This window comes from Curtobacterium sp. MCLR17_034 (genome assembly GCF_003234485.1).
Classification (GTDB): domain Bacteria; phylum Actinomycetota; class Actinomycetes; order Actinomycetales; family Microbacteriaceae; genus Curtobacterium; species Curtobacterium flaccumfaciens.
This window is the reverse complement of record NZ_QKTH01000014.1, coordinates 1-105,431: the sequence shown is the minus strand read 5'-3', so window position 1 is coordinate 105,431 and position 105,431 is coordinate 1. Positions and strand designations below refer to the sequence as shown.

At 70.9% G+C, this 105,431-nt stretch carries 104 protein-coding genes and 1 tRNA gene; 56 read left to right on the top strand and 49 right to left on the bottom strand.

Features of this window, described 5'->3' with window-relative positions; genetic code table 11:
* Positions 1-60: 60 nt before the first annotated feature.
* Positions 61-435, top strand: coding sequence for a C40 family peptidase (locus DEI98_RS13875; RefSeq protein WP_111101056.1), 375 nt, complete (start codon positions 61-63; stop codon positions 433-435).
* 225 nt (positions 436-660) lie between these two features.
* Here the strand turns inward: DEI98_RS13875 and DEI98_RS13870 are convergent, their stop codons facing one another.
* Positions 661-1,152 carry an inorganic diphosphatase gene (locus DEI98_RS13870; RefSeq protein WP_027467055.1) on the bottom strand — a complete coding sequence of 164 codons (492 nt, stop codon included), beginning with the start codon at positions 1,150-1,152 and terminating at the stop codon, positions 661-663.
* A gap of 64 nt (positions 1,153-1,216) precedes the next feature.
* Between DEI98_RS13870 and tilS the strand changes: the two genes are divergently transcribed.
* The 15 genes from tilS (at position 1,217) to DEI98_RS13800 (ending at position 14,093) form a co-directional block, all read left to right on the top strand.
* Positions 1,217-2,236 (top strand): tRNA lysidine(34) synthetase TilS, encoded by a 1,020-nt coding sequence (gene tilS, locus DEI98_RS13865; RefSeq protein ID WP_111047997.1) that lies wholly within the window; start codon positions 1,217-1,219, stop codon positions 2,234-2,236.
* Between the two features lie 9 nt (positions 2,237-2,245).
* Positions 2,246-2,797 carry a hypoxanthine phosphoribosyltransferase gene (gene hpt, locus DEI98_RS13860; RefSeq protein ID WP_017887686.1) on the top strand — a complete coding sequence of 184 codons (552 nt, stop codon included), beginning with the start codon at positions 2,246-2,248 and terminating at the stop codon, positions 2,795-2,797.
* A gap of 158 nt (positions 2,798-2,955) precedes the next feature.
* On the top strand, positions 2,956-4,944 hold the full coding sequence (gene ftsH / locus DEI98_RS13855; RefSeq protein ID WP_027467057.1) for an ATP-dependent zinc metalloprotease FtsH: 1,989 nt from the start codon (positions 2,956-2,958) through the stop codon (positions 4,942-4,944).
* 6 nt (positions 4,945-4,950) lie between these two features.
* Positions 4,951-5,919, top strand: coding sequence for a dihydropteroate synthase (gene folP / locus DEI98_RS13850; protein ID WP_181438047.1), 969 nt, complete (start codon positions 4,951-4,953; stop codon positions 5,917-5,919).
* Positions 5,916-6,305, top strand: coding sequence for a dihydroneopterin aldolase (folB, locus tag DEI98_RS13845; RefSeq protein ID WP_027467059.1), 390 nt, complete (start codon positions 5,916-5,918; stop codon positions 6,303-6,305). Before folP ends, folB begins: the two co-directional genes overlap by 4 nt.
* Positions 6,302-6,856 carry a 2-amino-4-hydroxy-6-hydroxymethyldihydropteridine diphosphokinase gene (gene folK, locus DEI98_RS13840; protein ID WP_035809345.1) on the top strand — a complete coding sequence of 185 codons (555 nt, stop codon included), beginning with the start codon at positions 6,302-6,304 and terminating at the stop codon, positions 6,854-6,856. Before folB ends, folK begins: the two co-directional genes overlap by 4 nt.
* Positions 6,853-7,344 (top strand): DUF3180 domain-containing protein, encoded by a 492-nt coding sequence (locus DEI98_RS13835; RefSeq protein WP_071404509.1) that lies wholly within the window; start codon positions 6,853-6,855, stop codon positions 7,342-7,344. The genes folK and DEI98_RS13835 overlap by 4 nt, the downstream gene beginning before the upstream one ends.
* A 24-nt stretch (positions 7,345-7,368) precedes the next feature.
* Complete coding sequence (locus DEI98_RS13830; RefSeq protein WP_110863569.1) at positions 7,369-7,890, top strand: PH domain-containing protein; 522 nt, start codon at positions 7,369-7,371, stop codon at positions 7,888-7,890.
* Positions 7,891-7,899: 9 nt separating this feature from the next.
* Positions 7,900-9,561 carry a PH domain-containing protein gene (locus DEI98_RS13825; protein WP_111101055.1) on the top strand — a complete coding sequence of 554 codons (1,662 nt, stop codon included), beginning with the start codon at positions 7,900-7,902 and terminating at the stop codon, positions 9,559-9,561.
* Entirely contained in the window at positions 9,558-10,250 is a 693-nt protein-coding gene (locus tag DEI98_RS13820; RefSeq protein ID WP_181421243.1) for a Rossmann-like and DUF2520 domain-containing protein, read from the top strand. The genes DEI98_RS13825 and DEI98_RS13820 overlap by 4 nt, the downstream gene beginning before the upstream one ends.
* Positions 10,251-10,503: 253 nt before the next feature.
* Entirely contained in the window at positions 10,504-12,030 is a 1,527-nt protein-coding gene (gene lysS / locus DEI98_RS13815; protein ID WP_111101054.1) for a lysine--tRNA ligase, read from the top strand.
* Between the two features lie 29 nt (positions 12,031-12,059).
* Positions 12,060-12,263, top strand: a complete 204-nt coding sequence (locus DEI98_RS13810) for a hypothetical protein (protein WP_071245264.1) — start codon at positions 12,060-12,062, stop codon at positions 12,261-12,263.
* Between the two features lie 58 nt (positions 12,264-12,321).
* The gene (locus DEI98_RS18740; protein WP_163343079.1) at positions 12,322-12,483 is read left to right on the top strand and encodes a hypothetical protein; all 162 of its coding nucleotides are present in this window, start codon (positions 12,322-12,324) and stop codon (positions 12,481-12,483) included.
* 63 nt (positions 12,484-12,546) lie between these two features.
* The gene (locus DEI98_RS18935) at positions 12,547-12,681 is read left to right on the top strand and encodes a hypothetical protein (protein ID WP_258320880.1); all 135 of its coding nucleotides are present in this window, start codon (positions 12,547-12,549) and stop codon (positions 12,679-12,681) included.
* Between the two features lie 353 nt (positions 12,682-13,034).
* Positions 13,035-14,093 carry a sigma-70 family RNA polymerase sigma factor gene (locus DEI98_RS13800; RefSeq protein ID WP_035809350.1) on the top strand — a complete coding sequence of 353 codons (1,059 nt, stop codon included), beginning with the start codon at positions 13,035-13,037 and terminating at the stop codon, positions 14,091-14,093.
* Positions 14,094-14,293: 200 nt separating this feature from the next.
* Here DEI98_RS13800 and DEI98_RS13795 read toward each other — a convergent pair whose 3' ends face one another.
* The gene (locus DEI98_RS13795) at positions 14,294-15,226 is read right to left on the bottom strand and encodes an NAD(+)/NADH kinase (RefSeq protein ID WP_071404515.1); all 933 of its coding nucleotides are present in this window, start codon (positions 15,224-15,226) and stop codon (positions 14,294-14,296) included.
* A 70-nt stretch (positions 15,227-15,296) separates the two neighbouring features.
* Between DEI98_RS13795 and DEI98_RS13790 the strand changes: the two genes are divergently transcribed.
* Positions 15,297-15,773 carry a Clp protease N-terminal domain-containing protein gene (locus DEI98_RS13790; RefSeq protein ID WP_181422596.1) on the top strand — a complete coding sequence of 159 codons (477 nt, stop codon included), beginning with the start codon at positions 15,297-15,299 and terminating at the stop codon, positions 15,771-15,773.
* A gap of 224 nt (positions 15,774-15,997) precedes the next feature.
* Entirely contained in the window at positions 15,998-18,517 is a 2,520-nt protein-coding gene (locus DEI98_RS13785) for an ATP-dependent Clp protease ATP-binding subunit (RefSeq protein WP_027467068.1), read from the top strand.
* A gap of 297 nt (positions 18,518-18,814) precedes the next feature.
* Here DEI98_RS13785 and DEI98_RS13780 read toward each other — a convergent pair whose 3' ends face one another.
* The 5 genes from DEI98_RS13780 to DEI98_RS13760 all read right to left on the bottom strand — a co-directional run bounded on the left by DEI98_RS13780 (position 18,815) and on the right by DEI98_RS13760 (position 22,329).
* Positions 18,815-19,837: a hypothetical protein gene (locus DEI98_RS13780; protein WP_111101053.1), complete on the bottom strand. Its 1,023-nt coding sequence runs from the start codon at positions 19,835-19,837 to the stop codon at positions 18,815-18,817.
* Positions 19,834-20,784 carry a hypothetical protein gene (locus tag DEI98_RS13775; protein ID WP_111101052.1) on the bottom strand — a complete coding sequence of 317 codons (951 nt, stop codon included), beginning with the start codon at positions 20,782-20,784 and terminating at the stop codon, positions 19,834-19,836. The genes DEI98_RS13780 and DEI98_RS13775 overlap by 4 nt, the downstream gene beginning before the upstream one ends.
* Before the next feature lie 4 nt (positions 20,785-20,788).
* Positions 20,789-21,244 (bottom strand): hypothetical protein, encoded by a 456-nt coding sequence (locus tag DEI98_RS13770; RefSeq protein ID WP_111101051.1) that lies wholly within the window; start codon positions 21,242-21,244, stop codon positions 20,789-20,791.
* Positions 21,241-21,684, bottom strand: coding sequence for a hypothetical protein (locus DEI98_RS13765; protein WP_035809351.1), 444 nt, complete (start codon positions 21,682-21,684; stop codon positions 21,241-21,243). Before DEI98_RS13765 ends, DEI98_RS13770 begins: the two co-directional genes overlap by 4 nt.
* A 192-nt stretch (positions 21,685-21,876) precedes the next feature.
* Entirely contained in the window at positions 21,877-22,329 is a 453-nt protein-coding gene (locus DEI98_RS13760; protein ID WP_110858523.1) for an SRPBCC family protein, read from the bottom strand.
* A gap of 120 nt (positions 22,330-22,449) precedes the next feature.
* Here DEI98_RS13760 and DEI98_RS13755 point away from each other — a divergent pair, with 120 nt between their 5' ends.
* A complete protein-coding gene (locus tag DEI98_RS13755; RefSeq protein ID WP_181419931.1) occupies positions 22,450-22,992 on the top strand; it encodes an amino-acid N-acetyltransferase in 543 nt (180 codons plus the stop codon).
* A gap of 64 nt (positions 22,993-23,056) precedes the next feature.
* Entirely contained in the window at positions 23,057-23,755 is a 699-nt protein-coding gene (locus DEI98_RS13750; protein WP_111101050.1) for a hypothetical protein, read from the top strand.
* A 109-nt stretch (positions 23,756-23,864) separates the two neighbouring features.
* Here DEI98_RS13750 and DEI98_RS13745 read toward each other — a convergent pair whose 3' ends face one another.
* Positions 23,865-24,074: a cold-shock protein gene (locus DEI98_RS13745; RefSeq protein ID WP_017887662.1), complete on the bottom strand. Its 210-nt coding sequence runs from the start codon at positions 24,072-24,074 to the stop codon at positions 23,865-23,867.
* 280 nt (positions 24,075-24,354) lie between these two features.
* On the opposite strand from DEI98_RS13745, the gene DEI98_RS13740 reads away from it, so the two are divergent.
* Positions 24,355-24,738 carry an SseB family protein gene (locus DEI98_RS13740; RefSeq protein ID WP_017887661.1) on the top strand — a complete coding sequence of 128 codons (384 nt, stop codon included), beginning with the start codon at positions 24,355-24,357 and terminating at the stop codon, positions 24,736-24,738.
* A 4-nt stretch (positions 24,739-24,742) separates the two neighbouring features.
* Here DEI98_RS13740 and radA read toward each other — a convergent pair whose 3' ends face one another.
* Positions 24,743-26,104 (bottom strand): DNA repair protein RadA, encoded by a 1,362-nt coding sequence (gene radA, locus DEI98_RS13735; RefSeq protein ID WP_027467076.1) that lies wholly within the window; start codon positions 26,102-26,104, stop codon positions 24,743-24,745.
* 10 nt (positions 26,105-26,114) lie between these two features.
* On the bottom strand, positions 26,115-27,122 hold the full coding sequence (locus tag DEI98_RS13730; RefSeq protein ID WP_111101049.1) for an SGNH/GDSL hydrolase family protein: 1,008 nt from the start codon (positions 27,120-27,122) through the stop codon (positions 26,115-26,117).
* A 143-nt stretch (positions 27,123-27,265) separates the two neighbouring features.
* Here DEI98_RS13730 and DEI98_RS13725 point away from each other — a divergent pair.
* Positions 27,266-27,355: transfer RNA gene (locus DEI98_RS13725), tRNA-Ser, on the top strand.
* Between the two features lie 142 nt (positions 27,356-27,497).
* Here the strand turns inward: DEI98_RS13725 and DEI98_RS13720 are convergent.
* On the bottom strand, positions 27,498-28,529 hold the full coding sequence (locus DEI98_RS13720) for an AraC family transcriptional regulator (RefSeq protein ID WP_111101048.1): 1,032 nt from the start codon (positions 28,527-28,529) through the stop codon (positions 27,498-27,500).
* 190 nt (positions 28,530-28,719) lie between these two features.
* Between DEI98_RS13720 and DEI98_RS13715 the strand changes: the two genes are divergently transcribed.
* On the top strand, positions 28,720-29,775 hold the full coding sequence (locus DEI98_RS13715) for a GAF domain-containing protein (RefSeq protein WP_111101047.1): 1,056 nt from the start codon (positions 28,720-28,722) through the stop codon (positions 29,773-29,775).
* A gap of 533 nt (positions 29,776-30,308) precedes the next feature.
* Positions 30,309-32,012, top strand: a complete 1,704-nt coding sequence (locus DEI98_RS13710) for a phosphatase PAP2 family protein (RefSeq protein ID WP_111101046.1) — start codon at positions 30,309-30,311, stop codon at positions 32,010-32,012.
* Between the two features lie 51 nt (positions 32,013-32,063).
* Here the strand turns inward: DEI98_RS13710 and DEI98_RS13705 are convergent, their stop codons facing one another.
* Positions 32,064-32,561, bottom strand: coding sequence for a MarR family winged helix-turn-helix transcriptional regulator (locus tag DEI98_RS13705; RefSeq protein WP_111101045.1), 498 nt, complete (start codon positions 32,559-32,561; stop codon positions 32,064-32,066).
* Positions 32,562-32,657: 96 nt separating this feature from the next.
* Between DEI98_RS13705 and DEI98_RS13700 the strand changes: the two genes are divergently transcribed.
* Entirely contained in the window at positions 32,658-33,599 is a 942-nt protein-coding gene (locus DEI98_RS13700; RefSeq protein WP_111101044.1) for an EamA family transporter, read from the top strand.
* On the opposite strand, the gene DEI98_RS13695 is transcribed toward DEI98_RS13700, so the two are convergent.
* Positions 33,559-34,074 carry a hypothetical protein gene (locus DEI98_RS13695; protein ID WP_111101043.1) on the bottom strand — a complete coding sequence of 172 codons (516 nt, stop codon included), beginning with the start codon at positions 34,072-34,074 and terminating at the stop codon, positions 33,559-33,561. The genes DEI98_RS13700 and DEI98_RS13695 overlap by 41 nt on opposite strands.
* A 154-nt stretch (positions 34,075-34,228) precedes the next feature.
* Positions 34,229-35,155, bottom strand: coding sequence for a helix-turn-helix transcriptional regulator (locus DEI98_RS13690; RefSeq protein ID WP_258370871.1), 927 nt, complete (start codon positions 35,153-35,155; stop codon positions 34,229-34,231).
* 214 nt (positions 35,156-35,369) lie between these two features.
* Between DEI98_RS13690 and DEI98_RS13685 the strand changes: the two genes are divergently transcribed.
* Positions 35,370-36,755 (top strand): MFS transporter, encoded by a 1,386-nt coding sequence (locus tag DEI98_RS13685; RefSeq protein WP_111101064.1) that lies wholly within the window; start codon positions 35,370-35,372, stop codon positions 36,753-36,755.
* Between the two features lie 81 nt (positions 36,756-36,836).
* On the opposite strand, the gene DEI98_RS18930 is transcribed toward DEI98_RS13685, so the two are convergent.
* The 12 genes from DEI98_RS18930 to ppk2 all read right to left on the bottom strand — a co-directional run bounded on the left by DEI98_RS18930 (position 36,837) and on the right by ppk2 (position 50,839).
* Positions 36,837-38,171, bottom strand: coding sequence for an NAD(P)-binding domain-containing protein (locus DEI98_RS18930; protein ID WP_258370870.1), 1,335 nt, complete (start codon positions 38,169-38,171; stop codon positions 36,837-36,839).
* A gap of 93 nt (positions 38,172-38,264) precedes the next feature.
* On the bottom strand, positions 38,265-38,606 hold the full coding sequence (locus DEI98_RS13670) for a hypothetical protein (protein ID WP_110895178.1): 342 nt from the start codon (positions 38,604-38,606) through the stop codon (positions 38,265-38,267).
* Between the two features lie 49 nt (positions 38,607-38,655).
* A complete protein-coding gene (locus DEI98_RS13665) occupies positions 38,656-39,186 on the bottom strand; it encodes a DUF6611 family protein (RefSeq protein ID WP_111101042.1) in 531 nt (176 codons plus the stop codon).
* The gene (locus DEI98_RS13660) at positions 39,183-39,722 is read right to left on the bottom strand and encodes a hypothetical protein (protein ID WP_146243527.1); all 540 of its coding nucleotides are present in this window, start codon (positions 39,720-39,722) and stop codon (positions 39,183-39,185) included. The genes DEI98_RS13665 and DEI98_RS13660 overlap by 4 nt, the downstream gene beginning before the upstream one ends.
* A gap of 85 nt (positions 39,723-39,807) precedes the next feature.
* Complete coding sequence (locus DEI98_RS13655) at positions 39,808-40,401, bottom strand: biotin transporter BioY (protein WP_071245214.1); 594 nt, start codon at positions 40,399-40,401, stop codon at positions 39,808-39,810.
* 30 nt (positions 40,402-40,431) lie between these two features.
* The gene (locus DEI98_RS13650; RefSeq protein WP_111101040.1) at positions 40,432-41,124 is read right to left on the bottom strand and encodes a TetR/AcrR family transcriptional regulator; all 693 of its coding nucleotides are present in this window, start codon (positions 41,122-41,124) and stop codon (positions 40,432-40,434) included.
* Positions 41,125-41,150: 26 nt separating this feature from the next.
* Entirely contained in the window at positions 41,151-42,890 is a 1,740-nt protein-coding gene (locus DEI98_RS13645; RefSeq protein WP_111101039.1) for an allophanate hydrolase, read from the bottom strand.
* Positions 42,887-46,588 (bottom strand): urea carboxylase, encoded by a 3,702-nt coding sequence (uca, locus tag DEI98_RS13640; protein ID WP_375334818.1) that lies wholly within the window; start codon positions 46,586-46,588, stop codon positions 42,887-42,889. The genes DEI98_RS13645 and uca overlap by 4 nt, the downstream gene beginning before the upstream one ends.
* A complete protein-coding gene (locus tag DEI98_RS13635; protein ID WP_111024044.1) occupies positions 46,585-47,289 on the bottom strand; it encodes an urea amidolyase associated protein UAAP2 in 705 nt (234 codons plus the stop codon). The genes uca and DEI98_RS13635 overlap by 4 nt, the downstream gene beginning before the upstream one ends.
* Entirely contained in the window at positions 47,289-48,128 is an 840-nt protein-coding gene (locus DEI98_RS13630) for an urea amidolyase associated protein UAAP1 (RefSeq protein ID WP_111032603.1), read from the bottom strand. Before DEI98_RS13630 ends, DEI98_RS13635 begins: the two co-directional genes overlap by 1 nt.
* Positions 48,129-48,143: 15 nt before the next feature.
* Positions 48,144-49,772, bottom strand: coding sequence for an APC family permease (locus DEI98_RS13625; protein WP_110863544.1), 1,629 nt, complete (start codon positions 49,770-49,772; stop codon positions 48,144-48,146).
* A 158-nt stretch (positions 49,773-49,930) separates the two neighbouring features.
* Positions 49,931-50,839, bottom strand: coding sequence for a polyphosphate kinase 2 (gene ppk2, locus DEI98_RS13620; RefSeq protein ID WP_027467245.1), 909 nt, complete (start codon positions 50,837-50,839; stop codon positions 49,931-49,933).
* 177 nt (positions 50,840-51,016) lie between these two features.
* Here ppk2 and DEI98_RS13615 point away from each other — a divergent pair, with 177 nt between their 5' ends.
* Positions 51,017-51,376: a UBP-type zinc finger domain-containing protein gene (locus DEI98_RS13615; RefSeq protein WP_071404761.1), complete on the top strand. Its 360-nt coding sequence runs from the start codon at positions 51,017-51,019 to the stop codon at positions 51,374-51,376.
* A gap of 18 nt (positions 51,377-51,394) precedes the next feature.
* Here the strand turns inward: DEI98_RS13615 and msrA are convergent, their stop codons facing one another.
* The gene (msrA, locus tag DEI98_RS13610) at positions 51,395-51,916 is read right to left on the bottom strand and encodes a peptide-methionine (S)-S-oxide reductase MsrA (protein WP_110863542.1); all 522 of its coding nucleotides are present in this window, start codon (positions 51,914-51,916) and stop codon (positions 51,395-51,397) included.
* Between the two features lie 318 nt (positions 51,917-52,234).
* Here msrA and DEI98_RS13605 point away from each other — a divergent pair, with 318 nt between their 5' ends.
* Both DEI98_RS13605 and DEI98_RS13600 read left to right on the top strand, forming a co-directional pair.
* Positions 52,235-52,450 carry a hypothetical protein gene (locus DEI98_RS13605; RefSeq protein WP_111101038.1) on the top strand — a complete coding sequence of 72 codons (216 nt, stop codon included), beginning with the start codon at positions 52,235-52,237 and terminating at the stop codon, positions 52,448-52,450.
* A gap of 61 nt (positions 52,451-52,511) precedes the next feature.
* The gene (locus DEI98_RS13600; RefSeq protein WP_146243526.1) at positions 52,512-52,886 is read left to right on the top strand and encodes a hypothetical protein; all 375 of its coding nucleotides are present in this window, start codon (positions 52,512-52,514) and stop codon (positions 52,884-52,886) included.
* 294 nt (positions 52,887-53,180) lie between these two features.
* Here the strand turns inward: DEI98_RS13600 and DEI98_RS13595 are convergent, their stop codons facing one another.
* The 4 genes from DEI98_RS13595 to DEI98_RS13580 form a co-directional block, all read right to left on the bottom strand.
* Positions 53,181-53,471: a hypothetical protein gene (locus DEI98_RS13595; protein WP_111101036.1), complete on the bottom strand. Its 291-nt coding sequence runs from the start codon at positions 53,469-53,471 to the stop codon at positions 53,181-53,183.
* Positions 53,472-53,784: 313 nt separating this feature from the next.
* Positions 53,785-54,390 (bottom strand): hypothetical protein, encoded by a 606-nt coding sequence (locus DEI98_RS13590; protein WP_146243525.1) that lies wholly within the window; start codon positions 54,388-54,390, stop codon positions 53,785-53,787.
* 266 nt (positions 54,391-54,656) lie between these two features.
* The gene (locus tag DEI98_RS13585; RefSeq protein WP_111101034.1) at positions 54,657-55,478 is read right to left on the bottom strand and encodes an aldo/keto reductase; all 822 of its coding nucleotides are present in this window, start codon (positions 55,476-55,478) and stop codon (positions 54,657-54,659) included.
* Between the two features lie 35 nt (positions 55,479-55,513).
* On the bottom strand, positions 55,514-55,903 hold the full coding sequence (locus DEI98_RS13580; protein WP_146243524.1) for a hypothetical protein: 390 nt from the start codon (positions 55,901-55,903) through the stop codon (positions 55,514-55,516).
* Positions 55,904-56,036: 133 nt separating this feature from the next.
* Between DEI98_RS13580 and DEI98_RS13575 the strand changes: the two genes are divergently transcribed.
* The gene (locus DEI98_RS13575) at positions 56,037-56,768 is read left to right on the top strand and encodes an OBAP family protein (protein ID WP_111101032.1); all 732 of its coding nucleotides are present in this window, start codon (positions 56,037-56,039) and stop codon (positions 56,766-56,768) included.
* 61 nt (positions 56,769-56,829) lie between these two features.
* On the opposite strand, the gene DEI98_RS13570 is transcribed toward DEI98_RS13575, so the two are convergent.
* Positions 56,830-57,291: a DUF4383 domain-containing protein gene (locus DEI98_RS13570; RefSeq protein ID WP_110863530.1), complete on the bottom strand. Its 462-nt coding sequence runs from the start codon at positions 57,289-57,291 to the stop codon at positions 56,830-56,832.
* A 173-nt stretch (positions 57,292-57,464) separates the two neighbouring features.
* On the opposite strand from DEI98_RS13570, the gene DEI98_RS13565 reads away from it, so the two are divergent.
* Positions 57,465-57,821 (top strand): VOC family protein, encoded by a 357-nt coding sequence (locus DEI98_RS13565; RefSeq protein WP_111101031.1) that lies wholly within the window; start codon positions 57,465-57,467, stop codon positions 57,819-57,821.
* An 85-nt stretch (positions 57,822-57,906) separates the two neighbouring features.
* Here the strand turns inward: DEI98_RS13565 and DEI98_RS13560 are convergent, their stop codons facing one another.
* Entirely contained in the window at positions 57,907-58,929 is a 1,023-nt protein-coding gene (locus DEI98_RS13560) for a LacI family DNA-binding transcriptional regulator (RefSeq protein ID WP_071245173.1), read from the bottom strand.
* Positions 58,930-59,145: 216 nt separating this feature from the next.
* Between DEI98_RS13560 and DEI98_RS13555 the strand changes: the two genes are divergently transcribed.
* From DEI98_RS13555 to DEI98_RS13540, 4 genes are all read left to right on the top strand, one after another.
* Positions 59,146-61,179 (top strand): beta-galactosidase, encoded by a 2,034-nt coding sequence (locus tag DEI98_RS13555; RefSeq protein WP_111101030.1) that lies wholly within the window; start codon positions 59,146-59,148, stop codon positions 61,177-61,179.
* Positions 61,176-62,090, top strand: coding sequence for a carbohydrate ABC transporter permease (locus tag DEI98_RS13550; protein WP_027467229.1), 915 nt, complete (start codon positions 61,176-61,178; stop codon positions 62,088-62,090). Before DEI98_RS13555 ends, DEI98_RS13550 begins: the two co-directional genes overlap by 4 nt.
* A complete protein-coding gene (locus DEI98_RS13545) occupies positions 62,087-63,037 on the top strand; it encodes a carbohydrate ABC transporter permease (protein ID WP_228516621.1) in 951 nt (316 codons plus the stop codon). Before DEI98_RS13550 ends, DEI98_RS13545 begins: the two co-directional genes overlap by 4 nt.
* A 62-nt stretch (positions 63,038-63,099) precedes the next feature.
* Positions 63,100-64,437, top strand: coding sequence for an ABC transporter substrate-binding protein (locus tag DEI98_RS13540; protein ID WP_111101029.1), 1,338 nt, complete (start codon positions 63,100-63,102; stop codon positions 64,435-64,437).
* A gap of 103 nt (positions 64,438-64,540) precedes the next feature.
* On the opposite strand, the gene DEI98_RS13535 is transcribed toward DEI98_RS13540, so the two are convergent.
* From DEI98_RS13535 to aztB, 4 genes are read right to left on the bottom strand one after another with little or no spacing between them, the layout of a single operon-like run.
* Positions 64,541-65,719 carry a hypothetical protein gene (locus DEI98_RS13535; protein WP_111101028.1) on the bottom strand — a complete coding sequence of 393 codons (1,179 nt, stop codon included), beginning with the start codon at positions 65,717-65,719 and terminating at the stop codon, positions 64,541-64,543.
* Between the two features lie 26 nt (positions 65,720-65,745).
* Entirely contained in the window at positions 65,746-66,645 is a 900-nt protein-coding gene (locus DEI98_RS13530; RefSeq protein WP_111101061.1) for a metal ABC transporter substrate-binding protein, read from the bottom strand.
* Positions 66,645-67,844, bottom strand: coding sequence for an ABC transporter (locus DEI98_RS13525; RefSeq protein ID WP_111101027.1), 1,200 nt, complete (start codon positions 67,842-67,844; stop codon positions 66,645-66,647). The genes DEI98_RS13530 and DEI98_RS13525 overlap by 1 nt, the downstream gene beginning before the upstream one ends.
* Entirely contained in the window at positions 67,841-68,734 is an 894-nt protein-coding gene (gene aztB / locus DEI98_RS13520; RefSeq protein WP_111101026.1) for a zinc ABC transporter permease AztB, read from the bottom strand. The genes DEI98_RS13525 and aztB overlap by 4 nt, the downstream gene beginning before the upstream one ends.
* Positions 68,735-68,784: 50 nt before the next feature.
* Between aztB and aztA the strand changes: the two genes are divergently transcribed.
* On the top strand, positions 68,785-69,429 hold the full coding sequence (aztA, locus tag DEI98_RS13515; RefSeq protein WP_258370869.1) for a zinc ABC transporter ATP-binding protein AztA: 645 nt from the start codon (positions 68,785-68,787) through the stop codon (positions 69,427-69,429).
* A 111-nt stretch (positions 69,430-69,540) separates the two neighbouring features.
* Here the strand turns inward: aztA and DEI98_RS13510 are convergent, their stop codons facing one another.
* The 5 genes from DEI98_RS13510 to DEI98_RS13490 all read right to left on the bottom strand — a co-directional run bounded on the left by DEI98_RS13510 (position 69,541) and on the right by DEI98_RS13490 (position 75,856).
* Positions 69,541-70,773: an MFS transporter gene (locus DEI98_RS13510; RefSeq protein ID WP_111101025.1), complete on the bottom strand. Its 1,233-nt coding sequence runs from the start codon at positions 70,771-70,773 to the stop codon at positions 69,541-69,543.
* Positions 70,774-70,780: 7 nt separating this feature from the next.
* A complete protein-coding gene (locus tag DEI98_RS13505; protein ID WP_111101024.1) occupies positions 70,781-72,211 on the bottom strand; it encodes a M20/M25/M40 family metallo-hydrolase in 1,431 nt (476 codons plus the stop codon).
* Positions 72,212-72,388: 177 nt separating this feature from the next.
* Positions 72,389-73,126, bottom strand: a complete 738-nt coding sequence (locus DEI98_RS13500) for a copper homeostasis protein CutC (RefSeq protein WP_111101023.1) — start codon at positions 73,124-73,126, stop codon at positions 72,389-72,391.
* Complete coding sequence (locus DEI98_RS13495; protein WP_111054780.1) at positions 73,123-74,679, bottom strand: M81 family metallopeptidase; 1,557 nt, start codon at positions 74,677-74,679, stop codon at positions 73,123-73,125. Before DEI98_RS13495 ends, DEI98_RS13500 begins: the two co-directional genes overlap by 4 nt.
* Positions 74,672-75,856, bottom strand: a complete 1,185-nt coding sequence (locus DEI98_RS13490) for an ROK family protein (protein ID WP_111054781.1) — start codon at positions 75,854-75,856, stop codon at positions 74,672-74,674. The genes DEI98_RS13495 and DEI98_RS13490 overlap by 8 nt, the downstream gene beginning before the upstream one ends.
* 227 nt (positions 75,857-76,083) lie before the next feature.
* Between DEI98_RS13490 and DEI98_RS13485 the strand changes: the two genes are divergently transcribed.
* From DEI98_RS13485 to DEI98_RS13465, 5 genes are all read left to right on the top strand, one after another.
* Positions 76,084-77,877 (top strand): peptide ABC transporter substrate-binding protein, encoded by a 1,794-nt coding sequence (locus DEI98_RS13485; protein ID WP_111039708.1) that lies wholly within the window; start codon positions 76,084-76,086, stop codon positions 77,875-77,877.
* Between the two features lie 88 nt (positions 77,878-77,965).
* Positions 77,966-78,925: an ABC transporter permease gene (locus tag DEI98_RS13480; protein ID WP_027467218.1), complete on the top strand. Its 960-nt coding sequence runs from the start codon at positions 77,966-77,968 to the stop codon at positions 78,923-78,925.
* Complete coding sequence (locus tag DEI98_RS13475; RefSeq protein WP_111024068.1) at positions 78,922-79,815, top strand: ABC transporter permease; 894 nt, start codon at positions 78,922-78,924, stop codon at positions 79,813-79,815. Before DEI98_RS13480 ends, DEI98_RS13475 begins: the two co-directional genes overlap by 4 nt.
* On the top strand, positions 79,815-81,548 hold the full coding sequence (locus DEI98_RS13470; RefSeq protein ID WP_111101022.1) for an ABC transporter ATP-binding protein: 1,734 nt from the start codon (positions 79,815-79,817) through the stop codon (positions 81,546-81,548). Before DEI98_RS13475 ends, DEI98_RS13470 begins: the two co-directional genes overlap by 1 nt.
* Positions 81,545-82,468 carry an ROK family protein gene (locus DEI98_RS13465; protein WP_111101021.1) on the top strand — a complete coding sequence of 308 codons (924 nt, stop codon included), beginning with the start codon at positions 81,545-81,547 and terminating at the stop codon, positions 82,466-82,468. The genes DEI98_RS13470 and DEI98_RS13465 overlap by 4 nt, the downstream gene beginning before the upstream one ends.
* Before the next feature lie 15 nt (positions 82,469-82,483).
* Here the strand turns inward: DEI98_RS13465 and DEI98_RS13460 are convergent, their stop codons facing one another.
* Positions 82,484-83,191, bottom strand: a complete 708-nt coding sequence (locus DEI98_RS13460; RefSeq protein WP_111101020.1) for a hypothetical protein — start codon at positions 83,189-83,191, stop codon at positions 82,484-82,486.
* Positions 83,192-83,313: 122 nt separating this feature from the next.
* Between DEI98_RS13460 and DEI98_RS13455 the strand changes: the two genes are divergently transcribed.
* The 5 genes from DEI98_RS13455 (at position 83,314) to DEI98_RS13435 (ending at position 91,889) form a co-directional block, all read left to right on the top strand.
* Positions 83,314-84,600 (top strand): HupE/UreJ family protein, encoded by a 1,287-nt coding sequence (locus DEI98_RS13455; protein WP_181438046.1) that lies wholly within the window; start codon positions 83,314-83,316, stop codon positions 84,598-84,600.
* A gap of 138 nt (positions 84,601-84,738) precedes the next feature.
* Positions 84,739-86,871 carry an Ig-like domain repeat protein gene (locus tag DEI98_RS13450; RefSeq protein ID WP_111101019.1) on the top strand — a complete coding sequence of 711 codons (2,133 nt, stop codon included), beginning with the start codon at positions 84,739-84,741 and terminating at the stop codon, positions 86,869-86,871.
* 376 nt (positions 86,872-87,247) lie between these two features.
* Complete coding sequence (locus DEI98_RS13445; RefSeq protein WP_239001383.1) at positions 87,248-88,462, top strand: ice-binding family protein; 1,215 nt, start codon at positions 87,248-87,250, stop codon at positions 88,460-88,462.
* A gap of 100 nt (positions 88,463-88,562) precedes the next feature.
* The gene (locus tag DEI98_RS13440) at positions 88,563-88,964 is read left to right on the top strand and encodes an HIT family protein (RefSeq protein ID WP_111101018.1); all 402 of its coding nucleotides are present in this window, start codon (positions 88,563-88,565) and stop codon (positions 88,962-88,964) included.
* A 123-nt stretch (positions 88,965-89,087) separates the two neighbouring features.
* Positions 89,088-91,889 carry a hypothetical protein gene (locus DEI98_RS13435; RefSeq protein ID WP_111101017.1) on the top strand — a complete coding sequence of 934 codons (2,802 nt, stop codon included), beginning with the start codon at positions 89,088-89,090 and terminating at the stop codon, positions 91,887-91,889.
* A 33-nt stretch (positions 91,890-91,922) separates the two neighbouring features.
* Here DEI98_RS13435 and DEI98_RS13430 read toward each other — a convergent pair whose 3' ends face one another.
* Complete coding sequence (locus tag DEI98_RS13430) at positions 91,923-92,660, bottom strand: GAF and ANTAR domain-containing protein (RefSeq protein ID WP_111101016.1); 738 nt, start codon at positions 92,658-92,660, stop codon at positions 91,923-91,925.
* Positions 92,661-92,824: 164 nt separating this feature from the next.
* Here DEI98_RS13430 and DEI98_RS13425 point away from each other — a divergent pair, with 164 nt between their 5' ends.
* Together DEI98_RS13425 and DEI98_RS13420 are read left to right on the top strand one after the other, a co-directional pair.
* On the top strand, positions 92,825-93,976 hold the full coding sequence (locus DEI98_RS13425; RefSeq protein WP_111101015.1) for an acyl-CoA desaturase: 1,152 nt from the start codon (positions 92,825-92,827) through the stop codon (positions 93,974-93,976).
* A 10-nt stretch (positions 93,977-93,986) separates the two neighbouring features.
* The gene (locus DEI98_RS13420; RefSeq protein ID WP_111101014.1) at positions 93,987-94,991 is read left to right on the top strand and encodes a diacylglycerol kinase family protein; all 1,005 of its coding nucleotides are present in this window, start codon (positions 93,987-93,989) and stop codon (positions 94,989-94,991) included.
* Here the strand turns inward: DEI98_RS13420 and DEI98_RS13415 are convergent.
* The gene (locus DEI98_RS13415) at positions 94,988-95,701 is read right to left on the bottom strand and encodes a GAF and ANTAR domain-containing protein (protein ID WP_111101013.1); all 714 of its coding nucleotides are present in this window, start codon (positions 95,699-95,701) and stop codon (positions 94,988-94,990) included. The genes DEI98_RS13420 and DEI98_RS13415 overlap by 4 nt on opposite strands.
* Before the next feature lie 188 nt (positions 95,702-95,889).
* Between DEI98_RS13415 and DEI98_RS13410 the strand changes: the two genes are divergently transcribed.
* The 6 genes from DEI98_RS13410 to DEI98_RS13385 all read left to right on the top strand — a co-directional run bounded on the left by DEI98_RS13410 (position 95,890) and on the right by DEI98_RS13385 (position 99,551).
* On the top strand, positions 95,890-96,621 hold the full coding sequence (locus DEI98_RS13410) for a trypsin-like serine protease (protein WP_111101012.1): 732 nt from the start codon (positions 95,890-95,892) through the stop codon (positions 96,619-96,621).
* Positions 96,622-96,765: 144 nt separating this feature from the next.
* Complete coding sequence (locus DEI98_RS13405) at positions 96,766-97,653, top strand: SDR family oxidoreductase (RefSeq protein WP_110858568.1); 888 nt, start codon at positions 96,766-96,768, stop codon at positions 97,651-97,653.
* A gap of 57 nt (positions 97,654-97,710) precedes the next feature.
* Positions 97,711-98,010, top strand: a complete 300-nt coding sequence (locus tag DEI98_RS13400; RefSeq protein ID WP_181438045.1) for a Dabb family protein — start codon at positions 97,711-97,713, stop codon at positions 98,008-98,010.
* A 207-nt stretch (positions 98,011-98,217) separates the two neighbouring features.
* Positions 98,218-98,412, top strand: a complete 195-nt coding sequence (locus DEI98_RS13395) for a hypothetical protein (RefSeq protein ID WP_071404793.1) — start codon at positions 98,218-98,220, stop codon at positions 98,410-98,412.
* Positions 98,409-99,089, top strand: a complete 681-nt coding sequence (locus tag DEI98_RS13390; RefSeq protein WP_110863504.1) for a hypothetical protein — start codon at positions 98,409-98,411, stop codon at positions 99,087-99,089. Before DEI98_RS13395 ends, DEI98_RS13390 begins: the two co-directional genes overlap by 4 nt.
* A gap of 42 nt (positions 99,090-99,131) precedes the next feature.
* Entirely contained in the window at positions 99,132-99,551 is a 420-nt protein-coding gene (locus tag DEI98_RS13385; RefSeq protein WP_111101010.1) for a Rid family hydrolase, read from the top strand.
* A gap of 44 nt (positions 99,552-99,595) precedes the next feature.
* Here the strand turns inward: DEI98_RS13385 and DEI98_RS13380 are convergent, their stop codons facing one another.
* From DEI98_RS13380 to DEI98_RS13370, 3 genes are all read right to left on the bottom strand, one after another.
* A complete protein-coding gene (locus DEI98_RS13380) occupies positions 99,596-100,096 on the bottom strand; it encodes a hypothetical protein (RefSeq protein WP_258370867.1) in 501 nt (166 codons plus the stop codon).
* A gap of 20 nt (positions 100,097-100,116) precedes the next feature.
* Positions 100,117-100,914, bottom strand: coding sequence for a Sua5/YciO/YrdC/YwlC family protein (locus tag DEI98_RS13375; RefSeq protein ID WP_220037078.1), 798 nt, complete (start codon positions 100,912-100,914; stop codon positions 100,117-100,119).
* 242 nt (positions 100,915-101,156) lie between these two features.
* Positions 101,157-101,999 carry a helix-turn-helix transcriptional regulator gene (locus DEI98_RS13370; protein WP_111101009.1) on the bottom strand — a complete coding sequence of 281 codons (843 nt, stop codon included), beginning with the start codon at positions 101,997-101,999 and terminating at the stop codon, positions 101,157-101,159.
* A gap of 101 nt (positions 102,000-102,100) precedes the next feature.
* Here DEI98_RS13370 and DEI98_RS13365 point away from each other — a divergent pair, with 101 nt between their 5' ends.
* Positions 102,101-102,784: an SDR family NAD(P)-dependent oxidoreductase gene (locus DEI98_RS13365; protein WP_111101008.1), complete on the top strand. Its 684-nt coding sequence runs from the start codon at positions 102,101-102,103 to the stop codon at positions 102,782-102,784.
* Positions 102,785-102,850: 66 nt separating this feature from the next.
* Here the strand turns inward: DEI98_RS13365 and poxB are convergent, their stop codons facing one another.
* Complete coding sequence (gene poxB, locus DEI98_RS13360) at positions 102,851-104,575, bottom strand: ubiquinone-dependent pyruvate dehydrogenase (RefSeq protein WP_111039725.1); 1,725 nt, start codon at positions 104,573-104,575, stop codon at positions 102,851-102,853.
* Positions 104,576-104,673: 98 nt separating this feature from the next.
* Here poxB and DEI98_RS13355 point away from each other — a divergent pair, with 98 nt between their 5' ends.
* Positions 104,674-105,381 carry a phosphatase PAP2 family protein gene (locus DEI98_RS13355; protein WP_181438044.1) on the top strand — a complete coding sequence of 236 codons (708 nt, stop codon included), beginning with the start codon at positions 104,674-104,676 and terminating at the stop codon, positions 105,379-105,381.
* Positions 105,382-105,431: the final 50 nt, after the last annotated feature.

Below are 105,431 nucleotides of genomic sequence, written 5' to 3'. Positions count from 1 at the left end.
GTCAGATGTGTATAAGAGACGGCTCCTGCCCCGAGCAGCCCCTCGAAGGCCGCCGGCGCGATCTCCTACGCCCGTGGGCAGCTCGGCAAGGCGTACCTCCTCGGTGGCGCCGGCCCGAACACCTGGGACTGCTCCGGGCTCGTGATGATGGCCTACAATTCGCAGGGCATCGCGACCGGCGGACACAACGTCGTCTGGCAGTACAACTACTTCAAGTCGATCGGCCGCCTCGTCCCGCTGTCCCAGCGCCAGCCCGGCGACATCCTGTTCTACTCGTCGAACGGCACGGCCTCGGGGGCGTACCACGACTCGATCGTGACGAGCTACGGCACCATGGTCGAGGCCGCCCGCCCCGGCGTCGGCGTCGTCGAGCGCGCCATCTGGCTGCCGAACCAGCTCATGCCGTACGTCGCCCGCCCGAGCGGTTCCCTGTAGCCCGCTCCCGGAGTGCTCGTTCTTTCCCAGAGCGGCTGCGGTACCAAGTGAGATCGGGCGTACCTGCACGGATCAACGCACCAGGTACGCCCGTTTCCACCCGGTACGCCCGTTTCCACCAGGCGCGCCCCCGCACGCCCCGCCCCGCCCCGCGCGACAGCAGCACCACAGAACGGCGCCCGCCCTCCGGAAGGAGAGCGGGCGCCGTTCGTCGTCAGGGGATCGTCAGTGCGAGCCGGGCACGTACGCGGCCTGACCGGCCTGCACGATGCGCTCGGCCTCGGCGGCGTCGCCCCAGCCCTCGGCCTTGACCCACTTGTTCGGCTCGAGGTCCTTGTAGCGCTCGAAGAAGTGCGCGATCTCGGCCTTCGTCTGCTCCGGCACGTCCGAGATGTCCTGGATGTGCGCCCAGCGCGGGTCCTTGGCGGGGACGACGAGGACCTTCTCGTCGTTGCCGGCCTCGTCGCTCATCTTGAAGACGCCGACGGGGCGGACCTTGACGCCGACGCCGGGGAACGTCGGGAACTCGAGCAGCAGCAGCGCGTCCACGGGGTCACCGTCGTCGGCCAGGGTCTTCTCGAAGAACCCGTAGTCGGTGGGGTAGACGAACGAGGTGAACAGCACGCGGTCGAGGTAGACGCGACCGGTCTCGTGGTCCACCTCGTACTTGTTGCGGCTGCCCTTGGGGATCTCGACGACGACGTCGTACGCGGCCATGTTGCGCTCCTGTGTCTGCTTCGGGGACTGTCGTGTGTTGCGAAAGCGCGGCTAACGTTACCGGGTGAACTCTCCGCGTCCCCGGCTCGACCCCGCCGTCGCCGAGACCCGCCTGGCGGTCCGCGACCTGCTCGCCGCAGCCGTCGACGACGGCGTGGTCGCCGCAGGCGACCTGGTCCTCGTCGCACTGAGCGGCGGACCGGACTCCCTCGCCCTGGCGGCGGCCACCGCGTTCGAAGCGGGCAAGCAGGGTCTGCGGGCCGGGGCAGTGGTCGTCGACCACGCGCTCCAGGCGGGCTCCGAGGCGGTCGCGAGCCGCGCCTCCCGGCAGGCATCCGAGCTGGGACTGGACCCGGTGACGGTCCGCAGGGTCACGGTCGGCTCCGACGGTGGTCCGGAAGGCGCCGCCCGGGAGGCCCGCCACGCGTCGATCGCCGAGGTCGCGGCCGCCACCGGATCACCCCTGGTGCTGCTGGGCCACACCCTGGACGACCAGGCCGAGACGGTGCTGCTCGGCCTGCTGCGCGGCAGCGGGCCGGACAGCCTGTCCGGCATGCAACCGCTCGCCCGACGCGACGGCGGTCCGGCGTACGGCCGGCCGCTCCTGTCGGTCCGGCGCCACGCGACCCGGCAGGCGTGCGCCGCGGCGGGGTTGGCGCCGTGGCGCGACCCGCAGAACGACGACCCCGCGTACGCACGGGTGCGGGTGCGGAACACCCTGCTGCCGGTGCTCGAACGGGAGCTCGGTGCCGGGGTGCCCGAGGCCCTGGCCCGCACGGCCGACCAGCTGCGCGAGGACTCCGCTGCTCTGGACCACTTCGCCGAGGAGATCGCGGAGGACATCGCCGAGCACTCCGAGGCGGGCATCTCGCTGTCGGTGCGGGCGCTCGGGGCGAACCCACCGGCGCTCCGGCAGCGACTCGTGCGCCTGGCGGTGGAGAGCGAGTTCGGGGTGACGCTGTCGCGCGTGCAGACGCTCGAGGTCTGCCGGCTCGTCACGGACTGGAGCGGACAGGGCCCGATCGACCTGCCGGGCGTCCGTGCCACGCGGACCGGCGACCGCATCGAGTTCAGCGCCGGTTAGGCTGGCGTGGTGGAACTCTCCGACGTCCAGGCAGACCTGTCCGAAGTGCTCTTCACCCCCGAGCAGATCGACGAGAAGCTCGCCGAGCTCGCGGCGGTCGTCGACGCCGACTACGCGGGCCGCGACCCGCTGCTCGTCGGGGTGCTCAAGGGTGCCGTCATGGTGATGGCGGACTTCTCGCGCCACCTCAAGATGCAGGCGCGGATGGACTGGATGGCGGTGTCGTCGTACGGCTCCGGCACGAAGTCGTCCGGTGTGGTGCGGATCCTCAAGGACCTGGACACCGACCTGCACGGCCGCGACGTCCTGATCGTCGAGGACATCATCGACTCCGGTCTGACCCTGTCGTGGCTCAAGCAGAACCTGCAGTCCCGTGGTGCCGCCAGCGTCGAGATCGTCGCCCTGCTGCGCAAGCCCGAGGCCGCCAAGGTCGAGGTCGACGTGAAGTACGTGGGCTTCGACATCCCCGACGCGTTCGTGGTCGGCTACGGCCTGGACTACGACGAGCGCTACCGCAACCTGCGCGGCGTCGGCGTCCTCGCTCCGCACGTCTACTCCTGACGGGCAGCCCGCCGCGCTCGGGCCGCACTCGGCCGACTCTGGCCCGGGGGTGAGTTCGCCCGCAGAGGACACCCATTCTCGCCACAGAATCGCGGCCGTATGCTGACCTGCACGCAACTTCGGCAGAGAAAGGTGTCGGGCACTCGCGCCCGGATCACATGAACTTCAAGCGCATCTTCCGCGGCCCGTACCTCTACGTGCTGATCGCGCTGGCGGGCATCTTCATCGGCTGGAGCGTCATCAGCCAGGGCAGCACCCAAGAGATCGACACCCAGAAGGGTCTCGAGCAGCTCTCCGATGACAAGGTCTCGTCCGCGACCATCAACTCCACCGAGCAGCGGGTCGACCTCGTCCTGAAGGACGGCGACAAGCAGGAGCAGTTCTACTACTCCACGCCCCGCGGCGAAGAGGTGGTGCAGGCCGTCAACGACGCCAACCTGCCGGACGGCTACAACGACCGCGTCGCCCAGGGCAACTGGTTCCTGTCGCTGCTCGGCATCCTGCTGCCGTTCCTGATCATCGGTGCCCTGTTCTGGTTCCTGCTCTCGAGCGCCCAGGGTGGCGGCTCGAAGGTCATGCAGTTCGGCAAGTCGAAGGCCAAGATCAACAACAAGGAGAACCCGCAGGTGTCGTTCGCCGACGTCGCGGGTGCCGACGAGGCGATCGAAGAACTCCACGAGATCAAGGAGTTCCTCAAGGAGCCCGCGAAGTTCCAGGCCGTCGGGGCGAAGATCCCGAAGGGCGTGCTGCTGTACGGCCCTCCCGGAACCGGCAAGACCCTGCTCGCCCGCGCCGTCGCAGGTGAAGCCGGCGTGCCGTTCTACTCGATCTCCGGTTCGGACTTCGTCGAGATGTTCGTCGGTGTCGGTGCGAGCCGTGTCCGCGACCTCTTCGAGCAGGCCAAGGCGAACTCGCCGGCCATCGTCTTCATCGACGAGATCGACGCCGTCGGTCGTCACCGTGGTGCCGGCATCGGCGGTGGCAACGACGAGCGCGAGCAGACGCTGAACCAGCTCCTCGTCGAGATGGACGGCTTCGACGGCAAGACGAACGTCATCCTCATCGCCGCGACGAACCGTCCCGACGTGCTCGACCCCGCGCTCCTGCGCCCCGGTCGCTTCGACCGCCAGATCGGTGTCGACGCCCCGGGTCTCGCCGGCCGCAAGCAGATCCTCGAGGTGCACGCGAAGGGCAAGCCGCTCGCCGCGAGCGTCGACCTCGAGCTGCTCGCCCGCAAGACGCCGGGCTTCACCGGTGCCGACCTGGCGAACGTCCTGAACGAGGCGGCCCTGCTGACCGCCCGCTCGAACGCGCAGCTCATCGACAACCGTGCCCTCGACGAGGCCGTCGACCGCGTGATGGCCGGTCCGCAGCGCCGGACCCGGATCATGTCCGACCAGGAACGCCTGATCACCGCGTACCACGAGGGCGGCCACGCCCTGGCGGCAGCGGCGATGCGGCACACCGACCCGGTCACGAAGATCACGATCCTGCCCCGCGGCCGTGCCCTCGGCTACACGATGGTGCTCCCGCTCGAGGACAAGTACTCGGTCACCCGCAATGAGCTCCTCGACCAGCTCACCTACGCCATGGGTGGTCGCGTCGCCGAGGAGATCGTCTTCCACGACCCGACCACGGGCGCCTCGAACGACATCGAGAAGGCCACCGGCACCGCCCGCAAGATGGTGACCGAGTACGGCATGAGCCAGGCCGTCGGGTCCGTCAAGCTCGGGTCCGGCTCGAGCGAGCCGTTCGTCGGCCGTGACATGAGCGGTGGCACCGGTCGTGACTACTCGGAGACCATCGCCCAGACGGTCGACGCCGAGACCCGCGCCCTGCTCGAGGCAGCGCACGACGAGGCCTACCAGGTGCTCAACGACAACCGCGACATCCTCGACCGCCTGGCCGGCGAGCTCCTCGAGAAGGAGACGCTCGACGCCCCGGAGCTCGTGGAGATCTTCAAGGACGTCCGCAAGCTGCCGGAGCGCCCGCAGTGGCTCTCCAGCGACAAGCGCCCGGTCAGCAACCTGCCCGCGATCGACGTGCCCGGCAAGGCCGCCTCGACCGCAGCGGACCCGTCGGACTCCGAGTCGACCTCGAAGACCCGTCGTCGCCCGTTCGGCAACCCGGGTATCGCCCCCGCGTAGGCCGGCATGACCGAGCTGCCGACGCGACGAGAGCGTCGACTCGCCGAGGTGAGTCGTGCCCGCGCCGCCGCCGCCGAACCGGCGACGGTCGCGATCGACCTCCGTGCACCCCAGCCGGTGCCCGAGGTCGTGACCGGCCGTCGCCGTGACCGCGGTGGTCCGGCCGAGGAGCGCACCCGGGTGCTCGGCATCCTCAACGTCACCCCCGACTCGTTCAGCGACGGCGGGCTGCACCAGGCCTACGACGCCGCCGTGCAGCACGCACGTGACCTCGTCGCGGCCGGTGCCGACGTCATCGACGTCGGTGGGGAGTCCACCCGCCCCGGTTCCGAGCGCGTGCCCGTGCCGGTCGAGCAGGAACGGGTGCTGCCGGTCGTGCAGCAGCTCCTCGCCGAGGGCATCCCGGTCAGCGTCGACACGATGAACGCCGCAACGGCCGAGCGTGCCGTCGACCTCGGTGCCGCCATCGTCAACGACGTCTCCGGTGGGCTCGCCGACCCGGACATGGCCCGGGTCGTGGCGTCGACGGGCGTCGGCTTCGTCGTCATGCACTGGCGCGGCCACAGCGACCGGATGTACCGCAACGCCGAGTACACCCACGCGGTCGAGGAGGTCCGGCGCGAGGTCGAGCTCCGGGTCGCCGAACTCATCGTGCTCGGCGTCCGGCAGGAGCAGGTCGTCATCGACCCGGGCCTCGGCTTCGCCAAGCACGGCGTGCAGAACTGGGAGATCCTGGCCGGCTACGAGCGCTTCGCCTCGATCGGCCTGCCGGTGCTCGTCGCCGCCTCACGCAAGCGGTTCCTCGACGGTGTCGGGAGCCCCGAGGGTGCCCCGCCCAGGGAGCGCGACCTCGCCACCGCCGCCATCAGCCTGCTCGCCGCCGAACGCGGCGCGTGGGGTGTGCGCGTGCACGACCCGGCACCGACCCGTGCCGTGCTCGACGTCTGGGACGCCTGGAGGGCAGCTCGATCGTGAACGACACCATCCGACTCACCGGGGTCCGCGCCCGCGGACACCACGGCGTCTTCGACCACGAGCGCGAGGACGGCCAGGACTTCGTCGTCGACGTCGCCGTGGAGCTCGACGCCCGCGCCGCCTCGGGCAGCGACGACCTCGACGCCACCGTGCACTACGGCGTCCTCGCCGAGCAGGTCGTCGCCGAGATCGAACGCGACCCGGTCGACCTGATCGAGACGCTCGCCGAGCGCATCGCCGCGGCCGTGCTCACCCACCGTGCCGCGTTGGCGACGGAGGTCACGGTGCACAAGCCGCAGGCCCCGATCACCGTGCCGTTCACCGACGTCTCGATCACCATCCGGCGCACCCGCGGCGCCACGGTGCCGGACGAGGAAGAAGAATGACCCACCGGGTCGTCGTCGCCCTCGGAGCGAACCTCGGCGACCGGGGGAGCACGCTCCGCGCCGCCGCCACCGCGATCGCCGCCCTGCCCGGGGTCGAGCCGGTGGCATCGAGCCGCGAGGTCGAGTCGGTCGCCGTGACCCTCGACGGCCTCGACACGTCGAAGCCCCGCTACCGGAACGCCGTCGTGGTCGTCGACACCGACCTCGAGCCGCAGGCCTTCCTCGACGCCCTGCACGGCATCGAGGACGCCCACGGCCGCACGCGCGAGGTCCGGTGGGGCGACCGCACCCTGGACCTCGACGTCGTCGCCGTGGATGACCTGCGGATCGCCACGGACACCCTGGTCGTGCCCCACCCCCGGGCAGCGGAGCGCGCGTTCGTGCTCGCCCCGTGGCTCGACGCCGACCCCGAGGCCGTCCTGCCCGGTGCCGGACCGGTGGCCGACCTGCTCACCGCCGTGGGGGACGACACCGAGCGCGTCGACGAGCCGCGCCTGTTCGCGGAGCCGGCACGGGCCTCCAGGCCTGCGGGGAGCGCGACCAGCGCATGAAGCCCACCCGTGCCTCCACGCTGATCAGCATCGCCGTCGTGACGGTGGTCGCCGGCTTCGCACTCGACGCCGTCCTGGCGTCGCGCCAGCTGCCGACGTTCCTGTTCTCGATCCCGCTCGGCGTCACGCTCGCGTTCATCGGCGTCGCCGTCGTGCTCATGGCACGCCCGGTGCGCCGGCACGCGCGCGACGGCGCTGGACGCCAGCGGCCGGTCGACCCGCTCTACGCGACGCGGGTCGTCGTGCTCGCGAAGGCGTCCAGCATCTGCGGCACGCTGCTCGGCGGGTTCGCCCTCGGCCTCGTGCTGTACCTGCTGACCCGTTCCGCGACGCCTTCGCTAGGCTCGACCCTGCCGAACGTGATCGCCGTCGGGGGCGGGATCGTCCTGACGGTCTGCGCACTCGTGGCGGAGCGCATGTGCATCGCACCTCCGGGTGACGACGACGACCGTGACGATCCCCGCAACGGTTCGACGACGGTGAACTGACCGAGCAACCCCAGGAGGCCCGCGATGCCGCGTGAACGACTCGACGAGCCCGGCCTCGGCCTCGGTGGGATCGCCTGGCAGCGGGTGTCCGCGAAGCTCGTGTGGACCGAACTCATCACCACGCTCGTGATCGGTGTCGTGCTCACCGCGGGCTGCGTGCTCATCGGGATCGTCACCGACGGCTTCGGTTCCGGGGCCGGCACGGTCTGGCTCTCCATCGGCATCGTGGTGGCGGTCACCACGGCGATCACCGCCGCGCTCACGCCCCGACGGGTCCGGGCCATCGGCTACGCGCTCCGCGACGACGACCTGGTCGTGCGCCGCGGCCTCATGTGGCAGCGGTTCACGGCGGTCCCGTACGGCCGGATGCAGCTCGTCGACGTCGCCCGGGGCCCGCTCGACCGGGCGCTCGGGATGAGCGAGCTGAAGTTCGTCACCGCCGCGGCCGCGACGAACGTCCGGATCCCGGGTGTCCCGGCAGCGGACGCCGACGAGCTGCGCGACCGCCTCGTCGAGCTCGCCGAGTCCCGTCGCGCCGGACTGTAGGGGTCGTCCGTGACCTTCCGACCGGGCACCCCGCTGCTCAAGGGCGGGATCTTCCTCATCGTCATCCTCGGCTACGTGCTGAACAGCCTGCGCGACCAGCTCGTCGAGTTCTTCATCCCGGGCGAACAGCAGGAGGACGGTGACCCGGTCCGGTACGTGTACGAGCACGGCGTCGTCGGCTGGGTCCTGCTCGGCATCGTGGTGTTGCTCGTGGTGCTGATCGGGTTGTTCTACCTGTCCTGGCGCATGCACGAGTTCCGCGTCACCGGCGAGATCGTCGAGGTGCGCTCGGGCGTGCTGTTCCGGAACCACCGCAAGGCCCGGCTCGACCGGATCCAGGGCATCAACATCCAGCGGCCCCTCGTGCCCCGGGTGTTCGGCACCGCCAAGCTCGAGATCGCGCAGGCCGGCAACGACGCCAACGTGCAGCTCGCCTACCTCGGGGCCCGTGCCGCCGACGACCTGCGGCAGCGGATCCTGGTGCTGGCGTCCGGCGCGAAGGACGACGACGGCCACGGCGGTCCGTCGCGGCAGTCCCACGGGGCACTGCAGGACCGCGTCGACGAGATGTTCTCGCCCGAGCTCGACCCCGCAGCCGTGCACGCGACCCGCATCGTCAAGGTGCGCCCCGGTCGGCTCATCGCGTCGATGCTGCTGTCCGGAACGACGCTGTTCCTGCTGCTCGTCATCGCCGGCATGATCGTCAGCGTCGCCCTCACCGGCGAGTTCGCGGTGCTGTTCGGGCTGTTCCCCGCCGTGCTCGGTGCCGGTGGCTACTACGTCCGCAAGTTCTCCCGTTCGCTGCAGTACACGATCGCCGAGACCCGCGACGGCATCCGGATCGGCTTCGGGCTGGTCTCGACGTCGAACGAGACGCTGCCGCCGGGGCGCATCCACGCCGTCAGTGTCGCGCAGCCGCTGCTGTGGCGTCCGTTCGGCTGGTGGGACATCCGCATCAACCGTGCGACGAGCGCCGGCAACGGGGCGTCGAGCAACCAGCAGGTGTCCTCGATCGTGCTGCCCGTGGGCACCACGGCGGACGTCCGCGAGGTCCTCGACATCATCCTGCCCGGGCTCGTCGGCACCGTCGTCGCCGGCCCCGAGGCGTCGCAGGAAGCCCTGCGCGAGGGCGCAGCCGAAGCCGTCGACGTCGTCGACGACAGCCTCACCACCTCGGGCGACCGCGGCGGCTTCGTGCACTCCCCACGCCGTGGCGCCTGGCTCCGTCCGTTCGCGTTCCGGCGCAACGGCTACCGGTTCGTGCAGGGTGCGGTGCTGCTGCGGCTCGGTGCCGTGTGGCGCTCGCTCGTCATCGTGCCGCTTCCCCGGGTGCAGAGCGTCAAGGTCGAGCAGGGTCCCCTCGAGCGTGCCCTGCGGCTCGCAGCCGTCCACGTCCACACCGTGGCCGGCCCGGTCTCGGCCCGCGTCGGCGCGCTCGACGCGCGGGACGCGCAGCGCCTGTGGGCGGAGACGACGCAGCGTGCCGTCGAGGCGGCCGCGGTCGACACGACCCACCGCTGGCGCGAACGGGAGGCCCGTCCCGCGGCCGCCGCGCACGCTGCCGCCGACACCGTGCCCGGGTCCGGAGCCCCTGCCGGGCAGGCGGCGCACCGGTCCGGCGCCGTCCCTACCGGCTGGGACGACGTCCCACCGACCGGAGCCGCACGATGAGGGCCGGGCGCCTCGGGGTCGGCATCGTCGGCGCCGGACGGGTCGGACCCGTCCTCGGAGCGGCCCTGGCGAACGCGGAGCACGCCGTCGTCGGGGTGACCGCCGTGTCCGACGAGGGTCGTGACCGCGCCGAGGCGATGCTGCCGGGCGCCCCGGTGCTCGCGACGCCGGACCTGGTCGAGCGGAGCGAACTCGTGCTGCTCGCGGTGCCGGACGACCAGCTCGCCTCGCTCGTGCAGGGGCTGGCGGACGCCGGGATCTGGCAGCCGGGGCAGCTCGTCGTGCACACCAGCCCGGACCACGGCGTCGGCATCCTCGCCCCGGCGATGGCGGCCGGTGCCATCCCGTTGGCGATCCACCCCGCGATGGCCTTCACGGGCACGAGCGTCGACCTGTCCCGGCTGCGCGACGCGTACTGCGCGGTGACCGCCCCGGCGCCCGTCCTGCCGATCGCGCAGGCGCTCGTGGTCGAGATGGGCGCCGAACCGTTCGTCGTGGCCGAGGGTGACCGGCCCGCCTACGCTGATGCGGTGCGGGCCGCCGTGAGCTTCTCGACCGCGATCGTCGACCAGTCGGCGGGCACCCTGTCCGGCATCGGCGTCGAACACCCGGGTCGTGTCCTCGGTGCGCTCGTCCGCTCCGCCGTCGACAACGCACTCACCGCCGCCGACGGGCAGTCGACGCTCTAGCGGTTCGGGGGCGGGACCGCGGCGCGGGGAGGAGGTCGGGGCCGGGCGCTCGAGAGGTCACGACTCCCCGCTCAGTTCCGCCGAGTGGTCACGACCTGTCGGTTGCGCGTGCTCAAGCCGACGGATCGTGACCGGTGGGCGTGGTGCGGGCGGGGAGTTGTGACCGCGCTCTCGGGCGGGCACGGTTCGGGGGCGGGACCGCGGCGCGGGTAGCATTTCCCCCGACCCCCACGACCATCGGAGCCGCACCCGCATGACCGACGAGACCGTCACCCCCGACACCGCGATCGCCGACGCCGCCGCACTGGCCGAGCAGGAGACCAGCGAGCAGCGACAGGTCCGGCTCGACAAGCGGGCGAAGCTGCTGGAGTCGGGCATCGAGGCGTACCCCGCCGAGCTCCCCATCACCACGACGATCCCGGCCGTGCGCGAGCAGTACGCGCACCTGGAGACCGGCGAGGAGACCCAGGACGTCGTGGGCATCGCGGGTCGTGTGGTGTTCTCCCGCAACACTGGCAAGCTCTGCTTCGCGTCCCTGCAGTCGGGCGACGGCTCGCGCATCCAGGCGATGGTCTCCCTGGCCGAGGTGGGCGACGAGTCCCTCGCCCGCTGGAAGGAGTTCGTCGACCTGGGCGACCACGTGTTCGTGCACGGCCGGGTGATCTCCTCGCGCCGCGGCGAGCTGTCGATCATGGTCGACGACTGGGCGATCGCGGCGAAGGCGATCCTGCCGCTGCCGAACCTGCACAACGAGCTCAACGAGGAGACGCGGGTCCGCCAGCGCTACCTCGACCTCATCGTCCGCGACGAGGCCCGCGCCACCGTGCGTGCCCGCGCTGCCGTGATGACCTCGCTCCGCCAGACCTTCACCGCGCACGAGTACCTCGAGGTCGAGACCCCGATGCTGCAGACCCAGCACGGCGGCGCCTCGGCACGACCGTTCGTGACGCACTCGAACGCGTTCGACACCGAGCTGTTCCTGCGCATCGCACCCGAGCTGTTCCTGAAGCGCGCCGTCGTCGGCGGCATCGACCGGGTGTTCGAGATCAACCGCAACTTCCGGAACGAGGGTGCCGACTCGTCGCACTCGCCCGAGTTCGCGATGGTCGAGGCGTACCAGGCGTACGGCAACTACGAGCAGATGGCCGACCTGACGCAGGAGCTCGTGCAGAACGCGACCCGCGCGGTCACCGGTGGTGCGCTCGAGGTCACCCTGCCCGACGGCAGCACCTACGACCTGGGTGGCGAGTGGCCCCGCATCGACATGTACGGCTCGCTGTCCGAGGCCGCGGGGCGCGAGATCAGCCCGGAGACCCCGCTGTCCGAGCTGCAGACGCTCGCCGAGGCCGAGGGCGTCGAGGTCGCCCACGCCACGCACGGCAAGTACGTCGAGGAGCTCTGGGAGCACTTCGTCATCGACTCGCTCGACCGCCCGACCTTCGTGATGAACTTCCCGGTCGACACCTCGCCGCTCACCCGGCAGCACCGCACCCGTCCGGGCGTCGTCGAGAAGTGGGACCTGTACGTCCGCGGCTTCGAGCTGGGCACGGCGTACTCGGAGCTCGTCGACCCGGTCGTGCAGCGGGAGCGGTTCGTCGAGCAGGCGAAGCTCGCGGCCGGCGGTGACCTCGAGGCGATGCGCGTCGACGAGGACTTCCTGCGGGCCCTGGAGCACGCGATGCCCCCGTCGGGCGGCATGGGCATGGGGATCGACCGCCTGCTCATGGCCATCACGGGCCTGGGCATCCGCGAGACGATCCTGTTCCCGCTGGTCAAGTAGCTCCCGGTCCACCGGGGTACGATGCTCGGGTGCCTGAAGGAGTCGTAAGCGGGATCGTCTTCGCCCTGACGCCGACCATCGTCGTCGGCCTGATCTTCTGGTTCGTGATGCGCGCGATCATGCGTGCTGACCGGACCGAGCGTGCCGCGTACGCCAAGGTCGAGGCCGAGGAGCGCGCCCGCTTCGAGCGTGAGCACGGTCGCCCCGCGCCGGCTCCGACGTCGGCCGAGTAGCCGCCCGCGCACGATCCACTTCACCCCGTGTTCACCGCGCGGTGTGATCCTGTCGCGCATGCCCACCATCCCGGAGTCCGCCGCCGGCGTCGATGACCTCGACGACCTCGACGTGGAGGACGCCTTCGGACACCCGGCGTCCGGGGCGTCCGTCTCGCCCGTCGGCAGTGACGACGGACCCCTCGACGACGAGGGCGACGTCGACGACCTCGACGTCTGAGCGCCGACGGACCGACACACACCGTTCACCTCGCCGACGCGTGCCGGGGTGAGCATCGTCCGCATGGCAACCACCGCACATCCCTTCACGGGCCGCAGCCTCGTCGGTGACATCGAGAGCGAGTACGACGAGTTCGACCGAGACGCAGACCTCGAGGTCTCCAAGCGCCGGGACGGGTGGCTCGAACCCTCCTGGTGACCCCCACCCATTCGGTATTCGGGGTACGACGACCAGATCGCACTGATCCGGTCGGACGTACCCCTTTTGCATGTCCGGAGTACGCAGTCGCCTGGGGTACACGATCGGAAACGCTGGTGAAACACGCCTGCAACGCCGGAAACACGGCGTTATCCGCTTGATCCAGGGCCGATTGGGGGACCAGACTGTCGGTGTGCTGTACCCCGCGGGGGACGCTTTCGATGATGAAGCACGGAGAACCCTGAGAATCGCTCCGAACGATTTGTGGGGTACACCTCCGGGCCGCTTTACTCATCAGCACCCCCCGGCAACGCCCCACGAAGCCATCACCGTCGAACGCAGGGAGAAACACCATGACGATCGCAACGGCTGCACCCAGCACCACCCGCCGCACCGCCACCAAGAAGGCATCGGCATCGAAGACCGCGACCGCCGAGTCCGCCACCACCTCCCTCGACACCGAGGTCGAGGCCGACGAGCAGCTCGCCGGTGTCCGCGGCGCCTCGGTCGACCAGGTCGGCGACTACCTCCGTCACATCGGCCGCCTCTCGCTCCTCACCGCCGAGGAAGAAGCGCAGATCGCACGCCGCATCGAGGTCGGGCTCTTCGCCGAAGAGAAGCTCGCCACCGAGAAGGGCCTCGCGAAGACCCTGCAGCGTGAACTCCGCTGGCTCGTCCGTGACGGTGAGCGCGCCAAGGAGCGCATGATCACCTCGAACCTCCGCCTCGTCGTGAGCATCGCCAAGCGGTACTCGCAGCGCGGCCTGCCCTTCATGGACGTCATCCAGGAAGGCAACCTCGGCCTGGTCCGTGCGGTCGAGAAGTTCGACTTCACGCAGGGCTACAAGTTCTCGACCTACGCCACCTGGTGGATCCGCCAGGCCATCTCGCGTGGTCTCGCTGACAAGGCACGCACGATCCGCATCCCGGTGCACACCGTCGAGCTCATCAACAAGATCTCACGCACCGAGCGTGACCTGACCGTCGACCTCGGCCGTGCGCCGATGCCGGAGGAAGTGGCCGCCGAGCTGAGCATGAGCGTCGAGGAACTCGTCGACCTCAAGGGCCGCTCGCACGAGCCGGTCTCGATCCACACCGTGGTCGGCGACTCCGACGACAGCGAACTCGGTGACTTCATCGAGGACGAGGACGCCGCGAGCCCGAACGAGCTCACCGAGACGACGCTGCTGCACCGCGACATCCGCTCCATCGTCGCCGAGCTGCCCAGCGACGAGGCGAACGTCATCCGCATGCGCTACGGCCTGGACGACGACAAGCCGATGACCCTCGACGAGATCTCGAAGATCGTGCACACGACCCGCCAGGCCGTCAGCCGGGTGGAGTCGCGCGCCAAGCTGCGGCTGTTCGCCAAGGCGGTCTCGCAGGACATGCAGCTGTACCTGACCGACTAGGTCAGTGGACTTCGGCCGGCACGTTCACCCGTGCCGGCGCGGGGAAACCGGGTCGTTCTGTGGGAAGACGATCCGGTGGGGTGATGGGACGGCCCGCTCGAGCACTGCTCGAGCGGGCCATTCACGTTCCCGGAGCCGGAGCCGGAGCCGGAGCCGGGGCCGGAGCCATAGCCATAGCCAGGGCCAGCCCCGGCGCGGCGTCAGTCGTCGATCTCGCGCCGGAGCTTCTGCCGCAGGTCACTCGGGATGAGCTCGACCAGCTGGTCGGGACGCACCGGCAGGTCGAGCAGGCTGAGCTTCACGCGTCCGGTGCGCCCGTGCCGCTCGGCGTCGAGGCGCACCACGCTCCCGGCGTCCTTCCGGAGCCGCATGTCGATCTGTGCCCCGGTGGCCACCTCGCCGACCACGAGCCCGTCCACCTCGAGCGCAGCGCTCCTGGTGCCCTCGGCGATGTCGAACCGGTAGCGCTCCCGCGCGGCGAGCACCACCGAGCGGTCGATCCCGGCCATCGGCGCGACCGGCGTCACCACCGAGCCGGACAGCGCGGGGGAGAGCACCGGCCCACCGGCGGCGTAGTTGTACGCGGTGGAGCCGGCCGGGGTCGCTGCCACGATGGCGTCGGCCCGGTAGTACCCGTACCCGAGGCCCCCGACGCTGAGGTCGGCCGACACCTGCCCGGAGCCCGGCCGTCGCACGATGGTCAGGTCGTTGAACGCCAGGTAGTCGGTGCGGGCACCACCCCAGGACAACCGGGCCTCGAGCGCGTGGTGCGGCTCGAGCTGGTACTCGCCGGCGGACAACCGCTCCAGCGCGCTCTCGAGCTCGGGCGGCTCGATCTCGACCAGGAACCCGACGTTGCCGTAGTTCACGCCGAGGACGGGCACCGGGCGCTTGGCCACGAGCCGCATCGCGCCGAGCATGGTGCCGTCGCCGCCGAGGGCCACGACCAGGTCGACGCGGTCCGTGAAGTCGTCGTCGTCGACCACGTCGACCCCGCCACCGATGCGCTGGGCGTCCGCACGCCGGGCGAGCAGCTCGCCCTGGCCGGACGCGTTCCAGCGCTGCAGGGTCGTCACGGACTCCTGCACGTTCTTGGTCGGGTGGACGACGAGGCCGACGACGGGCTGCTCCATGACCGGATCGTACCGAGCAGACCTCCGATGCGGGCTGTCTCTTCGTAGAGACATGCGATATTCTGAATACATGCAGACCGCTCAGCTCTCCGTCGCCCTCCCTTCCGTCCGGCACGGCCGCGAGATCGTGCTGCTCGCCGACCTCGAATCCCACGAGTCCGGCTTCGGCTTCGTCGACGCCGAACACCTGCTGCTGGCCGCCGTCACGCTCTGCGCCGGCATGCCCCGCTTCCGACCCGTCCTCGACGCCCACCGGATCACCCCGGACACCGTCCGCTCCGGCATCCGCGCCTTCGTCGGTGCCCACACCACCTGCCCCGGCGAACACGACCGCGTCGCGTGCACGCCCGCTGCGATGCGCGTGCTCGCCCGCGCCGCGACGATCGCGGGCCGTTCGGAGCGCATCCGACCGCCGCACGTCGTCCTCGCCGTGCTCGACTCGGTCGACGATCCGCTCGCCGGATCAGCGCACGACGTCCTCGACGCCCTGGGCGTCGACGCGCGCCGCTTCCGACGCGACCTGCGTCGCGCGGTGCGGCGCGCCTGACCCAGCGCGACCGACAAGCGGACTGGAGGCCCGTGGCGATCCCGCCCCGAGCCTCCAGTCCGTCTTGTCGTTCGCTCACTGCGCACAAGACGCACCCTGGTCACGCCCACGGCGAACAGGGGCAGCCCCCGGGGGGAGCGCTGGTTACTCTCGAAGTACTTGGCCGGACTCACACGAGACCGGCACAGCGTCGGCTCCGCTCATCAGGGGCCAAGGGAGAGCACATGTTCGAGAGATTCACCGACCGGGCCCGTCGTGTTGTCGTCCTCGCTCAAGAAGAAGCGAAGATGCTCAACCACAACTACATCGGCACCGAGCACATCCTCCTCGGCCTCATCCACGAGGGCGAGGGCGTCGCCGCCAAGGCTCTGGAGTCGCTGGGCATCTCGCTCGACGCCGTGCGCGAGCAGGTCCAGGACATCATCGGGCAGGGCCAGCAGCAGCCGACCGGGCACATCCCGTTCACGCCGCGCGCCAAGAAGGTGCTCGAGCTGTCCCTGCGCGAGGCGCTGCAGCTCGGCCACAACTACATCGGCACGGAGCACATCCTGCTCGGCCTGATCCGCGAGGGCGAGGGTGTCGCAGCCCAGGTCCTCGTGAAGCTCGGCGCCGACCTGAACCGGGTGCGCCAGCAGGTCATCCAGCTCCTGTCCGGCTACCAGGGCAAGGAAGCGGTCGCCGTCGGCGGCGAGCAGCAGCAGAACGCGCAGCAGGGTTCGCAGGTCCTCGACCAGTTCGGTCGGAACCTCACCCAGGCCGCGCGCGACGGCAAGCTCGACCCCGTCATCGGGCGCGAGAAGGAGATGGAGCGGGTCATGCAGATCCTCTCCCGCCGCTCCAAGAACAACCCCGTCCTGATCGGTGAGCCCGGCGTCGGCAAGACCGCCGTCGTCGAGGGCCTCGCCCAGGCGATCGTCAAGGGCGACGTGCCCGAGACGCTGAAGGACAAGCAGCTCTACTCGCTCGACCTCGGATCGCTCATCGCCGGGTCCCGCTACCGCGGTGACTTCGAGGAGCGCCTGAAGAAGGTCACGAAGGAGATCCGCACCCGCGGCGACATCATCGTCTTCATCGACGAGATCCACACGCTCGTCGGTGCCGGTGCAGCCGAGGGCGCGATCGACGCTGCCTCGATCCTCAAGCCGCTCCTCGCCCGCGGTGAGCTCCAGACCATCGGTGCCACCACGCTCGACGAGTACCGCAAGCACTTCGAGAAGGACGCCGCACTCGAGCGTCGCTTCCAGCCGGTGCAGGTCAACGAGCCGTCGCTGCCCCACGCGATCAACATCCTCAAGGGTCTGCGCGACAAGTACGAGGCGTTCCACAAGGTGTCCATCACCGACGGCGCGATCGTCGCCGCGGCGAACCTGGCGGACCGCTACGTGCAGGACCGCTTCCTGCCGGACAAGGCCATCGACCTGATCGACGAGGCCGGCGCTCGCCTGCGTCTGTCGATCCTGTCGGCGCCGCCGGAGCTCCGCGAGTTCGACGAGAAGATCTCGACGGTCCGCGGGTCGAAGGAAGCCGCCATCGAGGAGCAGGACTTCGAGAAGGCCGCGAGCCTGCGCGACGAGGAGAAGAAGCTCCTCGGCGAGCGTCTCCGCCTCGAGAAGCAGTGGCGTGCGGGTGACGTCGCCGCGTCCGGCACCGTCGACGAGGGCATCATCGCCGAGGTCCTGGCCCAGGCCACGGGCATCCCGGTGTTCAAGCTCACCGAAGAGGAGACCTCGCGTCTCGTCTTCATGGAGAAGGCACTGCACGAGCGCGTCATCGGTCAGGAAGAGGCCATCTCGGCCCTGTCCAAGACCATCCGCCGTACCCGTGCCGGCCTGAAGGACCCGAACCGTCCCTCCGGCTCGTTCATCTTCGCCGGCCCCACGGGCGTCGGGAAGACCGAGCTCGCCAAGGCCCTCGCCGAGTTCCTGTTCGACGACGAGGGTGCGCTGATCTCCCTCGACATGTCGGAGTTCGGTGAGAAGCACACCGTGTCCCGCCTGTTCGGTGCCCCTCCCGGGTTCGTCGGGTTCGAGGAGGGCGGCCAGCTCACCGAGAAGGTGCGCCGCAAGCCGTTCTCCGTGGTCCTGTTCGACGAGATCGAGAAGGCCCACCCGGACATCTTCAACTCGCTGCTGCAGGTGCTCGAGGAAGGCCGTCTCACCGACGGTCAGGGCCGCGTGGTCGACTTCAAGAACACCGTCATCATCATGACCACGAACCTCGGTTCGCAGGGCATCGCCGGTGGCCCGGTGGGCTTCCAGGTCGAGGGTGACTCGGCCGTCGGCTACGACCGCATGCGCGGCAAGGTCAACGAGGAGCTCAAGAAGCACTTCAAGCCCGAGTTCCTGAACCGTGTCGACGACACGATCGTGTTCCCGCAGCTGTCGCAGCCCGAGCTGCTGCAGATCGTGGACCTGTTCGTGAAGCGTCTGGCCGACCGCCTGCTCGACCGCGACATGACCGTCGAGCTCACGCTGCCGGCCAAGGAGCAGCTCATCAAGGTCGGGTTCGACCCGTCCCTCGGTGCTCGGCCCCTGCGTCGCGCGATGCAGCACGAGGTCGAGGACCAGCTGTCCGAGCACATCCTGCAGGGTGAGCTCAACGCTGGCGACCACGTCAAGGTCGACTTCGTCGACGGTGCGTTCCACTTCGAGACCGGGCGTCAGCCGGGCCGCGAAGAGGTCCTCGCCGGTGCAGCCGCGGTCGAGGCCGCGACCGACACGCCCCAGGGTGAGATCGAGTCCTAGGACCTGACACTCCACGGACAGGAGGCTCGGTGCCAGCTGGCACCGAGCCTCCTGTCCGTTCTCGGGTCGCGTTCAGATCCCGCATCGCCGATCTGCGCGTCCTTGCGGCCACGGACCCCCGTCCGGGGGTACTGTGATGACAACGCGCGAGACGTTCCCCCCAACTCCTCGCGCGTCGCGCTCGATCGGTTCCCCCCAACGGATCGAGACGCAGCCGGCCCCGGTCTGTTCGCAGACCGGGGCCGTTGCACGTTCGGGGACGGTGTCGGTCGTCCGTGCGGGCGGGCGCCCGTGGCGTCAGGCGGCGTCGGGCAGCTGTGCGGCGAAGTCGCGGACGGCGCGCTCCCAGCGCTCCGGGGCCTCGTTCCACTCGAGCGTGTGCGGTGCCGTGCGGAACGTGACCGTGCTGGCGCCCTGCCGCGCGGCGACGGCGGCGACGTCGTCGGCGGCGACCAGGGCGTCGGCCTCGGAGCGGATCAGCAGCGTCGGCGTCGACGAGTCCTGCCACGTGGTCGTCGTCACGGGGGTCGGGGCCCCGGCGAGCCGTGACAGCACGTTCGTGGTCGCGATGCGGGCGGCGACCGTGCCGACGAACGCGGGCAGGTGCGCACCGCGGACGGCCCCGCGGAGTGCCGAGGCGACGTCGAGCAGGGGTGAGACGGCCACGAGTCCGTCGACGTCGACGCGTGCGGCGGCGACGGAGCAGGCGAGCGCGCCGGCGGACCAGCCCTGCAGCACGACGAGTTGTGCACCACGGGCCCGGGCGGCCCGGACGGCGGCGACGATGCGGTCCGCTGCACCGGCGTCGAGGGAGCGGAGCGGCAGGTCGGTGGTGTCGACGACCTCGGACGAGGCGCCGAGCGCACGCCAGACGCCGACACCGCGCAGGACCTGGCGCGGGCCGAGGGACTGGCCGTGCACGTGGACCACGTGGGTCGTGGCGGCCTCGGGCTCGGCGCCGGGCACGTCGTCCGGTCCGTCGTACCGCAGGGCGTCCCAGGCCCACTCACCGGTCGCCACGGGGGCGGTGACGCTGCGGCGCACGGTGTCACCGTCGCTGCCGGCCCCGGTCTCCGTGCTCGCGGTGGTGATCGCGCCGACCTGCACCCGGGTGTCGTCGCGCTGCAGGTCGTAGGTGCCCGGCAGTCGGGTGTCGCGGGTGGCGGTCAGCTCGACCTCGGTGTCCGTGGCGCTGCGGACCGTGGCGGTCGCCGTGTACGGCGTCGGGAACAGCAGCCGTCGTGCGACGAAGGCGCCGAGTCCGAGCGTGCCGACCGCTCCTGCCGCGGTCCCGAGTGCCGTGATGCGTGCGCCGGTCATGTGATCTCCCTGAGTCGTGCCGTGGTGAGCGTCGCAGCGGCCGGGACGTCCTGCCCGGCCTCGCGCGCGCGGTCTTCGATCTCGACGGACAGTCGGTGCTGCCGACTCCGCCACTGGCGACGCTGCCACACGATCGTGAAGTAGAGCCCGGTGTTGCCCGATGCCGTCTCGAGCCGCCGGAGTTCCGGTTCGAGCACGCGGAACCGGCGTCGGGCGGCCCGCCAGTCGCGGAACTCCCGTGCGGCGTCGGGCAGCACGCCACCGGCCGCGCCGATGGCGAGCAGGACCATGGAGCCGAGGAACACCGGGGTGTAGAGCTTCGACAGGACCCCGACCGCACCGTCGGCGCCGGCGACGTGCACGGCGTCGAGGGCGATCGCGATGCCGGCGAGCAGCACGAGGCCGCCGGCACCGACGACGAAGAGCCAGTACAGGCGGCCGAGCCCGTCACCGCTCCGGAAGCCGCGCAGCACGGCGACGGCCGACCGGGCGATGACGATGGCGATGTAGGTCATTTCCACCGCCGAGTAGAGCGCGGTCGGCAGCTGGTCGCCGTAGGCCACCATGAACTGCGCCGTCGGGGTCGGTGCGTCGATCAGGGTGAACAGCACGACGAGGGCGACGAGCACGAGCACGCAGCCGATGATGCGGCTGGCGCGCAGGAGCCTGGCGGAGCGTGCCGCGGCCTCGACCGACTGCGCGAGGGCGAACATGCCGCACACCATCAGGCAGCGGCCGATCAGGTCGGCGATGTTGGGCACGTGCGTCACACCGGCGAGGAACGTCGTGACGTCGGGCTGGTTGATCGTGAGTCCGACGGCGACGCAGCTGCAGCAGACCATCAGCCAGGTGACGCTGGCCGACTGGGTGCGCACCAGGAGCAGCCGGGCGACCAGCACCGCCAGGATCAGCCAGACCGGGATCGACCCCCAGACGTGCAGCGTCACCGCGTCACCGGAAGATCCCGGGCTGGCCCTCGGGGTCGAGCAGCCCGATCCGCAGCGCGAGCTGGTCGGCGACGAGCTCGACGGCCTGCTCGTGCGGGGTGTCCAGCGACCGGGTGAACGCCGTCCGACCGCTGAGCAGCCCCGTGTACGCCTGGTGGTCGCAGCCGGTGTCGTCCATGAACACGTGGGCGAGCTCGTGCAGCACGCAGGCCACCCGGGAGCGCTCGGACAGCCCGGGGCGGGTCTCGAGCAGGGCGTGGTCGGCGCGCTGGATGAGCCGCGCGGACAGGTCGCCCGGCAGCTCCGTGGTCCGCACGTGGATCGGTTTGCCGAGCGCTGCCTCGGCGCGGGCGGTCAGCTCCTGCAGGGACAGCCGACGGGGGAGCCCGAGGCGTTGCACGCGGCGACGGGCCTCGGTCTGCCGACGTAGGGCGTCGAAGCGGTCGCGGTACCCGCTCACGGGGTGCCGCCCGATTCGTCCAGGCGACGTAGGTGGTCGGTGAAGTCGCGGATCTCGTCCGCCGAGGCGAACTCGCCCAGACGCCGGGTCGCGAACGCGACGACCTCGCGCTTGCGGAGTTCGAGCACGAGCTCCAGCTGCGCCTGCACCCGCTCCGGCACGTCCGTGTTGCCGGCCGCGTCGGTCAGGTACTCCGCCGGGACGCCGAAGTAGGTCGCCAGTGCCGCCAGGAGTCGCTGGTCACGGACGGCCGGACCGTTGCCGCCGAGCATGTAGCCCCAGCGCGGTCGGCTCATCGACGCACCCTGCGCCTCGATCTCGGCGGCGATCTCCTTGTACGGGGGTCGCTGGCCCGAGTTGGCCTCGACGACGTCCATCAGGAGCTGCAGTTTGCGCGACAGTTCCCGACGGTGTGCGTCGTCGTCGTTGTACTCGATCACGTGTCCCCACTCTCACATCTGTCTCAGACATGATAAAACTGATCCAGCGCGTCGGCCGGTGTCACCACTCTGCCAGGCTCGCGCTCGCTCGTCAGGTCGGCATTTCGATGGGGGGATGCCGAACGGGGGACGAACGAACGGGAGGCGCGGTGCCAGCTGGCACCGCGCCTCCCGTCCGTCGTGTGGTGCGGACTACGCCTGCACGTCGCCGCGCCAGCCCGGCTGGGTCGGTGCGTTCTCGACGCGCTCCTTGTAGTTCTGCAGGTCCTTCTTGACGGCGTGGCCGCCGACGCCCACGGCGGAGCCGAGCTTCTCGAGGATGCCGGAGGGCTCCCAGTCGATCTGCACGGTGACGCGGGTCTCGGTGTCGGAGAGCTTGTGGAAGGTGACGACACCGGCGTGCTCGGTCTCGCCGTCCTTCACGGTCCAGGCGACACGCTCGTCGGGGTGCTGCTCCGTGATGAGGGCGCGGAACTGGCGCTCCTGGCCGGCGACCTTGACGGTCCAGTCGGTGGTCTTGTCATCCACCTGGACGATCTTCTCGACCTCGTCGAGGAAGTGCGGGAACTCCTCGAAACGGGTCCACTGGTCGTAGGCCGGGCGGACGGGGACGTTGACGTCGACGGTTTCGATGATCTGAGGCATGTACCGGACGGTAGGCCGATCGACCTGGGCGGCACTCAGCAGCGCTGTCCCCCTGCGGTACCGTCCGGGCGTCGCCGCGGGCGGCGTGCGCGTCCGGCGTCGCGCAGTAGTGTGGGGCGGATGACAGAGCACGGGAAGCACGCGTTCCACGAGCGCGACGACCACGGGATCCTCGTGCGTCCGGCGCTCGCCTCGGACGTCCCGCACATCCAGCGGCTCATCGCCCCCTACGTCGACCGGCGCATCCTGCTCGGCAAGGAGAACGTCGCCCTGTACGGCTCGATCCAGCAGTTCCGGATCGCCGAAGGGCCCGACGGCACCCCCATCGGGTGTGGTGCGCTCGCCGTCTTCTGGGACGACATCGCCGAGGTGCGCACCCTCGCCCTGGACGAGCAGTGGATCCACAAGCGCGTCGGGCACCGGATGCTCGAGGCACTCGAGCACGACGCCCGTGAACTCGGGGTCGCCCGGATCTTCTGCCTGACCTTCGAGGTCGACTTCTTCGCGAAGCACGGGTACCTGGAGATCGGCGAGAGCGTCGTCCCGCCGGATGTCTACGCCGAACTGGTCCGCTCGTCGGACGAAGGGGTCGCGGAGTTCCTCGACCTCGCCCGGGTCAAGCCGAACACCCTCGGCAACACCCGCATGCTGAAGAACCTCTGACGCTTTCTCCCTCCGACCGGCGGGGTGGCCCTGTGCGGACCGCGCCGTTGTCTACCCTGTGCGCATGTCGTCGTTGCGTCACCCCGTCGGGCCCGAGAAGCCGGTCGTCTACTGGCGCCGCCGGGCGCTCGTGCTCGGGGCGCTGCTGGTCGTCGTCCTGGTGGTGGTGCTCATCGTCGCCGGGCGGGGGAGCGGGGCCACGTCGGCGGCGCCGAGTGCGTCGGCCTCTGCTGGTGCAGGGTCTGCTGCCGGTGCATCGTCCGACGGGTCTGCGGCCGGTTCCGGGTCCTCGCGGTCCGCTGCGCCGAAGCCGTCGGCTTCCGCCTCGGCTTCTGCGTCGAAGCCCGCTGCCGCCGACGGCTCGACCTGCACGAAGGACCAGATCGTCCTGACCCCGGTGCTCGACAAGTCGACCTACGGCCCCACCGAGGACCCGAAGATCGCGATGTCGATCAAGAACTCCGGCACGAACTCCTGCCACCTGGACCTCGGATCGGCGCAGCAGGTGCTGACGATCAGCTCGGGCCAGGAGCAGTACTGGTCGTCGAAGGACTGCCAGACCGGCGGCACGAACCAGGACGTCACGATCAAGTCCGGTCAGACGCTCACGACCCCGGCGATCGCCTGGGACCGGACCCGCTCGTCCACGTCGACGTGCGACTCGTCACGGCCGGCGGTCACCGCGGGAGGCGCGAGCTACCACCTGCAGGTCGCCGTCGGGAACCTCGAGTCGAAGAGTTCGGTGCAGTTCATCCTGCAGTAACCGGGTTCTCGGTTCTGATCCGCTGCGCTGCGCTGCGCCGAGCAGGGCGCCGGGAACAGCAACAGGCCCCGTCGTCCGAAGACGACGGGGCCTGTTCAAGCTGATGTGATCAGCCGAGGACGGTGATGTTCTCCGCCTGCGGGCCCTTGCGGCCCTCGGTGATGTCGAACTCCACCTTCTGGTTCTCCTCGAGCGACTTGTAGCCGTTGCCAGCAATCGCAGAGAAGTGCGCGAAGACGTCAGCGCTGCCGTCGTCCGGGGCGATGAAGCCGAAGCCCTTTTCGTTGTTGAACCACTTGACGGTACCGGTAGATGCCATGATGGCGTTTCCTTAGCTTTCTTGCTTCCGCCAAGGTGCAGATGCACCGACGGAGACCCCGACGTACGTCGACGGGGGTGATGCGCCACGCGGGCAGGTGCCGGCGGGACGGGTTCGGGGTCAGGCCTGTCGGCCAGTGACCCTGGGGCCCGGGTTGAGGGGCAAACCACCTCGCCCGGACGTTGAGCGCCGCCGAAGCGGTTCCATCAGGCTAGCGTGCTCTGGGCCGACTGGCTACCCGTGCGTCACGGAACGACGAAAATCTGGTGGAATTGAGCTGATGGCAGACAAGGAACAGCGCTTCCGGAGCGAACAGCTCGAGGAAGCCCTCGCGAAGCAGGACGTCGCTGCGGTGGCGTTCGCGCTCCGTCACGACATCGTGATCGTCCCCCGACTCGTCACCGGCAAGAAGGACATGCAGGTGCGGGTGTTCGGCCGTGAGGGGTCGGACAAGCGCATCCTGCTGCTGTTCTCGTCGGCGGACGCCTACACGGCGATGGTGCCGGACGAGAAGATCCGGCAGGTCATGGTCTACGACGGGCCGCGGCTCGAGGAGTTCCTGGCCGCCCACCTGGACATGCTCGAGGGCGTGTTCTTCGACATCGCCGGTCCGCACACCATGCAGGCCGCGCCGGCGGACCTGCTGGCCGCTTTGCGCGCGTAGCGCGTCAGAACGCGCGGTCGAGCTCGCGTTCGCGCGGGGACTGCGTCATCGAGAACGCCACACGCAGGGCCTCGCGCAGGTGCCCGGAGTCCGAGCCGAGCACCGTCGTGAACCCGAGGCGGGTGGCCTCGTTCACGCGCTGCTTCGTGCCCGTGGCTGGACGGATCTCGCCGGCGAGGCTGATCTCGCCGACGGCCGCGAGTGTGTGCGGGTACGGACGGTCTCGTGCGGCGCTCGCGAGGGCCAGCGCGATGGCCAGGTCGGCGCCGGGCTCCGTGAGCTTCATGCCGCCCACCGTGGAGACGTAGACGTCGGCGTCGGACAGCTTGAGGCCGGCGCGGCGTTCGAGGACCGCGAGCAGCATCGCCACACGCGAGGCATCGACACCGTTCACGACCCGGCGGGGCTGGGGCGCCGAGCTCGGGACGATGAGGGCCTGCACCTCGACCGGCAGCGCTCGACGCCCCTCGAGTGCGACGGTGACGCAGGTACCGGACACCGGGGTGGCGTTCTTCGACATGAAGAGGCCGCTCGGGTCCGGGACCTCGTGGATGCCGTCGCCGCCCATGTCGAAGCACCCGACCTCGTCGGTGGGGCCGAAGCGGTTCTTGAGCGCCCGGACAAAGCGCAGGGCGGTCTGCCGATCGCCCTCGAAGTGGCAGACGACGTCGACCAGGTGTTCCAGGAGCCGCGGGCCGGCGATCGTGCCGTCCTTCGTGACGTGGCCGACGATGAGGACGGGCAGGGCGCGGTCCTTCGCGATGCGGATCAGGGTCGAGGCGACCTCGCGCACCTGGGACGTGCCTCCCGCGATGCCGTCGATCGAGCTCGACGAGATGGTCTGCACGGAGTCGGCGATGAGCAGGTCGGGCTGCACCTGGTCGATCTGGCCGATGATGACGCCGAGGTCGACCTCGCTCGCCAGGTACAGGTCGTCGTGCATCGCCCCGGTGCGTTCGGCACGGAGCCGGACCTGGTCGACGGACTCTTCGGCGCTGACGTAGAGGACGCGCTTGCCCGAGGCTGCGGCTCGGGAGGCGACCTCGAGCAGCAGGGTCGACTTGCCGACGCCGGGCTCGCCGCTCAGCAGGACCGCCGCGCCTGGCACCACGCCGCCGCCGAGGACGCGGTCGAACTCGCCGATGCCGGTCTGCCAGCGCTGCACGGAGGTGCCGCGGGCTTCGGTGATCGGTCGCGCGGCCCGGGCACCGGTGACGGCGACCGCTGACGTTCCGCGGGTGCTCGCCGACGCCGCAGAGCTGTCTTCGACGGTGCCCCAGGTCTGGCACTCACCGCACCGGCCGACCCACTTGATGCTGGTCCAGCCGCACTCGGTGCAACGGTAGAGGGACTGCGGGCGCGCCATGTCGTCGAGGCTAGGCCGTACGGCCGACATCACCGGCGTGGTCGCCCGGCTCGTCTGGTCCGCTTGGTTCGTCCGACCGGTCTCGTTCGTCGGGCACCGCGATCGACCCGGTCATCCGGTGGCGCAGGCGCTCGACCGGCCCCGGACCCTGGCGCGAGGCGTGGTCGAGCGCCTCGGCGCCGTCGGTGTCCTGTTCGGCGCGGGCGTTCGCCACCGCCCCGGCTTCACGACCGAGGTTCTCGGCCTCGCGCACGGACAGGTAGTGCCGGATCGCCGCCACCGTGTCGACCCGCGCGTCGACCGCCGGTTCGAACGCGCTCGCCCAGACCTCGTAGCCGCGGTCGTTCGGGTGGAACAGGTCGCCGTAGCTGTTGAAGAAGGTGCGGCGGACCCCGACGCGCTTCGTGATGGTGTGCAGCGGTGCCACCGTCAGCCCGAACTCGTCGGCCACCCGGTGCACGATCTCGTTCGCCACCGCCACCTTGCGCTCCCGGTCCGGCACGAACATGCACGGCAGCTCGGCCACCACGGCGTGCGAGGGCACCGCGCCGTAGATCGCCCGGATGTTGCGCTCGAACTTGTCCGGGTCGAAGTCGGCGATGTCGTTCGCCCCGATCGACACCGTGCAGACGTCGGGCGCGTAGTGCCGGAGCTTCGGCAGCTGGTCACGCTTCGCGCCCCACGTGGTCGAGCCGGAGACGCTGAGGTTCACCACCCGCACCGACATGTGGGAACGGTGCCGGATGCGCCGCGCGAGCAGCCCCACGTAGCCGCGGCCGGGCGCGGTAGCACCGACCCCCTGCGCTGCCGAGTCACCGATCGCCACGTAGAGCAGCTGCCCCTCGTGCTGCTGCCGTTCCCGCCACCAGTCGGCGTGGATCGGGAGCATGTCGACGACCCGTTGCGCCGCTGCCCGTTGGCCCTTCACGCCGGCGCGGGCACCGACGGCTGCGGCGCCGACGACGCCGAGGCTGCCGACGACGGAGGTGAGGAGTGCGATGAGCGTGCGGGATCTCATGCCGTGGACGGTACGCCCGCCGGTCTTGCCGGAGACGAGGAGGACCTGTGGGTGTGGGGAGAGCCCTGCAGGTGACCGCCTGTGGAGGGCGAGCCGACCCGGGGTGTCATCACGGGCCTCCCGGATCGTGTAAACTCTTTCCCGGTACCGTGTCCGAGCGGCCGAAGGATCATGTCTCGAAAACATGTGTGGGGGCAACTCCACCGTGGGTTCAAATCCCACCGGTACCGCCACAGAAAACCCCCGTGCATGCGGGGGTTTTCTTCGTTCGGGGGGAGTGGCCTCGGCGCAGATGCGGTGCACTCTCCTGAGCGCACGACTCCGCCCCGTTGCTGCCTGGCTGCCGAACGAGGATCGGGCCCAGCCAGCGGAGCGTCAGCCCGTCGGTTCCTGCGTCTGCTCCAGATGCCCTTCCGGGCGTCTTGTACGCCGCAACGTGCCGGATGGCAGCTCGCCGAACCGTTCGGCGTAGGCGCTGGCGAAGCGACTGACGTGCAGGAAGCCCCAGCGAGCGGCGACCTCGGACACGGTGACGCTGTCCGAGCGGGCGGTGATGAGGTCCTCGCGGGCCCGCTCCAACCGGAGCCGCCGAAGGTAGGCCGTCGGCGTGGTGTCGAGTTCTCGTCGGAAGGCTTCCTGGAGGCTGCGGACGCTCGTCGAGACGGCAGACGCGAGCGTTCCCACCGTCCACGGCTGCGCCGGGTCGTGGCGGAGGAGTTCAACGGCGCGGGAGACCGACCGGGCGCCGGATCTTCCTTGCGGCGTGTCGAGCGCCGTGGAGTGGTTGTGCGGCTGCCCGAGCAGCAGGCTGTGCAGGAACACCTGCTCGAGGCTGAGGATCGCGAGTGGATGTGCGAGGACGCCTGGCGTCCGCCGAGAGCTCTCGTCGACGAGCCGGACGGCCTGCGAGACGGCGCGGCCTCCGTCGGTGGTGAGGTCGAACTCGGTCTGGAACTCGAGCGGTGTCGAGGCCGGTGCATCCAGCAGGAGCTCCAGCTCGGTCTGCAGGTCGCCGTGCGGGATCATGATGGCGACCTGCGCGAACCAGTCGCTGCAGTCGAGTTCCACGGGTCTGCCCGGCATGAAGACCCCGGCGGTCTGCTCGGTCCCCCGGAACTGCGCGCCCCGGGCAGCACGCATCGTCATCTGCGACCGTACGGGGATGTCGAGGTGGTAGTCGACGGGCTCCGCGGTGCGTATCAGGACGGCCTCGCGGAAGCGCATGTAGCCGAACGTGATCCGACCGGCCGTGATCGCGTTCAGGTGCATGCGCAGACCCGGGACGGGTTCGGACGGGGTGACCTGCACCGGGAGGAACACCTCACTGAGCACGGCCGCGGCCTCGTCGGCGGTGGTGCTGTCGGCGAGTCGATGCGAGGCGAACATCTCCGTTGCTGCCCCGGTCATGGCGCGACTCTACCTGCCGCGTCCACGTCCACCGGACACGATCCCGCGCGGATCGACGGTGACTCCGCGCGCAACGGATGGCGTGTGCTCTTCCGCCCTGTCTACGGTCGTGTCCAGCCGGCGCGCACCCGTCGGGCTCCCGGAAACCAGAGCAGTCCAGGAGCAGCCGCGTCGAACAAGGAGGTTGACGATGACCATGCTGGAAGCCCCACGACTGCCCGACCGTTCGTCCGCGCAGCGCATCGTCACCGCGTCGGCGAGCGGCGCGGACTCGGACCGGATCCTCGTGTTCGGCGATGCGGTCTTCGCGCCCGGAGTGTCGCTGCCCGACGCCGCGCGGACGATGGCGGAGAACGTGGCTGCACGGTCCGGACGTGGTGTGGACGTCACCGCGGTGCCGTGGTCGAGCTGGTCCGGCCAGACGCTGGTGTCGGCCGGGAGCGGTCTCCACGTCGCCAACTACGACGTGGTGGTGGTCTGCCTGTCCGGCAGCGTCGTCCACAGCCGCACGACGACCACCGCGGTCGTCGGTGCCGCCGAGGAAGCGCTCGTCCTGGTCGATCAGCTCCGACCGCTCCTCGCGCCGACCACGGAGATCGTGCTCGCGTTGGCGCACAAGGAGGACCAGTCCGCGCTCGTGACCGCACTGCAGCAGGCGCGACGAGACCTGGTCGTGCTCGGCGTGGACACGGACGTGATCACGTGCACCCCGCCGTTGTTCGTCGAGGTCGTGCACCTGCTGATCGAGCAGCAACGTGCCCGAGCCGGCAGCCCGCAGTGGCTCCGGTCGACGCCGCAGCGTGTGCAGGACCGGTACGACGCGATCCGTCGCCTGGGTGTCGTCGACGCACCGGCCGACGCCGCCCTCGACCGGATGGTGCAGCAGATGACGGAACTCTTCCGCACGAGAGGGGCTGCGATCACGTTCCTGCCGCTGGGACGGCAGTGGTCCGCGGCGAGCGTGTGGTTCCCACGCGGGACGGGAGCGCTGCAGGACTCCTTCTGCCGTTCGACCGTGCTGCACTCGGGACCGACGGTCATCGAGGACGCATGGGACCGGAGCCGTCCGCAGGTCGTACGGCGGGGACGGATCCGCTTCTACGCGGGGCATCCGTTGGAGGACCTGGACGGCACCCGCGTCGGTGCGGTCTGCGTGTTCGACCCCGCTCCACGCGATGCGGGCACCGTGGAACTCGACCTCCTGCGCGACTTCGCCGTCCTGGCGCGCGACACCCTGCGCCGTTGAGCACTTCACCAGTTCCGGGTCTGGTGGAGCGCCCTGCGCCGCACGGCGCGGGCTGATCGACGGGCGGGAGGGGCGGGATCGGGTACCCCCGCCCCTCCCGCCCGTGACGGGTCGACCGACGGACTGGAGGCGCGGTGCCAGCCCGCACCGCGCCTCCAGTCCGTCTCGTCAGCCGTCCCAGGCACGTGACCGGTCAGACGGGAGAGGCGAAGGCCCCGGTTTCGCGGCGTCGCTGTTGCAATCGGCGGCGTCCGTGGTGAGCAACAGCAGCGAGTACGGCGGCGGTTCACGCACCTGCCACTTCCGGTTCACGGGCCTGCGGCACGCTTTTGCTCTGTGTCACCGAGCCGTGTGACCACGCCCCGAGTGGAGAGAACGCCATGCGCCGGTTCCTGATCGCTGTTCCGAGACGTCGGGCCCGCACGGTGCTGGGGGTCCTGGCTGTGGCGTGCGCCGTGTCCTTGATCGCTCCGGCGGGAGCGTCCGCGGCGACATCGCGGACCGCGCCGCGTCCAGGGGCCTACGGGTACTTCGTGGACACCTACAAGACGAACACCCCTGCTGCCACGACGCCGGAGACGAACGCTGCGACCGGGGTGCTGTCGCAGTTCGGCACCCTGTGGCGCCCGGGATCGTCGTGGGACAACGGGGTCGCCACCAGCGCTGCAGCGCAGCGGATCCTGGACTCGAACATCGCGCAGGCAGCGCGGACCACGCAGACCCGCACGGATGCGCAGGGGCACGAGGCGTACCTGATCGACCGACGGAACCAGAGCTACTCGGCCATCGAGGGTTTCGGTGACCTGTCGGACGCGGTGCGGGCCGCGACGAACGCGGGCACGACGATCCCCGACGAGATCCCGGCGGATGCCACGACGAAGCAGTACGTCGACCAGGGCAACGCGAAGGGGTCGTGGGCGGACACCGATTCGGAACTCGGCGACGTCGTCCAGCTGGTGAACACGCTGCGTGGCGACTTCTCCTCTGCCAGCAACGCGAAGAAGTACTACCAGTACGCGCGGCCGTACCGGCAGAGCCAGGACGTCAAGGTGCTGCCGCAGCTCGTCCCCGAGAAGTCGCCGACGCCCGCCACCGACGGCGGGTTCCCCAGCGGACACACCAACGCCGGCTACCTGGCGTCCCTGGCGTTCGCGTACGCGTACCCGGAGAAGTACACCGAGCTCCTCGCCAACGGCTCGGAGATCGGCAACAGTCGGATCGTCGCGGGGATGCACTCACCGCTCGACGTCATGGGCGGGCGGGTCCTGGCGACTGCGCTGGCAGCGGCCATCCTGGACGACCCGGCCAACACGCAGCTCGAGCAGCAGGCGCACCAGCAGGCGGAGAAGGTGCTCACCGCCGCCAGCCCGAGCGCCGTCGATCGCTACGCGGACTACGCGTCGGACAAGAAGGACTACCGCGGGCGTCTGACGTACGGGTTCACGCGGACCGGCACGAAGACGATCCCGGCCACGGTGCCGAAGGGTGCCGAGGCGCTCCTGCGGACCCGCCTGCCGTACCTCAGCGACGACCAGATCCGAGAGGTGCTCCGGACGACCGCGCTGCCGTCGGGCTACCCCCTGCTGGACGACGCGGAAGGGTGGGGGCGACTCGACCTCTTCTCGGCAGCGTCCGGCTACGGAGCGTTCGACAGCGCGGTGACCGTCTCGATGGACGCCACCGAGAAGGGCCTGGACGCCGCCGACACCTGGCGCAACGACATCGGCGGGAACGGGTCGCTGACCAAGCGGGGGACCGGCACCCTCACCCTCGCCGGCTCGAACCGCTACACCGGCGGCACCGTCGTCCGCGGTGGGACGCTGATCGCGGACTCCGCTGCTGCCCTGGGCAAGGGGTCGGTGACCACTGTCTCCGGCACGCTCGCCGAGACCAGCACGAGGGTGATCCGTATCGGCGGCAACCTGACGCAGCGCTCGCACGCCGCACTGTCGCTGAGCGTCTCCGGGCCCCGTCCGGCCGTGCGCGTCGAGGGCACCGCGTCGTTCGGCGGGACGCTGCGGGTGCACGTCGCCAAGGGCACGGCTGTGGCGAACGACGTGGTCCTGATCACGGCGGACCGGATCGCGAAGGGTTCGAGCTTCAGCCGGGTCCGCGTCGCCGGCCTGCCCGCCGGGTACAAGCCCGTGGTGGAGCGCCACGGCAACGAACTGCACCTCGTCAACGCCAACGCGACAAAGCACGGCCACGTGCACAGCCGGGGCCACGGCGCCGCCTGAAGCGGAGCGCGTCAGGTCGGCCCCGAGTGCGGCCGGCACGACGGGCTGTGCTCAGGCCGCCCCGTCACCGAGGCCGAGCAGCAGCTTCCGGAGGAGCCCGGCCAGCTGCTGCTCCTCGTCGCTGCTCAGCGTGCTGAGGAGCTCCCGTTCGTTCTCGACGTGCCGGGCCAGCGCCGCGTCCACCACCTTCAGGCCGTGATCGGTCAACGTGACCAGCACGCTCCGTCGGTTCGCGGGGTCGGTCTCCCGCGTGACGTAGCCCTTCGCGACGAGCCGGTTCAAGCGGTTCGTGACGGCGCCGGAGGTCACCATCGTGGCGGCGAGCATCTGTCCGACGGTCAGCCGATGTGGCGATCCCGAACGTCGGAGGGTCGCGAGGAGGTCGAACTCACCCGGCAGCAGGTCGTGCTCAGCGAGGACGGCACCGACCTTCCGGTCGAGGATCGCTTCGGCGCGCCCGATGCGTCCGATGACGGCCATCGCGCGGACGTCGAGGTCCGGTCGTTCCCGGCCCCACTGGGCCAGGACTCGATCGACGGCATCCTCCATCGGAGCACTCCTTCACGCTGAACTGTTTGACGGGAGCCTATCGGGGCCATAATGTCTCAACGTTGAGAAGTTCAGCATGAAGGAAACGAGGCTCCGATGACCGATCGCTCGCTGTCCACGTCGGCGACAGCCGGCCTCACGCTCAGTGCGGCAGTGGCGCCGATCGTGTGGGGGTCGACCTACGTGGTCACCACCGAGCTCCTGCCAGCCGATCACCCGATGACGGCGAGTGTGATCCGTGCGCTCCCCGCCGGCCTGCTGCTGCTCGCGCTCCGGCCGGGAGTCCCACCGAGGGGCTGGCGCCTCCGGACGTTCGTGCTCGGCATGCTCAACATCGGGTGCTTCTTCCCGCTGCTGTTCGTCGCGGCCGACCGGTTGCCGGGTGGACTGGCGGCCATCGTCGGTGCGCTCCAGCCGCTCGTCGTCGTGGCCCTGACCCTGGCGCTGCGGTGGGGGCGGCCCGCGATCACCCACGTGGTGTGGGGAGTCGTGGCCCTGGTGGGCGTCGCACTCGTCTCCCTCAGCGGAGGTGCCGTGTTCGACGTGCTCGGGCTCGGGGCGGCGGCACTCGGCACGGTCTCCATGGCGTTGGGGCTCCTGCTCACTCGTCGGTGGGGCACCCCGGAGGGCGCGCACCCCCTGACCTCGACCGCATGGCAACTCATCGTCGGGGGCGTGGTGATCGCCCCGCTCATCCCGATCGTCGACAGCGGGCCGTGGCAGTCGACCACCGCCGGGTACGCGGGGTACGCCTGGCTCACGCTGGTCGGTGGGGCCCTGGCCTACAGCGTCTGGTTCCGAGGCGCACGGGCGCTGCCGTCGGCCCGGATCGCGTTGTTGGGCGTCCTCAGTCCGTTGACCGCTGCGGTGCTCGGCTGGGTCGTCCTCGGCCAGGCGCTGTCGCCGCTGCAGATCGTCGGCTTCGTCGTCGCGCTCCTCGGTTCTCTCGGCGGGCAGCTCGGACGAGCGGCGTCTCGGGGGCCTTCCTCCGAGCCGCTCAGCCGTAGATCGAGTCCGGGATCTCCGGGCAGGCGGTGACGAGCTCGTAGTACCGGGACTGCGGCAGATCGACCGACCGGTACGGCGACCACGCCCCGTCGCTGTCGACGAACTCCTGCTCGCTCGGGCCACGCTCCACCGAGATGCCGTGGTCCTGCAGGCACTTCGTGAGCCCGCCAGTGGAGTAGCGGTAGAGCCACTCCAGCTGGGACTCGTTGAAGGCAGTCTGGTACTTCGCGGCCATGGGGTACTCGACACCGCACGTGTACTCGGCGACCGCGAACGCCTCGGACCGTGCGTCCGGGACCTGCCCGGAGGTGAGGCTCGCGTCGGGCATCGCCTTCGCCTGCGGGAACCCCGCGGCGGTCATGCACCGTTCCTGCGTCGGGGCCCAGTCGGCGTGCGAGACGGTCCGGACGCGGTCGACCGCCGGCCGCTCGAGCCCCGGATGGTGGGACGCGACCAGCTGCCATGCCTGATCGGCACTCGCGTCGAGGATGGTCTCCGCTCGCACTGCGCTCAGCGCATCGGGCTCCGGTCCGGAGGCAGCCCCAGGCGTGGCACATGCGGACACCCCGGTGACCACTGCGATGCAGGCCACGCCCACTACTGCAGTGAGGAGCTGATGGTTTCGTTCCCGCAAGGTTCCCCCCAAAGAATTGGTTCGCTCACATTAGCGATTCGATGAACACACCGCGCGGTGTTGATCTTGCAGAAAAAGGTTCCGAAGGGTTCGTGACCCGTTCCTCCACTCCGCGTCCGAGCAGCTCGAGCGCACCGGCTGCAGCTGATCCGGCGTCCGGCGTGTACATCAGGACGCGGTGGCCGGAGTCGTCCGGCGGTGTGAGCACTTCGAAGTTGAGGTCGAAGTCGCCGACCTCCGGATGGCGGAACGACTTCAGGCCGGACACGCAGTTCTCCACGGGGTGCTTCGCCCACAGCGTGCCGAACTCCGGGCTCTTCACGGTCAATTCGCCGACGAGCGCGGTCAGCTGCGTGTCTTCGGGGCTCTTCCCGCCGAGGACCCGGAGGGACGACACCGCTCGGACAGCTTCTTCCTGCCACCGCGTGTACAGCTCGCGGGTGTGGGCATCGAGGAAGAGCATGCGCGTCATGTTCGGCCGCTCACCCATCCGCTCGGGGCTCTCGAAGTCGAGGTGCCCGGCGACCAGGCGGTGCCCGAGGGCGTTCCAGCCGAGTACTTCACTGCGTTTGCCGATGATGACCGCCGGCGTCGATGCCAGCGAGGTGATCAGCCGGACGGTACCCGGCCGGGCGTGGTCCGGCTTCGCGGCAGATCGCCGTTTCGGCGTCGAGTGCTCGGGACGCGCGAGGTTGAAGAGGTGTGCACGCTCGTCGGCATTCAGGTTGAGTGCACGGGCGATCGAAGCGATCACCGCCTCTGACGCGTTCGTGCTCAGACCCTGCTCGAGCCTCGAGTAGTAGGTCGGGCTGACACCGGCGAGCATGGCGAGCTCCTCGCGGCGGAGTCCCGGAACCCGGCGCACACCGTAGCCCTGCAGCCCGACGTCTTCGGGCTGCAGGGCGGCGCGACGGACGCGAAGGAAGTTCCCCAGTTCGTTCGGACCGTTCATCTGCTCATTCTGCTGCCGGATAGACCGATCTGTCCTGTCACTGTCAGTGACAGGCACGGCGGGGTGTGGCTGGTGGACCGGGTGGTGGCGATGGTTGGAACACGTCAGAACCCTGGCGAACCTGATCCACCGGGCACGAAGAGAGGCCACCGTGACCACTGAACACGCAACGGACGTCACGTCGACCACGTCGACGACGGGCGACGGCAGGGCGATGACGACAAAGCAACGGGTCGCACTGACCGTGCTCCTCACCGCGAGCTTCACACTCGCCGTCGACTTCTCGATCCTCAACGTCGCACTGCCGACCATCGGGGCCGACGTGGGGTTCGCGATCGAGAACCTGCAGTGGATCGCGACGGCGTTCGCACTGTGCGCCGCCGGCTTCACCCTCCTGATGGGTCGAGTGGCCGACATCGCAGGTCGTCGCCGCATGTTCCTGATCGGGATGGTGCTGCTCGGTGCGGGCTCGTTGGCGGGCGGGCTCGCGACGACTCCGGAACTCCTGCTCGTCGCCCGAGTCGCACAGGGCTTCGCCACCGCGATCGTCGTTCCCGCTGCCCTCGCACTCCTGCTCAGCGCCTTCCCCGAAGGCGCCGCCCGGGACAAGGCGCTCGGGTTGAACGGCTCGCTGATGGCCGCCGGGTTCACCACCGGCGCGATCCTCGGCGGGCTGCTCACCGACCTGCTGTCCTGGCGGTGGGCCTTCCTGATCAACGTCCCGGTCGCGGTCGCGGTGCTCGTCGTGGCACCGATGGTGCTGCAGGACAGTCGAGCCGCCCAGCGGACGCGCCTCGACGTCCCGGGCGCCATCACGGTCACGCTCGGCCTGCTCGCCCTGGTGTTCGGGCTGACCACCGCTGCTGAGACGTCCTGGATCGACCCGGTCGTCATCGTGTCGTTCGCTGCCGCAGCGGTGCTGCTCATCGCCTTCGCGTTCATCGAACGGCGTGCGTCGTTCCCCTTGGTGCCGCTCGGTGTCCTCCGGCGCTCCAGCGTGTCCTGGGGCAACATCGCCGGGATGCTCGCGTTCGTCACCGAGACCTCGTTGGTCTTCCTGCTGACGCTGTACCTGCAGAAGGTGCTCGGGTACACGCCACTGGCAGCGGGGCTGTCCTTCGCCGTGCTCGGCATCGGGACGGTCCTCGGTGGTCTCGTCGGTCCGCGGGTCATCGGCCGGTTCGGGAACAAGGCGGCCATCGTCGGGGGCTTCGTCGTCCAGGGGATCGCGACGCTCACGCTCGTGCTGATCTCCGACGACGCATCGTCGATCTGGCTGGTCCTCGCGGCCACGTTCGTCGGAGGGGTCGCGAACCTCGTCGTCATCGTCGGGTTCATGGTCACCGCGACGTCCGGGCTCCCCGAAGGCGAGCAGGGCATGGCGACGGGGCTCACGACCATGAGTCAGCAGGTCGGCATCACGATGGGCACACCGATCATGAGTGCCGTCTTCACGGCGGTGGCCCTCGCGAGCACCGCGCCGCAGGCCGAGGCCGTGCTGACCGGCGTCACGACCGCGATTTGGGTGAACGGCGGGATCTGCATCGCCGCCGCCGTCGCCGTCGCGCTCTTCCTCCGGGGGCGTGTCAAGACCGCCTGATCGGATCAGGCAGGCGGACGGCCTCGCGTACACCCCCTGTGCGCGAGGCCGCTGCACGCGGTCATGCGCAGGGGTGACGACTCAGAACTGCCGGTTCGCCACATCCGCCCGGTGCGACACCGCCAGGACGTCCCGCAGCCGCTCCGCCGGCAGCGGTGCTCCCTGATCCGCCAGGTAGTCCGCCGCGAACCCCTCGGCACTCGCCGCGTAGATCCCCGTGTACGCCCCGGACTCCGGCTCGAAGCGCCACGAATCGGCCAGGGTCCCGGCGTCCACGGTGTCGAACCCGAGCAGCTGCACGAGCTCGGCGACCACGGCCTTGGCCTGCTCGTCGTCGCCCGCGATCGGCAGCGCGGTGCGAGGCGCGGAGCCGGCGAGGTTCGGGATGTGGTGCGCGACGATGTTGTTGAACGCCTTGACGATCCGCGTGCCGGGCAGGAGCGTCTGCTCGTACTCCGCCGTGGTCGTCGCGAGGGTGTCGAGCGGCTCGATCCGGCCGTCGCGACCGGGGTAGTAGTTGCCCGTCGACAGCACGGTCCGCCCGGCGAAGGCGTCGAGGTCGGGGGCGAGGGCCGGGTAGGCGGTGAGTGGGATCGCGAGGACGGGCACGTCGCCGAACTCGATGGCCTGTCGCACGGTGCCGGCCTGGGCGCGCGGGCCGAGCTCGGCGACCAGGTCGTGCAGCGACTCGGGGCCGCGCGAGTTCGCGATGAGGACGTCGAGGTCGGCGGCGACGGCCAGGCGGGCGATCGCGGTGCCGATGGCGCCGCTGCCGATGATGCCGATGCGGTTCATGTGGTGCCCTTTCAGGGAGGTGGATGTCAAGGAAGGAGCGGGGCTTTCCCAGCCGCGCCGCGACAGGGCGGAGAGTGCGGCGGACGACGAGTCGTCGGCCATCGCGGCACCCCGGACCCAGCTCGTCGCCAACGCGGCGAGGAACAGGTCCCGCGCGCGGACGTCGGCCCGCGCACGACCGGAACGCTGCGCGGCACGGAGGAACTCGTCCGTGGTGGTGATGAACCCCTGGCACGTCAGGGCGAGCGGCGACGAGTCGGACGAGGCGGCGGCGCGGAGCGGTTCGGGTAGTCCGTCGAACGTGCCGGCCCACTCGGTGACCGCGTCGAGCCAGCCGTGCAGGGCGTCGCCGGTGTCCACGGAGCCGTCGCGCAGCGCTTCGCGACGGGCCACCAGGTGTTCGTCGCGCGCGGCGAGGAGCTCGGCGAGCAGGGCCTCGCGCGTGGGGAAGTGGCGGTACAGGGTGCCGGCGCCGACGCCGGCCTGCTTGGCGATCGCGTCGAGCGAGCCGGTCACGCCGTGCTCGGCGAACGCGCGCTCGGCGACCCGCAGGATGTGGTCCCGGTTCCGCAGCGCGTCAGCGCGCGGGGCGCGCCGGGCGGGAGCGGTCTGCTCGGGCATGGCGGGCCTCCAGGCTGTGGCGTCGGGAACCGGAGAAGCTCTCCGGGACCACCACAGTACAGGAGACCCTCTCCGTTTCGCCGCACAGCGACGTCAGGACTCCTCGGCAGCCTCCGCCGCGTCCGCCAGGTCCGACCGCGTGTTCGCGTGGATCGGCTCGCTGTGCCCGAAGGTCTTCGCGGCGGCGCGCAGCCGCCCGACGAACTCCCGGTCGTCCAACTCGAGTTCGTCCTCTTCCGCGTCCTCGATGACGATCTCGCTCGAGGGCCCGATGAGGATCTTCGTGGTGGTCATCGTCCCGTCGTCGGCGACGGCGGGCACGTCGACGGTGTCCGCTCGGTCCCCGCCTGCGAGGGCCGCGGCGTACTCGATCACGGCGTCGGCGACGTCGTCACCGACCAGGATCGTGGTGGCGTCGTAGTGGATGTGCTTCATCGCGTACTCCTTCCCGGACCCATACAAACGCGCGGCGCGGGAACCGGCTTCAGGATGACCGCTGCACGCGGTGGTCCGGGTCCGGGGACTCCAGGGCGTTCCACACGTCGCCCCAGATCAGTTCGAAGTCGACGGGGCGGATGCGGTCGGCCCGGAGCGCCTGCTCCAGGATCGACAGCGCGTCCAGGGAGCCGGTGAGCAGGCGTTCGTCGCCGTGGACCTCGCGGCGGCCGCCGCCCAGGAACGTCGTCACGGTGACGGACCGCACCCGTGGTCGCAGCGCGCGGGTGGCGCGGGCGAGGACCGCGAAGCCGCCGCCGTAGAGGAGCAGCGCGGTGGTCGTGCCGACGGCGGGGACCGAGACGGCGAGCACCAGGGCGGCGAGGGCGACGACCGCCCCGACGGCCGGCCAGACGTGCCAGGCACGCAGCAGCAGGCGCTCGCCGGTGGTCGTGCCGGGCGGGAACACGACGAGGGTCCGCGAGCTCCACAGCGTCCGACCGACGGGTCGGATCGTGTACCGGCCCCACAGGTGGGTGCCGTCGAGCAGCCGGGTGCGGACCGGCAGCGCCGTGGTCATCGATCCGCCGGCGCGAGTTCCGCCCGGACCGGCTCGACGACGTCGCGGTGCCGGACGGTCGCCAGGCACGGGAAGCAGACCAGGTCGCCTTCGCGGACGTCAGCCGGCAACGGAGCCGGGAGGCGGTGGAACGGACCGTCGGCCTGACCGTCACAGCGGGTGACGACGTACATCGGGGAGAGGGGAGCGGTGCTCCGGCGTCCGATCAGGCGCACCTGGTCGAGCACGGCGCAGGTCGGCAGGACCGCGTCCAGTTCCAGGAGCACCACCCCGGTGCGCGGCCGCCGCACACGGGTGACCGACGCCACGGCGACGCTGACGTCGCGGGGTGCCCAGCCGCGCGGGCGGTACCGGGGCGGGGACTGCTCGGCGGTGTGCACGGTCGGGGTGCCGGTGAGGTCGGCGAGCCGGACCATCGAGATCGCCGAGACCAGCAGGTCGTCGGTGGTCGCGACGGTGTGGGCCGGCCAGAGGAACGGGTCCATCGGATCGGGGAGCGACGCGCGGAGCGTCGGCATGATCGCAGTCAGTGTCACGACCACACGCTCTCGCGCGCTCGAGCAGCGCGGAAGGCCTCCTGACGGAACCCCTACGGCCGACGGCGGAGTCCTGACGGAGCGCTCACCGGCGGGTGGCCGAGCGGAGGGCTGCGGTCCACCCGAGGGAGATCACGCCGGCGCCGATCAGGGTCTTCACCACGCCACCGAGGACGAACGGGTAGAGCCCGTACTGCAGGGTCTGCTGCAGGTCGAGGCCGAGTGCCACCGCGAGCCAGGCCATCCCGGCGACGAAGGTGACGACGGTGCCGAGGGCGAAGGACAGCAGCGCGTTCCGCAGCGGGCGGTCGCCGAAGCGCTCAGCGACCCAGCCGACCAGGGCCGCGGCGGCGACGAAGCCGACGATGTACCCGCCGGAGGGGCCGACGAGCACGCCGACCCCGGCCGAACCGTCCGCGAAGACCGGCAGCCCGACGACGCCGAGCAGTGCGTAGACGAGCATCGACAGGGCACCGCGACGGGCACCGAGAGCACTGCCGACGAGCAGCACGGCCAGGGTCTGCCCGGTGATCGGGACGGGCCAGATCGGCACGGACACCTGCGCGGCACCGGCGGTCAGCAGTGCGCCGCCGAGGACCAGGGCGGTGCTGACGACGGCGGTGCGGGGGAGCAGTGCGTCGGCGAGCGGACGGTGTGCGGCGGGGGTGATCGTGGTCATGGTGACTCCTTGCAGAGGGGAGAGGGAGGGTCAGACCGCGACGGCGGCCAGCAGCGACTCGGCGTCGCGCCGGGCCTCGGCCACGGCGGCGGTGTCGAGGCCGCAGGCGCGCAGGCAGGTCGCGACGAGGGCGTCGCGGTCGGCGTCGTGCACGGGGCCGGACCGGCGGAGCTGGATGACGGTCTCGGTGATCTGGATGAGCACGGCACCGAGGCGCGACGGCGAGACACCGGCGGCGACGTCCGGGGCGGCAGCGCGCGAGCCGAGGCGCCCGTAGGCCTCCTGCAGTTCGACGCGCTCGGCCCGGAACCCGTCGTAGCGCTCGCCCTGCACCTCGGGCAGCAGGTACAGCGTGCCGATGTTGTGCGGCGTGCGGGCGAGGGTGTCCACGTCGGCGACGACCAGCGCGGCGAGGGCCCCGGCGGCCGAGGCCGACTCCGGCACGCGCTGCTCGAGGCCGCGGACCAGCTCGAGGCTCGGGCGCACCGAGGTCGTGAGCAGCTCGACGAGCATGTCGTCCTTGCCGGCGAAGTGGTAGTACAGCGAGGCCTGCCGGATCCCGACCCGTTCGGCGATCGCCCGGGTCGAGGTCGCGCTGATGCCGTTCTCGACGAAGAGCGCGGCGGCGGCGTCGAGGATCTGGTCGCGCGGGCTCAGCGCGGAGTCGGCGTTCGGCACGACCCGCGGTCGGCCGGGGCGCACGGGCCGGTCGTCGGGGGTCATGCCCCCATCCTGACAGCCGGTGTCCGTCACGACTGCTCCCGGTACGCGCGCCAGCCGCCGTGGTGGGTGATGTCCTCGGCGCCCTGGACCGCGAACGGCTCGACCAGGAACCCGGTGACCTCGGTGCCGTCGTCGAGCGCCACGGTGCCGATCGCCATCGGTGCCGGCAGGGCCGCGACGAAGGTGCCGAAGCCGGCGGCTGGCAGGCGCCAGACCTCCCCGACGATGCCCGAGCCCGAGCCCGAGCCCGAGCCCGAGCCCGACCCAGGCGCAGCAGCGCCGGACGCGACCGGACCCATGCGGACCAACCCGGGCTTGGGCGGCACCGTGTCGAGGGCGTACAGCCGGTAGTCGGACGCGGTGCGGGCCTCCCGGACGAACGATCCGCCGGACGCGACCAGCTGTCCGTTCAGCGGCTGTCCGCGCAGGTGCGCCCCGACGACCAGCAGGTCGACGGTCGGAGCGGCGAACGCGGCCGCCAACGCCGCCAGGCGCCGGTCGCTGAACGCCGGACCGGTGAGCATGACGCCGAACGGCAGGCCGTCGACGAAGCCGGCGGGCACGGCGAGCGAGGCCATGTCGAGCAGGTTCGCGAAGTTCGTGTACCGACCCATCCGGCTGTTCGCGCCGATCGGGTCGGCCGCGACCTGCTCGAGCGTCGGGTGCCACGTCGTCGTCGGGGTGAGCAGTGCAGTGGTGCCCTCGAGTGCGGCGCGACCCGCTGCCCCGAACGCGTCGAGCCGTTCCTGGTCGGCGAAGAGCTCCGCGGCGGTCGGCCGAGCACCACCGAGCACGATCGCGGCGACCGACGGGTCGAGGTCGGCACCGACCTCGTCGCGGTGGGTCTCGATGTGGGCGCCGACGGCCGCGTACCGCTCCGCGACGAACGCGCCGTCGTAGAGCAGCGACGCGGCGTCGAGGAGGGGTGCGATGTCGACCTCGACCACCTGGTGTCCGAGCGCACGGAACCGGTCGACGGCCGCGGCGAACGCCTCGGCCCAGCCGGGTGCGAGCCCCGCGAGCTGCGACGGCAGCGGCACCGCGATGCGCGGGACGGCGGGCAGGTCGGCGAGGGCGAGGTCGGGCCGCGCGAGTGGGTCGACGCCGTCCGGACCGGCCATCAGCTCCGCCGCCGTGCGCGCCAGGTCGAGCGACCGGGCGAACACCGTGACGCAGTCCTGCGAGCGGCAGGCGGGGACGACCCCGGTGTTCGGCACGAGCCCCTTCGTCGGCTTCACCCCGACCAGGTTGCCGAGCGCGGCGGGCACCCGGCCGGACCCGGCGGTGTCGGTGCCGAGCGCGAAGTCGACGACGCCCAGGGCGACCGCCGTGGCGGAACCGCTCGACGAGCCGCCGGAGATCCGCGTCGGGTCCCAGGCGTTCCGGACCGCGCCGAAGGGCGAGCGGGTGCCGACCAGGCCGGTGGCGAACTGGTCGAGGTTCGTCTTGCCGACGACGACGGCGCCGGCGGTGCGGAGCCGGGCGACGGCGGTGGCGTCGGCGGCGGGGTCGTGTGCGTAGGAGCGGGCGGCTGCGGTGGTGGGCAGTCCGGCGACGTCGATGTTGTCCTTCACGGCGAACAGCAGGCCGGCCAGGGGCAGCGACGGGTCGACCGCTTCGGCCTCGGCCAGCACGTCGGCACGGTCGCGCAGGGTGATCCAGACCTCGGAGCGGTCGACGGCGTCGATGCGGGCGAAGGCGTCGCGGACGCGGGCGCTCGCCGCGGTGGCGGCGGTCCCGCCGGCGGGGGCGCTCGTCCCGCTCACGCTGCCGCTCCGATCGCCGCGAGGACCTGCCCCGGCGCGACCTGGTCGCCCGGCTTGATGTACACCTCGAGCACGTGGCCCGGCACCGGTGCGTGCACCATCGACTCCATCTTCATCGCCTCCACGGCCAGCAGCTTCTGCCCCTCGTCCACACGGTCACCAGGGCGGACGTCCACCTGCCACACGGTCGAGGTGAAGGGGGCGTACACGGCGGTCGACCCCTCGGGCACGGTCACGGCGTCGGCCACCACGGCGGCCGGTTCGTCACGGACGTCGAACTCGCCCGATGCCCGCCACCGCTCCTTCTCCTCGCCGAACGCCTGCGCCTGCTGGGCCCGGAAGTCCGCGATGGACCCGGCGTTGTCGGCCAGGAACCGGTTGTACGACGCGATCGAGAACTCGCCCTCGACGGTCTCGAACGAGCCCCGTCCGGCGTCCGTCTCGGCGCGCAGCTCGAGCAGCTCGTCCGCACCGACCGGGTACCACTCGATCCGGTCGAAGAACCGCAGCGCCCACGGGTTCTCCTGGAACAGCCCGCCGCGGCGGAACCGGTTCCAGATCTGCACGGTGCGGCCGACGAACTGGTAGCCGCCCGGACCCTCCATGCCGTAGATGCACAGGTACGCGCCGCCGATGCCGACGGAGTTCTCGGCGGTCCAGGTGCGGGCCGGGTTGTACTTCGTCGTGACCAGGCGGTGCCGGGGGTCGAGCGGGGTCGCGACCGGGGCGCCGAGGTACACGTCGCCCAGGCCGAGCACCAGGTAGCTCGCGTCGAACACGGTGCGGAAGACGTCGTCGACGCTCTCGAGCCCGTTGATGCGACGGATGAACTCGATGTTCCACGGCGTCCACGGGGCGTCGTTCCGCACGCCGTTCATGTACCGCTCGATCGCCAGGCGGGTGGCCGGGTCGTCCCACGACAGCGGCAGCTTCACGGTGCGCGACGGCACGACGAGCTGGTCGGTCGGCGGGATCTCGTCCTCGAGCTCGCGGAGCAGCCCCGCCACATCGCGCGCCTTGAGCACGGACGCGTCGGTGTGCACCTGCAGCGAGCGGATGCCCGGCGTGATGTCGAGGATCCCCTTCGGCGTGTGCTCCTGCAGCTTCGTCATGAGCGCGTGCACGCGCATCCGCAGCGCGATGTCGAGCGTCATGTCGCCGTACTCGACGAGCACGTTGTCGTCGCCGTCGCGTCGGTACGCGACGCTCGGCCGCACGTCGGTCGCGTCCAGGCGGGCGATCACGCCGTCGTCGCCGTCACCCCCGGTGCGCGGCACCGTCCTGGAGGCCCGGCGTGCGTCGAGCGAGGCGGCGTCGGCTTCGCGGACGGGGACGAACCGGACCGTGTCACCCGGTCGGAGCTGGCCCAGCTTCCACAGGTCGCCGCTGGCGACCACGGCGGGGCAGACGAAACCGCCGAGCGACGGCCCGTCCGGCCCCAGGATGATCGGGGTGTCCCCGGTGAAGTCGATCGCACCGACCGCGTACGGGGTGTCGTGGATGTTCGACGGGTGCAGGCCGGCCTCGCCGCCGTCGGTCCGCGCCCACTCCGGCCGCGGCCCGACGAGCCGGATGCCCGTGCGCGCCGAGTTGTGGTGCACGGCGTAGTCGGTGGCGTAGAAGACGTCGAGGTCGGCGCGGGTGAAGAAGTCCGGTGCGGCGTGCGGCCCCTCGGTGACGGCGATCTCCCACGCGTCGGTGAGCGCGGTGCGGCGGTCGGCCGGGGTCGGACCGCCCACCAGGCCCAGACGGGTGCCGGACGGGAACGCCGGGTGCGGGGCGTCCGAGTCCGGGGAGCCCGGGCGCAGGACGTCGCCGGCGAGCAGGGCTCGACCGGCGTGGCCGCCGAAGCCACCGAGCGTGAAGGTCGCGGTCGATCCGAGGTAGGTCGGCACGTCGAAGCCGCCGCGGACCGCCAGGTAGGTGCGGAGGCCCGGACCGGGCACCGTGCCGATCGCCAGGGTCTGGCCGGCGCCGACCTCGACCGGCTCCCACAGCGCCACGGGTTCGCCGTCGAGGGTGACCGGTGCCGGCGCACCCGTGAGCGCCACCACCGCGGCGGCCGAGAAGCGGAGCGTCGGGCCGGTGGCGGTGACCTCGAGCGCGGGGGCGCCGTCCGGGTTGCCCACGGCGCGGTTCGACTCGGCGAAGGACGCCGCGTCGAACGGGCCGCTCGGCGGGACGCCCACCTGCCAGTACCCGACCCGGCCGGGCAGGTCCTGGATCATCGTCATCGTGCCAGGCGCGACGACGTCGATGCGCGGGTCCGGGTCCTCGGTCGCGTCGAGCGTCGAGGTGGAGTGCGTGGCGGTGCGGAGCTCGAGGTCGTCGGTCAGCGCGCGGAGGAGCCCGGCGTTCGTGACGATGCCGTCGATGCGGGTGGCCGCGAGCCCGTCGCGCAGCAGGTCGAGCGCGTCGTCGCGGGTCTCCCCGGTGGCGATCACCTTGGCGAGCATCGGGTCGTAGAACGCGGACACCTCGGAGCCGGTCTCGACCCAGCCGTCGACGCGGATGCCGGTGCGCTCGCCGGATGCCGTGGTCGCGCTCGGGAACACGGCCTGGGTGACGAGGCCGCTGGAGGGCAGCGAGCCCTTCGCCGGGTCCTCGGCGTAGACGCGGGCCTCGACGGCGTGGCCGTTCGGGGTCCAGGTGCGGTCGAAGACGTCGGGGTCGATGCCAGCGGCACCGTCGCGGGCCAGGCGGAGCATGAGCTCGACGAGGTCGACGCCGAAGACCTCTTCCGTGACCGGGTGCTCGACCTGCAGGCGGGTGTTCACCTCGAGGAACGACGCCTCCTCGCGCACGGGGTCGTAGACGAACTCGACGGTGCCGGCGCTGCGGTACCCGACGCTCTCGGCCAGGCGGCGAGCGGACGCGTGCAGCTCGGCGCGGACGTGCTCGGGGAGTGCCGGTGCCGGGGCCTCCTCGATGACCTTCTGGTTGCGGCGCTGCAGGGAGCAGTCGCGGTCGCCGATCACCGTGACACGGCCTTCGCCGTCGCCGAAGAGCTGGACCTCGACGTGCCGGGCCGGCCGCACGAGTCGTTCGAGGAAGATGCCGGCCGACCCGAAGTTCGCAGTCGCCAGGCGGACGACGCTCGTGTAGGCCTCGCGGACCTCGTCGAGGGTGGAGCACGCCTGCATGCCGATCCCGCCGCCGCCCCCGGTGGCCTTGAGCATGACGGGCAGCCCGATGCGCTCGGCCTCGGCCACGGCGTCGTCGACGCTGGCGAGCAGTCCGGTGCCGGCGAGCATCGGGACCCCTGCTGCGGCGGCCAGCTCGCGGGCGGTGTGCTTCGCGCCGAACCGGACGATCTGGTCGGCGGTCGGCCCGACGAACCGGATGCCGGCGTCCTCGCAGGCCTGGGCGAACTCGGTGTTCTCGGACAGGAACCCGTAGCCGGGGTGCACGAGTCCGGCGCCGGTGTCCTTCGCGGCCTGCACCACCGCGTCGATGCGCAGGTAGGAGTCGCGGGCGGGTGCGGGTCCGAGCCGGACGGCGGTGTCGGCCTCGCGGACGTGGGGTGCCGCGCGGTCGGCGTCGGAGTAGACGGCGACGGTGCGCATGCCGAGTGCCTTGGCGGACCGGATGATGCGACGGGCGATCTCACCGCGGTTCGCGACGAGGACGGTGTCGGGGCTGAGGGCAGGGGTCTGGTTCACGGTGGCGGTCCCGGTGGGGTCGGGCGCGGCGGTCACGGCTGGACCACGATCATGCGCAGCGGTGTGCAGGAGAAGTCGTTGCAGGGGTTGTTCATCTGCGGGCAGTTCGAGACGACGACGAGCACGTCCCGCTCGGCCCGGATCGCGACCCGCTTGCCGGGGGCGCTCATGCCGTCGACGATCCCGAGGGCTCCGTCGGCTTCGACCGGCACGTTCATGAACCAGTTGAGGTTCGACACGATGTCGCGGGCACCGAGTCCGTGGCGGCCTGCCTCGGCCAGGAAGTTCTCGCGGCAGCCGTGCTGGTACTGGGTGTGGTGCCCGTACCGCAGGGTGTTCGACTCCTTCGAGCATGCGCCGCCGATGGTGTCCTGCCGGTCGATCTCGTTCGCGACGACGGTCATCAGCGGGTGGCCCTCGTTCGACATCAGCACGGTGCCGGTCCGGACGTACGCGTTGCCCTGTGCGGCGAGGGTGTCCGGCACGCTGTACCGCTCGTCGGGGTCGTGGGCGTCGTAGAGCAGGCAGTCGGCGCTCTGGTTGCCGCCGACGTCGACGATGGTGAGCACCTCGCCGGCGCGGACCACGGCGGACCACGGCGCGAGCGGGGCGACCCGGTCGTCGCGGACCACGGTGCCCGGCACCAGGGACTCGCTCCAGTCGAGGGCGACGTCCGGGTCGTGGACGGCTCCGACCGGGACGGTCGAGGTGGGGGTGTGGGTCGTCGTGTCGGTCATCACAGGCCTCGGGCTTCCGCGTGGTCGATCGAGTTCAGGTAGGCGCGGGTGAGCTCCGGCGTCGCGGTGAACCGCTCGTCGGCCGCGGTCGTCGGGGCCCCGCGCCAGGCGTGCACCCGCAGTGGTCCGACGAGGTAGTCCGGGCGGGGGTCGATCGGGTGCGCGACGTTCGCGACCAGCACGAGCAGCGGCAGCTCGGCGACGAGCGTGACGTGGGTGCCCGCGCCCGCCGAACCGGTGAAGGTCATCGCCCCCTCGGCGTCGATCCGCACGCCCTGGAAGAACGAGATGCTCGGCGGCAGGTCCCGCTTGGTGAGTCCGTGCTTGGCGGCGGCCTTCGCGAACAGCGACCGACCGCTCGGGGTGCGCCCCTCGGGTGCCGCGTCGCCGTACTTCCGCTCGTTCCAGGCGTCGGTCGAGGTGCCGCAGAACGCGTCGTGGTGCCCCGAGGTGTCCTCGAGCACGGTCGCCAGCGCCCGACCGTCCCCGCTCAGCAGCGGCGAACCCTGGCCCAGGTACGCCTGCCACGGGATCTTCTGGGTGTCGGCGACGTTGAGCCGCTCCCACGGTTCGAGCGCGTTGAACACCAGGACGTTGGCGCAGGCCTGACCCGTCGGGTCGTCGAACCGCAGCCGTGACCCGCGGGCCAGCACCTTGTGCGTGTACCCGCCCGGCGCCACCGTCTCGGCCCAGACGAGCTGCGCGGGGTCGACGCCCTCGGGGGCGAACGGTGACGACGACGCCGGCAGGTACGGCATGTACTCGGACTGCGAGCCGGCCTGGGCGCGTGCGTCGGACCGGGAGGCGAGCACGCTGTCGGTCTGGTGGAGGTCGCGCATGGGGTTCCTTCCGGATCAGGCTTCGACGGAGGCGGCGGTCGGGCTCGCCGCAGTCGCGGCCGCGGGGACGGGCACCGCCGCGGTGGTGGGCACCTCGGCCAGGGTGATCGGCCCGTGCGTGCGGTGCCGCCAGCTCGACCACGCCCAGCCGACGAGCAGCACGCCGCCGATGAACAGCAGGGCGCTGTACTGCAGCCACCACGAGGTGCCGGTCAGGTCGTAGATCTCCGGCCGGGGCCAGATGAGGTTGATCGCCATGCCGATCTGGAACGCCACGGCCAGGGCGTTGAGCGGGATGCCCCAGCGACCGAGGGTGAACAGCGGCTTGCCGTCCTCGTCCACCCCGGTCGGCAGCCCCGTGCGACGGAGCTTGATCCGCTGGACCAGCAACGGCCCGGTGACCCCGAGGTACGCCAGGTAGAGCATCGCGATGCACAGGCTCGACAGGGCGGTGAAGATCGCGGACTGCCCGATGTTGACGGCGAGGGCCAGCCCGGCGCCGACCCCGACGACGATCGACGCGGCGATCGGGGTGCCGGTGCGGGGCGAGACCCGGGCGAGGGTGCGGTGGAAGGGCAGCGCCTTCTCGCGGGCCATCGAGTAGACCATCCGGGCACCGGCGGTCTGCACGGCGAGGGTGCAGGCGAAGACGGCGACGGCGACGGTGCAGAGCAGGAGCCGACCGAAGACGTCGCCGAGGGTCGAGGTGATCACCCAGGCGAGACCCTGGGTGGCGAGCTTGCCGTCGGTCAGGCTCGGGGCGGCGACGAGGGCGCCGATGATGAGCAGCCCGCCGCCGAGGCCGGAGACCGTGAGCGCCCGGACGATCGTCTTCGGGGTGGTCCGACGCGGGTTGTGGGTCTCCTCCGCGAGCTCACCGGCCGAGTCGAAGCCGACCATCACGTACGCGGCCATCAGCGAGGACGCCAGGAACGCCCACACGTACGGCTCGGTGCTGGTCGACCCGGCGGTCGTGAACACCACGGAGGCGCTGCGGTGCGGCAGGAGGAACAGGGCACCGATGAGCACGACGACGCCGATGATCTCGATGAGCACGCCGAAGCTCGTCACGCGGGCCATCAGCCGGACGCTCGTGATGTTCACGATCGTCGTCACGGCGAGCATCACCAGACCGAGGACCACCGCGTTCGCGGCACCGGTCGGCGACGCGACGGACGGGTCCGCGCCCGGACCGCCGACGACCTGGAACCCGTCCCAGATCGCGGGGAGCACGGCCTGCACGGCGATGGCCGCCACCGCGACGGTGAGGATCTGGCCGATGATCATCGTCCAGCCGGTGAACCACCCGAACCGGGCTCCGGCCAGGCGGCTCGACCACTGGAAGATCGCGCCGGAGATGGGCCAGCGGGCCGCGAGCTGCGCGAAGTTCAGCGCGACGAGCAGCTGGCCGCCGAAGACGAGCGGCCACGCCCAGAAGAACGCAGCACCGCCCAGCCCGAAGCCGAGTCCGAACAGCTGGAAGACCGTGGTGAGGATCGAGACGAAGGAGAAGCCCGCCGCGAAGGAGGAGAACGAGCCGACCCCGCGGTGGAGTTCCTGCTCGTAGCCGAGGCGGGCGAGCCCCTGGGTGTCGACGTCGGACGTGGCGCGCGGTGCGTGGAGCGGTGCTTGCGGAGAACGCATGACTGCAGACCTTTCGCGGAGTACCTGTCGGGTGACAGGTAGTGCGACAAGTGTCTTGCGGCCCTGTGTCGTCGCCGTTGCCCGTCTGTTTCGAGTGCGTGACGGCAGGCCCCGGCGTGTAAACGTTCCGAGTCGGCGGGCGGATCAGCGGCGGGGGATCACTCGACGTCGACGTCCCGCTTGCCGCGGCGGACGATGAGCGGGTCGGGCTTGCCGATGACGTCGGCGGCCTTGTCCGGGTAGTCGAACTGCGTCAGGAAGTACCGCATCGCGTTGAGCCGCGCGCGCTTCTTGTCGTTCGACCGCACGATCGTCCACGGCGCGTAGCGCTTGCTCGTCCGGGTGAACATCGCTGTCTTCGCCTCGGTGTAGTCCTCCCACCGGTCGAGCGACAGCAGGTCGATGTCGGACAGCTTCCACCGCCGCACCGGGTCGAGCTGGCGCATCGCGAACCGGGTCCGCTGCTCGCGCCGGGTCACCGAGAACCAGAACTTCGTCAGGTGGATGCCGGAGTCGACGAGCATCCGCTCGAACTGCGGCACCTGGGTCATGAACGACTCGTACTCGTCGTCGCTGCAGAAGCCCATCACCCGTTCGACGCCGGCACGGTTGTACCAGGAGCGGTCGAACAGGACCATCTCACCGGCGGCCGGCAGGTGCTGCACGTACCGCTGGAAGTACCACTCACCGCGCTCGCGCTCGGTCGGCTTGCTCAGCGCGACGACCCGCGACGTCCGGGGGTTGAGGTGCTCCGTGAACCGCTTGATCGTGCCGCCCTTGCCGGCGGCGTCACGCCCCTCGAAGAGCACCACGACCTTCTGGCCGGTGTCCTCGAGCCAGTACTGGCACTTCAGCAGCTCGATCTGCAGCAGGTACTTCTGGTACTCGTACTCGTCCCGCGGCAGGCGCTCCGAGTACGGGTAGTCGTCCTGCCAGGTGAGCACCGGGTTGCCGTGCGGGTCGATCAGCTCCGGGTCGGCCGTCTGACCGTCCGCGACGCTGTACCCCTCGGTCCGCAGCTGTTCGATGTACTCCCGCAACGGCTGCGAGTACGGCGCTGTGTCCACGGTGTCCTCCCTCTGCGAGCCGATCGGCTGTCGGCCCCAGGGCCATCCTGGCCCGGCCACCCGCACGACCGCCCCACGCCTCGCCCTGGACGCGACCCGATGACGGCCTGGAGGCGCGGTGCGGGCCCGCCCCGTGCCTCCCGACCGCATGTGGCCCTTCACAGGCATGATGGGGCCATGACGGACCAGGCCGAGATGATCCACCCCGAGATCGCACCGAGCGGAGACGGGTGCGTCGAGTGCGACGCGACCGGTTCGTGGTGGGTGCACCTGCGCCGCTGCGCGGCGTGCGGCCACGTCGGCTGCTGCGACGACTCGCTCAACACGCACGCGACGCGGCACTGGGAGGAGACCGGGCACGCGGTCATCCAGAGCTACGAGCCCGGCGAGACCTGGGCGTGGGACTACCGCGACGACACCCGCTCCGAGGGGCTCGAGCTCGCAGCACCCACCAGCCACCCCGTGACGCAGGCAGTCCCCGGGCCGGCGGATCGCCTTCCCGGGGACTGGTTGGAACTGCTCGGCGGATCACGCTGATCCGCGGCGGTCGTCAGGTCAGACGGCCGCGGTCGCCTCGTCGCGGTGCGGGAGCTTCCAGCCCGGACGCACGAAGTGGCAGGTGTAGCCGTGCGGGTTCTTCTCGAGGTAGTCCTGGTGCTCGTCCTCGGCCTCCCAGAACGGGCCGGCCGCGGTGACCTCGGTGACGACCTTGCCGGGCCAGATGCCCGACGCGTCGACGTCCGCGATGGTGTCGAGCGCGACCTGCTTCTGCTCGTCCGAGGTGAAGAAGATCGCCGAACGGTAGCTGCGACCGATGTCGTTGCCCTGGCGGTCCTTCGTCGACGGGTCGTGGATCTGGAAGAAGAACTCCAGCAGGTCCCGGTACGAGATCTGGGACGGGTCGAAGACGATCTCGACCGACTCGGCGTGGTCGCCGTGGTTGCGGTACGTCGCGTTCGGCACCTCGCCGCCGGAGTAGCCGACGCGGGTGCTGACGATGCCGGGGCGACGACGGAGGAGCTGCTGCGCTCCCCAGAAGCATCCGCCGGCGAGGATGGCGGTCTCGGTGGTGGTCATGGTGGCCTCCTGGGCTCTCGTGTCACTGGCTGCGACACCGTGTGGTGCAACCGGCAACAGGGACGATCTGTTCCCGTCGTCAGGTCCGCTGTGGGGCACGGACCCACCCGGGTGTGCGGTCGGTACGACTCGACCCTACGAGTCCGTGCTCCGTGTCACCCCTGCGGTACGGTCATGCCACATGAAGCGGTCATCCGTGCACGACAAAGTCCAGCGCCGTCGGGAGAGGAACGCGTCCGGCGGCGGCTTCGTCGCCGAGCTCCTCAGCGACGCCGGTACCGCAGACGGCGACCTCACGACACGGCCGCGATTCCTCTGATGAGCCAGCAGTTCTCGCAGGTCTTGTTCAGCATGCTCGTGTTCGGGGGCGCTGTTTCGTCGGGTATCGCAGTCCTGAGTTCTGCTCGGCGCGCACGGAGTCGGCCACGAGGGCAGAAGCATCGCAACACCCCGATCGAGATCGTGCTGATCTGCCTCGGGTTCCTCTTCATCGTCACGGCGTTCTCCGTCGCGGTGACGAAGGCCTACGCATGACGCCCTCGACTCGACCCAGAGACTCTCTCGGGAGACGTCGGCTCGGTACGGTCATGCTCACATGAAGCGGTCATCCATGCACGACGAAGCCCGGCGCCGTCCACGTGGTTGGTGGCTGCTCGGACTCGCGTTCTGTTTCCTCGTGTTCCTCGAGGTGTTCGTGGCGATCGGCTCGCTGCCGGGGATGCTCGCCGCGCAGCTGCAGTACACCCCGTGTGGCTCCGACGAGACGATGCGGTGTTCGTACGCCGTCGGGGAGACCGCACAGATCCTCGTGCCGCTGGTTGCGTTCATCGTCGCGATCACGACGTGGGTCATCGGGGCGTCCGGCGCTCCCACGGTGCGGCGACGGGTGCTGACGCCGGCGATCGGCCTCGTGGTCATCGTCCTGATCTTCGTGCTCGGTGTCGTCGCGATCAATCTGTCGATCCGATGACAGTCGTGAACCGAACTCGCCGCCCCACCCTCCCGAGGACCTGATGCCGTTCACTCCAGGTCGGTCACGAGACAGGGTCGACTGCGAAGTGGATGGCGTCGTCGACCGACACAGGAGCGCTGGTCTCGGTGCCTGCCCTATAGCCGATCCGCTACCGGGCGGCTGCGGTTGCTTCCCAAGCTGCTCTCATCTCACGCTCGGCCAGTCGGTCGACGATCGGTGACCTTCCGGGTCGGTTACACCCGGTACCGACCGAGAGCCGCTGACCGTAGACATGCACGACGGGCGACTGGCTCAGGGTTCCATCCGCGACGAGCGCCCCTTCGACAGCGCTCGTCGCGGCGACCTTCCGGCCCGGTAGCGCTCTGCGTAGCCCTGCCACGAGAAGTCGTCGCCGTAGGCGCGCGTCGTGGGGTCTTTGATCTTCCACTCGAGCACGCCCAGCGCCGGGATCTCGGCAGGAAGCTTCGGCCCAGACCACTTGTCCTCGTGTTGCTTGCTTCCTTCCTGCGGCGTCCAGCTCCAGGAATTCTCGACGTTGCGCAGCGACACGACGACCGCGCTTTGCTCGTCGGCATCCGTCACGCTGTGGAACAGGCCAACGTCGTAGATCGACAGCGGAACGGACCCTGGGTTCTCTACGATGACCCGCAGCTCGGCCCAGTTGCGCGGCCCAGACGGACGCTGATCTGGCGAATCGAGAGTCCCAGGCGGTGGAGGTCGGCGATCTGGAGTCATTCCCGCAGCGCCAGGTAACGTCCCGACGACGCCGGCTCGATAGGGCTCGCTGGCGGGATGCGGTAGCCGGCTCGTTGGCGAATCAGGGTGCCGGAGCGTCGAGACATGCAAGCAGTCTGCAGGCGTCGGTGTTGCTCATGCCCTGCCGCATCAGCTGCCATTACTCGTCCTCAACGCCAACGGCTTTTCGCCCTCCCCGCGTCGTCGTCAGTGACAGCTCAGCAACGCGCGCCGAAGCAGCCAACGCCTTGCGCAGCGCCGCCGTGGCGGCGCTCTGGTCGCTGCGGAGTCTGCTCCGCCGTTCCCGCTCGAGCAGGTCAGCGCGCTTCCCGCTCAACCGAAGCGTGACGGCGGCAGATGCGACGGAGCTTCCCTCCCGGAGCTCGTCGAATCGACGTCGTAGAAGCCGGTAGCCGGTCGCGCGGCCCAGCCCGGCTCCGGCCGCGGCAGCGTCGACGGATGCGCCTGCGTTGAACGCCGACCAGAACCGGTCCTCGACACTCAGCTCGACGCGCAAATGGTGCCGTCCGTCGAGGTTCGGGCGCGCTTCCCAGGACGCTGCACGGCTGCTCGTCACGCCGACCGTTTCCAGCGCCGCCGCGGGATCATGACCGGAACGGCGCAGCTGCAGATACCGCTCGCGCAGGAACCGGTACCCGGTCTCCTTGCCGATGCCAGCGATTCGGCCGGAAGGTTTGAGACCTCGCCCCTCCGCAATCAGCGCGAGGAACCGGACAGCTTGCGGTGATGACAGAGACAGGTACACGCGGAACACCTCCGAGGAAGGTGTTGCGTCGACCAAGTGAATCCGGGGGACGCCAAACGCTACAGGCCACCCCGGACGACGAAAGCCGAGGAACGCGCGCCAGCATCCTTCTCGACAACGGCACTGCCGCGATAGTCACGGACGCCCCCGACGACAACCTCGAGCACGAGGACCGGAACTTCGTAGCGAAATCACGGTGCGTCCGCACGGTGGCGGAGCCTCGCCCGTGACTCGGCCGTGCGCCTCCAGTCCGGGGTGGGGCCGCGTCAGCTCGCGGTGTCCTCGAGCGCGTCGAGCGCGGCCACGTCCTCGGCGGCGAGCACGAAGTCGACGTCGGCGTTCTCGGCGATGCGCGACGGGGTCGTGGACTTCGGTAGGGGCAGGACGTCCTTCTCGAGCAGGTAGCGGATCGCGACCTGGGCGACGGTCTTGTCGTACTTCGCCGCGATCTCGGCGATCTGCTCGTTCTCGAGCAGGCCTCCGGTGGCGAGCGGCGAGTAGCCCTCGGTCAGGATGTCGTGCTCGCGGTCGAAGGCGGTCGTCTCGTCCTGGGTGTTGCCGATGAACCAGCGGATTTGGTTGGCGTGCGGGACGACGTCCGTGCGGCCGAGCAGGTCCTCGAGGTCGGCGACGGCGAAGTTCGAGACACCGATGCTCTTGGTGCGGCCGGCGTCGTAGAGCTCCTCGAAGACCTTCCACACCTCGACGTTGCCGTCACGGTGATCGGAGCCCATGTCGCTCCAGGGCCACGGCGCGTGGATCAGGTACAGGTCGACGTGTCCGAGGTCCAGGTTCCGGCTCGACTCCTCGAAGGCGTCGCGGACGCCCGAAGCCGTCTTGATCTCGGCCGGCAGCTTGGTAGTGATGAAGAGTTCGTCGCGGGAGATGCCGCTGTCGCGGACGGCCTCGCCGACGCTCGCCTCGTTGCCGTATGCCAGGGCGGTGTCGATGTGGCGGTAGCCGAGGTCGAGGGCGGTCTTCGTGGCGTCGTACGCGTCGGAGCCGGACGGGATCTGCCAGGTGCCGAAGCCGATCTTCGGGATGTGCAGACCGTTGGACAGGGTGAACGTGTCGATGAGTGCGGGCATGCAGCGGACAGTACGCCGGTCGGGTTCAGCCACGGTCACGGTGCGGAACCCGAGTGTCCTCGGGCTTGCGCGCACTCGGGGAGGAAGTGCCGGTACTCCTCCTTGCGGGCAGCGGTGCTCACTGCGCCGTCGAAGTCGGTCTCCGGAACAACCCCGACTGCGACGTCCCGGTGGCCAATCCCATCGCAGACGGCGACGATGACGCCGTCCGCTCCGTCGGCCTGAGACAGTGTCGCTGGGCGATGGAGCACCTGTGGAGACAGGTCGTACCAGACGAACGCGTCACCGTCCGGGACGAGGGCACCGGCTTCGGTGACCGTCATCCCGACCCGGATCTCCGTGGCGACCGGCGGTGTCAGAGGGGTGCACCCCGTCAGCAACGCTGCCACGAGGGAGCTCGCGAGAGCTGCGGCTTGCTTCGTCATCCGACCAGTCTGCCGCGTGCAACACCGCATGCAGAACATCAGCCATTGTGCAGTCGGTCGCCGGCCATGCGAGGGCGGGGAGGTGCCAACGGGTTGCATGGCGCCCACCTCGAACGGACGGAAGGACGCCCCCATGCCCCTGAACCCCACCGTGCACGACCGGAAGACCGGTGTCACCCCGCCCGGAGAGCCCGGCGGCTTCGAGCTCGCCCTGCTCGACCGCGGCGCCGCCGTGCTGCAGACCTCGGCGCCGCTGCGGGGCTTCGACGTCTACGTGGTCGGCTTCCACTGTGTGAAGGGCGAGCCCGACGTGCAGATGGAGGCGCACCACTTCTGCAAGGTGGTGAACGCCGAGATGCTGCAGTGCGTGCTCTTCGACGGCAACACCGCCGACGCGAACCTGATCGGCATCGAGTACATCGTGTCCGAGCGGCTGTTCGACTCCCTGCCCGAGGACGAGCAGGCGTCGTGGCACCCGCACAACCACGAGGTGTTCTCCGGCGAACTCGTCGCTCCGGGCCTGCCGATCGCGGTGGAGACCGAGCTGATGGGGCACCTGGTGAACTCGTACGGCAAGACCTGGCACACCTGGCACAGCACCCCGATGGGTTCGCAGCCCGCACACGACCTGCCGATCGGTGATCCGATGCTCATGTGGTCGTTCAACCGCGAGGGCGAGGTGGACAGCGCACTGCAGCAGGACCGGAACCAGGCGATGCGCACCGATCCGGAACCGCGCAAGGAGTCGCGGGCGAAGTACCTGGACCGCGCCCACCCGCAGCGCGGTGTCGGCGCGATGCGCGACGCCTTCACCGGCACGACCCCGACCCCGGGCGTCGTCGACGCGGACGACGGACGCCCCTGACGACGGACGGGAGGCCCGTGGCGGTGTCGCCACGGGCCTCCCGTCCGGTGTGTGCTGTGGTTCAGCGCGCGGTGCGCGTCCCGATCCGCGGCAGGACGAAGCCGAGCACGATCATCGCGACGGCCAGGAAGGCGTGCAGGACGTTGTCGGCGCTGTTGAGCGGCACGAAGTTGGCGGGGTCTGCCATGCCGGCGGTGAACAGGCCGTAGACGAAGAGCACCAGGTAGACGATGCCGCCGACGAGCAGGTACAGGCGGGCGGAGGCGGCGCGGCGGGCGGCGACCAGGCCGACGATGCCGAAGAGCAGGTGCACGATGTTGTGCAGGACGGACACCTGGAACGTGCCCAGGAGCAGGGCCATCGAGCTGTGGCCGGCCATCGACATCGAGCCCATGTCCATGGTGAGGCCGGGGATGAAGCCGGCGATGCCGACGATCAGGAAGACGACACCGAAGACGAACGCGCCCCGCTGGGTCCACGTCGAACCGGAGGCGGTGCGTGCGGTTGCTGCGCTGCTGGTCATGATCAGCCCTCTTTTCTGTACGCGCCGCACTGTGCGGCACACATGACATTCGGAGCGCTTCCCCGGTCGGTTTGCAGCGTGACGACTCAGTGCGTTCGGGGGACAACGAGCCTGTGCCCCCGTGCACGAGCACTGCCTACCGTCCACGGCACACCACGACGAGAGGAAACACCATGGCAAATGGAGTCGCAGCAGTCTGGGTCCCGGTCAGCGACATGGAGCGCGCCGTCGCGTTCTACCGCGACACGCTCGGTCTCACCGTCAAGGACCAGTCCGACGACTGGAGCGAGATCGACGCCGGCGGCCTGATGATCGGCCTGAACGGTCGCGAGTCCGCCAGCCAGGCGAGCGACGGCGGCGCCGTCGTGTCGTTCCAGCCGGACGGCAGCATCGAGGACGAGGTCGCCGCGCTCAAGGAGCGCGGCGCGGACATCCAGGGCGAGATCAGCGAGCACCCGTGGGGCAAGATCATCCCCTTCAAGGACAGCGAGGGCAACGACCTGCAGCTCTACTCGCCGCCGCAGGGCTGACGCGGCCGGGTGCAGGACGCACCCACGGACGGACTGGAGGCCCGTGGCGACGCCGCCACGGGCCTCCCGTCCGTCCTGCGGCCGGCTACGCGGACCCGCGCCAGACGACCTCCGTCGGCAACAGCAGACCGCGTGGACCGTCGTCCGTGCCGCCGATCTGCTCGAGGACCTGGTGTGCCGCCTGCTCGCCGAGCAGGCGCGCCGGCTGCCGCACCGTCGACAGCTGCGGGTCGCACCGCAGGGCCCAGGCGCTGTCGTCGAACCCGACCACACCCACGTCACCCGGCACGCTCCGGCCGCTGCGCTGCAGGACGTCCATCGCACCGGCGGCGACCGCGTCCGACGCGGCGAACACCCCGTCGATGTCCGGGGCTCGCTCGAGCAGCTCGCGCATGCCCTCGGCGCCGGCGGTGTAGCTGAACAGGGGGTTCCGTGCGACGAGGTCGGGGTCGAAGCGCTCGCCGAGCGCCGCGGTGAAGCCCGCCAGACGGTCCTGGCCGGAGTCGCGGTCGAGCCCGGACGCGAGCATCCCGATCCGGCGTCGACCGGTGTCGACCAGGCGCCGGGTGATCTGCTCGGCGGCGGCGCGGTTGTCGATGCCGATGTACGAGATGTTCGCGGCGTCGGACGGGTGCCCGACGAAGCACGCGGGCATGCCGATCTCCTCGATCGCGCCGGTGATCGGGTCGCCGTCGCGGGCGGACAGCACGATGGCGCCGTCGACGAACCCGCCCCGCAGGTACTCGACCACACGCTCGCTGTCGCGGGCGGAGTCGACCATGATCGTGACGAGCTGCTGGTCGGCATCGGACAGCACGGCGTTCGTGCCGATCAGGATGTTGCCGATGTTGGGGTCGTCGAGCACCACGACCGAGGGTTCGTGGACGATGAGCGCGATCGCCCCGGACCGCCGGGTGACCAGGCTGCGGGCGGCGGCGCTGCGCACGTAGCCGACGCGTCGGACGGCGTCCTGCACGGCCTCGCGCGCCTTCGGCGACACGTACGGCTCGTCGTTGAGCACCCGTGAGACGGTGCCGCGGGACATCCCCGCTTCGTCGGCGACGTCCTGGATCGTGGCGCGCTGACGAGCGGATCGGACCTCGGACATGGGGCAACCATATCCGCCGCTGAGGAGGCCTCGGAACGCCTCGCAGTTGACAGGGTGCAGCCGCTGGTGTTTGATCTGGGAGCGCTCCCAGAAACATCCGGCCCCGATCGGCCGGTGCGGACTGGGAGCGCTCCCAGAACACTGGGTGGCCTTCGCCGTCGAAGGGGTCGCACGCGACCGAGGCGGCCGGGGTCGCCCCGATCAGCGAGGATCCCCGTGACGACCACCACCCTGCCGACGACCGCCACCGGCGCGCTCGGCCTCGGCTCGACGGGCCTCGCGTTCGGGTGCGACTACAACCCCGAGCAGTGGGACCCCGAGGTGTGGGTCGAGGACGTCCGGCTCATGCGCGAGGCCGGCGTGAACCTCGTCGCGATCAACGTCTTCGGCTGGTCGCACGTCGAACCGCGGCAGGGCGAGTACGACTTCGCCGCGCTCGACACCGTCATCGAGCTGCTGCACGGCGCGGGCATCGGGGTCGACCTGGGCACCGGCACCGCCTCGACCCCGCCGTGGCTCACCACCCGGTACCCCGAGGTCCTGCCCGTCGTCGCCGACGGCACCACCCGCTGGCCCGGCGGCCGCCAGGCGTTCTGCCCGAGCTCGCCGATCTACCGTGAGCACGCCCTCGCCCTGGTCCGCGCCACCGCCGAGCGCTACGGCGAGCACCCCGCCGTGCGGCTCTGGCACGTGTCGAACGAGCTCGGCTGCCACAACGCGCACTGCTACTGCGACGTCTCCGCCCAGGCGTTCCGCGGTTGGCTGCAGGCCCGGTACGGCACGGTCGACGCGCTCAACGCCGCCTGGGGCACCTCGTTCTGGAGCCAGCGCTACTCCGCGTGGGAGCAGGTGCTGCCGCCCCGCGCGACGCTGTCGTTCACGAACCCGGCGCAGACCATCGACTTCGACCGGTTCTCGTCCGACGAGCTCCTCGGCCACCACCGTGCCGAGGCCGCCGTCCTGCGTGAGCTGAGCGACAAGCCCGTCACGACGAACTTCATGGTCGCCGCGCACATCACGGCGCTCGACTACTGGTCGTGGGCCGGCGACATGGACGTCATCGCGAACGACCACTACCTGGACCACCGCCTGCCCCGGCCGCACGTCGAGCTCGCCTTCGCCGCCGACACCACCCGTGGCCTGGCCGGCGGCCCCCCCTGGCTGCTCATGGAGCACTCGACGGGCGCCGTCAACTGGCAGCCGCACAACGTCGCGAAGGCCCCGGGGGAGATGCTCCGGAACACCGCGGCGCACATCGCCCGCGGGGCCGACGGGGTCTGCTTCTTCCAGTGGCGCGCGTCCGTGCAGGGCAGCGAGAAGTTCCACTCGGCGCTGCTGCCGCACGCGGGGACCGAGTCGAAGACCTGGCACGACGTGGTCGCGCTCGGCGCCCTGGTCGAGCGGCTCGGCGAACTGCGCGGGTCACGCGTGGTCGCCGACGTCGCGCTCGTCTTCAGCTGGGAGAACCAGTGGGCGGCCGACCTGGAGGCCCACCCCAGCACCGCGCTCCGCTACCTGGAGCAGGTCCACGCGTTCCACGCCGCGCTCTGGGACCTCGGCGTGACCGTCGACGTCGTCGCCCCCGGGGCACCGCTCGACGGGTACGCGCTCGTCGTCGTCCCCGAGCTCTACCTGGTGCGCGACGAGCACGCGGCCGTCATCGCCGACCACGTCGCCGGCGGCGGGCACGCGATCGTCAGCTGCTTCAGCGGCATCGTCGACGAGCGCGACCGGGTCCGCACCGGTGGCTACCCGGGCGCCTTCCGCGACCTGCTCGGCGTGCGGGTGGACGAGTTCCTCCCGCTCGCCGCCGACGCCACGATCGCGCTGTCCGACGGCACGACCGGCAGCGTCTGGTCGGAGCCGGTCGAGCTGCGCGGTGCGACGAGCGTCGTCGACTACGCCGAGGGCTCGCTCGCCGGCCGCCCGGCCGTCACCCGCAACGAGCACGGCGCCGGGACCGCCTGGTACACGTCCACGGTGCTCGACGCCGGTGCGCTGGGCGGCTTCGTCCACCGCGTCCTCGACGAGGCCGGGGTGCACGCCGACCCCGCCGTCCGCCCCGGACTCGAGGTCGTGCGACGCCGGGACGACACCCACGAGTGGGTCTTCCTGCTGAACCACTCCGACCGCACCGTCGAGCACCACGAGGCCGGCCACGAGCTCGTCGCCGACCGCCCGGTCACCGGCACCACCGCCATCGCCCCCGGCGGGACCCAGATCATCCGCACCGACAGGAACCGCTCATGACCACCACCGCACAGTCGCCCAGCGCGACCCGACGACGCCGGGGCGGCGGGTTCCGCTACCGCCGCGCGATCGCGATCTTCGTCCTGCCGTTCGCCGTCCTGTTCACGGCGTTCTACCTGGTCCCCATCCTCTACGCCGTGTGGGAGTCGCTGCAGAAGATCGAGCGGCAGGGCACGTTCGGCGCCCCGACGCAGGTCTTCGGCGGCCTGAGCCAGTACGCCCTGGTGTTCCAGGACGGCGAGTTCTGGAGCTCCGTGCTCCGCGTGCTGCTGTTCGGTGTCGTGCAGGTGCCGGTGATGCTCGGGCTCGCGCTCCTGTTCGCGCTGCTGCTCGACTCCCCGCTGCTGCGCGGCAAGCGGTTCTTCCGCCTGGCGTTCTTCGCGCCGTACGCGGTGCCCGGCGTCATCGCCGCGATCATGTGGGGCTACCTCTACGCCCCCGACCTGTCGCCGTTCTCCGCCGTGACCTCGCGGGTCGACCTGCTCGGCGGCAGCACCGTGCTGTGGGCCGTCGCCAACGTCGTGACCTGGGTCTACGTCGGCTACAACATGCTCATCATCTACTCGTCGCTCCTCGCGATCCCCGCCGAGGTGTACGAGGCGGCGAAGCTCGACGGTGCGTCCCAGCTCCGGATCGCCCTGTCGATCAAGATCCCGCTCGTGGTGCCGGCCATCGTCCTCACCGCGGTGTTCTCCGTCATCGGCACCCTGCAGCTGCTGACCGAGCCGACCGTGTTCCGCCAGTTCACCTCGACCATCTCGTCGACGTTCACGCCGAACATGCTCGTCTACTCGACGTCCTCGGTGCCGAACTTCAACCTCGCCGCGGCGTTCTCGGTCGTCCTCGCCGTCGCCACGTTCGTCCTGTCGATCGGGTTCCTCCGACTGACCCAGCGGAAGGCCGCCGAATGACCGTCAACGCCCCGTCCCAAGGCGACCTCGTCCGCGACGTCGGCCGACCGCTCGAGCCGAACCGGGCCTCCCGTCCGCACCAGCGCGGAGCGCGCGGTCCCCGTGAGAGCGTCATCTCGCGCAGCGCCGCGATGATCGTGATGGGGGTCTTCACCCTCTACTTCCTGCTGCCGATCTTCTGGCTGCTGGTCTCGTCCACCAAGACCGCTGCGAACTTCAACTCGACGTTCTCGCTGTGGTTCAGCGCCACCTCGGTGCAGGACTTCTTCGGCAACCTCGTCGAGCTGTTCACGCGGCAGGACGGCATCTACCTGCGCTGGCTGCTGAACAGCATCGCCTACGCCGGGGTGGCCGGCCTGCTCGGCACGGTGCTCTCCGCGATGTGCGGGTACGCCCTGGCCAAGTACCGGTTCCGCGGCCGCGAGGTCCTGTTCAACGTGTTCCTCGGCGGCGTGCTCGTGCCGGCGACCGCCCTGGCCCTGCCGTTGTTCCTCATCTTCAGCCAGGTCGACCTGACCGACACGTTCTGGTCGGTGTTCCTGCCGAGCATCGTCAGCCCGTTCGGCGTCTACCTGTCGCGGTTGTTCGCGGCGTCGAGCGTGCCCGACGAGATCATCGAGGCCGCCCGCATCGACGGCTCCGGCGAGGTCCGGACGTTCTTCACCGTGGCCGTCCGACTCATGTCGCCCGCGCTCGTGACGATCTTCCTGTTCCAGTTCGTCGCCGTGTGGAACAACTTCTTCCTGCCGCTCGTGATGCTCCGCGACTCGTCGCTGTTCCCCGTCACCCTCGGCCTCTACACGTGGAACTCGAGCGTGAACCAGTACCCGGACCTGCGCACCCTCGTGCTCATCGGGTCGTTCGTCTCGATCATCCCGCTGCTCATCGCCTTCCTGAGCCTGCAGCGCTTCTGGCGCTCCGGCCTCGGCTCCGGCGGCCTGAAGTAGCCCCTCGACCCGCACCCCTTCCCGCACCAGCTCTCCCCACACCACATCCGAACGGAAACAGCATGAAGACAACGAAGTTCCTCAGCGTCGCCGCGATCGCCGTGGCCGCCACCGTGGCCCTCGCCGGCTGCAGCACCGGCGGCAGCAGCAGCGGCGGTGGATCCGACACCGCGGCCGCGAGCTGCAAGCCCTCGGACGGCAAGGTCACCCTCGACTTCACGACCTGGGTGCCGAACATGGACAAGGTCGTCGCGATCTGGAACAAGGCCAACCCGGACATCCAGGTCAAGGTCTCGATCGTCGCGAACGGCAACAGCGGCACCTACCAGAACTTCTTCAACCAGCTGAAGGCCAAGCAGGCGCCGGACATCGGCCAGGTCGAGTACGACACCCTGCCGGCGTTCCGCGTGCAGGGCGGCCTCGAGGACATCGGCGCGTGCGCCGGCATCAGCGACGCGAAGAAGGACTTCTCCGACGGCCTGTGGAACCAGGTCACCTTCGGCGAAGGGAAGTCGGTCTACGCCGTGCCGCAGGACTCCGGTCCGATGGCGCTGTACTACCGCAAGGACCTGTTCGAGAAGGCCGGCCTCGACGCCCCGAAGACGTGGGAGGAGTACGCCGAGGACGCCGTCAAGATCAAGAAGCTCGGCGGCAACATCACCAACTTCGCCAAGGGTGACGTCAACCAGTTCGCCGGGCTCGTCTCGCAGGCCGGCGGCCAGTGGTTCGAGAACTCGGGCCAGGACTGGAAGGTCAACCTCGACGACGCCGCGTCGAAGAAGGTCGCCGACTACTGGCAGGACCTGATCGACAAGAAGCTCGTCAACACCCTGCCGAGCTTCACCGACCAGTGGAACAACGCCTACGACAGCGGCAAGGACTGGACCTGGGTCTCCGCGGTCTGGGGTGCGAACACGATCTCGAGCGGTGCGCCGTCGACCTCGGGCAAGTGGGCCGTGGCTCCGATGCCGCAGTGGAAGTCCGGCGAGACCAAGTCGGCCGCCTGGGGCGGTTCGTCGAACGTCGTCTTCGCGGGCAGCAAGCACCCGGCCGAGGCGTCGAAGTTCCTGGTCTGGCTGAACACCTCGACCGAGGCGCTCTCCGCACTGAACAAGGAGGCCAACCTGTACCCGGCCTCGACCACCGGCGCCGACCTGCCGGCCCTGACCGAGGGGCTCGACTTCTACGGCGGCCAGAAGATCTACGAGGAGTTCGCCACCGCGGCGAAGGACATCCAGCCCTTCACCTGGGGTCCGACGATGACGCAGACCTACTCGGACGTGTCCGACGGCTTCGGGCAGGCGGCGTCCGGCTCGGGCACGTTGGCCGAGGCGCTCGAGTCCGGGCAGTCCAAGACCATCGCGGCGCTCAAGGCGCAGTCGATCCCGGTCAAGGGCTGACGGACGGCGGCTGACGTCGCGCGGTCCACGCGTTGACGACGGACAGGAGGCCCGTGGCGGGGATCGCCACGGGCCTCCTGTCCGTCTCGGGTCGTTTCCAGCCCTACGCGACCGCGATCTCGTTGGGCACGCCCGGCAGCTCGTCGCTCGAGGCGATGACCTTGCCGGTGGTCAGGTCGACGGCGTGGACCTTCCGCTCGGCGGGGTCGGTGACGTAGGCGATGTCACCCTCGACCTTCAGAGCCGGGTGGGCGTCCTGCCACTCGGTCGGGCCCTCCCACGCGTCGATCACCGGGTACGACTCCAGCTGCTCGCCGGTGGTCTCGTCGAAGGTGTGCAGGGCACCGTCGTCGCCGAGCACGACGGCCTCGTCACCGGGGCCGCGGGCGAGGTCGCGGAACGTGAAGCCGACGCCGTCGGGCATGTCCGCGACGGTGTACTTCCCCGAGGCCGCGTCGATCAGGGCGATCTGGTCGAGCAGGTACCCCTCGCTGTCGGGGTCGTCGTTGTAGTCGCCGACCGCGACGGACGAGTCCTCAGTGGTGAACAGGTTGCCGGTGCGGCCGTACTCGGTCGGGGCGTCGATCTTCTCGAACGCGCCGTCCTGGTAGACCAGGGCGCCGTCGGTGCAGCCGAACACCGCGACCTCACCCTTGACCGCACCCTCGCCGTGCACGTCGGGGCACTCCTCGGACCGGGTGATCTCCTCGCCGTCGGCGTCCAGGGCGCGCACGCCGGAGCGGCTCTCCTCGGTGCCGATGGTCGTCAGGAGCGTGCCGTCCTCGAGCTCGATCGCGACGCCGTGGTGGGCGGCCTCGGACTTCGTCGTCTCGACCTCGGGCAGGTCGGCGCCGTCGAGCTCGGTGTGGTCGAACGTCGTCACGTCCCCGGTGCCGTCGGCGAACAGGGCGGTGCGGTCGCCGTGGACGACCGCGTGGCCACCGGTGTCGGCGGGGAACACCGCGTCGGTCAGGGCCGGCTCGGCCTGGGTGTCGAGGACCCGGAAGCCCTCGGGCACGGTGACGAGCACGTGGCGTCCGTCGCCGGCGGGGTTGACCCGGGTGAAGCCGTCGATCGCGTCGTCGGCCACCACCTGCAGGTCCTGGTCGAGGACGAGCAGGCCGCCGTCGTGGGTCAGGGTGATGCGGGTCCCGTCGGCCTTCGGGGTCGCAGTGGTGTCGGACCCGGCGTCGGTGTTCGTGGCGCACCCGGTCAGGGCGAGGGCGGCCGCGCCGAGCAGGGCGGCGGGCCACGCGGCCCGGAGCGTCTTCGTGTTCGTCATGTCGCTCACTGTATTGATTCTCATTCTCAATTACCAGTCGACAGGCCGTCGACGATGGCCTCGGTGTTCGAGCGCATCATGCCGAGGTAGGTGGAGGCGTCGCCGTCCTCGGTGAGGGACTCCGTCGCCAGCGGTCGGATCTCGACGTGCAGGTCGACCTCTTCCGCGAGCACCTCGGCCAGTCGCGCGGGCTGCGAGGCGTCGGCGAAGATCGTCCGGACCCCCGCCTCGTCGATCGCATCGGCCAGGTCGCGCAGGTCGGCGGCGCTCGGGGAGGCCAGGGTGGTCCCGCTCGGGATCACCGCCCCGACGACCCGGAACCCGTAGTGGTCGGCCAGGTACCCGAACACGTGGTGGTTCGTGACGAGCGCCCGGCGTTCCTCGGGCACGGTCCGGAACGCGGTCGTCATCGTGTCGTCCAGGTCGCGGAGCTCGTCCAGGTAGGCATCGGCGCCGGTCGGCTCGATGCCGGCGTCGCGCAGGTCCTGGTCGAGGGCCTCGACCACGTCGACCATCCGGGCGGGGTCGGTCCAGAAGTGCGGGTCGGGGCCGCTGTCGTCCTCGGTGGTCCACTCCAGCGGGTCGAACGCGTCCCCGGCGGTGGAGACCGGCACGCCGTCCTCGGCCGCCGCCGCGACGTGGCGCGCGACCCCCTCTTCGAGCCCGAGCCCGTTCTCGACCACCAGGTCGGCGCTCCGCAGTCGTGCGGCTTCCTGCGCGGAGACCTCGAACGAGTGGGGGTCGGCGCCCGGGGGCATGAGGACCATGACGTCCGCCTGGTCCCCGACGACTTCGCTGACGACGTCGCCGAGGATGTTCGTCGTCACCGCGACGAGGGGCCGGTCGGAGCCGGCGGTGGTGCACCCCGTGGCGACGAGGGCGACGGCCGCGGCGACGAGACCCGCGGTCAGGGCCCTGGTGCGCATCACAGTCCGACCTCGGCGAAGGCGACGGGGGTGACGGGGAGCTGGATCGTGCGGGCGACCCGGGCGCCGTCGGCGAAGTCGATCTCGTGCACGGTGCCGTCCGCGGGGTCGGCCACGTAGGCGCGCTGGGCGTCGAGCTGCAGCATCGGCGCGGGGCCGTCTGCGCCGGTGTCGATGAGCGCCTTCGTCGTGGCCGCCTTCCCCGTCGAGGCGGTCACGACGACCACCCGCCCGGAGTCGTCGAGCCCGACCACGTGCTCGTCCTCGTCGTCCACCGCGACCACGGCGCGCAGGGGCCGTTCGGTCGGCACGAGCCGCCACGAGCCCTGTCGCACGTCGAGCAACCAGAACCCGGTGGTGCCGGCCAGTCCGGCGACGGTGGGCCGGCCGGCGCGGGCGGCGAAGGCGGTCGGACGCTCGGCGCCGTCGGGCAGGTCGACGAACGAGGTCTCGCCGGCGTCGTCCACCACGACCGCTCCGTCGGCGCAGCCCACGACGGCACCGGCGCGGGTGACGATCCCGCCGGCGGGGTCGGTGCAGGTCTGCGCGGTGTCGGCGGCGTCGGTCGCCTCGCCGTCCGCGTCGAGCACGCGGACCGTGTCGCCGTCGGCCGCCACGAGCTGCTCGCCCATCGGCAGCAGGACGCTCGCGTCGATCCGGGCGGTCTCGTCGACCTTGCCCTGGCCCAGTGCCTCGCGGTCGAGCACGACGGCCTCGGCGCGGTCCGTCCAGGTGATCGTCGTCATGGTCTCGGACGAGTGCACCTCGACCCGGCCACCGCCGTCGATCGTGCCGACGACCCGGGGCTCGGCTGCGTAGTAGTGCGTGTGGTCGCCGTGGTCGACGGTCCAGGACCCGCCGTCGACGATCGTCGTGCGGTCGGCATCGCTCGTCACGAGGAACCGGCCGTCGGTCGCCGAGTGCTCCGGTGCGTCCACGTCGTCGAGTTCGGTGGTCTCCTCGGTGAGCAGGTCGTGCAGCGCGGTCGCGCCGGTCGCCGACACGGCCAGGAGGCGCACCTGGGGTTCCTGGGACTCGCTCGCGCCCGCCACGTAACCGTGGGGACGGGCGGTACCGGTCGAGCTGTCGGCCGACGGGGTGCCCGTGGAACAGGCGGTGACGGTGAGGGCCAGGCCGGTGGCGAGGCCGATGGTGGGCAGGAGGCGCGCGGGGGCGCGGCTGGTGGTCGAGTGCTTCATGCTCCCTCTCGAGACGGTGCGGCGGATCGTGGTGCTGCCGGCGCGGCCGCGCGCGCCGGTGTGGGGATCGGTGTGTGCCGCAGGACGACGGCGGCCAGGGCGCGCGAGACCACGACGCCGCCGACGGCGACCGCGGCGATGCTCGCGCCGGCGGCGGTGCCGGCGTGCCAGGACACGAGCAGCCCGACGAGCACGGCGGCGGCACCGATGGCGGCGCCGAGGAGCATCGTCGAGGCCACGTGCCGGGTCCAGGCACGGGCGGCCGCCGCCGGCGCGAGCAGCAGACCCACGACGAGCAGGGTGCCGACGGCCCGGTACGAGGCGACGACCGCCAGGGTGACGAGCCCGATGAGCACGACCTCGGCCAGTCGTGGGTGCAGGCCGAGCGTCGTGGCCTTGCGGGTGTCGAACGCCAGTGCGGTGAAGGGCCGGTGGAACGCCACGGCGACGGCCAGGGCCACGGCTGCGGCGGTCGCGAGGCCGCCGACGTCGGCCCGGGTGACGGCGAGGACGTCGCCGAACAGGATCGCGGTGACGTCGGTGGCGAACGACCGCGAGGACGACACGATGATCACGCCGAGTGCGAGCATCCCGACGAAGAGCAGGCCGATCGAGGTGTCGTACGCCAGTCGTGCACGACGACGCAGCGCCCCGACGCCGAGCACCATCACGCCCGCGCTCACCGCGGCACCGAGCACCGGCGGGATCCCGGTCAGGGTGGCGATCGCGACGCCGGGCAGCATGCCGTGCGAGAGCGCCTCGCCCAGGAACGCCATGCCCCGGACCAGCACCCACGTGCCGACCACGGCGCAGAGGACCGCCGCCAGGGAGCCGCCGACCAGGGCGCGCACCATGAAGTCGACGGAGAACGGATCGGTCAGCCAGGTCACGGTCCGAGACGCTACATGAAAACGAGTATCGATACTGATAGCGTGCTCAGGTGCCTGCGACCGAGCCGACCGACCCCTCCGCGCCCCGATCCGCCGTGCACCTGGACCGGGTGACGGCAGTCCTCGGCGACCGGACCGTCCTCGACATGCTCGACGTGACGTTCCCCGCCGGGGCCGTGACCGCACTCACCGGACCGAACGGATCCGGCAAGTCGACGCTGCTCGACGTGGTCGCGGACGTCATCCGGCCGACCGCCGGGCGGGTGACGGGCCTCCCGTCCGACGGCGTCGCCTACGTGACCCAGTCCGTACCGCCGACCACGCTCCCGCTCACCGTCCGCGCGGCCGTCACGATGGGGCGGTGGCGGCACCGCGCGTGGTGGCGGCCGCTCGGACGCGCTGACCGGGCTGTCGTCGACGTGCAGCTCGAACGGATGGCGATCGCGGAGCTCGCCGATCGGCCGATCGAGGAGCTCTCGGGCGGGCAGCGGCAGCGCACGCTCGTCGCGCTCGGGCTGGCGCAGCGTGCCGGGGTGCTGCTGGTCGACGAACCGACCGCGGGGGTCGACGCCGAGTCCGCGGCGCTCGTGGTGGCGGCGCTCGCCGACGAGGCCGCGGCCGGCGTCGTGGTCGTGCACGCGGCCCACGACCCGGCCGCGATCGCCGCAGCCGACCGCATCGTCACCCTGACCTGACCCTGCTTCCGTCGGGTCGATTCCGCTGAACACCGGTGTTCACCCGTTGAACCGCGGTTTGCGCGTGTTCAGAGCACGAACACCGGTGTTCCGCGGGCCCCGGAACGGCGGTCAGGGGCAGGCGACGGCCACCGGGCCGGTCGGCGTCGGGTCGGCCCCGACCGGCTCGACCGCCGGCACGGCACTCGACTTCCGCAGCCCCATCGCGACGAGCACCACCGCACCGACGATCGCGACCCCGCCCGCCAGCCAGAAGTCGGCTGCCAGACCGAACGACGACACCGCGGCACCGCCGAGCACCGAACCGGCGGCGATCGCGAGCTGGATCGTCGTGACGAACAGCGCGAGCCCGGTCTCGGACCCGGCCGGCGACGCCGTCGACATCCACGTCTGCATCCCGAGCGGCAGCGCACCCCACACCAAGCCCCACACGACGAGCAGCACGAAGACCCCCACGACGGAGTGGGCGAGCAGCGGGAGCAGCACGACGGCCGCCGCGAGCACGAACTTCGACGCCCCGATGGTGCCGAGGACACTGCGGTCGAGCGTGAAGCCGGCGGCGAAGTTCCCGACGATGCCCGCGACGCCGAACACCAGCAGCGCGATCGTCACGGTGTCCGGGCCGACGCCGACGAGCTGCTGCAGGTACGGCGCGATGTAGGTGTACGCGGCGAACTGGGCCGCGAAGACGAAGGCTGCGGCGATGAGCCCGACCCGGGCGCGGGGCACACGGAGCAGCGACCCGAGCGTGGCGAACCGCACCCGCTGCTGCGCGGGGATCCTCGGCAGCATCGCCAGCTGCAGGACGAGCGCGACGAGACCGAGCGCCCCACCGATCACGAAGCCGAGGCGCCAGCTGGCGAGCGACGACACCAGGGCGCCGAGCGGCAGACTCACGACGGTCGCGACGGAGACGCCGGCCGTGATGAGCGAGGTCGCGCGGATCGTCAGCTCCGGCCGGACGAGTCGCCCGGCGATCCCGGCACCGATGGCCCAGAAACCACCGATGCCGACACCGAGCAGCATCCGTGCGATGAGCAGCACCCAGAACGACGGTGCGATCGCGGCGAGGCCGTCGGCGACCACGAGCAGCACGGTCAGGGACACGAGCACCACCCGGCGGTCGAGCCGCGAGGTCAGGACGGTGACGACCGGTGCCGCGACGGCGCCGACGAGTCCGGTGGCGACGACCATCAGGCCGGCGGTGCCGATGCCGACGTCCAGGTCGTCGGCGATGGCGGGGAGCAGCCCGATGGGCAGGAACTCGGACAGGACGAGCACGAACGACCCGAGTGCGACGGACGTGACGCTGAGCCACCCGCGGCGCGCTGCTGACGATGTCATGGGGGCATCAAGCCCCGGAGTGCGACGATCCATTCCCGGCCTCGCCGAGTCCGCTCCACAGGTGCGCGATCGTCGCCGCACCGTCGAGCAGGGTGCGCAGGTCGACGCTCTCGTCGCTGGCGTGCCAGTGGTCCTCCGGCAGCCCCGTGCCGACGAACAGGACGGGGGCGTCGAACACCCGGCCGAGCAGCTCCGCGGGACCGCCCCCGGCGTTGCCCATCCGCCCGGCGGTCTCGGTGCCGTGCCCGAGCTCCATCGCCCGCACGAGCGCGTCGAGTTCGGGGCCCGACGGGGTCACGTACGGGTCCTGCCCGGTCTCCTCGGGGATCGTGAGCTCGTAGGTCACCCCGTCGGGCATCGTGTCCCGGACGAACCGGCGCAGCTGCTCGGCGACGGCCTGCACCCGCTGCCCCGGCACGGTCCGGATGCTGATCTCGGCCGTTGCCTCACGCGGGACCACGGCTCGTGGGAACCCGGTGGGGTCGCCTGCGAGCAGGGTCAGCACCTCGATCGACGGTCGTGCCCAGAGCCGCTCCTCGACCGAGTACCCCGCCTCGCCGGTGATCGCCCGGGTCTCGGTTCGCTCGACCCAGACGTCGGGGTCGAAGTCGAGCGCCTGCAACTCGGCACGGCGTTCGTCCGTGAGCGCGTCGACGTCGTCCAGGAACCCGGGGATCGTGAGGCGGCCCTGGTCGTCGTGCAGGGCCGCGAGCACGGTGACGAGCGCGTGCACCGGGTTCGGCGCGGGGCCGGACACGGCGCCGCTGTGGACATCGCGCGCTGGCCCGGTGACGGTGAGGGTCGCGCCCGTCATGCCACGCATCGACGTGACGACGGCGGGGTTGCCGGCCTTCCACTGCAGCGTGTCCGAGAACACGACGACGTCGCACGCCAGCCGTTCCTTCTCGGCGTCGAGCAGGTCGGCGAAGTGGCTGGAGCCGAGCTCCTCTTCTCCTTCGACGAGGAACTTGAGGTTCACGGCCGGGGTGCCGTCCGGTCGGGTGGCGAGGTGCGCGCGCAGCCCCCACAGGTGGGCGAGCACCTGCCCCTTCGCGTCGGACGCCCCGCGCCCGTACAGGCGTCCGTCACGGAACACGGGTTCCCACGGCGAGGTCTCGTGCCACTCCTCGGGCTTCGCGTGCCGCACGTCGTGGTGGCTGTAGACGAGCACGGTCGGCAGCGCCGGGTCGACGAGCAGCTCGGCGTACACGGCCGGTGCGGGACCGGCCTGCAGGATCTCGGTCTCGAGGCCGAGCTCGCGCATCGCTCCGGCCAGCCAGTGCGCGGACCGGTCGACGTCGATCGCGCGCTCGGGTTGCGATGCGACGGACGGGATCCGCACCCACTCGCTGAGTTGCCGCACCAGGTGTTCGCGGTGCTCCTCGAGGAACCGCGCGACCTCGGCGCGACGGGTGTCGGGTTCGGTGCTGTCGGTCACGGGAGCGGACACGGTTCTCCGTTCGGTCAGGTGGTGCCGACCGTAGGAGCGGGTCCCTCCGGGTGGTCCCGGATTGGCCTGGAGGCGCGGTGTGCGTCCGCTACGCGCCGCACCTCGGACCCGGTGCGGGTCCGGAGCCCGGTGTGGGTCCGGGACTCGGTGCGGGTCTGGAACGACTCAGGCGTCGAGCGCGCGCCGCGCGGCCGCGACGACCTCGGCGTCGGTGACGAAGTGCGCCGAGCCGTCGTCCCCGGCGCCCATCGGCACTCCGGCGTGCGTGCTGTCCGCGGCCGGACGCTTGGCCGACAGGTGCACGGCGGCGGCACCGGTGGCGAGCAGTGCGCGGACGTCGGCGGGGGTGACGCCGGCACCGGCCATCACCTGCACGGGCCCGGCGGCCTCGACCATGCGCGCGATCGTCGCCGCACCGGCGACCGCGGTGGGGGCGGCGCCCGAGGTCAGGACGCGGGTGAACCCGAGCGCGGCGAGCGATCCGGCTGCGGCGACGGGGTCGGTCGCGTGGTCGATCGCGCGGTGCAGGGTGACCTCGGCGGTGGCGCTGACCGAGCGGGCGGCGTCCACGAAGCGGCGGAGGGCGTCCTCGTCCAGGGTCCGGTCGGGGCGCAGGGCACCGACCACGACGCCGGCGGCCCCGGAGCGCAGGACCGTGCGGACCTCGCGCACCATGAGCTCGACCTCGTCGGGGGAGTGCACGAACCCGCCCGGGCGGCAGCGGACCAGCGCGTGCGCCGGGATCCCGGTCTCGTGGGTCGTCTCGACCAGGGCCTGCGAGGGGGTGAGCCCGCCGAGCTCGAGCCCGACGCAGAGTTCGACGCGGTCGGCGCCGCCGTCCCGCGCGGTGATCGCACCCGCCGGAGAGGTGACGGCGATCTCGAGTGCGGCGGTGGTGCTCATGCAGGGGCTCCGAGCGGTTCGTTGGAGGCGGGGACGATGCGGGCGCGGAGGTCCGGTGCCGTCGGGAACACTCGATCGTAGGGGAACATCGGCCGCTCGATCCTGTGGTGCCCGAGGCGCAGCAGGTCCTGGTCGACACCGCCCGGGGTGAGCGCGAGCATCCAGTCGGCGGACATGTCGAACAGCTCCGGTTCGAGGTACCCGATCTTCACGATGACGACGTCCGCCTGCCGCGGCGCCAGGTCGAGGTCGGTGAAGTCGTGCTCGTGGTGGTACGGCTTCCGCAGCTTCGTCAGGATCGCGAAGACGCTGCCGACCTGCAGCACGACCTCGGTCTCGGCGTCTCGGTCGCCGTGCTTGATCGCGTGCACCCGCCCGGTCATCGTGATCGGGCCCGCGTGCACGTGGTCCACCGACGCACCGGCGGTCACGGTGATCGTCGCACCGACGCCGGCGTCCACCGCCGCGGCGACCGCGGCCGGTCCGGGCACGCTCGCGTAGATGACGGTCGGGCCGGACGGGTCCTGGAACTCCGGGCGGGCGAGCACCTGCGTCAGCCCCCAGGTCATGTCCCCGGAGCCGCCCGCCGTGGGGTTGTCGCCCGAGTCCGAGACGAAGTACGGCTTCGCGGCGCCCGGGGCGAGCGCGGCGTCGAGGCACTCCTCGAACGTGCCGGTGGGGGCGACGAACACGAAGTCCTCGCGGACGTCCCAGAACGCCGCCGCGAGCCGTTCGGCACCGGCGGCGACGGCTGCCTCGTCCCACCCGGTGACGACGGTGACGGCCTGGTCGCGGGGCTGGTCGGCCCACGCGTACCCGACCCAGATCGCGGCGTCGAGCACGCCCTCGGTCTGCTCGACGAGCGGGACCTGCGCGTACAGGGACTTCGCCGGCTCGAGACGGGTCGAGGTCTGCTCGCCGGGCAGCAGGACGGGGATCGGGATCCAGGCCTTCACGGGTCGCTGCGCACCGACGGGTCGTTCGGTGAGCACGTCGACGAGGTTCCGGACGGCACGCTCCTTCGTCTCGAGGGTGTCCTCGTGCGGGGCCATCCGGTAGCAGGTGACGAGGTCGACCTGGTGGGCGAGCTCGCGCGTGACGTTGCCGTGCAGGTCCATCGACGCGGAGACGATGACGTCGGGGCCGACGACCGCGCGGATGCGGCCGAGCAGGTCCGTCTCGGCGTCGTCGAGCCCCTCGACCACCATCGCGCCGTGGATGTCGTACCAGAGCCCGTCGACCGGACCCATCGCACGCAGCCGCTCGACGATCTCGTCGGCCAGGGCTTCGTACGACGCCCGGTCGACGATCCCGCCGGGCAGCGCGTGCCCGATGAGCGCCCCGCGGAAGTCCGCCCGGTCGGCCATGGTCGCCAGGAACGGGTACCGGGCGACGGCCTCGTCGCCGCGGTCCGGGTGGAACGCGGGGGCGTGGGTCCGGGTCGGCGTGAACGTCGACGTCTCGATGGCGAGCCCGGCGATGGCGATGACCGGGCGACGGGCACCAGCGGTGCTGGCGGGGACGGCGGGGGTGACGGGACCGGTCTCAGACACGGACGCTCCTGTTCCTGGTGGTGGACTGGGGAATGGGCGCGGAGAGCTCCTCGAGCGAGGCGGCGAGGCCCCGCTGCAGGGCGAACTGCCCGGCGCCGACGAGCCCGGCATCGGCACCGAGCGACACCGGCTCGATGGCCAGGTGCTGGGTCATCAGCGGGTGGCAGCTCTCGTAGAGCTGGCTGCGCACGGCGGCGATGAACGGGTCGAGGGTCGACAGGATGCCGCCCAGGTAGACGGCGTCCGGGTTGAAGAAGTTCACGTTGGCGGCGAGCACCTCGCCCAGGTACTTGCCCGCCATCCGCACGGCACGGGTGGCCTCGGGGTGTGCGTCCGAGGCGAGCCGGACGACGTCGGCGGTCGAGGCGACGTCGACCCCCGCGTTCGACAGGATCCGGACCAGGGCGGCCCCGGACGCCACCGTCTCCAGGCATCCGGTGTTGCCACACGAGCACGGGGTGTCCCCGGCGGCGTCGATCCGCACGTGCGTGATGTCCCCGGCCGCGCCGGTCGACCCCCGGTAGAGCCGACCGTCGATGACGATGCCCGCGCCGATCGCCGAGCCGGCCTTGATCGTGATGGTCTGGCGTCGAGCGGGATCCTGGACGGTCTGCTCACCCGCCGCCATGCAGTTCGCGTCGTTGTCGACGATCGCCGGCAGGCCGAACCGGTCGCTCAGCCACGCGGCCACGGGGAACCCGTTCCACCCCGGCATCCGGCTCGGCAGGTCCACGACCCCGGCGACGACGTCGACCGGCCCGGGCAGGCTGAGCCCGACGCCCCGCAGCCCTTCGCGACCACGGTCGTCGGCGAGCCGCTCGAGCAGCGCGGCCAGGCGCTGGAGCCCGGCGGTCGGACCGTCGGAGAGCGCGAACGGGACGTTCGCGACCGACTCGATCGCGCCTCCAGGCAGGACCACGCCGATGCGCGCGTGCCCGCCGCCGACGTCCGCGGCGACCGCGTACTCGTCGATGCCGCCGATGCGGAGCACCTTGCGGGGGCGCCCGCCGGTCGAGACGTCCGTGCCTTCCTCGGCGAGGATCCCGTGCTCCAGGAGCTGGCCGACGACGTGCGAGACGGTCGACGGGGCGGCTCCGAGCACCTTCGCGATCTCGGTCCGGCTGGCGGCCTGCCCCGAGGCGACGAGCTCGAGGACGCGGGCGCTGAGATCGGCCACGACTTTCTCCAATCCGGGCGGAACGGGAACGGAACACCGGTCGGTGGTCCGTTCTGCCGCGAGCCTACGGGGCGGATCGAGCGGTCCACCCTTTCGTCCGTTCCGCAGTAACGCAGTTTTTACATCGAGATGTTTGTTTTTCCAATCGCTTTGGTCCTTGACTGTCCTCGTGCCGCTCGGCACCCGTGCTCCACCTCCCCGAAGTCCCTCGCACAAGGAGACACCGCATGTCCAAGCCCCGTCGCTGGGCGCTCCTCACCGGAGCTGCGATCGCCGTGAGCGCGCTGCTCGCCGGCTGTTCCGGAGGCGGCAACGCCTCGCAGGGATCGACCGACGAGATCGACTACGCGCTCCCCGCCAACTTCACGCCGAACTGGATCCTGCCGATCGGCACCGCCGCGCACCTCAACACGAACAACGGCTCCATCGCCCAGTCGCTGTACGAGCCGCTCGTCGCGTACGACGGCTCCACCGGCAAGATCGCGTGGAACAAGGCCGGCTCCGTCGCCACCGACGCGAAGTTCGCCGACGACGGCAAGAGCGTCACCATGACGCTCGGCGACCGGCACTGGTCGGACGGCGAGGCGATCACGAGCCGCGACGTCGGGTTCTGGTTCAACCTGATCAAGGCGAACAAGGACCAGTGGGGCTCGTACTCCAAGGGCAAGGCGCCGGACAACTGGACGTCGTTCAAGGCCGTCGACGACACGCACTTCACCATCACGTTCGACAAGGCCTACAACTCGGACTGGATGCTCGCCAACCAGCTGAGCCACATCATCCCGCTGCCCCAGCACGCCTGGGACAAGACCAGCGCGACCGCGAAGGTGACCGACGCCGACGAGACCACCGCCGGCGCGAAGCAGGTGTGGAAGTACCTCAACACCGCCGCCGGCAAGATCTCCGACTACGCCACCGACGACCTGTGGAAGACCATCTCCGGTCCCTACGGCGTCAAGACCTTCACCACGGCCGGCAAGGTCACGCTGACAGCCAACAAGAAGTACGACGGTGGCGAGAAGCCGTCGATCACCACGGTGAACCTGCTCCCCTTCACCACGGCCGACGCCGAGGTGAACGCCGTCCGCTCGGGCGAGGTCGACTACGGGTACATCAACGCCACCGACATGGACCAGAAGGCGTCCTTCACCGGGAAGGGCTACGAGGTCGAGCCGTGGACCGGCTGGGCCATCACGTACATGCCGTACAACTTCAACAACCCCACGATGGGCGCCGTCTTCAAGCAGCTGTACGCCCGTCAGGCCGTCCAGATGTCGATCGACCAGACGTCGCTGTCGAAGGTCGTCTTCAACGGCACCGCCACCTCGACCTACGGTCCGATCCCGCAGGCACAGGAGTCCGACTACGTCTCCGACGTGCAGAAGTCGAACCCGTACCCGTTCAGCACCTCGAAGGCCAAGGACCTGCTGACCAGCCACGGTTGGGAGGAGCAGGGCGGCACGATGGTCTGCACCGACCCGGGCACGTCCGCCAGCCAGTGCGGCGAGGGGGTCAAGGAGGGCACGAAGTTCTCGATGCAGGTCCTGTCGCAGTCCGGCTCGACCGTGACCGACAACATGATGAGCGCGATCCAGTCCTCGCTCGCGAAGACCGGCATCGACTTCACCATCAAGACCGCGCCGGTGTCGAGCGTGCTGTCGCAGACCCCGACCTGCACCTCGGACGAGGCCAGCTGCGACTGGGACCTGTCGTTCTTCGGCACCGCGGGCAGCTGGTACTTCCCGGCCTACCCGACCGGTGAGTCGCTGTTCCAGACCGGCGGTTCGGCGAACTTCGGCAGCTACTCGAACAAGGAGGTCGACTCCCTGATCGACGCGACCACCACCTCGACCGACGCCACCGCCGTGCAGGACTACAGCGCCGCGGTCGCGAAGGACCTGCCGGTGATCTGGCTGCCGAGCCCCGACTACCAGATCTCGGTCGTCAAGAAGGGCCTGTCCGGCTTCGACCAGGACTCGCTCGCCAACTTCCACCCGGCCCAGTGGAAGTGGACCAAGTAGGAAACCGACCCTGGAGGCGCGGTGCGCGACCGACGCGCACCGCGCCTCCTCCCCGGCTCACGTCTCCAATCCGACCATCGGAAGCCGCATGACCACAGCTCTCTACCTCACCAGGCGCGTCCTGCAGGCGCTCGCGGTGATCCTCATCGTCACCGTCGTGGTGTTCTGCCTGCTGCACGCGCTGCCCGGCGGCCCCGCCCGCGGCGTGCTCGGCGTCTCCGCGACCCCCACGCAGATCGCCCAGTTCAACCAGGCGCAGGGGCTCGACCAGCCGCTGCCCGTGCAGTACCTGCGGTTCCTCGGTCGTCTGCTGACCGGCGACCTCGGCACCTCGTACACGCTCAACGAGCCGGTCTCGCAGCTCATCGCCGAGCGCCTGCCGAAGACCCTCGTGCTCACCGGCATCTCCGCGGTGCTCGGACTCGTCGTCGCGATCCCGGTCGGGATGCTCCAGGCGGCCCGCCGCAACGGTGCGGTCGACTACGCCGCCACCGCCCTGGCGTTCGTCTTCTACTCGACGCCGGCGTTCTTCCTCGGCCTCGTCCTGATCATCGTCTTCAGCCAGCAGCTGCCGTGGCTGCCGTCCCAGGCCCCGAGCGGCACCACCCTGGCCGAGGTGTTCCAGGACCCGGCCGGACTCGTGCTGCCCGTGGTGACCGGAGCCCTCGCGATGATCGCGGTGTTCAGTCGGTACATGCGCGCCTCGACGCTCGAGAACCTGCAGGAGGACTACGTCCGCACCGCCCGTGCCGGCGGCGCCTCGACCGCGACGATCCTGCGGCGGCACGTGTTCCGGAACTCGCTGACTCCCGTCGTCGCGATGCTCGGGTACTACCTGCCGGTGCTGTTCGGTGGCGCGCTGGTGACCGAGCAGCTGTTCAACTACCCCGGCATGGGGCTGCTGTTCTGGAACGCCGCACAGTCCTCCGACTACCCGACGCTGCTCGGCTGCGTGCTCGTCATCTCCATCGCGACCGTCATCGGCACCCTGCTCGCCGACGTCGCACAGTCCCTCATCGACCCGCGAGTGAAGGCGAGCCGCGCATGACCGCCGTCCAGATGGCCCCCGAAGCCCCGGGCGCCCCCGTCACCGTCGCGGCCACCGGGTTCCGGCTCGCCGCCCGCCGGTTCCGGAGCAACACCCTCGCCGTGATCGGCCTCGCCCTGATCGTCGTCATCGTGCTGTTCTGCTTCGTCGGCCCGTTCGTGTACCCGACCGACCAGACCCACACGCTGCTCGAGCAGGCCAACCAGGGCCCGAGCGCCGCGCACTGGCTCGGCACCGACGCCGTCGGCCACGACGTCCTCGGCCGCCTGATGTACGGCGGCAAGGTCTCCCTGATGGTGGGCATCGCCGCCGGGGTCCTGGCCACCGTCGTCGGCACCCTGTGGGGTTCCGTCGCCGGGTACGTCGGCGGCTGGGTCGACGCCCTGATGATGCGCGTCGTCGACGCCGGCATCGCGATCCCGGCTCTGTTCATCCTGCTCGTCATCTCGGCGATCACGAACCCGGGCGTCGGCGGCCTCATCGTCATCCTCGGCCTGGTGTCGTGGCTCGTGCCGTCCCGTCTGATCCGCGCCGAGACCCTGACGCTCAAGAACCGCGACTACGTCCTGACCCTGCGCGCGATCGGCGGCTCGCACGCCCGCGCCATCGGCAAGCACCTGCTGCCGAACTCGGTGTCGACGATCGTCGTCGCGGCGACGTTCCAGGTCGCCGACGCGATCCTGCTGGTCGCCTACGTCTCGTACCTCGGGCTCGGTGTGCAGCCGCCCGCGACGGACTGGGGCGGCATGCTCTCGGCGGGTCTCACCGCCGCCTACTCCGGACGCTGGTGGCTCATCGTGCCGCCGGGTCTGGCCGTGATCCTGGTCGTCTGCGCGTTCAACGCGGTGGGCGACGGACTGCGGGACGCCTTCGACGTGCGGGGCCGCTGATGACCAACGAACCGATCCTGCGGACGACCGACCTCGGCGTCTCCTTCAGCACCGAGTCGGGCACCGTCGACGCCGTGCGGGGGGTGTCCCTGTCGGTCGCCCCCGGCGAGACCCTCGCCCTGGTCGGCGAGTCCGGCTCCGGCAAGTCCACCGTCGCCCTCGCCGCGATGGGCCTGCTCTCCGGCAACGCGACGGCCTCGGGCAGTGCCGTCGTCGCCGGACACGAGGTCGTCGGCGCCCCCGAACCCGCGCTCCGGGCCCTGCGCGGCTCGACCGTCTCGATGGTCTTCCAGGAGCCCGCGACCGCCCTCGACCCGCTCACCCGCGTCGGTGCCCAGATCGCCGAGGTGATCCGGAACCACCGTGACGTCTCCGCGTCCGCCGCCGCGGCCGAGGCCGTCGACCTGCTGCGCCGCGTCGGCATCCCCGACCCCGAGTCGCGCACCCGGTCGTTCCCGTTCCAGCTGTCGGGTGGGCAGCGTCAGCGCGTGGTCATCGCGATGGCGATCGCGAACGCGCCGAAGCTGCTCATCGCGGACGAGCCGACCACGGCCCTCGACGTGACCGTGCAGGCCGAGATCCTCGAGCTCCTCCGCGCGCTCGCCGTCGAGACCGGTACCGGCGTGCTGCTCGTCACGCACAACATGGGGGTCGTCGCGGACTTCGCCGACCGGGTCGCGGTCATGCTCCAGGGCGAGATCGTCGAGACCGGCGGGGTCGAGGACGTCCTGCTCCGCCCCGAGCACGAGTACACCAAGCGGTTGCTCGCCGCGGTGCCGCGGCTCGAGACGCCGGCGTCGTCATCCGACGCCGCTGAGTCGGCGAGACGCCTCCAGATCCGGGGGCGTGACGCGGAGACGCCGGCGTCTTCCGAGCTGGGTGCGGCGGACGGGAGGCCCGGTGCGGCCCCGGTGGTCGACCTGCGGGACGTCTCGGTGACGTTCGGGCGCGGGGCGCGCGCCGTCCACGCGCTCGCGGGCATCGACATCGCGGTGCACGCCGGTGAGACCGTCGGCCTGGTCGGCGAGTCCGGCTCCGGCAAGTCGACCGCGGCTCGGGTGGCGCTCGGGCTCATCAAGCCGACCTCCGGCACGGTGTCGCTGTTCGGGCAGGACCTGCGGACCGCGAAGGGCCGTGACCGCCGTGCACTCCGCTCCGGCATCGGCGTCGTGCTGCAGGACCCGGTGGCGTCCCTCGACGCCCGGATGTCGGTGGCCGAGTGCATCGCGGAGCCCCTCGCGGTGCACCGTCGCGGGATGTCCTCGGCCGATCGTCGTCGTCGCATCGACGAGGTGCTCGACGCGGTGCGGCTGCCGCGGACCCTGGCGTCCCGTGCCCCCCGAGAGCTCTCCGGCGGGCAGCGCCAGCGGGTCTCGCTCGCCCGGGCGCTGGTGCTCGAACCGCGGTTGCTCGTCGCCGACGAACCCACCTCGGCGCTCGACGTCAGCGTGCAGGAGACCGTGCTCGAGGTCCTCGGCGAGCTGCAGGACGACCTCGGTTTCGCGTGCCTGTTCGTCTCGCACGACCTGGCCGTCGTGCAGCACTTCGCCGAGCGCGTCGTGGTGATGCGCCAGGGCGTCGTCGAGGAGCAGGGCACCACCGGCACGACGCTGCTGCACCCCACCACCGACTACACCCGTCGCCTGCTCGCCGCGGTGCCGGTGCCCGACCCCGTGCTGCAACGGCAGCGTCGGACGGAGCGCCTCGCCTCACTCGCGGCGGTGACCGCGTGACCCGGGTCCTGGCCGGGGTGGACGTCGGCGGCACGAACACGAAGGTCGTCCTGACCACGCCCGACCTCGAGGTCATCGACCGCCTCGACCTGCCGACGCCCGCCCACGCGGGCGGGGCGGCGATCGTGACGGCCGCACTCGGGGCCGTGACGGGTCTGCTCGAGACGCACCGGGCCTCCTTGGCGGGTGTCGGGGTGGGCGCGGCCGGCGTCGTCGACCGGACCACGGGGACCGTCCTGGTCACCGGCAACTCGTTCACGGGATGGGCCGGGTACGGCGTGACCCGCGCGGTGACGGACGCCCTCGGCGTCCCCGCGACCCTGGACAACGACGTGAACGCGTTCCTGCTCGGCGAGATCGCCACCGGCGCGGTCGTGGGGGAGTCCGACGTGCTCGGGATGACCCTCGGCACCGGCGTCGGCGGCGCGCTCGTGCTCGACGGGCGGCTCTTCGCCGGCCCGCGCGGTGCCGCCGGCGAGATCGGCCACGTCCCCGGCTTCGGCGACGCCCGGTGCACCTGCGGGCAGACCGGGCACCTGGAGACCATCGCGGGCGCACGCGGCATCGCCGACCGCTACGCCGAACGCTCGGGGCGGATGCTCTCGGCACGGGACGTCGCCGTCGCCGCACGCGGTGGGGACACCGACGCGGCCGCCGTCTTCGCCACCGCGGGGTGGGGCCTGGCGCGTGCCGCACTGCTGACCGCGGGGATCCTCGACGTCACCACCGTCCTGATCGGCGGCGGGATCGCTCGGTCCTGGGACCTGCTCGAACCGGCCATCGCGGCGGCGATCGCCGCGGAACCGCCGGTCAGCGGGGCGACGATCCGGCTCGCGCAGTCGACGCTCGGGTCCGACGCCGTGGCACTCGGCGCCGCGGCGCAGGTGCGGGCGCGCGTGCTGGAGCCGGAGACCGCGTAGCGGGGGAGCGCCCGGTCAGGGCACCCAGACGACGATGCCGCGCAGGTCGTGGAGCACGGCGGCGAGTCCGGCGCGCAGGCCGCGGGCCGCGCGGTCCTCGGTGAAGGTCTCCGGGTCGTAGTGGCTCGACGGCCCGAGGCCCTCGCCGCGGAACCCGCCGCCCGTCCAGTCCGCCGCCGTGACGTTCGACGTCGGCTCCGCGATCTCGGCACCGACGACCAGGAACTGCTGGTGGAGCGCGGTCGGCGAGACGGCCGCGAGCGGGTCGACCATGTGGTTGCCGACGGTGATGACCAGGTCGGGCTCGGCGTCGACGGCGCGCAGGACCGCGGCGATCCGGTCGTCGGGACCCTTCGCCGAGACCGGGGTGACGGAGACGTCCTCGTCCGCGGCCCACGACTCGACGGCGTCGAGCAGGGTCCGGGTCGGAGCGTCGGCGGCGTCACCCGCGTCGGAGAGCAGCACGACGTCGTAGCCGGCGGGGGCGTGCACCCCGGACCACGAACCGGGCTCGGGGTGGATGGTTGCCTCGGGCGCCGGCGGCTGGTCGGGGTCGGAGAACCCGGTGCCCAGGACCCCGGCCGAGGCGTGCGCCGACGCGGTCGCCGTCGGGCCGGTGGTGCCGTTCGACGCCCCGGAGCAGCCGGCCAGCAGCGCGGTGCCGGCCGCGGCGAGGGCGACGGCGGTCAACAGGGAGGTCGTCCGGGTGGCGGGGCGGATCACGGCACCATGCAAGCACGCCCGACGGCCGCTCCGGGCTGGTACGGGGACCTGTCCGACCGCCGTCCCGTTGCTGGTCACCGGTTGTTCACCTGCCGGTCGTCTGCGGGCCGGATCGTCTGCGCGTGCCCTCCGGAACCACCGCCGCGCTCCTGCGCGCCCGCCCTGCCCGCTCCCTCCCCCTGTTCGCGCTCGTCGGACGGGTCGTCGCCGCGCTCGTGCTGCTCGGGGTGGTCGTGATCGGCGTGCTCGCGGGCGCGGCACCGGCGTCGGCGCACGGCTTCAGCTCGGTGGTCTACGCCGACGTCACGTCCACGAAGCCGACCGTCGTGCAGGCGAAGCTCGGGCTCGAGTACGACCTGATGCTCGTCTCGGTGGCCACGAGCGAGCACGACGACGCGCTGCACGAGCAGGGGCAGCAGGCCTGGGACGACGGGGACTTCCCCGGCATGGTCTCGGCTGCCGAAGCCCACACCGACGCGATCGGGAAGTACGTGTTCGACCGGTTCCGGGTGACCGGAGCCGGTGGGCAGGCCTGCACCGGCACGCTCGACGACACGGTCACCGTCGACCTGCAGGACGAGGTGCCGTACGCCCACGTGACCGCGGACTTCGCCTGTCCGGAACCGTCGGAGACGCAGTCCGGGCACGTGGTGTCGTCGGAGCTCTTCCCCGACGACGAGACCTTCGTGCGCGACACCAAGACGATCGTCACCTACGACGTCGACGACCGGACGGGTTCGGCCACCCTCGACGCCTCGCAGCGCACGTTCTCGACCGAGCAGTCGGCGGGTGAGCGCTTCTGGGAGTTCTTCCGCCTCGGCGCCGAGCACCTGCTCACCGGGATCGACCACATCCTGTTCCTCGTGGCGCTCATCGCCGGGTCGCGTCGCCTGCGCGAGGTCGTCTACACGGCGTCCGCGTTCACGATCGCCCACTCGATCACGTTCATCCTCGCCGCCCTCGGTGTGGTCAGCCCGCCCGCGATCGTCGTCGAGCCGCTCATCGCCCTGTCGATCGCCGCGGTCGCCGGCTGGTACCTGTGGCGGCTCTGGCGTCGTCGATCGCGGGCCGACGAACTGGTGGTCGGCGAGCACGGACACTTCTCGCTCGACCGCGCCGGGTGGACCCGCCTGGCCGTCGTCTTCGCCTTCGGGCTCATCCACGGGCTCGGGTTCGCCGGGGCCCTCGGCATCCACGAGGCGTTCTCGTGGCAGCTGCTGGTCTCGCTCCTCATCTTCAACGTCGGCATCGAGGCCGTGCAGCTCGCGATCATCGTCATCGTCTTCCCGCCGCTCTCCCTGCTGCGGCGGAAGGCGCACCGGGTGTCGCTCTGGGTGACGGGCGCCGTGACCGCCGGCGTGTTCGTGATGGGGATGATCTGGTTCGTCGAGCGGCTCGCGGCGGGCTGACGCTCGCCACGGAACTGCCGGCACGTCGCGTTCGTTCCTGAACAGCGACGAACTGTCACTCAGCGTTTACCAAGACGTTTTGCAGTGCATGCAGAGTCTTCCGTGCTGCACCATCCCACGTCTGAGAAACGGACCAACATGAGTCTCCTGTCCGGCGCCACTACCCGGCGCAGAACCACCACCCTCCGCGTCTGCGGAGCCGTCCTCGGGGCCGCGCTGATCGCCGGTGCCTCGATGGTCGGCACGAACGCCGCCACCGCTGCGACGAACACCCCCACCACCAACATCTCGACCGGTGGCCCGATCCACATCCTGCTCGGCGTCGGCGCGACCGAGAGCCAGCGCATCGCCTCGTGGTACTTCCCCACGAACGTCGCGCAGTCGCTCGAGATCCAGAAGACCGCGTCCATGACGGACGGCGTCTTCACGGACGCCAAGCAGACGGTCGCCGCCTCGGAGGCCGCGAACACCGCAGCCGACTCGAGCGCGACCGACTCGAACACCAAGAGCATCCCGGGCATCGCCGCCGAGTCGGGCTACATCAACGCGCACGCGACGATCTCGGCCCTCGAGCCGAACACCTCGTACACGTACCACGTCGGTGCGGCGGACGGCTCGGCCTGGTCCGCGTCGTACACCTTCACCACGAAGAGCTTCTCCGGCGACTTCGACTTCCTGTTCTTCGGTGACCCGCAGATCGGTTCGTCCGGCTTCACCGACGACGACGGCGCCGGCTGGGCGGACACGCTCAAGTACGCCACGTCGACCGAGCCGGACGCCGAGCTCCTGGTCTCCGGTGGCGACCAGGTCGAGCACGCCAACAACGAGTACGAGTGGGGCGCGTTCGCGGACAGCAGCGACGTGCTGAAGCGTTACCCGTGGGCCTCGACCATCGGCAACCACGACGTGGGCGGCAAGGCCTACGAGCAGCACAACCAGGTGCCGAACTCCCTCAAGGTGCCGGACTTCTACCCGGGCGGCAACACCACCGCGAACTCGGGTGGCGACTACTGGTACATGTACAAGGGCGTCCTGTTCATCGACATCAACTCGAACGCCTACGCGGCCGGTTCGGACGCTGCCCACGTGAACTACGTGCGCGACGTCATCAACCGCTACGGCGACGACGCGAAGTGGACGACGCTGGTCTACCACCACTCGATCTACTCGCCGGCCGACCACGCGAACGACCGTGACAACCAGCAGCGCCGGTTCGACTTCACGCGTTCGTTCTCGGACATGGGTGTCGACCTCGTCCTGCAGGGCCACGACCACTCCTACTCGCGCAGCTACGCGATCAAGAACGGCAAGAAGGCCAACGTCAACGAGCAGCCCGCTGCTCCCGAGGTCTTCTCCGGCCCCGGCGGCGTCATCTACATGACGGCGAACTCGGCCTCCGGCTCGAAGTACTACGACCTCACCACCCCGGACGCCACCCAGGGCTACGGCGCGGACCCGCTCGACCCCAAGGGTGAGCGTCACTTCGCCAACTCGGTCGAGAACCAGGAGCACGTCCGCACCTTCGTGAAGGTCTCGGTCACCGACGACAAGCTCGCCGTCGAGAACATCCGCGCCAGCGACTGCACCACGCTCAACTCGGCGGTGCAGCACGGCAAGGTGGACAGCTGCGGTGTGACCCTCCAGCCGACGGCCACGGCCGACCCGGCTGCGATCGGTTCGACGGTCGACAAGTTCAACCTGCACTCCACGCTGCCGACGACGACCACCACGCTCACCGCGTCGGCCGCCGAGCAGACCTACGGCACCGCCAAGCCGGCCACGGTCACCGCGACCATCGCCGGTGGCATCGGTACCCAGCAGGGCACCGTGACGTTCAAGGACGGCAGCAAGGTCCTCGGCACGGCCCCGGTCAAGGACGGCGCGGCGAGCATGACGCTGCCGAAGACGCTCGCCATCGGCAAGCACGCGGTCACGGCCTCGTTCGTCAACGCGGACCCGGTGTACTCGGGAACGAACTCGAAGACGGCGAAGGCCATGACGGTCACCGTCGAGAAGGCCCCGTCCCGCACCGCCATCAAGTACAGCGGCGGCAAGGCGACCGTCCAGGTGAAGGCCACCGGCTTCAGCGTCGACGGCACCGCCCGGATCTACCAGGGCTCGAAGCGCCTCGCCACCGTCACGGTGGAGAACGGCGTGGTCACGTCGAAGCTCCCGCTGAAGAAGGGCACGCACAACCTGCACGCCGTCTTCGCCGGGACCTCGGAGCTCAGCACGAGCACCAGCCCGACCATCAAGGTCGTCATCAAGTAGCACCCGGCACCAGCAAGGGCCCCGCGATCCCGATCGCGGGGCCCTTCGCCGTGTGTCCGGGGGTGGGCGACCGGTCCTACCCGGGACCGGCGCCGCACCGGCTGACGGGAGACCCGAACTCCCTACCCGTCCGCTGGTGAGAGCGGCCGGTCAACCTGTGGTGAGCATGCGCTCACAGGCCGGGATCGCCTAGGCAGCCAGGCCAACTGCCAGGCTTTGGGCGAATGTTCAGACATTCCTAGGTAATCACTGTGGAGAAGCGCATACTTCGAGCCACCGAGAATGCGCGCTCGTCGCCGACGTCACCCCGCCTCTCCTTGCAGGAAGCGGTCGGACCGTGCAGGCTCGCCATCTCAGACGCAGTTCCCTCCTGGTCGTGTCGGCGGCTGCCGTCGCCGCGCTGGTCACCCTCGGGACCGGTGGCGGAGCATCCGCCGCGACGGTCATCGACGGTCCGGTCAACCTCGGCACCGCATCGACCTACGGTGTGCTCGGCGCGAGCGCGGTCACGAACACCGGCCCCTCCGTGATCAACGGCGACCTCGGGTTGTCGCCGGGCACGTCCATCACCGGCTTCGGCGGCGCACCGAACGGCGTCGTCAACGGCACCACGCACCAGACCGACGCCGCGGCCGCACAGGCCCAGCGCGACACCACCACCGCGTACAACGTCGCCGCGTCGCTCTCCCCGACCCAGACCGGTCTGACCGAGCTGAACGGACTCTCGCTCTCACCCGGCGTGTACTCCGGCGGCGCCCTCGCCCTGGCCAACAACGGTGCGCTGACCCTCGCCGGCAGCGCGAACTCCGTCTGGGTGTTCCAGGCCGCGTCGACCCTGACCATCGGGTCCGCCAGCCAGATCGTGATCACCGGCGGCGCCAGCTCGTGCAACGTGTTCTGGCAGGTCGGCAGCTCCGCCACCGTCGGCACCGGCGCCCAGTTCCAGGGCACCGTCCTGGCGCAGCAGTCCGTGACCGCCACCACCGGCGCGACCGTGCAGGGCCGACTGCTGGCCCGCACCGGCGCCGTCACCCTCGACACGAACACGATCACGGCTTCCAACGGCTGCCCCGCACCGGGCACGCCGTCCGAGTCGCCCACCATCACCTCGGGCACCCCGTCCGACGGCACCGTGGACGTGCCCTACTCGTCCACCGTCACCGCGACCGGCACCCCGAACCCGACCTTCACCGCCACGGGCCTGCCCGACGGCCTGACGATCGACAGCACCACCGGCGTCATCTCCGGTACCCCGACCACCCCGGGCACCTCGACCGTGACGATCACCGCCTCGAACGGCACCAGCCCGGACGACACCCAGACGGTCACCATCACGGTCCGCGCCCCGGCTCCGGTGCCCACCGCGACGCCCACCCCGACGGCACCCGCAGTGGTGCCCACCGCCACCCCGAGCGGCCCCGCAGGCGCCGGCGGCGGCGGTGGCGGCGGAACCGACCAGCCCACCGGTGAGCTCGCGTTCACCGGCTCGGACCCGACCGTCCCGCTGAGCATCGCCGCCGCACTGCTCGCCGCGGGTGCAACGCTCATGGTCCTGCTGCGTCGTCGTCGCCGCACCGTCGGCCGCATCTGATCGACCCGCACGATCGACGGCCCCGCGACCCTGGTCGCGGGGCCGTCTGCGTGCCGTCACCGGCCTTGCGGTCGGTCCACGTGCCCGATTGCATGGGGGCATGCCGACCGACTGTGTCTTCGACGACGTGCCACGGGCCTCCCGGCTCGTCGAGGACGACCTGGTCGTCGCGCTGCTGGACGTGAACCCGGTCTCGCCCGGGCACAGCCTGGTCGTCCCGAAGCGCCACGTGGTGTCGTGGTTCGACGCCACCGCGGACGAAGTCGCCGCGATGACGCGGCTCGTCCGCGCACTCAAGCTGGTGCTCGACGACCGGTACCGACCCGACGGGTACAACGTCGGGTTCAACGACGGCGCGGCAGCCGGACAGACCGTGTTCCACGCCCACCTGCACGTGATCCCGCGGTACGGCGGCGACGTACCGGACCCGGCCGGCGGCATCCGGCACACGGTCCCGGGCCGGGGGTACTACTCGCCCGGCACTCGGCCGTCGCACCCGTGAGGACCCTCAGGGACTGAGCCGCCACCTCATCCTCCAGGACGATCCGGGGCGAGCAGCGCGCTCCCTACTGTTGGCGACGGAGCGTGCGGTGGCGCATGCCCGTCGCACCAGGGGAGATCCGACGTGAACCGTTCGCCGAGACGCCGTTCCACCATCGCGCTGCAGATCGCGTGTTCGACACTCATCGCCGGGGCGCTCGCCGTCTCCGGCACGATCGCGGCGGTGCCGGCCACGGCCGCGCCGGGCGACGGGTCCACCGCCGCGACGGGGACGACCACGATCACGACGCCGGGCACGCCCGTCGCGCAGGGGGACGACTGGACGGTGACGCCGACCGACGGCGGGTACACGGTCGTCCTGACCCTCGCCGATCCCCTGCCGATCCGTGCGGCGGCCCCCGTCCTGCTCGTGGACGGCACCGACATCGGCGTCGCGCAGACCAGCCTCGACCAGCGGCAGCTGACGGTCACCACGACCGATCCAGCGGTCGCGGACGCTCGCAGCGTCGAGCTCGGCTGGTCGGGTGAGACCGACCTGCAGGGCAACCGGCAGGCCGCCACCGCACCGCAGACGGTCGCGCCGAGCGAAGCGCCGGCACCCCTGACCGACGACCCGGCGGCCGCGGGCCAGTACGCGGTCACCCGGGCCGACTACGACCTCGGCAACGAAGCCGAGACGATCAAGGGCTTCGGTCGCAAGGGCGAGATGCGTGCTGCGGTCTTCGTGCCGAAGGACGCCCCGGGCAAGCGTCCGGTCGTGGTGTTCCTGCACGGCCGCCACGAGGCCTGCTACGGCGGCACCTCCAACCCGAAGGCGTGGCCGTGCGGGAAGGGACAGACCGACATCCCGAGCTACCTCGGCTACAACGCGGCGGCGACCGCGCTGGCGAGCCACGGCAACGTCGTCGTGTCGATCTCCGCGAACGCGATCAACGCCCTCGACGGCAGCTACTCGGACGACGGCGGAGCGGTGGCCCGCGGGCAGCTCGTCCTCGACCACCTCAGCCTGCTGCAGCAGGCCGACGCCGGACAGGAACCCCGGCTCTCGCCGCTGCTCACCGGCAAGCTCGACCTGCAGGACGTCGGCCTCATGGGCCACTCGCGCGGCGGTGACGGCGTGGTCCGCGCGGCCCTGCTCAACACGCAGCGCACGAACCCCTTCGGCATCCGTGCCGTCCTGCCCCTGGCACCGACCGACTTCGGCCGCATGACCCTGCCGGACACCAACACGGCGGTCGTCCTGCCGTACTGCGACGGGGACGTGTCCGACCTGCAGGGCCAGCACTTCTACGACGACTCCCGCACCGCCTTCGGGGACGACGTGCTGCGCTCCTCGGTCCTGGTGATGGGTGCGAACCACAACTTCTTCAACACGACGTGGACGCCGGGCAAGTACGCGAAGGCGTCGTCGGACGACTGGTACGACGAGTCCGACGCGGTCTGCGGGGCGAAGGCGAAGCGCACCACGCGGCTCTCGTCCGACCAGCAGTACGCCGTCGGCACGAGCCTGATCAGCGGCTTCTTCCGCCTGACGCTCGACGGTGAGCAGCAGTTCCTGCCGATGTTCGACGGCACCAACCGCCAGCCCGCCGCCCTGGGCACGGCCGACATCCGGGTGAGCGCTTCCCAGCCCGGCGCGAGCCGGCGCGACCTCGCCCTGTTCGACACCGCGAACCCGGCGATCACCACGACCGGCGCCCTGACGACGAAGACCTGCGCGAGCACCGACAACCTGCCCGCGAAGCAGATCCTGCCGGCGTGCGTCTCGATCTCGTCCAACGCGCCGGACTACACCCCGGCGTACCTGGCGTCCTCGGTGCCGGCCACCCCCGCCCTGCACGTCTCGCCCACCAAGGCGGCGACCGGCGGCCAGGTGCACGTCCCGGTGGCTCCGGCGGCCGGTGACTTCACGGGGTTCCAGGCGCTGTCGCTCCGCCTCACCCCGGACGACACCGCGACGACGAACGCGAACGTCTCGATCACCCTCCGCGACGCGACCGGTGCCGTGGCGACTCGACGCCTGTCCGACACCAGCCGTGCCGGACAGCTGCTCCCCGGTACCCGGATGGCCCCGCGCAAGACGATCCTGCAGCAGGCGCGCATCCCCCTCGACGCGTTCACCGGCATCGACCTGACGTCGGTGCGCGAGGTGACCATCGACGTCCCGCAGAAGAACAGTGGGGTCCTGCTGAGCGACCTGTCGCTCGTGCCCGCTGCAACCCTCGGCACCCCGGTGGTCACGAAACGTCCCGCCGCACGCATCGCGGACCGGTTCGTCGACGAGGGCCGCACGCGCACGGTGGTGCGGGCAGCGGTCGTGCTCTCCCGACCGGCCGAGCAGGCCACCACCGTGTACTTCGACCTCGACCAGGCGTACGACGGGCGCATCCGCCCGGCGGTGCAGCCCGTCACGTTCCAGCCCGGTGAGGTCTGCCGCACGGTCGCGGTCTCGGTGAACGGGGACCGCACGCCGTCGTTCTCGCGGACATCGGACTACGCGATGACCCTCAGCAACACCCAGGGCGGTTCGGTGATCGGTGACTCGGTCGGCACGATGCGCATCCGCGAGGACGACGGCGTGCGCAGCGTGAACGGACGGCCGACCGCGTCCGCTCCGGCGGTCGGGACCCCGCGTGACGCGTGCGCCGAGGCGCAGGCGACCAGCACGGCCATCGCCGTGACGCCGACGAGCAGCCGGAAGGGTGCCAAGGTCGCGATCTCGGCGACGGGGTTCCGTGCCGGCGAGTCGGTCACCGTCAGCATCGACGGTGGTCGGGCCACCCGCACGACTGCCAACGCCGACGGCAAGGTCCGCCTGAAGATCACGAAGGCCGTGGCGGCGCTGGCGCCGGGCGCGCACGTCGTGCATGCCCGTGGCTACGGCTCGGACCAGCGGGCCCGGGGCACCTTCACGACGACGAAGTAGTCGTGCGCGGTCCGGAGCGTCCCGAGCGAACCCTCAGGACGCTCCGGCCCCGATCAGGTCGGCGAGCGGGACGTCGTCGCGCGCCACGGCGGTGGCGACCTGGCTCACCGAGCGCTGGTGGGCGCGGGCGTAGCGGCGGATCATGCCGAACGCCTGCTCGACGTCGACCCCGGCCGCACGCGCGAGGTACCCCTTCGCCTGTTCGATGGCGACCCGGCTGTCGAGCGCACGCTGGAGCTGCTCCGCTGTGAGCGTCGCGTGCTCGAGGGTCCGTTGCTGCAACAGGCTGATGGTCGCGACGTCGGCGAGGGCCTGCGCGGCTCGGGCATCGGCGCCGTTCAGCGCTCCCTCTGTCTCGCGGAACAGGTTCAGCGACCCGACGGTGGTGTCCCGCAACCGGAGCGGGATGGCGTGGACGCCCGCGTACCCGCGCGCCTGCGAGGCCTCGGCGAAGCGAGGCCAGTTCTGCCGCAGGTCGTGGGCGTTCTCCGAGGTCACCAGCCGGCCGGTGGTCACGGCGGTGATGCAGGGCCCCTCGCCGGCGTTGAGCTGGAGCAGACCGATGAAGCTGCTGCGCTCGCTCGTCGACGCGACGACGCGCAGCTCGTCCTGCTGGTCGAGCAGGTGGATCGCGCCCGCGGCGGCGTCGAAGAGCTCGACGGCCCGGTCGACCAGCGTCTGCAGGACGTCGACCACGTCGTAGTCCGCCACCAGGCTGTCGGTGAGGGTCACGAACGTCTCGACCAGTCGTGCTTCGCGTACCTCGGTCATGTGGGAACGGTCCTTCCGTCGAGCAGGCGGGACAACCGTAGTCGAGCAGCGGACACGCGGACCTGTGGCTTGCACCCGGGAGTGCGGCGGCTCTAGCGTTGGAGCAGCAGCCCCAGACCCCGGCAGCCGGAACGTTCCTCCATTCCGACGACCACAGGGAATCCATGACGACGCAGCACGCCGGTACCAGCCCGCAGCGGGAGACCAGCTCGAAACCCCTCACCGGCGGCTACCGGAAGACCGGCTCCCCGGCCGGACCGCGGACCGGCGGCACCTCGTCGTACTCCGCGCTGCTGGCGCAGGTGAAGGAAGCCGGGCTGCTCGAGCGCCGTCGGGGGTTCTACTGGGCGCTGTTCTCCGCGCTCGTCGTGGCGACGGCCGCGTGCTGGGTCGCGTTCGCGTTCCTGGGTGACTCGTGGTTCCAGCTGATCGTGGCCGGTGCCCTGGGTGTGCTGTTCACGCAGTTCGCGTTCCTGTCGCACGAGGCCGCGCACCGTCAGGTGTTCGCCTCCCAGAAGTGGAACGACCGCGCTGGCCGCTGGCTCGGCACGTTCCTGGTGGGACTCAGCTACTCGTGGTGGATGAACAAGCACACCCGTCACCACGGCAACCCGAACACCGTCGGCAAGGACCCGGACATCGCGCCGGACGCGATCCGGTTCCTGCCGGAGGACGCCGCCGCCGTGACGAACAGGCCACTCCGGGTGTTCGTGCAGTACCAGGGCTGGTTGTTCTTCCCGTTGCTCACGCTCGAGGGGATCAACCTGCACCGGGCTGCCGTCATGTCGGTGCTCCGGGGCACCGGCGGCCGGAGCGACACCCGGGGTCGGGTCCTCGAGGGCATCCTGCTCGTGGCGCGGTTCGCGATCTACCTGACGGTGGTGTTCTGGTTCCTGCCGTTCGGGATGGCGTGTGCGTTCCTCGGGGTGCAGCTGGCCGTGTTCGGCGTGATGATGGGGGCCTCGTTCGCCCCGAACCACAAGGGCATGCCGACCATCGCGCACGACGCGAAGGTCGACTTCTTCTCCCGCCAGGTGCGCACCTCGCGCAACATCCGTGGCGGCTGGTGGGTGTCGTTCCTGATGGGTGGGCTGAACTACCAGGTCGAGCACCACCTGTTCCCCTCGATGCCGCGTCCGGCGCTGAAGCAGGCCCGCCTGCTCGTCCGTGACCACTGCGACACCCTCGACGTGCCCTACACCGAGACCACGCTGCTGCGTTCCTACGGCATCGTCGTCCGGTACCTCAACCGCGTCGGCCTCGCCGCCCGCGACCCCTTCGTCTGCCCGATGGTCACCGAACTCCGGATCCACTGACCGCCGCCCCGTGCCGAACCTCCCGAACGAACCGCAGCAGCTCCGAGCGGCGGTGGTCGTGAACCCGACCAAGATCGACCCAGCCCGGCTCCGGGCCGTGCTCCGCAACGAGGAGCGCGCACATGGATGGGCCGAGTCGCTCTGGTTCGAGACGAGCGCTGACGACGACGGGCGGGCGGCTGCCCGGGCCGCACGCAACGCCCACCCGAGCGTCGTCCTCGCCGCCGGGGGTGACGGCACGCTCCGGGTCGTCGCCGCGGAGCTCCGTGGCACCGGGACCCCGGTGGCGCTCGTCCCCAGCGGCACCGGCAACCTGTTCGCGCGGAACCTCGGTCTGCCCCTCGGCGACCTGGTGCGCTCGGTCCGAGCGGGCTTCAGCGGGACGGACCGCCCGATCGACGTCGGATTGGCCGACCTGACCGACCCGGCAGGCGTCACGACGTCGCACGCGTTCCTGGTGATGACCGGCATCGGGCTCGATGCGAGCATGGCCGCGGACACGAACGCGTGGGTGAAGAAGCGGTTCGGGTGGGTCGCCTACTCGGATCCCATCGCCCGGTCCGTGATCGGCAACCGGCAGATCCCGGTGCACTACGGGATCGACGACGGCCCGCTCCGCAGCATGAGCGCGCACACGATCATCGTCGGGAACTGCGGCACCCTGACTGCCGGCATCCTGCTGCTCCCCGCGGCCCGACCGGACGACGGCATCCTCGACGCCGTGGCGTTCCGGCCGGCCGGGTGGTTCGGCTGGACCAAGGTCGGGTACGCCCTGACGCTCAACCGCTTCTTCGCGCGCACCCGGTTCGGGCGACTCCTCGCTCGCGTGTTGCCGACCTCACGCGCGCTCCGGTACACCCGGGCACGGACGCTGCGGCTGACCGTCGACACCCCGGAGCGTGTGCAGCTCGACGGCGACGCGTTCGGTGAGGTGGTCGCGGTGACGCTCACCACCGACCACCACGGCTTGGTGCTGCGGACGGAGCCGGACGGGCCGCGGACCCGACGGGCCTAGCCGGTGCTGCCGAGGTCGGCGCCCCGGTGCACGACGTCCTCCGCCATGGCCCGGATCCCGCGGCCCGCACCGGCAGCAGCACGTCGCAAGATCTGGAACGCCTCGTCCATCCGGATGCCCCGTCGGTACGCGAGGGCACCCTTGGCCTGTTCGAGGAGTTCCCGGGCCTCGAGCGCGTCCTCGACCTGTTCCTCGATCGTGGTCGACACCCCGCGGTCGCGCTGTCGGACCAGGGCAGCCGAAGCCGCGTCGGCGAGCAGCTGCATCAGCACGACGTCCTGGTCGCTGTGCCCGCGCGTGTGGTCGGCGAAGACGCACAGGGAGCCGATGGTCCGGTCCCGCAGACGGATCGGCTCGGCGAACGTGCCGTGCAGCCCGCGTTCACGCATCGTCGCTGAGAACTCCGGCCACTCCGACTCGTGCGTCGACACGTCGGGCACGTCGATCGTCTCGCCGGTCCGGTAGCAGTCGAGACACGAGCCCTCGTTCGTGCCGAGCTGCGCTTCCTCGGCCTCGCTGCTGCGCTCGCTCGTCGAGGCGACGACCTGCAGCGCACCGGACCGGTCCGCGAGCACGACCCCCGCCTCCGTCGCCGAGGTCCCCTCCACGCACGCCGCGATCACACGGTCCATGGCGTCGAGCACCTCGAGGTCGGTGTCCAGAGCCGGCACCAACCGATCCGGCAGGTTGATCGCGTCACTGGTCGTCATGCTTCGACGCTACGACCAGACCGATGGCGCACGGCTCAGCCAGTTCGCGTACCGGATCACGGCGTTCGGGTCCGCAAGCAGCCGCGTCCGTCGAAGTGCGGACTGGTGCGACCCCCGGACAGGGGGTCAGGATGACCCATCAGTTGCACAACGCAACTGGCAGGTGCTTCACCGACAGAGGAGTCGTCATGAAGAAGTCCATCGCCGCCGCGTTCGCCGCGGTCGCCGTCATCACCGCCGGCGTGTTCGCCGCTTCGCCCGCGTCCGCGCTGCCCGTCAGCACGAAGGTCGTCGGCGGCGAGAAGGCCCCCACCACCTCGTGGGCGGTGCAGCTCGAAGCCTCGGGCGGGAGCATCCCCGCAGGCTACGTCAGCAACTGCACCGGCGAGCAGCTCAACGCCTCGTGGATCCTCACCGCCCGGCACTGCATCGACGGCATCGGCGCGATGAACGTGTACCACTCGAACTCCACCGTCAACCGCGGCACGGCCGTCGCCGTCGACCGCGTCAGCGCCTCGCCGGCGGGTGACATCGCGCTCGTGCACCTGCGGACCGCCTACTCGCTGTCCACCTACGCACCCCTCGACCTCACCGCGACGGCCAAGTCGAGCGGCACCGGCACCATCCAGGGCTACGGCCTGCGTGCGAACGCGACCCAGTCCGACGGCCTGTACCAGGCCACCGTCTCGCTCACCGGCGCGAGCACCGACGCCTTCAGCGGTCGTGCCCAGCACCTCACCGGCGTGACCGGTGCCTCGAACCACGGCGACTCGGGCGGCCCGCTGCTCGTCAACGGCAAGGTCGTCGCCGTCTGCTCCACCGGCGACAGCGCCGACCCGGGCGCGAACACCAAGGCTGGCTCGAACTACGCCCTGCTGTCGCAGGCCTCGTCCTGGATCCGGACCACGGCCGGCGTCTGAACCACCTGACGGACTGGAGGCGCGGTGTCAGCTGGCACCGCGCCTCCAGTCCGTCCAACCCGTCTCCAGGGCGTTGCTCGCCTGTTCGGCGTCCGTCACCCACCAGCTGAGCGCCCGTGCGGGCGCCGCGACGACAGTGGGGCCATGAGCCAGTACGAGAAGCGCGATCCGAACACCCTCTACCCGGCACCGCCGTACCCGAAGCAGGAGCAGTCGCTGCCGGGCGCCGCGTGGAAGATGGACCCGAAGCCCGACCACGGCGAGGAGAGCTACGTCGGGCTCGGACGGCTGAAGGGGTACCGCGGCATCGTCACCGGTGCTGATTCCGGCATCGGCCGTGCCGCCGCCATCGCCCTGTCGCGCGAAGGCGCGGACCTGGTGCTCTCGTACCTGCCGGACGAGCAGGAGGACGCGGAACAGGTCCGCGACCTGCTCGAGTCCGAGGGTCGTCGGGCCGTGCTGTTCCCCGGCGACATCTCCGACGAGCAGTACTGCACGGACCTGGTGCAGAAGGGCGTCGACGAGTTCGGCGGCCTCGACACCCTGGTCATGGTCGCGGGGCGCATGGAGAGCAACGAGGACATCCTCACGCTCGACACGTCGATGTTCGACTCCACCTTCAAGACCAACATCTACTCGCTGTTCTGGTTGACCAAGGCTGCGGTGCCGCACCTCGAGCCCGGTTCGACCATCGTGACGACCGGTTCGATCCAGGCGTCGACGCCCTCGCCGGACAAGATCGACTACGCCGTGTCGAAGGGCGCGATCAAGCTCTTCACCGAGGCCGTCGCGCAGCAGCTCGCGCCGAAGGGCATCCGTGTGAACTCCGTCGCGCCGGGGCCGGTGTGGACGCCGCTGCAGCCGGGTTCCGACGACGCCGAGACGGTGTCGCACTTCGGTGAGAGCTCGCCGTTCGGCCGTCCCGGTCAGCCCGCCGAGCTCGGTGCCGCCTACGTGCACCTGGTCAGCCCGGAGTCGAGCTACCAGTCCGGGTCGACGATCACGATCGCGGGCGGGACGCCGGCGTTCTGATCTGCCGTTCTGGGCTTTTGGCGTTTTCGCGTTCTTGCGTTCGAGGAAGGGGACCACGTGTCCGGAGTGACGCACACCGTGCTGGTCGAGTGGGACGGGGAGGACCGGTCGTCCGAGGCCACGGCCTTGTCGCGCGACCACCTGCCACGGGTCGAGGGGGTCGAGTCGGTGCAGGCCGGCACGAGCGTGAGCACCGAGGGGCTGGAGGGCGGGTTCCACTGGATGCTCGTCGTCCGGTTCCGCGATCGTGCCGCGCTCGCCGGGTACCTGCCGCACCCGGAGCACCGGCCGGTGGCCGAGTTCATCGGTGCGGCGAGTGCGCGGGTCGTCGTGTTCGACGTCGAGGACGCCGACTGATCGCTGCGTCGGAAGCTGTGTAACGCTCTGGTTGCGATGGCGGACGAGGGGTTCCGTTCCTCGTGGAGGCTCGACGTACGGTGGATCGGCCATCGCAACGGCGCGGGGGTCATCGGCCGGCGCTGCGGCTCTCCGGAGCGCGCGCCGGTCGGGTCCCCGCCTGCGGGCGGGGACCCTTCGACATCCGCCGACGGAGGGAAACAGACGATGCCCGGCAACCCGAACCCGTTCGTCCACGACGGCGCGAAGATCCTGCTCGGCGAGGCGGGAGCGGCGCACTGCGACGAGTGCGGTGACGCCGTCCGGCTCGACCCGCGGATCGGCAGCTGGAGGACCGTGCAGCAACCCGGCCCCCAGCTCCCGCCTGACCGGCAGCGGCGCAGTGCGGCGGGGGCCGCGTGAACGGCACCGCCCGGACCGCCGGGGTGACCCTCGGGCTCATCGCAGCGATGGCGCTGACCGCCTGTTCCGGCTCACCGGCTGCGACGCCGACCCGGACCGTGACTGCGACTGCGACTGCGACCCCGGAGGCGCCGGCTGACCCCGACACTGCGACCCCAACTCCGACCCCGACCGAGACGGACACGGCCTTCAGCCTGTCGGACCCCGCGACGTGGACCATCTCGACCGAGGAGGTCGGACCGATCGCCCTCGGTGGTCCGGTGCAGGGCGAGATCGACGACCTGGCAGCCGCCTACACCCGGAGTACGGATGCGTGCCCGGCCAGCCCGGAGACGACGTTCTGGGAGCGATCCGACGCCCCCGGGCTCATCGTCATCCCCCGCGACGGGAAGGTCGCCGGGGTGACCATCGGTGGGGTGGGGTCGGACCCGGTGACGACGAACTCGCCCGAGACCGACGCCGGGATCGGCATCGGAGCGCCCCTGACCGAGGTGCGCTCCGCGTACCCGGACCTGCAGTACACCGGCACCTACGGTGAGGACCAGGGGCCGTACTCGATGTGGAGCGTGCAGGCCGACGGGCGCTACATGACGTTCCAGCTGGGGACGGACGGCACCACCGTGGGGGCGATCTGGGTGGGGTCGGTCGCGATGTTGCCGTACGAGTACTGCGCCTGACGCCACCGAGGGTCGAACGTCGCTGCTGGCAGGATGACCGGTATGGCCAGCGCTGTCCGTCTCATCCGGTCCGACGTCCTGAGCGATGCGGCGCAGTACGCGTACGCGTCCACCGTGCCGGCCGGGACGCGGCTCGTGTTCCTCGCCGGGGCCTGCCCGCTGGCCCCGGACGGGTCGACCGTCGCGGTCGGCGACTACGCGGGCCAGGCTGCCCGGTGCATCGAGACGATGCAGGAGGCGCTGCGTGCCGCAGGTGCGTCCATCGAGGACGTCGTGAGCACCCGGGTGCTCGTGGCGTCCTCGCGGCAGGCCGACCTCGTCACCGCATGGCAGGTGGTGCGCGATGCCTTCGGCGCGCACGACGTGCCGAGCACCCTGCTCGGGGTCACGGTGCTCGGCTACGACGACCAGCTGGTCGAGATCGAAGCCGTCGCGGCCGTCGCCGACGGCCAGGCCACGTGACGGCGCGAGGCGTCGAGGTTCCCGCGCTCCCGCGCACGCTCGCTTCAGAAGCCGGGACCCGCTTTGACCAGGGCGATGCCGACACCGACGAGCGCGAGGACGAGGCCGGCCACGAACGTGCGTGGGGACGGGTTCTCGCCGCGGAGCCTGGCCACGACGGGCCCGAGGAGGGCGAGCCGGACCACGAGGTACGCGATCGCGATGACCTCGGCCGCGAGCCCGGATGCGCCGGTCAGCCAGGCGTAGGCAAGGACAGCAGCCGGCAGGAAACCGGAGGTGAGGACCGGCAGCGAGTCTCGGAACTCGGCGCGGACGGTCTCCCCGGTGAGGCGGTGGTCGCTCCGCGCACGTCGCCCGACCGACTCGGCGAAGGTGTGTGCGAGGAAGGTCGAGAACGCGGTGGCGAGGACGTACCAGAGCCCCCGACCGCTCTCGGCGGTGTCCGGGACCATCGGTGCGATCGTGCCGAGGATCACGATGTTGCCGTACACGAACGCGGTGATGCGGCTCGCGGCGTCCTCACGCGACAAGCGGCTCCGGCCCACGGAAGTCCTCTCGTGCGGGCTCAGTAGTACTCACCCTGCCGGTAGTCCCAGCTCGTGAACGTGTCCGCGAGCAGCCCCATGATCCGGTCGACGTCGAGCCCCTTGCGGATCAGCGTCGGTGCGGGGACGACCGATCGGCGTCCGTCCTGCAGCGGGATCAGGGTCCCCGTGCTGTCGACCATCGACACCATGACGCCCTGCTCGTAGCGGGTCTCGGCACTCTGCTCCGGCTGGATGGACGCGACGTAGTCGTCCGCCTCGACGATCACGTCGGCGCGCTCGGCGATGCGCTCGCCGATGCCGTCGACCACGCCACGGTTGCCGGTGCCCGACGGGTTGGCCGAGCTCGCGAAGGCGAACTTGCCGTGCTCGGTCCAGAGTTCGCGGGCGGCGAGCTCACCGGGGGCGCCGAACTTGATGACGAAGCAGGACGTCCCGCGGGTGTCCATCATGAGTTCGTCGGAGCCGTCCGCCGGCAACGCCGCTCGGCCCTCGTCACTCCAGGGCAGGATGCACCCGAGCAGGATGTCCTCGTCCCAGCACCGCTGGTACAGGGCGTCGATCTCGGGGGTGAGCTGCGCGATGCTCCGGAGCATCTCGAGCGAGCTCACGAGCACGACGCCCGGCTTGTTGCGGTTGCGTTCCTTCGCGTCGAACTTCCGCTCCAGACCCGCGCGGTCCGAGGTCATCAGGATGTAGCCGACCTTGGTGGGGACCACCGCGAGACCGCCGTCGTGGAGCAGCGCGTCCACCGCGCTGCGGGGCACGCCGCCGGTCCAGTGCACCCGGTTCATGCTGACCTGCGTGTCGTCGTTCATGCCCGTCCTCGTTCCGCTCGATTGCCAGACGATCGTCTGACAGCGGGAGCCTATGGACGCCGATGGAGCCGGACAAGGGCCGTGGACGTGACCTGTGGGCCTTCTCCGAAGGGTTCAGGCGGTCTCGCAGCGAACGACCGAGGCTGAGCCGCGCACAACCAAAGCGCCCCCGCGCCACGTGGTCGCGCGGTTCGAGGTCACTTTGGTTGTGCGAGGCACACAGAAATCGCCCGTCCCTCGCGTCACTCCACCAACGACTGCGTCCCCACCACGATCGCCAGGGCCAGCCGCTCCGCGTCCACCGATCCGGGCTCGGCCGTGTACGCCAGGATCCGCAGGTCCTCCGGCCCGACGACCAGGGTGTCGCAGTCGAGCGTGATCAGCCCGACGTCCGGGTGGTCGATCACCTTCCGGCGGGCGGTCTCGCCGAGCGCGGTCGCGCCGGAGTCCCACAGCTCGACGAACCGCGGGCTCGCCGCCCGAAGGTCCCGCACGAGCTGCTGCAGCTGGCGGTCGAGCGGGTAGCGGGCCGCGGTCATCCGGAGCCCCGCCACCAGGTTCGCCTCGAACGCCGCCTGCTCCTCGGGCGTGTGCACGGCGCGGCTGCCGGACCCCACCAGGTGCCGCCACGCGGTGTTCCGGTCGTTCCCGCGCAGCGCCCCGATCGGCCCCATCAGGGCGTCGTACGGGGCGTTGGCGACGAGCAGGTTCCCCGCGGCGTCGAGCACCGCGACCGGGGTTTCCGCCAGGCGGTCGAGCAGTCGCTGCACGCTCGGTGGGATCCTCGACGGCACCACGTCGGCGCCGGGGACCGCGTGCCCGGCGAGCCGGTAGAGCAGCTCGCGGTCGGCATCGGCGACCCGCAGCGCTCGCGCGAGCGCCTCGACCACCTGGGCGGACGGCGAGGTCGCCCGCCCCTGCTCGAGCCGGGTCAGGTAGTCGGCGGAGATCCCCGCGAGCCCGGCCAGCTCCTCACGGCGCAGACCGGTCGCGCGCCGACGGGCCCCGACGACCACGCCCGCCGCCTCGGGGGAGACGTGGTCGCGCAGTCGCCGCAGGGTGTGCCCGAAGTCCGTGTCCGCCATGTCCCCAGTCTGCGCGCGACGGTCGACCGGGTCCTGGCCCTGCCGGTCCTACGACAACGGGGCGACTCCCTACGGTCGTCGCCGAGCGTGACGCTGGACCCATGACAACGACACTCATCACCGGGGCCACCCGCGGCCTCGGCAAGGAAACCGCCCGCCAGCTCGTCGAGGCGGGCCACACCGTCTGGATCGGCGCCCGCGACGCCGACCAGGGCGCCGCGGTCGCCGCCGAGATCGGCGCCCGCTCCGTCCAGCTCGACGTCCGCGACGACGACTCGGTCGCCGCGACCTTCGCCCACGTCGACGCGAACGGCGGACTCGACGTGCTGGTCAACAACGCCGGCATCGCCGTCTGGGGGCAGAGCGGGCCCGAGGCGCTCGCCGTCTTCGACACGAACGCCGTCGGCACGATCCGCGCGACCGAGGCCGCGCTGCCGCTCCTGCGTCGCTCCGCGAACCCGATCGTGGTGAACCTCTCGAGTGCGCTCGGCTCCTTCACCGCCACCCACGACCCGTCGAAGCCGGCGTTCACCGTGCCGGCCGTGGTCTACGGCGCGTCCAAGGCCGCCGTCTCGATGCTGACCGTGCAGTACGCACGCGTCGTGCCCGAGGTGCACTTCGTCGCGATCGAGCCCGGCTACACGGCCACCGAGTTCGGTGGCATGCCGAACCCGCACGGTCGCCCCGTCGAGGTCAGCGCGGCGACGATCGCGGCCGCCGCGAGCGCGGGCCCGGAGGGCCCCACCGGCGTGTTCCTGGAGGACGGCCAGACGCTCGGGTGGTGACGTCGTGACGGCCTGGAGGCCCGTGGCGGCGCCGCCACGGGCCTCCAGGCCGTCGTCCGCTCGCGTCTACAGCAGCTGGCGCGCGTTGGTGGACGCGAGGTCCAGCAGCTCGTCGCCGCGACCCGACAGCACCGTGCGGATGGCGTAGAGCGTGAAGCCCTTCGCCTGCTCGAGCGTGACCGCCGGGGGCATGGAGAGTTCCTGGCGGTTCGCGCGGACCGACACGAGCGCGGGGCCGTCGTGCGCGAGCGCGGCGGCCATCGCGTCCTCGAAGTCGTCGGACACGTCGACGTGGAACCCCTTGATGCCGATCGCCTCGGCGACGGCGGCGAAGTCCGGGTTCTGCAGCTCGGTGCCGTAGTTCACGAAGCCGGCGGCCTTCATCTCGAGCTCGACGAAGTTGAGCGACGAGTTGTCGAACACGACGATCTTCACCGGCAGCTTGTTCTGCACGATCGTGATGAGCTCACCGAGGAGCATCGTCAGCCCGCCGTCACCGGCCAGGGCGATCACCTGCCGGTCCGGGAACGCCGTCTGCGCGCCGATCGCCTGCGGGACGGCGTTCGCCATCGTGCCGTGCACGAACGAGCCGATCAGTCGGCGCTTGCCGTTCATGGTGAGGTAGCGCGAGGCCCAGACGACGGGGGAGCCGACGTCGGGGATGAAGACGGCGTCCTCCGCGGCGAGCCGGTCGAGCACCCGGGCGACGTACTGCGGGTGCAGGGGCTTCTTCTTCCCGGCGGGGACCGCCAGGTCGTCGAGCTTCTCGCGGGTCTTCCGGTAGTGCTTGAGCGAGTCCTCGAGGTGCTTCGTCGGGTGCGAGCCGGTCAGCAGCGGGATGAGTGCGAGTGCGGTGTCCTTGACGGTGCCGACCAGCCCGATGTCGACGGGGTGCCGCCGACCGAGCTGCGAGCCGCGGATGTCGACCTGCACGTGCTTCGCCTTGGCGGGGAAGAACTGCTGGTACGGGAAGTCCGTGCCGAGCATGAGCACGACGTCGGCGTCCTCCATCGCGCGGTACCCGGAAGCGAAGCCGAGCAGTCCCGTCATGCCGACGTCGTACGGGTTGTCGTACTCGATGTACTCCTTGCCGCGCAGCGCGTGCACGATCGGGGCCTGCAGCCGCTCGGCCAGGGCGACGACCTCGTCGTGGGCGTCCGCGACGCCGGCTCCGGCCAGGATCGTGATCCGGTCGGCGCCGTTCAGCAGGTCGGCGGTGCGCTGCAGCTCGGCCTCGCTCGGCACGATGCGCGGGGTGGCCCGCTCGATGCGGGTGGTGCGGTCGTCCTTCGCCTCGGCGAGCAGCACGTCGCCCGGGATCACGAGCACGGCGACGCCGCGCTTCTCGATCGCCTCGCGCATCGCGATCTCGAGCAGGCGGGGCATCTGGACGGGGTCGGCGACGTACTCGACGTAGACGGAGCACTCGCGGAACAGCTCCTGCGGGTGCGTCTCCTGGAAGTAGCCGGAGCCGATCTCCGCCGTGGGGATGTGCGCGGCGATCGCCAGCACCGGCACCCGCGAACGGTTCGCGTCGTACAGGCCGTTGATCAGGTGCAGGTTGCCGGGCCCGCAGCTGCCGGCGCAGACGGTCAGGTCACCGGTCAGGGCGGCCTCGGCAGAGGCGGCGAACGCGGCCGCCTCCTCGTGACGGACGTGCTCCCACCGCATCGTGCCGTCCTTGCGCAGGGCGTCGGTGAAGCCGTTCAGGGAGTCCCCGGGCAGGCCGTAGACCCGGTGGATGTCGTTGGCGCGGAGGGTGGCGACGATGTTCTCGGCAACGGTTGGCATGTGCCCTGTCTACTCGCGACCGCTGCGCTGAACGCTTTCGGAGTTTTGTGAGGCTCACTCGCCCTGGGATGCCGGGGTCGTGCTGCGACGATGGCGGGATGACCGACGACGCGCCGCTCCTCCGTCCCCGCCGACGGGAGCCCGCCGCGTACGGGATCCTCGAGCGCTCGCCGTACCCGCTCGTCTCGGTGGCGATCGCCGTCATCGCGGTCGTGGTCATCACCATCGTCGGGTTCACCCTCGGCACCGTGGACCTGGGGCTGTCCAAGGCCCTCAATACGCTGCACACCGGGTTCATCGGGGCGTTCAGCACGGCGGTCTACCACGTGATCAGTCCGGCACCGGCGATCGGGATCACGGTCGTCGTCGTCGCCGTGATCTGGTGGCGCACGCGAGACCTGCGCCCGGCCCTGGCGTTCGGCGGCACCATCGCGATCACGTGGGTGCCGTCCGCGATCGTGAAGGAGATCGTGCACCGCGCCCGGCCCGACGTCGCCGTGCTGCCGCACCCGTTCCCCGTGCAGCCCGACCCCGGGTACCCGAGCGGGCACACGGTCTACATCACGGCGTTCGTCATCGCGCTGATCTGGCTGCTCCGCGAGACCCGGTGGCACCGGCTTGCCCTGACGCTCGGGGTCGTGGCCATCGTGATCGTGTTCTTCGCGGTGTCGATCGACGCGGTCCACTACCCGACCGACGCCGCTGCCTCGATCCTGTGGGCGCTCGCCGTGGCGCCGGGGGTGCGGGTGGTGTGGGTCGACTGGCTCATGCCGCGGGTGCCGTTCCTGCGGCCCGGGCGGGGCTGACGCCGGGCCGCAGGAACGGCACCCGCGGCATGAGCCAGTCGACCCACACC

Coding starts and splice junctions, on each gene's coding strand:
- DEI98_RS13745 (WP_017887662.1), bottom strand. CDS start 24,074: ATGGCATCTACCGGTACCGTCAAGTGGTTCAACAACGAAAAGGGCTTC.
- DEI98_RS13740 (WP_017887661.1), top strand. CDS start 24,355: ATGGCAGACAAGGAACAGCGCTTCCGGAGCGAACAGCTCGAGGAAGCC.
- DEI98_RS18740 (WP_163343079.1), top strand. CDS start 12,322: ATGCCCACCATCCCGGAGTCCGCCGCCGGCGTCGATGACCTCGACGAC.
- ftsH (WP_027467057.1), top strand. CDS start 2,956: ATGAACTTCAAGCGCATCTTCCGCGGCCCGTACCTCTACGTGCTGATC.
- DEI98_RS13475 (WP_111024068.1), top strand. CDS start 78,922: ATGACCGCCGTCCAGATGGCCCCCGAAGCCCCGGGCGCCCCCGTCACC.
- DEI98_RS13755 (WP_181419931.1), top strand. CDS start 22,450: ATGACAGAGCACGGGAAGCACGCGTTCCACGAGCGCGACGACCACGGG.
- DEI98_RS13600 (WP_146243526.1), top strand. CDS start 52,512: ATGAAGCGGTCATCCATGCACGACGAAGCCCGGCGCCGTCCACGTGGT.
- DEI98_RS13720 (WP_111101048.1), bottom strand. CDS start 28,529: ATGACCGGGGCAGCAACGGAGATGTTCGCCTCGCATCGACTCGCCGAC.
- DEI98_RS18935 (WP_258320880.1), top strand. CDS start 12,547: ATGGCAACCACCGCACATCCCTTCACGGGCCGCAGCCTCGTCGGTGAC.
- DEI98_RS13450 (WP_111101019.1), top strand. CDS start 84,739: ATGAGTCTCCTGTCCGGCGCCACTACCCGGCGCAGAACCACCACCCTC.
- DEI98_RS13365 (WP_111101008.1), top strand. CDS start 102,101: ATGACAACGACACTCATCACCGGGGCCACCCGCGGCCTCGGCAAGGAA.
- DEI98_RS13700 (WP_111101044.1), top strand. CDS start 32,658: ATGACCGATCGCTCGCTGTCCACGTCGGCGACAGCCGGCCTCACGCTC.
- DEI98_RS13535 (WP_111101028.1), bottom strand. CDS start 65,719: ATGACGAACACGAAGACGCTCCGGGCCGCGTGGCCCGCCGCCCTGCTC.
- DEI98_RS13635 (WP_111024044.1), bottom strand. CDS start 47,289: ATGACCGACACGACGACCCACACCCCCACCTCGACCGTCCCGGTCGGA.
- DEI98_RS13570 (WP_110863530.1), bottom strand. CDS start 57,291: ATGACCAGCAGCGCAGCAACCGCACGCACCGCCTCCGGTTCGACGTGG.
- DEI98_RS13790 (WP_181422596.1), top strand. CDS start 15,297: ATGCAGACCGCTCAGCTCTCCGTCGCCCTCCCTTCCGTCCGGCACGGC.
- msrA (WP_110863542.1), bottom strand. CDS start 51,916: ATGACCACCACCGAGACCGCCATCCTCGCCGGCGGATGCTTCTGGGGA.
- DEI98_RS13625 (WP_110863544.1), bottom strand. CDS start 49,772: ATGCGTTCTCCGCAAGCACCGCTCCACGCACCGCGCGCCACGTCCGAC.
- DEI98_RS13375 (WP_220037078.1), bottom strand. CDS start 100,914: ATGAACGACGACACGCAGGTCAGCATGAACCGGGTGCACTGGACCGGC.
- DEI98_RS13705 (WP_111101045.1), bottom strand. CDS start 32,561: ATGGAGGATGCCGTCGATCGAGTCCTGGCCCAGTGGGGCCGGGAACGA.
- DEI98_RS13355 (WP_181438044.1), top strand. CDS start 104,674: ATGACCGACGACGCGCCGCTCCTCCGTCCCCGCCGACGGGAGCCCGCC.
- DEI98_RS13500 (WP_111101023.1), bottom strand. CDS start 73,126: ATGAGCACCACCGCCGCACTCGAGATCGCCGTCACCTCTCCGGCGGGT.
- DEI98_RS13550 (WP_027467229.1), top strand. CDS start 61,176: ATGACCACCACCGCACAGTCGCCCAGCGCGACCCGACGACGCCGGGGC.
- DEI98_RS13415 (WP_111101013.1), bottom strand. CDS start 95,701: ATGACGACCAGTGACGCGATCAACCTGCCGGATCGGTTGGTGCCGGCT.
- DEI98_RS13425 (WP_111101015.1), top strand. CDS start 92,825: ATGACGACGCAGCACGCCGGTACCAGCCCGCAGCGGGAGACCAGCTCG.
- DEI98_RS13690 (WP_258370871.1), bottom strand. CDS start 35,155: ATGAACGGTCCGAACGAACTGGGGAACTTCCTTCGCGTCCGTCGCGCC.
- DEI98_RS13480 (WP_027467218.1), top strand. CDS start 77,966: ATGACCACAGCTCTCTACCTCACCAGGCGCGTCCTGCAGGCGCTCGCG.
- DEI98_RS13685 (WP_111101064.1), top strand. CDS start 35,370: ATGACGACAAAGCAACGGGTCGCACTGACCGTGCTCCTCACCGCGAGC.
- lysS (WP_111101054.1), top strand. CDS start 10,504: ATGACCGACGAGACCGTCACCCCCGACACCGCGATCGCCGACGCCGCC.
- DEI98_RS13750 (WP_111101050.1), top strand. CDS start 23,057: ATGTCGTCGTTGCGTCACCCCGTCGGGCCCGAGAAGCCGGTCGTCTAC.
- DEI98_RS13795 (WP_071404515.1), bottom strand. CDS start 15,226: ATGGAGCAGCCCGTCGTCGGCCTCGTCGTCCACCCGACCAAGAACGTG.
- DEI98_RS13440 (WP_111101018.1), top strand. CDS start 88,563: ATGCCGACCGACTGTGTCTTCGACGACGTGCCACGGGCCTCCCGGCTC.
- DEI98_RS13780 (WP_111101053.1), bottom strand. CDS start 19,837: ATGACCGGCGCACGCATCACGGCACTCGGGACCGCGGCAGGAGCGGTC.
- folK (WP_035809345.1), top strand. CDS start 6,302: ATGACCCACCGGGTCGTCGTCGCCCTCGGAGCGAACCTCGGCGACCGG.
- DEI98_RS13835 (WP_071404509.1), top strand. CDS start 6,853: ATGAAGCCCACCCGTGCCTCCACGCTGATCAGCATCGCCGTCGTGACG.
- DEI98_RS13580 (WP_146243524.1), bottom strand. CDS start 55,903: ATGACGAAGCAAGCCGCAGCTCTCGCGAGCTCCCTCGTGGCAGCGTTG.
- DEI98_RS13730 (WP_111101049.1), bottom strand. CDS start 27,122: ATGAGATCCCGCACGCTCATCGCACTCCTCACCTCCGTCGTCGGCAGC.
- DEI98_RS13530 (WP_111101061.1), bottom strand. CDS start 66,645: ATGCGCACCAGGGCCCTGACCGCGGGTCTCGTCGCCGCGGCCGTCGCC.
- folP (WP_181438047.1), top strand. CDS start 4,951: ATGACCGAGCTGCCGACGCGACGAGAGCGTCGACTCGCCGAGGTGAGT.
- radA (WP_027467076.1), bottom strand. CDS start 26,104: ATGGCGCGCCCGCAGTCCCTCTACCGTTGCACCGAGTGCGGCTGGACC.
- DEI98_RS13585 (WP_111101034.1), bottom strand. CDS start 55,478: ATGCCCGCACTCATCGACACGTTCACCCTGTCCAACGGTCTGCACATC.
- DEI98_RS13485 (WP_111039708.1), top strand. CDS start 76,084: ATGTCCAAGCCCCGTCGCTGGGCGCTCCTCACCGGAGCTGCGATCGCC.
- DEI98_RS13870 (WP_027467055.1), bottom strand. CDS start 1,152: ATGGCCGCGTACGACGTCGTCGTCGAGATCCCCAAGGGCAGCCGCAAC.
- DEI98_RS13615 (WP_071404761.1), top strand. CDS start 51,017: ATGACGGACCAGGCCGAGATGATCCACCCCGAGATCGCACCGAGCGGA.
- DEI98_RS18930 (WP_258370870.1), bottom strand. CDS start 38,171: ATGCCCGAGCAGACCGCTCCCGCCCGGCGCGCCCCGCGCGCTGACGCG.
- DEI98_RS13370 (WP_111101009.1), bottom strand. CDS start 101,999: ATGGCGGACACGGACTTCGGGCACACCCTGCGGCGACTGCGCGACCAC.
- DEI98_RS13655 (WP_071245214.1), bottom strand. CDS start 40,401: ATGACCACGATCACCCCCGCCGCACACCGTCCGCTCGCCGACGCACTG.
- DEI98_RS13630 (WP_111032603.1), bottom strand. CDS start 48,128: ATGCGCGACCTCCACCAGACCGACAGCGTGCTCGCCTCCCGGTCCGAC.
- DEI98_RS13405 (WP_110858568.1), top strand. CDS start 96,766: ATGAGCCAGTACGAGAAGCGCGATCCGAACACCCTCTACCCGGCACCG.
- DEI98_RS13430 (WP_111101016.1), bottom strand. CDS start 92,660: ATGACCGAGGTACGCGAAGCACGACTGGTCGAGACGTTCGTGACCCTC.
- DEI98_RS13565 (WP_111101031.1), top strand. CDS start 57,465: ATGGCAAATGGAGTCGCAGCAGTCTGGGTCCCGGTCAGCGACATGGAG.
- DEI98_RS13715 (WP_111101047.1), top strand. CDS start 28,720: ATGACCATGCTGGAAGCCCCACGACTGCCCGACCGTTCGTCCGCGCAG.
- DEI98_RS13665 (WP_111101042.1), bottom strand. CDS start 39,186: ATGACCACGGCGCTGCCGGTCCGCACCCGGCTGCTCGACGGCACCCAC.
- DEI98_RS13510 (WP_111101025.1), bottom strand. CDS start 70,773: ATGACATCGTCAGCAGCGCGCCGCGGGTGGCTCAGCGTCACGTCCGTC.
- DEI98_RS13650 (WP_111101040.1), bottom strand. CDS start 41,124: ATGACCCCCGACGACCGGCCCGTGCGCCCCGGCCGACCGCGGGTCGTG.
- DEI98_RS13760 (WP_110858523.1), bottom strand. CDS start 22,329: ATGCCTCAGATCATCGAAACCGTCGACGTCAACGTCCCCGTCCGCCCG.
- DEI98_RS13525 (WP_111101027.1), bottom strand. CDS start 67,844: ATGAAGCACTCGACCACCAGCCGCGCCCCCGCGCGCCTCCTGCCCACC.
- DEI98_RS13385 (WP_111101010.1), top strand. CDS start 99,132: ATGGCCAGCGCTGTCCGTCTCATCCGGTCCGACGTCCTGAGCGATGCG.
- DEI98_RS13470 (WP_111101022.1), top strand. CDS start 79,815: ATGACCAACGAACCGATCCTGCGGACGACCGACCTCGGCGTCTCCTTC.
- DEI98_RS13670 (WP_110895178.1), bottom strand. CDS start 38,606: ATGAAGCACATCCACTACGACGCCACCACGATCCTGGTCGGTGACGAC.
- DEI98_RS13575 (WP_111101032.1), top strand. CDS start 56,037: ATGCCCCTGAACCCCACCGTGCACGACCGGAAGACCGGTGTCACCCCG.
- DEI98_RS13785 (WP_027467068.1), top strand. CDS start 15,998: ATGTTCGAGAGATTCACCGACCGGGCCCGTCGTGTTGTCGTCCTCGCT.
- DEI98_RS13560 (WP_071245173.1), bottom strand. CDS start 58,929: ATGTCCGAGGTCCGATCCGCTCGTCAGCGCGCCACGATCCAGGACGTC.
- DEI98_RS13605 (WP_111101038.1), top strand. CDS start 52,235: ATGAGCCAGCAGTTCTCGCAGGTCTTGTTCAGCATGCTCGTGTTCGGG.
- DEI98_RS13830 (WP_110863569.1), top strand. CDS start 7,369: ATGCCGCGTGAACGACTCGACGAGCCCGGCCTCGGCCTCGGTGGGATC.
- DEI98_RS13820 (WP_181421243.1), top strand. CDS start 9,558: ATGAGGGCCGGGCGCCTCGGGGTCGGCATCGTCGGCGCCGGACGGGTC.
- DEI98_RS13410 (WP_111101012.1), top strand. CDS start 95,890: ATGAAGAAGTCCATCGCCGCCGCGTTCGCCGCGGTCGCCGTCATCACC.
- DEI98_RS13395 (WP_071404793.1), top strand. CDS start 98,218: ATGCCCGGCAACCCGAACCCGTTCGTCCACGACGGCGCGAAGATCCTG.
- DEI98_RS13800 (WP_035809350.1), top strand. CDS start 13,035: ATGACGATCGCAACGGCTGCACCCAGCACCACCCGCCGCACCGCCACC.
- DEI98_RS13540 (WP_111101029.1), top strand. CDS start 63,100: ATGAAGACAACGAAGTTCCTCAGCGTCGCCGCGATCGCCGTGGCCGCC.
- poxB (WP_111039725.1), bottom strand. CDS start 104,575: ATGCCAACCGTTGCCGAGAACATCGTCGCCACCCTCCGCGCCAACGAC.
- DEI98_RS13545 (WP_228516621.1), top strand. CDS start 62,087: ATGACCGTCAACGCCCCGTCCCAAGGCGACCTCGTCCGCGACGTCGGC.